113 protein-coding genes and 1 tRNA gene (2 of these 114 cut by a window edge) are annotated in these 111081 nt (G+C 60.7%); 57 read left to right on the top strand and 57 right to left on the bottom strand.

Translation table 11 applies throughout. The features are described 5' to 3' along the window. Both ACTV8E_RS06405 and ACTV8E_RS06400 read right to left on the bottom strand, forming a co-directional pair. A protein-coding gene (locus ACTV8E_RS06405) for a nitrate reductase subunit alpha (RefSeq protein WP_443198930.1) crosses the window boundary here: on the bottom strand, positions 1–2951 show its 5' portion. 820 nt of this gene lie to the left of the window's left edge; only the first 2951 of its 3771 coding nucleotides appear in the window; the start codon lies at positions 2949–2951; the stop codon falls past the left edge of the window. A 57-nt stretch (positions 2952–3008) separates the two neighbouring features. Next, positions 3009–5663, bottom strand: a complete 2655-nt coding sequence (locus ACTV8E_RS06400) for a nitrate/nitrite transporter (RefSeq protein WP_443198929.1) — start codon at positions 5661–5663, stop codon at positions 3009–3011. A gap of 666 nt (positions 5664–6329) precedes the next feature. On the opposite strand from ACTV8E_RS06400, the gene ACTV8E_RS06395 reads away from it, so the two are divergent. Beyond that, positions 6330–6632 (top strand): DUF1883 domain-containing protein, encoded by a 303-nt coding sequence (locus tag ACTV8E_RS06395; RefSeq protein WP_273538738.1) that lies wholly within the window; start codon positions 6330–6332, stop codon positions 6630–6632. A 34-nt stretch (positions 6633–6666) separates the two neighbouring features. Here the strand turns inward: ACTV8E_RS06395 and ACTV8E_RS06390 are convergent, their stop codons facing one another. Both ACTV8E_RS06390 and metH read right to left on the bottom strand, forming a co-directional pair. Further along, on the bottom strand, positions 6667–7965 hold the full coding sequence (locus ACTV8E_RS06390) for a leucine-rich repeat-containing protein kinase family protein (protein ID WP_443198928.1): 1299 nt from the start codon (positions 7963–7965) through the stop codon (positions 6667–6669). 103 nt (positions 7966–8068) lie between these two features. Further along, complete coding sequence (gene metH, locus ACTV8E_RS06385) at positions 8069–11779, bottom strand: methionine synthase (RefSeq protein ID WP_443198927.1); 3711 nt, start codon at positions 11777–11779, stop codon at positions 8069–8071. A 204-nt stretch (positions 11780–11983) separates the two neighbouring features. Here metH and ACTV8E_RS06380 point away from each other — a divergent pair, with 204 nt between their 5' ends. From ACTV8E_RS06380 to ACTV8E_RS06370, 3 genes are all read left to right on the top strand, one after another. Then, positions 11984–14263 (top strand): fatty acid cis/trans isomerase, encoded by a 2280-nt coding sequence (locus tag ACTV8E_RS06380; protein ID WP_443198926.1) that lies wholly within the window; start codon positions 11984–11986, stop codon positions 14261–14263. 127 nt (positions 14264–14390) lie between these two features. Then, positions 14391–14975, top strand: coding sequence for a Fe-S biogenesis protein NfuA (nfuA, locus tag ACTV8E_RS06375; protein ID WP_251835881.1), 585 nt, complete (start codon positions 14391–14393; stop codon positions 14973–14975). A 199-nt stretch (positions 14976–15174) separates the two neighbouring features. Further along, the gene (locus ACTV8E_RS06370) at positions 15175–16236 is read left to right on the top strand and encodes an AI-2E family transporter (RefSeq protein ID WP_251835882.1); all 1062 of its coding nucleotides are present in this window, start codon (positions 15175–15177) and stop codon (positions 16234–16236) included. A 118-nt stretch (positions 16237–16354) separates the two neighbouring features. Here the strand turns inward: ACTV8E_RS06370 and nuoN are convergent, their stop codons facing one another. The 14 genes from nuoN to ACTV8E_RS06300 all read right to left on the bottom strand — a co-directional run bounded on the left by nuoN (position 16355) and on the right by ACTV8E_RS06300 (position 33112). Beyond that, positions 16355–17815: an NADH-quinone oxidoreductase subunit NuoN gene (gene nuoN, locus ACTV8E_RS06365; RefSeq protein WP_443198925.1), complete on the bottom strand. Its 1461-nt coding sequence runs from the start codon at positions 17813–17815 to the stop codon at positions 16355–16357. A gap of 7 nt (positions 17816–17822) precedes the next feature. Continuing rightward, positions 17823–19355: an NADH-quinone oxidoreductase subunit M gene (gene nuoM / locus ACTV8E_RS06360; protein ID WP_443198924.1), complete on the bottom strand. Its 1533-nt coding sequence runs from the start codon at positions 19353–19355 to the stop codon at positions 17823–17825. A gap of 22 nt (positions 19356–19377) precedes the next feature. After that, entirely contained in the window at positions 19378–21222 is a 1845-nt protein-coding gene (gene nuoL, locus ACTV8E_RS06355) for an NADH-quinone oxidoreductase subunit L (protein ID WP_443198923.1), read from the bottom strand. Further along, positions 21219–21527, bottom strand: coding sequence for an NADH-quinone oxidoreductase subunit NuoK (nuoK, locus tag ACTV8E_RS06350; RefSeq protein ID WP_251835886.1), 309 nt, complete (start codon positions 21525–21527; stop codon positions 21219–21221). Before nuoK ends, nuoL begins: the two co-directional genes overlap by 4 nt. Before the next feature lie 4 nt (positions 21528–21531). Continuing rightward, positions 21532–22032, bottom strand: coding sequence for an NADH-quinone oxidoreductase subunit J (gene nuoJ / locus ACTV8E_RS06345; protein WP_273538730.1), 501 nt, complete (start codon positions 22030–22032; stop codon positions 21532–21534). Positions 22033–22096: 64 nt separating this feature from the next. Further along, on the bottom strand, positions 22097–22645 hold the full coding sequence (nuoI, locus tag ACTV8E_RS06340) for an NADH-quinone oxidoreductase subunit NuoI (RefSeq protein WP_273538727.1): 549 nt from the start codon (positions 22643–22645) through the stop codon (positions 22097–22099). A gap of 10 nt (positions 22646–22655) precedes the next feature. Continuing rightward, positions 22656–23648 carry an NADH-quinone oxidoreductase subunit NuoH gene (nuoH, locus tag ACTV8E_RS06335; protein ID WP_443198922.1) on the bottom strand — a complete coding sequence of 331 codons (993 nt, stop codon included), beginning with the start codon at positions 23646–23648 and terminating at the stop codon, positions 22656–22658. After that, positions 23645–26350, bottom strand: a complete 2706-nt coding sequence (gene nuoG, locus ACTV8E_RS06330; protein WP_443198921.1) for an NADH-quinone oxidoreductase subunit NuoG — start codon at positions 26348–26350, stop codon at positions 23645–23647. The genes nuoH and nuoG overlap by 4 nt, the downstream gene beginning before the upstream one ends. A 123-nt stretch (positions 26351–26473) precedes the next feature. Next, on the bottom strand, positions 26474–27817 hold the full coding sequence (nuoF, locus tag ACTV8E_RS06325; RefSeq protein WP_443198920.1) for an NADH-quinone oxidoreductase subunit NuoF: 1344 nt from the start codon (positions 27815–27817) through the stop codon (positions 26474–26476). Further along, positions 27814–28308 carry an NADH-quinone oxidoreductase subunit NuoE gene (gene nuoE / locus ACTV8E_RS06320; RefSeq protein ID WP_443198919.1) on the bottom strand — a complete coding sequence of 165 codons (495 nt, stop codon included), beginning with the start codon at positions 28306–28308 and terminating at the stop codon, positions 27814–27816. The genes nuoF and nuoE overlap by 4 nt, the downstream gene beginning before the upstream one ends. Before the next feature lies 1 nt (position 28309). Further along, positions 28310–30091 (bottom strand): NADH-quinone oxidoreductase subunit C/D, encoded by a 1782-nt coding sequence (gene nuoC / locus ACTV8E_RS06315; RefSeq protein ID WP_443198918.1) that lies wholly within the window; start codon positions 30089–30091, stop codon positions 28310–28312. A gap of 69 nt (positions 30092–30160) precedes the next feature. After that, the gene (locus ACTV8E_RS06310) at positions 30161–30838 is read right to left on the bottom strand and encodes a NuoB/complex I 20 kDa subunit family protein (protein ID WP_251835894.1); all 678 of its coding nucleotides are present in this window, start codon (positions 30836–30838) and stop codon (positions 30161–30163) included. Positions 30839–30848: 10 nt separating this feature from the next. Beyond that, positions 30849–31259, bottom strand: coding sequence for an NADH-quinone oxidoreductase subunit A (locus tag ACTV8E_RS06305; RefSeq protein ID WP_251835895.1), 411 nt, complete (start codon positions 31257–31259; stop codon positions 30849–30851). 257 nt (positions 31260–31516) lie between these two features. Beyond that, positions 31517–33112, bottom strand: coding sequence for an isocitrate lyase (locus tag ACTV8E_RS06300; protein ID WP_273538714.1), 1596 nt, complete (start codon positions 33110–33112; stop codon positions 31517–31519). On the opposite strand from ACTV8E_RS06300, the gene ACTV8E_RS06295 reads away from it, so the two are divergent. Beyond that, entirely contained in the window at positions 33111–33350 is a 240-nt protein-coding gene (locus ACTV8E_RS06295) for a hypothetical protein (protein WP_443198917.1), read from the top strand. The two genes, ACTV8E_RS06300 and ACTV8E_RS06295, sit on opposite strands and share 2 nt — an antisense overlap. A 224-nt stretch (positions 33351–33574) precedes the next feature. Here ACTV8E_RS06295 and ACTV8E_RS06290 read toward each other — a convergent pair whose 3' ends face one another. The 8 genes from ACTV8E_RS06290 to ACTV8E_RS06255 form a co-directional block, all read right to left on the bottom strand. After that, complete coding sequence (locus ACTV8E_RS06290) at positions 33575–34330, bottom strand: secretin N-terminal domain-containing protein (RefSeq protein ID WP_443198916.1); 756 nt, start codon at positions 34328–34330, stop codon at positions 33575–33577. Between the two features lie 157 nt (positions 34331–34487). After that, positions 34488–34913, bottom strand: coding sequence for a GNAT family N-acetyltransferase (locus ACTV8E_RS06285; RefSeq protein WP_251835898.1), 426 nt, complete (start codon positions 34911–34913; stop codon positions 34488–34490). Next, on the bottom strand, positions 34906–36072 hold the full coding sequence (locus ACTV8E_RS06280; protein ID WP_443198915.1) for a ribosomal protein uL16 3-hydroxylase: 1167 nt from the start codon (positions 36070–36072) through the stop codon (positions 34906–34908). The genes ACTV8E_RS06285 and ACTV8E_RS06280 overlap by 8 nt, the downstream gene beginning before the upstream one ends. A gap of 77 nt (positions 36073–36149) precedes the next feature. Further along, positions 36150–37520, bottom strand: a complete 1371-nt coding sequence (gene purB, locus ACTV8E_RS06275) for an adenylosuccinate lyase (protein WP_443198914.1) — start codon at positions 37518–37520, stop codon at positions 36150–36152. Between the two features lie 118 nt (positions 37521–37638). Then, complete coding sequence (gene hflD / locus ACTV8E_RS06270) at positions 37639–38268, bottom strand: high frequency lysogenization protein HflD (RefSeq protein ID WP_443198913.1); 630 nt, start codon at positions 38266–38268, stop codon at positions 37639–37641. Next, a complete protein-coding gene (gene mnmA, locus ACTV8E_RS06265; protein WP_443198912.1) occupies positions 38265–39386 on the bottom strand; it encodes a tRNA 2-thiouridine(34) synthase MnmA in 1122 nt (373 codons plus the stop codon). Before mnmA ends, hflD begins: the two co-directional genes overlap by 4 nt. Before the next feature lie 80 nt (positions 39387–39466). Further along, a complete protein-coding gene (locus ACTV8E_RS06260; protein ID WP_443198911.1) occupies positions 39467–39904 on the bottom strand; it encodes an NUDIX hydrolase in 438 nt (145 codons plus the stop codon). A gap of 95 nt (positions 39905–39999) precedes the next feature. Further along, positions 40000–42222 (bottom strand): NADP-dependent isocitrate dehydrogenase, encoded by a 2223-nt coding sequence (locus tag ACTV8E_RS06255; protein WP_443198910.1) that lies wholly within the window; start codon positions 42220–42222, stop codon positions 40000–40002. A 361-nt stretch (positions 42223–42583) separates the two neighbouring features. Here ACTV8E_RS06255 and icd point away from each other — a divergent pair, with 361 nt between their 5' ends. Continuing rightward, the gene (gene icd / locus ACTV8E_RS06250; protein WP_443198909.1) at positions 42584–43840 is read left to right on the top strand and encodes an NADP-dependent isocitrate dehydrogenase; all 1257 of its coding nucleotides are present in this window, start codon (positions 42584–42586) and stop codon (positions 43838–43840) included. 65 nt (positions 43841–43905) lie between these two features. On the opposite strand, the gene cspD is transcribed toward icd, so the two are convergent. Beyond that, positions 43906–44163, bottom strand: coding sequence for a cold shock domain-containing protein CspD (gene cspD / locus ACTV8E_RS06245; RefSeq protein ID WP_251835906.1), 258 nt, complete (start codon positions 44161–44163; stop codon positions 43906–43908). A 216-nt stretch (positions 44164–44379) separates the two neighbouring features. On the opposite strand from cspD, the gene clpS reads away from it, so the two are divergent. Beyond that, positions 44380–44739, top strand: coding sequence for an ATP-dependent Clp protease adapter ClpS (clpS, locus tag ACTV8E_RS06240; protein WP_251835907.1), 360 nt, complete (start codon positions 44380–44382; stop codon positions 44737–44739). 27 nt (positions 44740–44766) lie between these two features. Then, the gene (gene clpA, locus ACTV8E_RS06235; RefSeq protein ID WP_443198908.1) at positions 44767–47037 is read left to right on the top strand and encodes an ATP-dependent Clp protease ATP-binding subunit ClpA; all 2271 of its coding nucleotides are present in this window, start codon (positions 44767–44769) and stop codon (positions 47035–47037) included. 126 nt (positions 47038–47163) lie between these two features. Here clpA and infA read toward each other — a convergent pair whose 3' ends face one another. From infA to trxB, 4 genes are all read right to left on the bottom strand, one after another. Beyond that, positions 47164–47382 carry a translation initiation factor IF-1 gene (gene infA / locus ACTV8E_RS06230; protein ID WP_093113882.1) on the bottom strand — a complete coding sequence of 73 codons (219 nt, stop codon included), beginning with the start codon at positions 47380–47382 and terminating at the stop codon, positions 47164–47166. 101 nt (positions 47383–47483) lie between these two features. Beyond that, on the bottom strand, positions 47484–48191 hold the full coding sequence (locus tag ACTV8E_RS06225) for an arginyltransferase (RefSeq protein ID WP_443198907.1): 708 nt from the start codon (positions 48189–48191) through the stop codon (positions 47484–47486). Next, positions 48188–48904 carry a leucyl/phenylalanyl-tRNA--protein transferase gene (gene aat / locus ACTV8E_RS06220; protein ID WP_443198906.1) on the bottom strand — a complete coding sequence of 239 codons (717 nt, stop codon included), beginning with the start codon at positions 48902–48904 and terminating at the stop codon, positions 48188–48190. The genes ACTV8E_RS06225 and aat overlap by 4 nt, the downstream gene beginning before the upstream one ends. A gap of 41 nt (positions 48905–48945) precedes the next feature. Next, complete coding sequence (gene trxB, locus ACTV8E_RS06215) at positions 48946–49896, bottom strand: thioredoxin-disulfide reductase (RefSeq protein WP_443198905.1); 951 nt, start codon at positions 49894–49896, stop codon at positions 48946–48948. 210 nt (positions 49897–50106) lie between these two features. On the opposite strand from trxB, the gene ACTV8E_RS06210 reads away from it, so the two are divergent. The 6 genes from ACTV8E_RS06210 (at position 50107) to cysG (ending at position 57725) form a co-directional block, all read left to right on the top strand. Further along, the gene (locus tag ACTV8E_RS06210) at positions 50107–52542 is read left to right on the top strand and encodes a DNA translocase FtsK (protein WP_443198904.1); all 2436 of its coding nucleotides are present in this window, start codon (positions 50107–50109) and stop codon (positions 52540–52542) included. 15 nt (positions 52543–52557) lie between these two features. Continuing rightward, the gene (gene lolA / locus ACTV8E_RS06205) at positions 52558–53190 is read left to right on the top strand and encodes an outer membrane lipoprotein chaperone LolA (protein WP_443198903.1); all 633 of its coding nucleotides are present in this window, start codon (positions 52558–52560) and stop codon (positions 53188–53190) included. An 18-nt stretch (positions 53191–53208) separates the two neighbouring features. Next, positions 53209–54531: a replication-associated recombination protein A gene (locus ACTV8E_RS06200; protein WP_443198902.1), complete on the top strand. Its 1323-nt coding sequence runs from the start codon at positions 53209–53211 to the stop codon at positions 54529–54531. Continuing rightward, the gene (gene crcB / locus ACTV8E_RS06195; protein ID WP_443198901.1) at positions 54531–54905 is read left to right on the top strand and encodes a fluoride efflux transporter CrcB; all 375 of its coding nucleotides are present in this window, start codon (positions 54531–54533) and stop codon (positions 54903–54905) included. Before ACTV8E_RS06200 ends, crcB begins: the two co-directional genes overlap by 1 nt. A 15-nt stretch (positions 54906–54920) precedes the next feature. Continuing rightward, the gene (gene serS, locus ACTV8E_RS06190) at positions 54921–56204 is read left to right on the top strand and encodes a serine--tRNA ligase (protein ID WP_443198900.1); all 1284 of its coding nucleotides are present in this window, start codon (positions 54921–54923) and stop codon (positions 56202–56204) included. A gap of 132 nt (positions 56205–56336) precedes the next feature. Beyond that, positions 56337–57725 (top strand): siroheme synthase CysG, encoded by a 1389-nt coding sequence (cysG, locus tag ACTV8E_RS06185; protein WP_443198899.1) that lies wholly within the window; start codon positions 56337–56339, stop codon positions 57723–57725. A 148-nt stretch (positions 57726–57873) separates the two neighbouring features. Here the strand turns inward: cysG and ACTV8E_RS06180 are convergent, their stop codons facing one another. The 7 genes from ACTV8E_RS06180 to ACTV8E_RS06150 form a co-directional block, all read right to left on the bottom strand. Beyond that, entirely contained in the window at positions 57874–58875 is a 1002-nt protein-coding gene (locus ACTV8E_RS06180; RefSeq protein WP_443198898.1) for a glutathione S-transferase family protein, read from the bottom strand. Positions 58876–58984: 109 nt separating this feature from the next. After that, entirely contained in the window at positions 58985–59968 is a 984-nt protein-coding gene (locus ACTV8E_RS06175; protein WP_443198897.1) for a glycosyl transferase family protein, read from the bottom strand. Then, positions 59965–60300 carry a TusE/DsrC/DsvC family sulfur relay protein gene (locus ACTV8E_RS06170; RefSeq protein WP_273535073.1) on the bottom strand — a complete coding sequence of 112 codons (336 nt, stop codon included), beginning with the start codon at positions 60298–60300 and terminating at the stop codon, positions 59965–59967. The genes ACTV8E_RS06175 and ACTV8E_RS06170 overlap by 4 nt, the downstream gene beginning before the upstream one ends. Continuing rightward, complete coding sequence (tusB, locus tag ACTV8E_RS06165) at positions 60297–60593, bottom strand: sulfurtransferase complex subunit TusB (protein ID WP_443198896.1); 297 nt, start codon at positions 60591–60593, stop codon at positions 60297–60299. Before tusB ends, ACTV8E_RS06170 begins: the two co-directional genes overlap by 4 nt. Further along, positions 60593–60952 (bottom strand): sulfurtransferase complex subunit TusC, encoded by a 360-nt coding sequence (gene tusC / locus ACTV8E_RS06160; protein WP_443198895.1) that lies wholly within the window; start codon positions 60950–60952, stop codon positions 60593–60595. The genes tusB and tusC overlap by 1 nt, the downstream gene beginning before the upstream one ends. A gap of 1 nt (position 60953) precedes the next feature. Further along, a complete protein-coding gene (gene tusD / locus ACTV8E_RS06155; protein ID WP_443198894.1) occupies positions 60954–61346 on the bottom strand; it encodes a sulfurtransferase complex subunit TusD in 393 nt (130 codons plus the stop codon). Between the two features lie 112 nt (positions 61347–61458). Further along, a complete protein-coding gene (locus ACTV8E_RS06150; protein WP_443198893.1) occupies positions 61459–62127 on the bottom strand; it encodes a Bax inhibitor-1/YccA family protein in 669 nt (222 codons plus the stop codon). A gap of 146 nt (positions 62128–62273) precedes the next feature. On the opposite strand from ACTV8E_RS06150, the gene ACTV8E_RS06145 reads away from it, so the two are divergent. Further along, positions 62274–62361, top strand: a tRNA-Ser gene (locus ACTV8E_RS06145). Between the two features lie 115 nt (positions 62362–62476). Here ACTV8E_RS06145 and ACTV8E_RS06140 read toward each other — a convergent pair. From ACTV8E_RS06140 to ACTV8E_RS06125, 4 genes are all read right to left on the bottom strand, one after another. Continuing rightward, positions 62477–63532 (bottom strand): tyrosine-type recombinase/integrase, encoded by a 1056-nt coding sequence (locus ACTV8E_RS06140; protein WP_443198892.1) that lies wholly within the window; start codon positions 63530–63532, stop codon positions 62477–62479. Continuing rightward, entirely contained in the window at positions 63532–63774 is a 243-nt protein-coding gene (locus tag ACTV8E_RS06135) for a DUF4224 domain-containing protein (RefSeq protein ID WP_443198891.1), read from the bottom strand. Before ACTV8E_RS06135 ends, ACTV8E_RS06140 begins: the two co-directional genes overlap by 1 nt. A gap of 213 nt (positions 63775–63987) precedes the next feature. Continuing rightward, positions 63988–64416 (bottom strand): hypothetical protein, encoded by a 429-nt coding sequence (locus ACTV8E_RS06130; protein ID WP_443198890.1) that lies wholly within the window; start codon positions 64414–64416, stop codon positions 63988–63990. 328 nt (positions 64417–64744) lie between these two features. Further along, complete coding sequence (locus tag ACTV8E_RS06125; protein WP_443198889.1) at positions 64745–66304, bottom strand: DNA cytosine methyltransferase; 1560 nt, start codon at positions 66302–66304, stop codon at positions 64745–64747. Positions 66305–66395: 91 nt separating this feature from the next. Here ACTV8E_RS06125 and ACTV8E_RS06120 point away from each other — a divergent pair, with 91 nt between their 5' ends. After that, complete coding sequence (locus tag ACTV8E_RS06120; RefSeq protein WP_443198888.1) at positions 66396–66599, top strand: hypothetical protein; 204 nt, start codon at positions 66396–66398, stop codon at positions 66597–66599. 566 nt (positions 66600–67165) lie between these two features. Here ACTV8E_RS06120 and ACTV8E_RS06115 read toward each other — a convergent pair. From ACTV8E_RS06115 to ACTV8E_RS06060, 12 genes are all read right to left on the bottom strand, one after another. Beyond that, complete coding sequence (locus ACTV8E_RS06115; RefSeq protein WP_443198887.1) at positions 67166–67777, bottom strand: 3'-5' exonuclease; 612 nt, start codon at positions 67775–67777, stop codon at positions 67166–67168. After that, positions 67774–68145, bottom strand: coding sequence for a hypothetical protein (locus ACTV8E_RS06110; RefSeq protein WP_443198886.1), 372 nt, complete (start codon positions 68143–68145; stop codon positions 67774–67776). Before ACTV8E_RS06110 ends, ACTV8E_RS06115 begins: the two co-directional genes overlap by 4 nt. Positions 68146–68154: 9 nt before the next feature. Next, the gene (locus tag ACTV8E_RS06105) at positions 68155–69996 is read right to left on the bottom strand and encodes an AAA family ATPase (RefSeq protein WP_443198885.1); all 1842 of its coding nucleotides are present in this window, start codon (positions 69994–69996) and stop codon (positions 68155–68157) included. Between the two features lie 5 nt (positions 69997–70001). Beyond that, positions 70002–70796 carry a cell division protein FtsK gene (locus ACTV8E_RS06100; protein WP_443198884.1) on the bottom strand — a complete coding sequence of 265 codons (795 nt, stop codon included), beginning with the start codon at positions 70794–70796 and terminating at the stop codon, positions 70002–70004. A gap of 9 nt (positions 70797–70805) precedes the next feature. Further along, complete coding sequence (locus tag ACTV8E_RS06095) at positions 70806–71006, bottom strand: hypothetical protein (protein ID WP_443198883.1); 201 nt, start codon at positions 71004–71006, stop codon at positions 70806–70808. A gap of 5 nt (positions 71007–71011) precedes the next feature. After that, positions 71012–71857, bottom strand: coding sequence for a hypothetical protein (locus tag ACTV8E_RS06090; protein WP_443198882.1), 846 nt, complete (start codon positions 71855–71857; stop codon positions 71012–71014). A 13-nt stretch (positions 71858–71870) separates the two neighbouring features. After that, positions 71871–72680, bottom strand: coding sequence for a RecB family exonuclease (locus tag ACTV8E_RS06085; RefSeq protein ID WP_443198881.1), 810 nt, complete (start codon positions 72678–72680; stop codon positions 71871–71873). A gap of 49 nt (positions 72681–72729) precedes the next feature. Then, positions 72730–72885, bottom strand: a complete 156-nt coding sequence (locus ACTV8E_RS06080) for a hypothetical protein (protein ID WP_443198880.1) — start codon at positions 72883–72885, stop codon at positions 72730–72732. Then, positions 72878–73099, bottom strand: coding sequence for a hypothetical protein (locus tag ACTV8E_RS06075; RefSeq protein ID WP_443198879.1), 222 nt, complete (start codon positions 73097–73099; stop codon positions 72878–72880). Before ACTV8E_RS06075 ends, ACTV8E_RS06080 begins: the two co-directional genes overlap by 8 nt. Then, positions 73099–73422, bottom strand: coding sequence for a hypothetical protein (locus ACTV8E_RS06070; RefSeq protein ID WP_443198878.1), 324 nt, complete (start codon positions 73420–73422; stop codon positions 73099–73101). The genes ACTV8E_RS06075 and ACTV8E_RS06070 overlap by 1 nt, the downstream gene beginning before the upstream one ends. Positions 73423–73948: 526 nt before the next feature. Further along, positions 73949–74218, bottom strand: a complete 270-nt coding sequence (locus ACTV8E_RS06065; RefSeq protein ID WP_443198877.1) for a carbon storage regulator — start codon at positions 74216–74218, stop codon at positions 73949–73951. A gap of 353 nt (positions 74219–74571) precedes the next feature. Beyond that, complete coding sequence (locus ACTV8E_RS06060) at positions 74572–74814, bottom strand: DUF1654 domain-containing protein (RefSeq protein ID WP_443198876.1); 243 nt, start codon at positions 74812–74814, stop codon at positions 74572–74574. Between the two features lie 112 nt (positions 74815–74926). On the opposite strand from ACTV8E_RS06060, the gene ACTV8E_RS06055 reads away from it, so the two are divergent. Beyond that, positions 74927–75337, top strand: a complete 411-nt coding sequence (locus ACTV8E_RS06055) for a hypothetical protein (protein WP_443198875.1) — start codon at positions 74927–74929, stop codon at positions 75335–75337. A gap of 10 nt (positions 75338–75347) precedes the next feature. Here the strand turns inward: ACTV8E_RS06055 and ACTV8E_RS06050 are convergent, their stop codons facing one another. Together ACTV8E_RS06050 and ACTV8E_RS06045 are read right to left on the bottom strand one after the other, a co-directional pair. Beyond that, positions 75348–76007 carry a thermonuclease family protein gene (locus tag ACTV8E_RS06050; RefSeq protein WP_443198874.1) on the bottom strand — a complete coding sequence of 220 codons (660 nt, stop codon included), beginning with the start codon at positions 76005–76007 and terminating at the stop codon, positions 75348–75350. Between the two features lie 61 nt (positions 76008–76068). Next, positions 76069–77070, bottom strand: coding sequence for a hypothetical protein (locus tag ACTV8E_RS06045; protein ID WP_443198873.1), 1002 nt, complete (start codon positions 77068–77070; stop codon positions 76069–76071). A gap of 93 nt (positions 77071–77163) precedes the next feature. Here ACTV8E_RS06045 and ACTV8E_RS06040 point away from each other — a divergent pair, with 93 nt between their 5' ends. Then, the gene (locus ACTV8E_RS06040) at positions 77164–77586 is read left to right on the top strand and encodes a hypothetical protein (RefSeq protein WP_443198872.1); all 423 of its coding nucleotides are present in this window, start codon (positions 77164–77166) and stop codon (positions 77584–77586) included. 475 nt (positions 77587–78061) lie between these two features. On the opposite strand, the gene ACTV8E_RS06035 is transcribed toward ACTV8E_RS06040, so the two are convergent. Then, positions 78062–78748, bottom strand: a complete 687-nt coding sequence (locus ACTV8E_RS06035) for a S24 family peptidase (protein ID WP_443198871.1) — start codon at positions 78746–78748, stop codon at positions 78062–78064. A 105-nt stretch (positions 78749–78853) separates the two neighbouring features. On the opposite strand from ACTV8E_RS06035, the gene ACTV8E_RS06030 reads away from it, so the two are divergent. The 39 genes from ACTV8E_RS06030 to ACTV8E_RS05840 all read left to right on the top strand — a co-directional run. After that, positions 78854–79102, top strand: coding sequence for a transcriptional regulator (locus ACTV8E_RS06030; RefSeq protein WP_443198870.1), 249 nt, complete (start codon positions 78854–78856; stop codon positions 79100–79102). Positions 79103–79139: 37 nt separating this feature from the next. Next, positions 79140–79496: a hypothetical protein gene (locus ACTV8E_RS06025; protein WP_443198869.1), complete on the top strand. Its 357-nt coding sequence runs from the start codon at positions 79140–79142 to the stop codon at positions 79494–79496. Between the two features lie 39 nt (positions 79497–79535). Beyond that, positions 79536–79730: a hypothetical protein gene (locus ACTV8E_RS06020; RefSeq protein WP_443198868.1), complete on the top strand. Its 195-nt coding sequence runs from the start codon at positions 79536–79538 to the stop codon at positions 79728–79730. Between the two features lie 72 nt (positions 79731–79802). Continuing rightward, positions 79803–80720 carry a DnaT-like ssDNA-binding domain-containing protein gene (locus ACTV8E_RS06015; RefSeq protein ID WP_443198867.1) on the top strand — a complete coding sequence of 306 codons (918 nt, stop codon included), beginning with the start codon at positions 79803–79805 and terminating at the stop codon, positions 80718–80720. Continuing rightward, complete coding sequence (locus ACTV8E_RS06010; RefSeq protein WP_443198866.1) at positions 80617–81255, top strand: hypothetical protein; 639 nt, start codon at positions 80617–80619, stop codon at positions 81253–81255. Before ACTV8E_RS06015 ends, ACTV8E_RS06010 begins: the two co-directional genes overlap by 104 nt. Further along, positions 81248–81790 (top strand): HNH endonuclease, encoded by a 543-nt coding sequence (locus tag ACTV8E_RS06005; RefSeq protein ID WP_443198865.1) that lies wholly within the window; start codon positions 81248–81250, stop codon positions 81788–81790. The genes ACTV8E_RS06010 and ACTV8E_RS06005 overlap by 8 nt, the downstream gene beginning before the upstream one ends. Continuing rightward, a complete protein-coding gene (locus ACTV8E_RS06000; protein WP_443198864.1) occupies positions 81790–82224 on the top strand; it encodes a RusA family crossover junction endodeoxyribonuclease in 435 nt (144 codons plus the stop codon). The genes ACTV8E_RS06005 and ACTV8E_RS06000 overlap by 1 nt, the downstream gene beginning before the upstream one ends. Positions 82225–82356: 132 nt before the next feature. Continuing rightward, positions 82357–82959, top strand: coding sequence for a hypothetical protein (locus ACTV8E_RS05995; RefSeq protein ID WP_443198863.1), 603 nt, complete (start codon positions 82357–82359; stop codon positions 82957–82959). A gap of 48 nt (positions 82960–83007) precedes the next feature. Next, positions 83008–84066 carry a hypothetical protein gene (locus ACTV8E_RS05990; protein WP_443198862.1) on the top strand — a complete coding sequence of 353 codons (1059 nt, stop codon included), beginning with the start codon at positions 83008–83010 and terminating at the stop codon, positions 84064–84066. A gap of 517 nt (positions 84067–84583) precedes the next feature. Next, complete coding sequence (locus ACTV8E_RS05985) at positions 84584–84796, top strand: hypothetical protein (RefSeq protein WP_443198861.1); 213 nt, start codon at positions 84584–84586, stop codon at positions 84794–84796. Next, on the top strand, positions 84793–85260 hold the full coding sequence (locus ACTV8E_RS05980; RefSeq protein WP_443198860.1) for a lysozyme: 468 nt from the start codon (positions 84793–84795) through the stop codon (positions 85258–85260). The genes ACTV8E_RS05985 and ACTV8E_RS05980 overlap by 4 nt, the downstream gene beginning before the upstream one ends. Further along, on the top strand, positions 85257–85448 hold the full coding sequence (locus ACTV8E_RS05975; protein ID WP_443198859.1) for a hypothetical protein: 192 nt from the start codon (positions 85257–85259) through the stop codon (positions 85446–85448). The genes ACTV8E_RS05980 and ACTV8E_RS05975 overlap by 4 nt, the downstream gene beginning before the upstream one ends. Further along, complete coding sequence (locus ACTV8E_RS05970) at positions 85445–85909, top strand: lysis protein (protein WP_443198858.1); 465 nt, start codon at positions 85445–85447, stop codon at positions 85907–85909. The genes ACTV8E_RS05975 and ACTV8E_RS05970 overlap by 4 nt, the downstream gene beginning before the upstream one ends. Further along, a complete protein-coding gene (locus tag ACTV8E_RS05965; protein ID WP_443198857.1) occupies positions 85906–86145 on the top strand; it encodes a hypothetical protein in 240 nt (79 codons plus the stop codon). The genes ACTV8E_RS05970 and ACTV8E_RS05965 overlap by 4 nt, the downstream gene beginning before the upstream one ends. Next, entirely contained in the window at positions 86142–86717 is a 576-nt protein-coding gene (locus ACTV8E_RS05960; RefSeq protein WP_443198856.1) for a hypothetical protein, read from the top strand. The genes ACTV8E_RS05965 and ACTV8E_RS05960 overlap by 4 nt, the downstream gene beginning before the upstream one ends. A gap of 44 nt (positions 86718–86761) precedes the next feature. After that, positions 86762–88348: a terminase gene (locus ACTV8E_RS05955; RefSeq protein WP_443198977.1), complete on the top strand. Its 1587-nt coding sequence runs from the start codon at positions 86762–86764 to the stop codon at positions 88346–88348. Beyond that, entirely contained in the window at positions 88345–88713 is a 369-nt protein-coding gene (locus ACTV8E_RS05950; protein WP_443198855.1) for a hypothetical protein, read from the top strand. The genes ACTV8E_RS05955 and ACTV8E_RS05950 overlap by 4 nt, the downstream gene beginning before the upstream one ends. Next, complete coding sequence (locus ACTV8E_RS05945; protein WP_443198854.1) at positions 88706–90865, top strand: portal protein; 2160 nt, start codon at positions 88706–88708, stop codon at positions 90863–90865. The genes ACTV8E_RS05950 and ACTV8E_RS05945 overlap by 8 nt, the downstream gene beginning before the upstream one ends. Positions 90866–91129: 264 nt before the next feature. Further along, complete coding sequence (locus ACTV8E_RS05940) at positions 91130–92035, top strand: hypothetical protein (RefSeq protein WP_443198853.1); 906 nt, start codon at positions 91130–91132, stop codon at positions 92033–92035. 47 nt (positions 92036–92082) lie between these two features. Beyond that, on the top strand, positions 92083–93024 hold the full coding sequence (locus ACTV8E_RS05935; protein WP_443198852.1) for a phage major capsid protein: 942 nt from the start codon (positions 92083–92085) through the stop codon (positions 93022–93024). 57 nt (positions 93025–93081) lie between these two features. Continuing rightward, on the top strand, positions 93082–93546 hold the full coding sequence (locus ACTV8E_RS05930) for a hypothetical protein (RefSeq protein WP_443198851.1): 465 nt from the start codon (positions 93082–93084) through the stop codon (positions 93544–93546). 3 nt (positions 93547–93549) lie between these two features. Further along, positions 93550–94239, top strand: coding sequence for a phage adaptor protein (locus ACTV8E_RS05925; protein ID WP_443198850.1), 690 nt, complete (start codon positions 93550–93552; stop codon positions 94237–94239). Between the two features lie 11 nt (positions 94240–94250). Next, entirely contained in the window at positions 94251–94799 is a 549-nt protein-coding gene (locus ACTV8E_RS05920; RefSeq protein ID WP_443198849.1) for a hypothetical protein, read from the top strand. Positions 94800–94852: 53 nt separating this feature from the next. Beyond that, positions 94853–95257: a phage tail fiber protein gene (locus tag ACTV8E_RS05915; RefSeq protein WP_443198848.1), complete on the top strand. Its 405-nt coding sequence runs from the start codon at positions 94853–94855 to the stop codon at positions 95255–95257. A 4-nt stretch (positions 95258–95261) separates the two neighbouring features. Next, positions 95262–96659: a hypothetical protein gene (locus ACTV8E_RS05910; protein ID WP_443198847.1), complete on the top strand. Its 1398-nt coding sequence runs from the start codon at positions 95262–95264 to the stop codon at positions 96657–96659. After that, the gene (locus ACTV8E_RS05905; RefSeq protein ID WP_443198846.1) at positions 96656–96973 is read left to right on the top strand and encodes a phage fiber-tail adaptor protein; all 318 of its coding nucleotides are present in this window, start codon (positions 96656–96658) and stop codon (positions 96971–96973) included. Before ACTV8E_RS05910 ends, ACTV8E_RS05905 begins: the two co-directional genes overlap by 4 nt. Then, positions 96970–98676 carry a hypothetical protein gene (locus ACTV8E_RS05900; protein WP_443198845.1) on the top strand — a complete coding sequence of 569 codons (1707 nt, stop codon included), beginning with the start codon at positions 96970–96972 and terminating at the stop codon, positions 98674–98676. The genes ACTV8E_RS05905 and ACTV8E_RS05900 overlap by 4 nt, the downstream gene beginning before the upstream one ends. A 12-nt stretch (positions 98677–98688) precedes the next feature. Further along, the gene (locus ACTV8E_RS05895; protein ID WP_443198844.1) at positions 98689–99039 is read left to right on the top strand and encodes a hypothetical protein; all 351 of its coding nucleotides are present in this window, start codon (positions 98689–98691) and stop codon (positions 99037–99039) included. Then, entirely contained in the window at positions 99036–99368 is a 333-nt protein-coding gene (locus tag ACTV8E_RS05890) for a DUF4376 domain-containing protein (protein ID WP_443198843.1), read from the top strand. Before ACTV8E_RS05895 ends, ACTV8E_RS05890 begins: the two co-directional genes overlap by 4 nt. Beyond that, complete coding sequence (locus ACTV8E_RS05885) at positions 99358–99699, top strand: hypothetical protein (RefSeq protein WP_443198842.1); 342 nt, start codon at positions 99358–99360, stop codon at positions 99697–99699. Before ACTV8E_RS05890 ends, ACTV8E_RS05885 begins: the two co-directional genes overlap by 11 nt. Beyond that, the gene (locus ACTV8E_RS05880) at positions 99696–101321 is read left to right on the top strand and encodes a hypothetical protein (RefSeq protein ID WP_443198841.1); all 1626 of its coding nucleotides are present in this window, start codon (positions 99696–99698) and stop codon (positions 101319–101321) included. The genes ACTV8E_RS05885 and ACTV8E_RS05880 overlap by 4 nt, the downstream gene beginning before the upstream one ends. Before the next feature lie 27 nt (positions 101322–101348). Beyond that, positions 101349–102776: a phage tail tip fiber protein gene (locus ACTV8E_RS05875; RefSeq protein WP_443198840.1), complete on the top strand. Its 1428-nt coding sequence runs from the start codon at positions 101349–101351 to the stop codon at positions 102774–102776. A 286-nt stretch (positions 102777–103062) separates the two neighbouring features. Next, positions 103063–103743, top strand: coding sequence for a hypothetical protein (locus tag ACTV8E_RS05870; protein ID WP_443198839.1), 681 nt, complete (start codon positions 103063–103065; stop codon positions 103741–103743). A 57-nt stretch (positions 103744–103800) separates the two neighbouring features. After that, a complete protein-coding gene (locus ACTV8E_RS05865; RefSeq protein WP_443198838.1) occupies positions 103801–104319 on the top strand; it encodes a hypothetical protein in 519 nt (172 codons plus the stop codon). Further along, on the top strand, positions 104316–104891 hold the full coding sequence (locus ACTV8E_RS05860) for a hypothetical protein (RefSeq protein WP_443198837.1): 576 nt from the start codon (positions 104316–104318) through the stop codon (positions 104889–104891). Before ACTV8E_RS05865 ends, ACTV8E_RS05860 begins: the two co-directional genes overlap by 4 nt. Before the next feature lie 155 nt (positions 104892–105046). Next, positions 105047–105412, top strand: coding sequence for a hypothetical protein (locus tag ACTV8E_RS05855; RefSeq protein WP_443198836.1), 366 nt, complete (start codon positions 105047–105049; stop codon positions 105410–105412). Between the two features lie 3 nt (positions 105413–105415). After that, complete coding sequence (locus ACTV8E_RS05850) at positions 105416–105667, top strand: hypothetical protein (RefSeq protein WP_443198835.1); 252 nt, start codon at positions 105416–105418, stop codon at positions 105665–105667. A 36-nt stretch (positions 105668–105703) separates the two neighbouring features. Continuing rightward, complete coding sequence (locus tag ACTV8E_RS05845) at positions 105704–106966, top strand: hypothetical protein (RefSeq protein ID WP_443198834.1); 1263 nt, start codon at positions 105704–105706, stop codon at positions 106964–106966. Continuing rightward, a protein-coding gene (locus ACTV8E_RS05840; protein WP_443198833.1) for an LPD38 domain-containing protein crosses the window boundary here: on the top strand, positions 106966–111081 show its start. The gene runs 4998 nt beyond the window's last position; 4116 of the gene's 9114 nt are visible here — the first part of the coding sequence; the start codon lies at positions 106966–106968; its stop codon lies off the right edge, out of view. Before ACTV8E_RS05845 ends, ACTV8E_RS05840 begins: the two co-directional genes overlap by 1 nt.

Raw genomic sequence — 111081 nt, 5'->3', positions numbered from 1 at the left:
TTCGACAGCGCCGCCCAGGCCTTGATCGCCACGTTGCCATTGGTTTCCGGCGCCAGGGCGAGGATCATCTCGGCGGCGTCCAGCGCCGAGGCGATGCGCGGGCGGCCCTTGGCCGAACCTTCCTGCTTGCGGTAGTTGAGCTTGCCAAGCAGGTCGACCTCCTCCTCGGTTTTCCAGGCGATGCCCTTGCCACCATTGCCGATGGTGTCCAGCAGCGGCCCGACGGAACTGAAGCGCTCGTAGGTTTCCGGGTAGTTGCGCTTGACCTCCACCAGCGACGGCATGGTCTTGCCGGGAATTGCCTCGCATTCGCCGCGCTTCCAGTCGCGCACCTCGGGCTGGGCCAGTTCACTGGGGGAGTCGTGTTGCAGGGGCAGGGTGACTAGGTCGGTTTCCTCCCCCAAGTGACCGACGCACACCCTGGCGAATGCCTTGGCGATGCCGTCGTAGATGTCCCAGTCGCTGCGCGCTTCCCAGGCCGGGTCGGTGGCGGCGGTCAACGGGTGAATGAAGGGGTGCATGTCCGACGTGTTGAGGTCGTTTTTTTCGTACCAAGTGGCTGTGGGCAGCACGATGTCCGAATACAGGCAGGTGGTGGACATACGGAAGTCCAGAGTCACCAGCAGGTCGAGCTTGCCTTCGCCCGGCTCGTCGCGCCAGACGACTTCTTCCGGCTTGTCGCCGCCGGTCTTGCCCAGGTCGTTGCCCAGCAGATCGTGGCGAGTGCCCAGCAGGTAGCGCAGCATGTATTCGTGGCCCTTGCCGGAGGAGCCCAGCAGGTTAGAACGCCAGACGAACAGGTTGCGCGGGAAGTTGACCGGGTTGTCCGGGTCCTCCGAGGCGAAGCGCAGAGCGCCGCTTTTCAGTTGATCGACCACGTAATCCTGCGTGCTCTTGCCGGCGGCCTGCGCCTCAGCGGCCAGGCGCAGCGGGTTGCGGTCGAGCTGCGGCGCGCTGGGCAGCCAGCCCATGCGTTCGGCGCGCACGTTGAAGTCGATCAGGCTGCCGCTGTACTTCTCCGGCGACGCCAGGGGCGAGAGGATTTCGTTGACCTTGAGCTTCTCGAAGCGCCACTGACTGGAGTGGTTGTAGAAGAACGAGGTGCCGTTCATGTGGCGCGGCGGGCGGTGCCAGTCGAGGGCGAAGGCCAGCGGCGTCCAGCCGGTTTGCGGGCGCAGTTTTTCCTGGCCGACATAGTGCGACCAGCCGCCGCCGGTCTGACCGATACAGCCGCACATGATCAACAGATTGATCAGCCCGCGGTAGGTCATGTCCATGTGGTACCAGTGGTTGACCCCGGCACCGACGATGATCATCGAGCGGCCACGGGTCTTGTCCGCGTTTTGCGCGAACTCCCGGGCCAGGCGAGTCAATTGGGCGGCGGACACGCCGGTGATGGTCTCCTGCCAGGCCGGCGTGTAGGGTTTGATCTGCTCGTAGGCGGTGGCGCCGTCATCCTCGCCAGAACCACCAACGGTGGCCTGCAATCCACGGTCGATGCCATGGTTGGCCGCCATCAGGTCGAACACCGTTGCTGCCAGCACCTGGCGGCCATCGGCCAGTTGCACGCGCTTGGCGGGTACATGGTGGTAGAGCACGTCACGCACGGTGGTATGGGGAAAGTGCGCATGCTGAATGCCGCCGAAATAGGGAAAGCCGACGCGGGCGACCTCGTCGTGACGGCCAAGCAGTGACAGCGCCAGGGACACGTCCTTGCCGTCCGCATCGACGGGTTCCAGGTTCCATTGTCCATCCTCGCCCCAGCGAAAGCCGATGGAGCCGCGCGGCACCACCAGGCGGTCGCCGGTCTCGTCCCAGGCCAGGGTTTTCCATTCGGGATTGTTGGCCTGGCCCAGGTTGTCGGCGATATCGCTGGCGCGCAGTTGCTTGCCGGGCACCAGGCTGCCATCGGCGCGAGTTTCCAGCTCCACCAGGATCGGCATGTCGGTGTAGCGCCGCACGTAATCGGTGAAATAGGCGCTGGGGTTCTCCAGGTGGAATTCCTTGAAGATCACGTGGCCCATGGCGATGGCCAGCGCCGAGTCGGTACCCTGTTTGGGGCTCAGCCACTCGTCACAGAGCTTGGACACCTCCGCATAGTCCGGGGTGATGGCCACGGTCTTGGTGCCCTTGTAGCGCACCTCGGTGAAAAAGTGCGCGTCGGGGCTGCGCGTCTGCGGCACGTTGGAGCCCCAGGCGATGATGTAGCCGGAGTTGTACCAGTCGGCCGATTCCGGCACGTCGGTCTGCTCGCCCCAGGTTTGCGGGCTGGAGGGCGGCAGGTCGCAGTACCAGTCATAGAAGCTCAGGCACACACCGCCAATCAGCGACAGATAGCGGGTGCCGGCGGCGTAGCTGACCATGGACATGGCCGGAATCGGCGAAAAGCCGATCACTCGATCCGGACCGTATTGCTTGACGGTGTAGACGTTGGCGGCGGCGATAAGCGACTGCATCTCGTCCCAGTCGGCGCGCACGAAACCGCCGAGACCGCGGTCGTGCTTGTACTGTTTGGTGCTGTCCGGGTTCTCGACGATACTCGCCCAGGCCAGTACCGGGTCCGTGTGCCGGGCTAGGGCGGCGCGCCACAGCTGGATCAATGGCTTGCGAATCAGCGGGTACTTGAGGCGATTAGCGCTGTACAGGTACCAGGAATAACTGGCGCCGCGCGGGCAGCCGCGCGGTTCATGGTTGGGCAGGTCGGGGCGGGTGCGCGGGTAGTCGGTCTGCTGGGTTTCCCAGGTCACGAGGCCGTTCTTGACGTAAATCTTCCAACTGCACGAGCCGGTGCAGTTCACCCCGTGGGTTGAGCGGGCGATCTTGTCGTATTGCCAGCGCTGACGGTAGCCGTCTTCCCAGTCACGGGTCTCGTCGCGGGTTTCGCCATGTCCATCGGCAAACTCTGCCGGGCGGGTGGTGAAGTACTTCAGGCGGTCAATGAAATGACTCATCTTGTTTGCCTCCTCGACGGGATGTCAGGCCCACCCCGTGGCTAGGTGTCAGACCCTTCAGCAGGGCACCTCCGCATTCCGGCGGGTGTAGTAGAACCAGGTCAACGCGATGCACAACAGGTAGAACATGATGAAACCGTACAACGCCATCTCGGCGCCGCCGGTCATGCTGATCGAGGTGCCGTAGGCTTTCGGAATGAAGAAGGCGCCATAGGCGGCGATGGCCGAAATGAAGCCGACGGCGGCGGCGGATTCCCGCTCGCTTTGCATGGCTTGTTCTGCGGGGGGCAGCTTCGGCGTCAGGCGTGGCGTCATGGTGCGGAAGATCGCCGGAATCATTTGCGTGGTGCTGGCATTGCCAATGCCGGAGAAGAAGAACAGCAACAGGAACATGCCGAAAAAACCCCAGAAGGCGCCTGGTTGATCCTTGATGCCAAGAAAGAACAACACGCCCACTACACACAGCGCCATCGCCACGAATACCCACAGGCTGACCTTGGCACCGCCGAGCCGGTCCGCCAGCCCTCCGGAGAAAGCGCGGCTCAGCGCTCCTACCAGCGGGCCGAAGAAGGCGAACTTGAGCACATCAACCGAGGGAAAGAGGTTGCCAGCCAGCAGGGGAAAACCGGCGGAAAAGCCGATAAAGCTGCCGAAGGTGCCGGTATAGAGCACGCTCATCAGCCAGGTGTGCTTGCGCTTGAAAATCACCAGTTGGTCGGCGAACGAGGATTTGGCACTGGCAATGTCGTTCATGCCGAACCAGGCGGCCAGCGTGGCGATGATGATAAAGGGCACCCAGATGAAACCGGCGTTCTGCAGCCACAACGACTGGCCCGTGGCGGTTTGTCGGGGCGCGCCGCCCAGCGCGCCGAACACCCCCATGGTGATCACCAGCGGCACCAGGAACTGCATAAGGCTGACGCCGAGGTTGCCCAAGCCGGCATTGAGGCCCATGGCCTTGCCCTTTTCGCTCTTGGGGAAGAAGAACGAGATATTGGCCATGCTCGACGAAAAGTTGCCCCCGCCCAGGCCGCACAGCAAGGCGAGGATCAGCATGATCAGGTAAGGCGTGTCCGGGTCCTGCACCGCGAAACCGATCCACAACGCCGGCAGCAGCAGCGAGCCGGTGGACAGGGCCGTCCAGCGCCGGCCACCGAAGATCGGCACCATGAAGCTGTAGAAAATCCGCAAGGTGGCGCCGGACAAACCGGGCAGGGCGGCCAGCCAGAACAGCTGGTTGGGGCTGTAGTCGAAGCCCAGCAGCGGCAGTTTGGCCACCACCACTGACCAGACCATCCAGATGGCGAAACCCAGCAGCAGGTTGGGGATCGAAATCCACAGGTTGCGGGCGGCGATGCGCTTGCCCTGAGTCGTCCAGAAGGCGCTGTCTTCCGGTCGCCAATCGAGCAGCACGAAGGCGTTGGGCGTGGACAGTTCCGGCAGGTCGCGCGTTTCGCGTTGTTGCGGCCATTCCACCCGCTCGGCCTGGCGAATCGAATAGTGCATCCAGGCCAGGGAGCCAGCAGCAATCAGGAACATCAGCATGAAGGTGCTTTGCCAGATGCCGATTACGTCGTTGAGCATGCCGAACGTCAGTGGTAGGAAAAAACCGCCCAGGCCGCCAACCATGCCGACCACGCCACCGACGATGCCGACATGCTTGGGGTAGTAGACCGGGATGTGCTTGAACACCGCCGCCTTGCCCAGCGACATGAAAAAGCCCAGCACCATGGTCAGCAGGGCGAAGGCAACGACGTTCATGGTCAGTGAAAAGCTGAACTCGCCTTCGACGCCGGTGACGGTATAGCGGGTCGGCGGGTAGCTGAGCAGGAAGGTGCTGATCACCGAGGCGGTCAGTGTCCAGTACATTACCCGGCGCGCCCCATAGCGGTCGGACAGCCAGCCGCCCAGAATGCGAAACACCGAGGCGGGCACGGTGTACAGCGCCGCCACCATGCCGGCGGCGGCCAGGCTCAGGCCGTAGACCTCCATCAGGTAATGGGGCAGCCAGAGGGCGAGGGCGATAAAGCCGCCAAACACGAAGAAGTAGTAGAGCGAGAAACGCCAGACCCGCAGTTCTCCCAACGGAGCCAGTTGCTCCTTGAATGGCAAAGGCTTGGCGTGGCGTTCACCACTTTGCGGGTCGTTGCGGGCGAGTACGATGAAGACGACGCCCATGATCGCCAGCACCGTGGCGTAGACCAGTGCGGTGCCCTGCCAGCCCAGCGCCAGCAACAGGAAGGGCGCCGCAAAGTTGGTCAGACCGGCGCCAACGTTGCCAGCGCCGAAAATGCCCAGTGCCGTGCCCTGGCGCTCAGGCTCGAACCAAGCCGAGGTATAGGCCACGCCGACACTGAAGGCGCCGCCGGCCAGACCGACACCCAGGGCGCCGAGCAGCAGCATGTAATAGCTGTTGGCCAGAGTCAGCAGGTAGATGAACAGCGCGGACAGCAGCATTAACAGGCCGAACACCCAGCGCCCGCCAAAACGGTCGGTCCACACGCCCAGTAACGGCCTCGACAAGGAGCCTGTGAGCACTGGCGTGGCCATCAACAGTCCGAGCTGGGTATCGGTCAGGTTGAAGTCGCCCTTGAGCTGCAAGCCAAGGATGGAAAAGATCGTCCAGACCGCAAAGCACAGCGTGAAGGCCAGGGTGGAGAGGCCTAGCGCGCGATACTGATCGTGGCGTGCTACCGGCACAGTTGTCGGCATTTGAAACTCCCTTGATCAAATACCTCAGTATTCGGAGAGTGCTTTCGTTGTGCGTAACAGGTAACAGTTATCCGGCTACGTTTAACGGGGCGCGAAGCAGCTAGCCCCTTACGTTGATCCGGTCAATTGGGTGAGGTCCTAGGCAAGAAATGAGCCGTGCGGGTATGGGCCGGCTCAGCCAGTGTGTCCCGCAGGCTGAACGCTGAGAATGCGTGGTTGAAGGTGGCTTGCTAACGTGCGGCTTGCTGGGCATGAAGGCAGGCTCCGTAGCGAACTCAAGTTAGCCTAGACGCTGATTGGCACGCTGGCAAAAGCCGTGAATATCGTGTGGGTATGCAGTCGGCGCGATCGTTGTTTTGCAAGCAGCCAGTCCATGGCGACAAGCTAACCACTAGGCTGAGCCGATGGACAGCGTTAAGCTTGCCGCCCCCCGGCAGAGCGGGCTGGTATCCAGTCTGGCAAAGGCCGGTACGGTATGCCACGGCTTCGCCTGCGCTTGCCCTTATGCAGAAATCGCAGGAATCATTCCTGCGCCTGATCTCGCGCATCCGCCTACGTGCGGGCGTGTCGCATCGATCCCCAAGCCTTTTGAGAGCGATGCGGCATGACCTGTAGCGGAAGGCAGGAGTCCTGCGTGATTCCCTGTGTCACCCCGTGGAGTTGACGATGAAATTCATACACCAACGCGAGCATTTGAACGAAGACGATCTGGTCGTTATCCAGTGCTCGCAGCCCTGCAACATTCGCCTGATGAACGATGCGAACTTTCGCAGCTTCAAGAACGGCGGGCGGCATACTTACCATGGTGGGGCGTTCGATCGTTTCCCGGCGAAGATCACCGTACCCAGTAGCGGATTCTGGAACATCACCCTGGACACCGTGACGACCAAGGCCATCAGCGTGACGCGCAAGCCGAAGATGGATTATTCGATCAAGATCGTGCGGCGCTCGCCTTCGCGGCTGAGTTGAAGGGCTGGGACACGCTCTGCGCCTCAGCCTATGGTTAGCGGATAGCGGCCAGCGCGTCATTAATCTCGGAAAAGACCAGCCGTTGCGCAACCACATCCCCTGTGCACTGGGCCTGCAGTTGACGCAACATGCCTTGCGCCTGCGGCCGGTCATCCGGGGCGCAACGTTGCAACAGTTCCTCCAGCAGGTTGCCGAAGGCACGCGCTTCGATGCGTTGCAGCCGTTGTCCTAACTGGCTGTGCGGATCGAAGAACGATGCGGCGCCGAAGTCGCCGAGCAGACAGTGCCCGTGGGGATCGACCAGCAGGTTATGGGCGTAGATATCGCCATGCAGAATGCCCCGGCCATGCAAATGGCCAATGGCGGCCGCGGCGCCGTGGGCGATACGCAAGGCGTTGGCAACGGTGAATCGCTGGTCTTCGGCATAACAATCGCGGGTACAACTGCTCAGTGAAGGTGGGCCGGCAAGTGTTTGGTAGGACGCGTCGATGCGTTCCAGCAGCAAGCCGGGAGGGTCGCCGGGTTGTGTTTCCAGCGAGCCGGCGACGCGAATCAGATTGCCGTGTTCGCCGGCCTGCAGACAGGCGGCCATTTCACTGTGGGGCAGGCCATCGCTGGTCATCTGGCCCTTGAACAGCTTGGCGGCCATGGGCTGATCGCTGCCTCGCCACCCGGCGGCGTGAATGATCCCGGAGGCGCCTTGGCCCAGCACTTCGCCCAGGGTTATCTCCGCACGCGCAATGGCTGTTCCCAGCGCTGCGGTTTCTCGGCTATCGACACAGGGATTGCCGGCAAAGGCCAGCCAGCTGAGGCGTGGCAGCTCCAGCAACCATTCGGGCAACGCTTCGAAACGATTGGCCGCCATGCGCAGCAGTTCGAGGTTCTGGCAGTCGGCGAGGCGGTGTGGCAGCGCCGTTAGCTGGTTGCCGGCCAGCATCAGTTTCTGCAAGCGCGAGCAGTTGCCCAGCTCATCCGGCAAATGTTGCACACGGTTGTCAGTGAGGATCAGCCAGCGTAAACGCTGTGGTAGTGAGGCCGCCGGCACCTGTTCGATCCGGCAGGACTTGAAGCCGACCATCTCCAGCTGCGGGCAGTCGCCCAGCACGTCCGGCACTTCAGTGAAGGGATTGTTCGAACAAAACAGGATGCGCAGCTTGTGCAGGCGCGACAGGTCGGCCGGCAGGCGGGTCAGCTGGTTGCCGGAGAGATTGAGCACTTCCAGGCTGTCGGCCAGCGCAAAGACCTCTTCGGGGAGCTCGGTGAGGTTGGCGGATAGATCCAGGCGGGTAATGCCGGCCAGATCGCCGCGGCGCAGTTGGTCGAGGGTATGCATGGGGAGAATAAGGCTTTTAATGACGGAGGCCCGCGGGTGCGGGCCTCTTGATGGTTCCCTTCGTACGGTGGATGTAGAAAAACGACATCCACCCTACGGGTCGTCAGGCGTCGTAGCCCAGGTTCGGCATCAGCCAGCGTTCGCTGACCTCGATGTCCTGGCCCTTGCGCTGCGAGTAGCTTTCCACCTGATCCTTGTCGATCTTGCCGACCGCAAAGTACTGCGCCTCGGGGTGGGCGAAGTACCAGCCGCTGACGGCGGCGGTGGGGAACATGGCGTAGTGCTCGGTGAGGAACACGCCGCTGTCCCCGGCTTTGTTGAATTCGGCGGCCGGGTCGAGCAGGGCGAACAGGGCTTTTTTCTCGGTGTGATCCGGGCAGGCCGGATAACCCGGTGCCGGGCGGATGCCCTTGTAGCGCTCGCGGATCAGATCTTCGTTGCTCAGCGCTTCGTCCTTGTCGTAACCCCAATATTCTTTCCGCACGCGCTCGTGCAGCCACTCGGCGCAGGCCTCGGCGAGGCGGTCGGCCAGTGCTTTCACCATGATCGAGTTGTAGTCGTCGCCGGCGTCCTGGTAGGCCTTGGCCACTTCTTCAGCGCCGATGCCGGCGGTGGTGATGAAGCCGCCCACGTAGTCGGTGATGCCGGTGTCCTTGGGCGCGACGAAGTCGGCCAGGGAGAAGTTCGGTTTGCCATCGGTCTTGACGGTCTGCTGGCGCAGGTGATGCAAGGTGGCAAGTTGTTCGCCGTTGTCGCCGTAAACGGCCAGGTCGTCCTGGTCGACCTGGTTGGCTGGCCAGAAACCGAACACGGCGCGAGCCTTGATCAGTTTCTCGTCGATCAGCTTGTTCAACATGGCCTGGGCATCGGCGAACAGTGCGGTGGCGGCTTCGCCCACCACCTCGTCGGTGAGGATGCGCGGGTACTTGCCAGCCAGGTCCCAGGAGATGAAGAACGGCGTCCAGTCGATGTACTTGGCCAGCGTGCGCAGGTCGATATCTTCCAGTACCTTGCTGCCGGTGAAGGTCGGCTTGACCGGCGTATAACCGTTCCAGTCGAACTGCGGCTTGGCGGCAATCGCCTTGTCGTAGCTGAGCCGTTCGGTGCGGGCGGCGCGGTTGGCGGTGCGCTCGCGGATCATCGCGTACTCTTCGCGGATCTTGATCGCGTAGTCCGGCTTCATTTCCTTGGACAGCAGGGTGGTGGCCACCCCCACGGCACGTGAGGCGTCGGTGACGTACACCACGGCATCGTTCTTGTAATGCGGGTCGATCTTCACGGCCGTGTGCGCCTTGGACGTGGTGGCACCGCCGATCATCAACGGCAGGGTGAAACCCTGGCGCTGCATTTCGCGCGCAACATGCACCATTTCATCCAGCGACGGGGTGATCAGGCCGGACAGGCCGATGATGTCGCACTTCTCTTCGATGGCGGTCTTGAGGATCTTGTCGGCCGGGACCATCACGCCGAGGTCAACGATGTCGTAGCCGTTACAGCCGAGCACCACGCCGACGATGTTCTTGCCGATGTCATGCACGTCGCCCTTCACCGTGGCCATGAGGATCTTGCCCTTGGCTTCCGGCTTGTCGCCCTTTTCCGCTTCGATAAAGGGAATGAGGTGCGCCACGGCCTGTTTCATTACGCGGGCGGACTTGACCACCTGCGGCAGGAACATCTTGCCCGAGCCGAACAGGTCGCCGACCACATTCATGCCAGCCATCAGCGGGCCTTCGATCACCTCGATGGGCCGCGCGCACTGCTGACGGCATTCCTCGGTGTCTTCAACGATAAAAGTGGTGATGCCCTTGACCAGCGCATGTTCCAGGCGCTTGTCCACGGGCAGCGTGCGCCATTCTTCGTTCTCGACTTCCTTGACCGAGCCGTCGCCCCGGTAGTCTTCGGCGATGGCCAGCAGGGCTTCGGTGGCACCGGCGTTGCGGTTAAGGATCACGTCCTCGACCTTGTTGCGCAAATCCAGCGGAATCTGGTCGTAGATTTCCAGTTGGCCGGCGTTGACGATGCCCATGGTCAGACCGTTCTGGATGGCGTAATAGAGGAACACCGAGTGGATCGCTTCGCGCACCGGGTTGTTGCCACGGAACGAGAAGGACACGTTGGACACGCCGCCCGAGGTCAGGGCGTAGGGGAGGTGGTCACGGATAAAGGCGCAGGCCTCGATGAAGTCCACCGCGTAATTGTTGTGTTCCTCAATGCCGGTGGCCACGGCAAAGACGTTAGGGTCGAAGATGATGTCTTCCGGCGGGAAGCCCACTTCGTTGACCAGGATGTCGTAGGAACGCTGGCAGATTTCCTTCTTGCGTGCGGCAGTGTCGGCCTGGCCGGTTTCGTCGAAGGCCATGACCACCACGGCGGCGCCGTAGCGCTTGCACAGGTGGGCGTGCTTCTTGAATTCCTCGACCCCTTCTTTCATGGAAATCGAGTTGACGATGCCCTTGCCCTGGATGCACTTCAGGCCGGCTTCGATCACCTCCCACTTGGAGGAGTCGATCATGATCGGCACGCGGGAGATATCCGGCTCGCCGGCAATCAGGTTGAGGAAGGTCACCATGGCCTTCTTCGAGTCCAGCATGCCCTCGTCCATGTTGATGTCGATCACCTGGGCGCCGGCCTCGACCTGCTGCAGGGCGACGGCCAGCGCCTCGGTGTAGTTATCCTCCCGAATCAGACGGGCGAACTTGGCCGAGCCGGTGATGTTGGTGCGCTCGCCGACGTTCACGAACAGCGAGCTGCGGTCGATGGTGAACGGCTCCAGGCCGGACAGCCGGCAGGCCTTGGGGATATCCGGGATCACGCGTGGCGCGTAGTTGGCCACAGCCTCTGCGATCGCCTGGATATGCGCCGGGGTGGTGCCGCAGCAACCGCCAACAATGTTGAGGAAGCCGCTCTGGGCGAACTCTTCGATCACGGCCGCGGTTTCTGCCGGGCTTTCGTCGTATTCACCGAAGGCGTTGGGCAGGCCGGCGTTGGGGTGGGCCGACACGTGGGTGTCCGCCTTGCTGGCCAGTTCTTCCAGGTACGGACGCAGCTCCTTGGCGCCCAGGGCGCAGTTCAGCCCCACGGAGATCGGGTTGGCGTGACGTACCGAGTTCCAGAAGGCTTCGGTGGTTTGCCCGGACAGGGTACGGCCCGAGGCGTCGGTGATGGTGCCGGAAATCATGATCGGCAGTGTGATGCCCACTTCTTCGAACACGCCCTGCACGGCAAAGATCGCTGCCTTGGCGTTGAGGGTGTCGAAGATGGTTTCGATCATGATCAGGTCCGCGCCGCCGTCGATCAGACCGCGGGTGGCTTCACTGTAGTTTTCGACCAGCTCATCGAAGGTGACGTTGCGATAGCCCGGGTTGTTGACGTCCGGCGAGAGCGAGCAGGTCCGGCTGGTTGGGCCGAGGACGCCGGCAACGAAGCGTGGTTTATGCGGCGTCTCCAGGGTCTTGGCGTCAGCGACCTCACGGGCCAGGCGGGCGCCTTCACGGTTCAGCTCATAGGCGAGTTCCTGCATGCCGTAGTCAGCCTGGGACACCCGGGTGGAGTTGAAGGTGTTGGTTTCTAGAATATCGGCGCCGGCATCGAGATAGGCACGCTCGATGGCCTGGATGACTTCCGGGCGGGACAGCAGCAGCAAATCGTTATTGCCCTTTACGTCCTGCGACCAGTCGGCGAAGCGTTCGCCGCGGAAGTCGGCTTCTTCCAACTTGTAGCTTTGGATCATGGTGCCCATGCCGCCATCAAGGATCAGGATGCGCTCTTTGAGAGCTTGCTGGAGGGCCTGGAGACGGGCATTGAGACTGGACATGGAAAACTACCTGGAAGCGGAAAACAAAAGAGCGCGAATGATAGCAAAGCTGCATGGCTTTTGAGCTGAGCGCGGTTGTAGGTGAAAAGTATTCATGTTGAGCGAAGGGGCTTTCTTCATCCAAGCGTTATAACGCGAAACGTGCAATTCGCTCTAAAGAGCCGTGCTGGATAGAATGGCGGACATTTTTCAGGGAGCCGTGCCATGACCTGGCGTGCAATGCTCGCAGGCCTGCTGTTGGCAATGGGTGGTTCACTAGCGGCCGAGCCGTTGTCTTACCAGCGCGATATCCAGCCGATCTTTACCGCCAAGTGTGTGGCCTGCCACGCCTGTTACGACGCGCCGTGCCAGCTGAATCTGGGCAGTGACGAAGGCGTGCTGCGCGGAGCTCACAAGTTACCGGTATACAACGGCACCCGTACCCAGGCGCAGGAGACCACGCGCCTGTACCTCGATGCCCATGGCGAGCCGGCCTGGCGGCGCAAGGACTTCTTTTCGGTGCTGGATGCCCAGCCCAACCAGGCGGCGCTGATGGCACGCATGCTGGAACTGGGCAGGGCCAATCCCCCGGTCGCCAACGCCAAACTGCCGGCGAACCTGGATATCGGCATCTATCGACAGAACCAGTGTCCGTTGCCCGGCGAGTTCGAGGGTTATGCGCAAAAGCATGCCCAGGCCGGCATGCCCTTTGCGGTTACCGGGCTCAGCGATGAGGAATATTCAACCCTTCAGCAATGGCTGGAGCAGGGTGCACCCGTGGATACGGCGCCGCTACAACCCAGTGTCGATGAGCAGCAGCAGATTGCCGACTGGGAAGCGCTGCTCAACGGCCCCAATGACCGAGAACAGCTGGTCGGCCGCTGGCTGTATGAACACCTGTTCCTCGCTCATCTGTATTTCGACAACGGTGAGCAGGGGCACTTCTTCCAACTGGTGCGCTCGCGCACGCCCAGCGGTCAGCCAGTTGACCCCATTGCCACACGGCGACCCAATGACGATCCGGGGCAGGTGTTCTACTACCGTTTGTTGCCGATTCAGGGCGTCATCGTGCACAAGACCCACATCACCTATCCGTTGAGCGCGCAGAAGCTGGCACGGGTCAAGCAGCTGTTCTTCAGCGAGGCCTGGCAGGTTGGTGCGCTGCCCGGTTATGGCATGCAGCGGCGCGCCAATCCCTTTGCGACGTTCGAGGCGATTCCGGCGCGGGCGCGCTACCAGTTCATGCTGGATAACGCCGAATACTTCGTGCGCACCTTCATTCGTGGCCCGGTGTGTCGCGGGCAGATCGCCACTGATGTTATCCGTGATCAGTTCTGGGTGATGTTTCAGGCGCCCGATCACGATGAGTACATCACCAATGCCACCTACCGCGCCCAAGCTACGCCGCTTCTGAGCATGCCGGGTCAGCTGGATAGCCTTGGTGATCTGTTCACCTTGTGGGGTGGCTATCGCGAGAAGCGCAACCAGTACGAAAACCTGCGCCGCCAGATGTACAGTGGCGTGCCGGCGGAATGGGAGCACCTGTGGCGCGGCAATGACAACGCGCTGCTGAGCATTTTCCGTCAACAAGACAGCGCCTCGGTGCGCAAGGGGCTGATCGGCGACGTTCCGCAGACGCTGTGGTGGATGGATTATCCGCTGCTGGAGCGCACCTATTACCAGTTGGTGGTCAACTTCGATGTGTTCGGCAATGTCTCCCATCAGGCGCAGACGCGGCTGTATTTCGACCTCATCCGCAATGGCGCTGAACTGAATTTCTTGCGGCTGTTGCCAGCCGAGGCCCGGCAAACGCTGCTCAATAGCTGGTACGAGAACAGCGGTAAGCTCAAGCTGTGGCTCACCTACACAGGCATTGACACGCAAACGAAAAGCCGACTGGGGCTGCCGGCCAGTCAGGACGCGAAGCAGGCATTCGCCGATCAGTTGCTGCAGCGCCTGGCCAACATCAACGCCCGTGCCGATCCGATCAATCGTTGCTCGGGGCAGCGCTGTTTCCGTCCTGATATCGCACAACCCTTGCAGGCGGTGGAGCAAGCACTGAGCCGCCTCGCTGCCACGCCCGCGGCGCAGTTGCCGTTCATTCGCCAATTGCCAGAGGCTACTCTGTTGCGGGTCGAACTGCCCGACGGCTCCCGGGAGATCTACAGCGTGTTGCGCAACCGAGCGCACAGCAACGTGGCCTTCATGCTGGGTGAATCGCTGCGTTATCAGCCCGAGCAGGACACACTGACGATTTTTCCGGGGATTCTCAGCAGTTACCCCAACTTCCTGTTCAACTTGCCTGCAGCTGATGTGTCGGCGTTTGTCGAGGCACTGGAACGGGCAAAGGGAGGGCAGGCGTTCGAGCGAGTGGCCGACCGCTGGGGCATTCGGCGCAGCCATCCCGATTTCTGGCGTTACTTCAATGACCTGCCGGCCTACTTGCAGGAAACCGAGCCACGCGAAGCGGGAATGCTGGACATGAACCGTTACCAGAACTTGTGACAGCCAACCCTGCAAGGTGCTTGCGTGGCATGTGCTGAGCATTTTTGCTTACCCGACCAAAACACTGTGACTTACCGGGCATAACCCAATTGGCGTACACTGCGCACATGTTCTGCGAGGAGTTGCCATGAGCGCCATTACCATCACCGAATCCGCCGAAGCCTATCTGGCCGATCTGCTCAGCAAGCAGAACACGCCGGGAATAGGCATCCGAGTTTTTATCACTCAGCCGGGTACTCCCTACGCTGAAACCTGCATCGCCTACTGCAAACCAGGCGAGCAGAAACCGGAAGACACCGCGCTGTCGCTGGCATCGTTCGTCGCCTGGATCGACGGGATCAGCGAGCCCTTCCTGGAAGATGCCGTGGTTGATTACGCCACCGACCGCATGGGCGGTCAGCTGACCATCAAGGCGCCGAACGCTAAGGTACCGATGATCGGCGAAGACAGCCCAATGACCGAGCGCATTAACTACTACCTGCAGACCGAGATCAATCCTGGGCTGGCCAGCCACGGCGGTCAGGTCAGCCTGGTGGATATCGTCGATGAAGGTATCGCCGTCCTGCAATTTGGCGGCGGCTGCCAGGGCTGCGGCATGGTCGATACCACCCTCAAGGATGGCGTCGAAAAGACCCTGATGGAACGTATCCCGGAACTGAAGGGCGTGCGTGATATTACCGACCACAGTAACCGGGAAAACGCCTACTACTGATTTGCCAAAGAGTAGCAACTCGCCCGGCTTATAAAGCCTGCCAATACGGCAGGCTTTGTTGTTTCTAGCTTCCTTATTTTTATACCTCAGTCACAGAATTCAACTAGGCCATACGGCAGCGCTCTTTTTGCCTGCCCGGAGGTCTTAATGCCGGTAGGATTCTCGCATTCACCCAAAGCCGTTCAAACAAGGGAGCTACATGAACAACCCCACTCTAGAGAACAAGGTCTTTCTGGCGTTGCTCCTGCTGGTTTCCATTGCGTTCTGCTGGGTACTGTTCCCCTTTTATGGGGCGGTGTTCTGGGCAGTGATTCTGGCCATCCTGTTCGCACCGCTACAGCGGCGCCTGGCGCGTCGGTTTCGGGGCAAGCCTAACCTGGCGGCCTTGCTGACTCTGTTGGCAACGCTGCTGATTGCTGTGCTGCCTATGGCGATCATCACCACGCTGCTGGTGCAGGAAGGAGCGGCGCTCTATCAGCGGATCGAAAGCGGCGAACTGGATATTGGCGCTTATCTGGTGCAATTTCGCGACATGTTGCCCCAGAGTATTCAGAGCCAACTGCAGCGTGTGGGTCTGGGCGATTTGCAGGATGTGCGCGAACAATTGTCTGGCTATGCGCTGCAAGGCAGTCAGTTCCTGGCGACCAAGGCCTTCAGTTTCGGGCAGGGCACCTTTGAGTTCCTGATCGTATTCGCGGTCATGCTGTACCTGCTGTTTTTCCTGATTCGCGATGGCCGGCAACTGGTGGCCAAGATGCGCGAGGCCATCCCGCTGGAAGACGAGCAAAAGCGCCGTCTGTTCAGCAAGTTCACCCGTGTGGTGCGCGCTACGGTGAAAGGCAATGTGGTGGTGGCGATCACCCAGGGCGCGCTGGGCGGGCTGATTTTCTGGTTTTTAGGTATCCCCAGCGTGCTGCTGTGGGGCGTGGTGATGGCTTTCCTGTCGCTGCTGCCGGCAGTGGGGGCGGGGCTGATCTGGACACCCGTGGCGATTTATTACTTCGTCAGTGGCGATTTCTGGCACGGCTTGATCCTGACGCTGTACGGGATTTGCGTGATCGGTCTGGTAGACAACGTGCTGCGTCCGATCCTGGTGGGCAAGGACACCAAGATGCCGGACTACGTGGTGCTGATTTCCACGTTGGGCGGGTTGGCGCTGTTCGGTCTCAATGGCTTTGTCATCGGGCCGTTGATTGCTGCGCTATTCATGTCGTCGTGGGGACTGTTTATCGACCGCGAACCGGAAGAGGCGTTGGAGTAACAGATGCACCGAAACGGAAGTCACCAGGCCGGTTTCGGCCGTGATGCAGTGTGATGATGGGAAAGCGGAACGAAGGAAAAACGAAAAGGCGGCCCTGAACAGCGCCGCCTTTTTGCGTTTACAGGCCTGCGGCCTGAGCTATTTGCAACAACGGTTGCGGGTAGACACCGAGGAAGAAGGCCAGGGCTGCAATGAACAGCAGCATGACGCCGCCGGCTCGTTGCGCCCAGTTGATCGGCGGCATGCGCAGGCGCATGCCCGGTTCGACCATGAACAGGGTGACCATCACCCGCAGGTAGTAGAAGAGACCGATGGCGCTACCCACAATCAGGGTACCCAGCAGCCACCAGAGTTCAGCCTCGACACCCGTAGCGATCACATAGAATTTGCCGATGAAGCCCGCGCTCATGGGAATGCCGGCCAGGGACAGCATCATCACCGTGAGTACCGCCGTCAGGTAAGGGCGCCGCCAGAACAGACCACGGTATTCAAACAGGGCGTCCGCGTCGCGGCCCTTGTACGGGCTGGACATCAGGGTGATCACCCCGAAGGCGCCGAGGGTAGTCAGCACATAGGTCACCAGATACACGCCGATCGCTTCCACGGCCAGGCCCTTGCTGGCGATCAGGGCCACCAGCAGGTAACCGAAGTGGGCAATGGACGAGTAACCGAGCAGGCGTTTGAGGTTGCTCTGGTTCAAGGCCAGCAGGTTGCCGATCAGGATCGAGGCGATGGCGATCAGGGTCAGGCCGTCGTTCAGCCAGCCGCCGCTGGTGGCTGGGGAGATCTGATACAGGCGCAGCAGCACGGCAAACACTGCGACCTTGCTGGTGGTGGCCAGGAAGGTCGCCACCGGTGCCGGCGAGCCCTGGTACACGTCGGGCGTCCACAGGTGGAAGGGCACCAGCGACAGCTTGAAGCCCAAGCCCACCAGCATCATGCCGATGCCGGCCTGCACCAAGGCAGAAGAGCCCTGGGCCGCCAGGTTGGCGCCGATCCCGGCGAAGCTCAGGCTACCCGACTCGGCATACAGCAGCGCCATGCCGAACAGCAGGAAGGCTGAGCCGGCAGCAGACAGGACCATGTACTTGATTCCGGCTTCCAGGGAGCGGCGGTCGAAGAAGGCATAAGCCACCAGTCCGTAGACCGGTACGGAAAGCAGTTCCAAGCCGATGAACAAGCCCGCCAGGTGCTGGGCGCTAACCAGTACGATGCCGCCGGCCACCGCCAACAGCATGAGCAGGTAAAGCTCCTCGCGGTTGCCCGGGAAGCCGCCGGTGCCGGGTTTTTCTCCCAGATAGGCGTGGGCCAGGGTGACGCACACCAGCGTCGCTACCAGCATTAGCCCTGTATAAAAGAAGGCGAAGCTGTCCAGCATCAACAGTCCGGTCACTTCCAGCGGTGCCACTTGGGACGCTGGTGCGATGGAGAGCAGCGCCAGGATCAGGCCGGCCGCAGACAGCACGTAGCTGAGTCGATGGTTACGCCGCCAGGCGATCGCCAGCATCACCACCACGACGGTGGCGCAGGTGATTAGCAGCGGCAGCAGGGCAATGAAGTGTTGTTGAGTAAATTCCATAACGCGACTACCGAGCCGAAACGAGTGGGGAGAAGGCGGCGCTGAACCACTGCTGCACGCCTGTCATGGTCGCCTGGGAAACGTCGAGCACCGGCTGTGGATAGATGCCGAGCAGGATCAGCAGGACCGCGACCAGTAGCACCATGCCTAGTTCGCGGCCATCCAGGCCGTGCAGGAGCTGCTCGCTCTTGGAAGGCCCGAAGTAGGCGCGGTGCACCATGATCAGCGAGTAGACCGACGAGAACACCAGGCCAAAGGTGGCAATAACCACGATCCAGGGGTTGGCGGCGAAGGCGCCGAACAGAATCAGGAACTCGCCAATGAAGTTGCCGGTGCCGGGCAAACCCAGAGAGGCGACGGCAAAAAACAGGCTCAGCGCTGGCAGCCACGCCAGCCGCTTCCACAAACCGCCCATTTCTCGCATGTCGCGGGTATGCAGGCGCTCGTAGAGCTGACCGCACAGGATGAACAGTGCGGCCGCGGAGAGGCCGTGGGCAATCATCAGTACCACCGCACCCTGCAGGGCGAGCTGGCTGCCGGAGTAGATGCCGATCAGCACGAAGCCCATGTGCGAGATGCTCGAATACGCCACCAGGCGCTTGATGTCGGTCTGTGCGAAGGACAGGAAGGCACCGTAGAAAATGCCGATCAGACCCAGAGCCATGGCAATCGGCGCGAATTCCGCCGAAGCATTGGGGAACAGCGGCAGGGCGAAGCGGATCATCCCGTAGGCGGCGGTCTTCAACAGGATGCCGGCCAGGTCCACGGAACCTGCGGTCGGTGCCTGGGCGTGGGCATCGGGCAGCCACGAGTGCAGCGGCACGATGGGGAATTTCACCGCGAAGGCGATGAAGAAGCCGAGCATGAGCAGGTACTCGGTGCCGGGTGCCAGTTCGGCGTCGAGCAGCAGCGCGTAATCGAAGGTCAGCACGCCGGTGTTGTGGTAATTAACCAGCACCAGGCCGAGGATCGCCACCAGCATGATCAGGCCACTGGCCTGGGTGTAGATGAAGAACTTGGTGGCGGCGTTGATGCGCGACTTCTTGCCTTCGCTGGAACTGTGACCCCAGAGCGCGATGAGGAAATACATCGGCACCAGCATCATTTCCCAGAAGAAGAAGAACAGAAACAGGTCCAGGGCGAGGAACACGCCGACCACACCGCCGAGAATCCACATCAGGTTGAGGTGGAAGAAGCCGACATGGCGCTGGATTTCTTTCCAGGAGCACAGCACCGACAGCACACCGAGCAGGCCGGTCAGTACGACCATCAGCAGCGACAGGCCATCCAGGGCAAGGTGCAGATTGATGCCGAAGCGCTCGATCCACACATGCTTGAATTCAAAGGCCCACTGCGCCTCGGCACCGGGGGCAGGCGCCAGTTGGTAGTTGCCGATGCTCCACAACCAGAGGCCGATGCCGAGCAACAGGCCCATGGTCAACAGGGCGATCCAGCGCGGCAGGGTCTTGTCGAAACGTTCGACGACCCAGCAGAGCACGCCGCCGATAAAGGGAATCAGGATTAGCCAGGGCAGAATCACGAGTTCGAGTCCTTGCGCAGATTCAGAGCAGAACGACGCCGAGCAACAGCACGGCTCCGCCAACGATGGACAGGGCATACCAGCGTAGCTGGCCCGTCTGGCTACGGCTCAGTGAGCCGTGCCCGCCACGCGCCAGGCGCGGCACCAGGCCGAAACTGGCGTCCACCGGGTCGCGACCGAGCAGGCGGCACATCAGCAGATAGGGCTGTACGAACACTTTGTCATAGAGCCAGTCGAAGCCCCAGGCGGCGAACCACCAGGCACCCAGCAAACGGCCAGGCGCGCTTTGCGCAAGGGCGGTGACCAGGCTGCGCTTGCCCAGGAACAACATGGCGGCGAGCACGATACCGGCCAGGGCGATTGCCCCAGAGGCGATTTCCAGGCTGTGTTTGGCGGCGCCGCCGGCGTGTCCGACGCTTTCCGGCAGCACACCGGCCAGCGGCGGCACGATCAGCGCACCGACGAAGGTAGAGAGGATGATCAGTACGATCAGCGGCAGGTTGTGGGCCAGGCCACTACCGGCATGCGCATCGGTCTTCGCGTCGCCATGGAAGGCAATGAAGATCAGCCGGAAGGTATACAGCGATGTCAGGAAGGCACCAGCCAGGCCGGCATACAGCAGGCCGCCGTGACCGCTGGCAAAAGCTTCCCAAAGAATCTCATCCTTGGAATAGAAACCGGCGGTAATCAGCGGCAGCGCGGCCAGCGCCGAACCGCCGACGATGAAACTGGCGTAGGCCAGCGGCAGCTTCTTCCACAGACCGCCCATCTTGAAGATGTTCTGTTCGTGGTGGCAGGCATTGATCACCGAACCGGAGGCCAGGAACAGTAGCGCCTTGAAGAAGGCGTGGGTCATCAGGTGGAAAATCGCTGCGTCCCAGGCGCCGACGCCCAAGGCCAGGAACATGTAGCCGATCTGGCTCATGGTCGAGTAGGCGAGGATGCGCTTGATGTCGGTTTGCACCAGGGCAGCAAAACCCGCTAGCACCAGGGTCACGCCGCCGACGATACCGACCAGTTCAAGCACTTCGGGAGCCAGTAGGAAGATGCCGTGGGTACGTGCGATCAGGTAGACGCCCGCGGTGACCATGGTCGCCGCGTGGATCAGCGCCGATACCGGCGTCGGACCCGCCATGGCGTCGGCCAACCAGGTCTGCAACGGCAATTGAGCGGACTTGCCAACCGCACCGCCGAGCAGGGCCAGGGCCGCCAGGCTGATCCACAGATCGCCACTGGCGAATTTCTGCGGCGCCAGGGCCAGTAGTTCCTGAATGTTCAGGGTGCCCAGCTGGACGAACAGGATAAACAGGCCGAAGGCCATCAGTACGTCGCCGACGCGGGTGACGATGAACGCCTTGAGCGCAGCGTTGCCGTTCTTGCGTTCCTTGAAATAGAAACCGATCAGCAGGTAGGAGCACAGCCCCACGCCTTCCCAGCCGAAGTACAACAGGAGCAGGTTGTCGCCCAGGACCAGCAACACCATGCTGAAGATGAACAGGTTGGTGTAGGCGAAAAAGCGTGAATACCCCTCCTCACCGCGCATGTACCAGCTGGCGAACAGGTGGATCAGAAAGCCCACGCCGGTGACCACGCCGAGCATTGTCAGCGCCAGGCCGTCCAGGTGCAGGCCGACGGCGATGCTGAAATCGGCCACATCCAGCCATTGCCACAGGTGCTGGGTGAACACGCCACCCTCGGGTGGGGCGACGTTGAACTGCCAGATGATCCAGGTGGTGGTCAGCGCGGAGAGGCCGACCGAACCGACGCCGATGAGGGCTGCCAGGTTCTCGGAAATTCGCCCGCGGGAAAAGGCCAGCAGCACGTAGCCGATCAGCGGGAACACAAAGGTCAGAAATAGAAGATTCATCCGCGCATCTCGCTTGCAGCATCGACATCCAGGGTGTTGAAGCGGCGATACAGTTGCAACAGGATCGCCAGGCCGATAGCGGCTTCGGCAGCGGCCAGGGTGATCACCAGAATGAACATGACCTGTCCATCGGGTTGCTCCCAACGGCTACCCGCGACGATAAAGGCCAGGCCGGCGGCGTTCATCATCACTTCCAGGCTCATCAGCATGAACAGGATGTTGCGTCGGACCATCAGGCCGACCAGTCCCAGGCAGAACAGCACAGCGGCTAGGGCCAGGCCGTGCTCCAGTGGAATCGATTGCATGGCGTTACTCCTTCGCCTCGTGGCGGCCCAGGTGGTAGGCAGCGACCAGTGCCGCCAGCAGCAACATGGAAGCCAGTTCCACGGCCAACAGATAGGGGCCGAACAGTGAAATTCCCACTGCCTTGGGGCTCACGGTCGTCTGGCCCAGCGGTGCGTACTCGGGGGTGGCAAACAAGGCCCAGAGCAATTGCAGCAACAGGATCAGGGCCAGCAGCGCCGGGCCGATCCAGACTCCTGGTTTCATCCAGGCGCGCTCCTGGCCGGCGGTGGCCGGGCCAAGGTTGAGCATCATCACCACGAAGACGAACAGCACCATGATGGCGCCGGCGTAAACGATGATTTCCAGCGCACCGGCGAAGGGCGCGCCGAGACTGAAAAAGCACATCGACACGGCCAGCAGGGAGATGATCAGGTAGAGCAGGGCGTGCACCGGGTTGCTGCCGGTGATCACCCGCAGGGTGGACACCACGGCAACACCGGCCGAAAAGTAAAAGGCGAATTCCATCAAAAGCTCCTGGGGCGCTGGAAGGCTGAAGGCTGAAGGCTGAACGAAAAAGCCGCACTTCGCCTCATGGCAGCAATCCCTTGACGTTGACCGGTTCCGCTTCGCTTTGTGCGGCGCCCTTGGGCTTGCCGGCAATCGCCAGGCCGGAGACGCGATAGAAGTTGTAGTCGGGGTATTTGCCGGGGCCAGAGATCAGCAGGTCTTCCTTCTCGTATACGAGATCCTGGCGCTTGTAGTCGCCCAGCTCGAAGTCCGGCGTGAGCTGGATCGCGGTGGTCGGGCAGGCTTCTTCGCACAGGCCGCAGAAGATGCAGCGCGAGAAGTTGATGCGGAAGAACTCCGGGTACCAGCGGCCGTCCGGCGTCTCGGCTTTCTGCAGGGAGATGCAACCCACCGGGCAGGCTACCGCACAGAGGTTGCAGGCCACGCAGCGCTCCTCGCCGTCGGGGTCGCGGGTCAGTACGATGCGGCCGCGATAGCGCGGCGGCAGGTAGACCGCTTCTTCCGGGTACTGCAGGGTGTCGCGTTTGCGAAAGCCGTGACCGAAAATCATCACCAGGCTGCGCAGTTGGGTGTAGGTGCCGTGCAGCACCTCGCCGATGTATTTGAACATGGTTATCTCCTTACTGGGCCGCCAGCACGAGCGCGCCGGTCACCAGCAGGTTGAGCAAGGTCAGCGGCAAACAGAATTTCCAGCCGAAGGCCATCACCTGGTCATAGCGCGGACGCGGCAGCGAGGCGCGCAGCAGGATGAACAGCATGATGAAGAAGCCGGTCTTGATCGCGAACCAGAAGAACGACAGCCACGGCAGGGTGTCCAGGAACGGCCCGTGCCAGCCACCGAAGAACAGTGTGGTCAACAGCGCCGAAATGGTGACGATGCCGATGTATTCGCCGACGAAGAACATGCCCCATTTCATGCCCGCGTATTCGACGTGGTAGCCGTCTGCCAGCTCCTGCTCGGCTTCCGGCTGGTCGAACGGGTGGCGGTGGGTGACCGCGACGCCGGCGATGAAGAAGGTGCAGAAGCCCAGGAACTGCGGAATGATGAACCACAGGTGTTGCTGCTGATAGTCAACGATGTCGCGCATGTTGAACGAGCCCACCTGGGCGACGATGCCCATCAGCGACAGGCCTAGGAACACCTCGTAGGACACCGTCTGCGCCGAAGCCCGCAGTGCACCGAGCAGAGCAAACTTGTTGTTGCTCGCCCAGCCGGCGAACAACACCGCATACACGGTGAGGCCGGCCATGGCGAAGAAGAACAGGATGCCAATGTTCAGGTCCGCCACGCCCCAGGTCGGGGTAATCGGCACGATGGCGAAGGCTAGCAGCAGCGAGCCCATGGCCACCACAGGCGCCAGGGTGAAGATCAGACGGTCGGAGAACGGCGGGTTCCAGTCCTCCTTGAAGAACATCTTGATCATGTCCGCACCGAGCTGGAACATGCCGAACGGCCCAACCCGGTTGGGGCCGTAGCGGTCCTGCCACCAGCCCAGTAGGCGGCGCTCGACGAAGCTCAGCAAGGCGCCGCACACCACCACGGCCAGCATGATGACCAGGGCCTTGATGACGGCGATGATCACGTCGATCACCTCGGGAGTCAGCCAACTCATCGGGAGATCTCCAGTTCAGTGGCCAGGCAGTCGGCGCTCAGTACCGGGATGCCCGCCAGTCCGACGGGCAAACCGACCAGGCCAATGCTCAGTGCGGTGCTAATGCGTACCGGCAGGCGCAGGCGCTGGTTGGCAACCGTGAGGCTGAGCAGTTCGCCTTCGGCCACGCCCAGGCGCTTGGCTTCAGCCTCGGCCAGCGCGACATAGGCCTGCGGAATGCGCGCCTGAATCGGCGCGGCAAGCGACGAGGTTTCCTCGCTACCGAACAGATGATGCAGGGGTACGACGCCCCAGGTACCGGGTGCCGGTGAGAATGCAGCAGGCACCCCATGCCAGTCGCGATTCTGGCGGACATGATCAAGCAGGCGAACGCCTGGATCGCCCGCCCGCAGGTGGCCACCCACCTCATCCTGGAATTTGTTCCAGGCCTGGGGCGAGTTCCAGCCCGGCGACCAGGCAAAGGGGATTTGCTGACGGTCTTCGCCGGAGCCCGAATAGCCTTCCATGGAGTAGGCGAACGGCGAATCCACATCCTGCGGTTGACGTGGCTCATGCACGCTGATATCGGCGCGGATGGCGGTTCGACCGCTGTAGCGCAGCGGCGAGCGCGCCATCTTCAGGCCCTTGATGCGGAACGACGCGTGCGGCGCGGCATTCTGAATGCCGATCAATTGCGGGTTGGCGGCTACGCAGGAGTCGGTCGCATGGTCCAGGGTGGTCCAGTCCACGGCCTTGCCCTGCAGGGTGCAGTGCAACGCATGCATCCAGCGCCAGCCTTCGCGCACCAGGATACTACTGTCGTAGTAGCTGGGCTCGAATACCTGGAAGAAGCGCTGCGCACGGCCTTCCTGGCTGACCAGGGTGCCATCGGCTTCGGCGAAGCTGGCTGCTGAAAGCACCAGATGGGCCTTGGCGGTGGTCGCGGTCTGCTGGTGGTCGGCGACGATGACAGCTTGGGCAGCAGTCAGGGCAGCATCGACCTTGGCCTGATCGGCACGGCGATACAGGTCGTTTTCCAGCACGATTACGGCGTTGGCGTTGCCTTCGATCAGCGCGTCCAGTGCAGCATCCGCGGATTCGCCACCTAGAAGGGCCAGGCCCAGACTGTTGGCTTCTGGCACCACCAGGCTGAGGGAGGCTTTCTTCTCGCGGTTCTTCAGCGCCTGGGCAATGTTGCCGGCGGCTTCGATCAGGGATTTCTCACCCAGCGAGGTGCCGCTGATCAGCAGCGGGCGCCTGGCGGCCAGCAGGGCATCGGCGATCTGTTGTACGAGTTCGCAGGCTTCGGTTTCCAGCCCCTCGACAGCCGGGGCACCGGGGTCGATGGCATGGGCCACGGCAAAACCGAGGCGGGCCAGATCTGCTGGCGCAGCATGCACGCACTGTGCAGCGATATCGTCGAGGCGGGTTTCCTCGACGCTGGCAATGAAGACCGGATGCAGGGCGTTCTGTGCGACGTTCTGCACGGCCGCCATGTGCCAGTCCTGGATCTTCATCGAGGCGGCAATTTCAGTCGCCTTGCCCTTGGCCGCCTGGCGTACTGCCAGGGCGATACGCGCAGCAGTCTGGGTCAGGTCTTCGCCAAGAATGAACACTGCGTCGTGGCTTTCGATGTCGCGCATCGAAGGCACGGGCAATGGGCCGTTCTGCATCAGCTCGCGCACCAGGCGGATGTTTTCCAGTTCGGACGCGGCGATCCCGCTGTAGAACCGGTCGGCGCCGACCAGTTCGCGCAGCGCATGGTTGCTTTCCAGGCTGGCGCGGGGCGAGCCGATGCCGATTACGGTCTTGCCCTTGAGCAGCTCTGCGGCTTTGTCCAGGGCGGCATCGACGCCGAGCGTTGCATTGCCCAGCAGCGGCTGGCGCGGTCGATCCTCGCGGTTGACGTAGCCGTAGCCGAAGCGGCCCCGGTCGCACAGGAAGTAATGGTTAACCGCACCGTTGAAGCGGTTTTCGATACGGCGGATTTCACCGTAGCGCTCGCCGGGGCTGATGTTGCAGCCGGACGAGCAGCCGTGGCAGATACTCGGCGCAAACTGCATGTCCCACTTGCGGTTGTAGCGCTCGGAGTGGGTCTTGTCGGTAAACACGCCCGTTGGGCAAACCTCGGTGAGGTTGCCGGAGAATTCACTTTCCAGCACGCCGTCTTCGACACGCCCGAAGTACACATTGTCGTTGGCCCCGAACACGCCAAGGTCAGTTCCGCCGGCATAGTCCTTGTAGTAGCGCACGCAGCGGTAGCAAGCGATGCAGCGGTTCATCTCATGGGCGATGAACGGGCCGAGATCCTGATTGTTATGGGTGCGCTTGCTGAAGCGATAACGGCGCTGGTTATGGCCGGTCATCACCGTCATGTCCTGCAGGTGGCAATGGCCGCCTTCCTCGCACACCGGGCAGTCGTGCGGATGGTTGACCATTAACCATTCGACGACGCTGGCACGAAACGCCTTGGCTTCCTCGTCCTCGATGGAAATCCAGCTGTTGTCGGTGGCCGGGGTCATGCACGACATGACCAGCCGGCCGCGGGTGTCGTTTTCGTCGCTGTACTGCTTGACCGCGCACTGGCGGCAGGCGCCGACGCTACCGAGCGCCGGGTGCCAGCAGAAGTAGGGGATGTCGAGACCGAGCGACAGACAGGCCTGCAACAGGTTGTCCGCTCCGTCGACTTCGTAGTCTTTGCCGTCTACGTGGATAGTGGCCATGGTTACGTTTCTTCTTACCCGCCGAAACGGGTGTGGCTAATGGAATTCTGTTTGCCGCGCGCTTCGGCGGGGGAAGGGAAATGGCCGGGGCCAACCTCCTTCCTTTCCGCCGGCGTCGCAGAACTACACCTCGAGCGCTTGGGGGCGCGCCGTGGACTGACCCGAGGCCACACCCGCCTCGAACTCACCACGGAAATACTTGATCGCGCTGCCCAGTGGCTCCACCGCACCGGGCGCATGAGCGCAGAAGGTCTTGCCTGGGCCGAGGAAGTCGACCAGGCCCAGCAGGATATCGATGTCCTGGCTGGTGCCCTGGCCGCGCTCCAGCGCACGCAGGGTCTTGACGCTCCACGGCAATCCATCGCGGCAGGGAGTGCACCAGCCGCAGGACTCGCGAGCGAAGAACTCCTCCATGTTGCGCAGCAGCGACACCATGTTGATCGAATCATCCACCGCCAAGGCCAGACCGGTGCCCATGCGCGTGCCGACCTTGGCAATGCCGCCGGCGTACATCTGCGCCTCGAGGTGCTCAGGCAGCAGGAAACCGGTGCCGGCGCCGCCGGGTTGCCAACATTTCAGCGTATAGCCATCCTTCATGCCGCCGGCATAGTCCTCGAACAACTCGCGGGCGGTGATGCCAAAGGGCAACTCCCAGATGCCGGGGTGGTTGACCTTGCCGGAGAAGCCCATGAGTTTGGTGCCCATGTCTTCACTACCAGGACGGCACAGGGATTTGTACCAGTCCACCCCATGGCCGACGATGGCCGGCACGTTGCACAGGGTTTCCACGTTGTTGACGCAGGTCGGCTTGCCCCACGCGCCGACGGCGGCGGGAAACGGCGGCTTGGCACGGGGGTTGGCGCGACGGCCTTCCAGCGAATTGATCAGCGCGGTTTCTTCGCCGCAGATGTAGCGGCCGGCGCCGGTGTGCACGAAGAGTTCGAAATCGAAGCCCGAACCAAGGATGTTCTTGCCCAGCAGGCCAGCGGCCTTGGCTTCGTCAATGGCGCGATTAAGGTTGCGCGCCGCGTCGACGTATTCGCCGCGCAGGAAGATGTAACCACGGTAGGCCTTGAGCGCTCGCGCGCTGATCAGCATGCCCTCCACCAGAAGATGTGGCAGCTGCTCCATGAGCAGGCGATCCTTCCAGGTGTTGGGCTCCATCTCATCCGCGTTGCACAGCAGGTAGCGGATGTTCAGCGACTCATCGGCGGGCATCAGGCCCCACTTCACACCGGTGGGAAAACCGGCGCCGCCACGGCCCTTGAGGCCGGAATCCTTGACGGTCTGTACGATGTCGGCCTGGGCCATGTCGGCCAGGGCCTTTCGTGCAGCGGAATAGCCGTTCTTCTGCTGGTATTCGTCAAGCCAGACCGGTTGGCCGTCGTCACGCAGACGCCAGGTGAGCGGGTGGGTTTCTTCGCGGCGCTCGATGCGGTTGATCGGGCCGAAGGAGGGAAGGGTCATGGGTAGACCTCCAGCAATTTCGCCACGCCGCCGGGCTCTACGTCGCCGTAGGTGTCATCGTCGATCATCAGCGCCGGGGCCTTGTCGCAGTTGCCCAGGCAGCAGACGGGAATCAGCGTGAAGCGCCCGTCGGCAGTAGTCTGGCCCGGCTCGATGCCGATCTGCTGCTTGATGCTGTCCAGCACGTTTTCGTGACCACCGATGTAGCAGGTCATGCTGTCGCACACACGAATGATGTGGCGACCCACCGGAACGCGGAAGATCTGGCTGTAAAAAGTTGCCACGCCTTCGACATCGCTGGCGGGAATGCCGAGCACGTCGCCGATGGCGTCGCAGGCACCGTCCGGCACCCAGCCGCGGGCGTTCTGGACGATTTTCAGCGCCTCGATGGACGCCGCGCGCGGGTCCTCGTAATGGTGCATTTCATGCTCGATGGCCGAGCGCTCGGTTTCGCTCAGGGCAAAACGGTCGGTCTGAATCAAAGTGCTCATATCAGCGGTCCACGTCGGCCATAACGAAGTCGATACTGCCCAGGTAGGCGATCAGGTCCGCAATCATGCTGCCGCGGATAACCGCCGGAATCTGTTGCAGGTGCGGGAAGCTGGGCGTGCGGATACGCGTGCGGTAGCTCATGGTGCTACCGTCGCTGGTCAGGTAATAGCTGTTGATGCCCTTGGTCGCTTCGATCATCTGGAAGCTCTCGTTGGCGGGCATCACCGGCCCCCAGGACACTTGCAGGAAATGGGTGATCAGGGTCTCGATGTGCTGCAGCGTGCGTTCCTTCGGCGGCGGCGTAGTCAGCGGATGGTCGGCTTTGTAGGGACCTTCGGGCATGTGATTCAGGCATTGCTCGATGATTTTCAGGCTTTCGCGCATTTCACCCATTTTGACCATACAACGGTCATAGGCGTCGCCATTGACCGCCAGCGGCACTTCGAAGTCGAAATGCTGATAGCCGGAGTAGGGGCGGGCTTTGCGAATGTCGAAGTCACAGCCTGTAGCGCGCAGGCCGGCACCGGTGGTGCCCCATTCAAGGGCTTCCTTGGTGTTGTAAGCAGCGACACCTTTGGTGCGACCGATCAGGATGCTGTTCTTAAGTGCGGCCTTTTCATATTCGTTGAGGCGCTTGGGCATCCAGTCGAGGAACTCACGCACCAGCTTTTCCCAGCCGCGCGGCAAGTCGTGGGCGACTCCGCCAATGCGGTACCAGGCAGGGTGCATGCGAAAGCCGGTGATGGCTTCAATCACCTTGTAGGCGCGCTGGCGGTCGGTGAAGGTAAAGAAAACCGGCGTCATGGCGCCGACGTCCTGAATATAGGTGCCAAGATAGAGAAGGTGATTCTGGATGCGGAAGAACTCGGCCATCATCACGCGGATGAAGTCGACGCGGTCGGGGACGGTGATCCCGGCCAGTTTCTCCACCGCCAGCACGTAGGGCAGGTTGTTCATCACTCCGCCGAGGTAGTCCACCCGGTCGGTGTAGGGAATAAAGCTATGCCAGCTCTGGCGCTCGGCCATCTTTTCGGCGCCACGATGGTGGTAGCCGATCTCCGGGACGCAGTCGACGATCTCTTCGCCATCCAGTTGCAGGATGATGCGGAAGGCACCATGGGCGGAGGGGTGGTTGGGGCCGAGGTTGAGGAACATGAAGTCCTCGTGCTCGCCCTGGCGCTTCATCCCCCAGTCTTCGGGCCGGAAGCGCAAGGCTTCCTGTTCCATGTCCTGCTTGGCGGCGCTCAGGCTGTACGGGTCGAATTCAGTCGCGCGTGCCGGGTAGTCCTTGCGTAGCGGGTGGCCTTCCCAGGTGGGCGGCATCAGCATGCGGGTCAGGAACGGGTGGCCCGTGAAGGTGATGCCATACATGTCCCAGACTTCGCGCTCGTACCAGTTGGCGTTCGGCCAGATACGGGTAGCAGTCGGCAGATTCAGGTCGCCTTCCATCAGCGACACTTTAATCATCACGTCGCTGTTTCGCTCTAGCGACATCAGGTGATAAAAGACGCTGAAGTCGGCGCCGGGCAGCCCGCGGCGCTTGGTGCGCAGGCGCTCATCGACGGCGCTCAGGTCGTAGAGCATCACGTACGGCTTGCTGACCTGGCGCAGGGCGCTAAGGACGTCGATGAGCTTTTCGCGCTGCACCCACAGCACGGGCATGCCGGTGCGAGTAGGTTGTTCGATGAAGGTTTCGGCGCCGAAGCGCGCATTCAGTTCGGCGACGACATCCTGGTCGTCAGCCCGGTAAGGCGGGATGTACAGAGCACTGCCTGCAGTCATGATCTCGATCACTTTCGGTCAACGGTGGAGTGAGTCAGGTGCAGGTGAACAGGCACCTGCGACGCTGGGTCACACTTCGTCTGGGCTGCGCAGGTTGGTAACCTGTATGCGTTGTTCGCGGCGCTGTTCTTTTTGTGACGGCATCTCGGCGCGGTAAACGCCTTGATCGCCAACCACCCAGGACAACGGCCGACGCTCCTTGCCAATGGATTCCTGCAGCAGCATCAGCCCTTGCAGAAACGCCTCGGGGCGCGGAGGGCAGCCAGGGATATAAACGTCCACCGGCAGGAACTTATCCACGCCCTGAACGACCGAGTAGATATCGTACATTCCCCCCGAGTTGGCGCAGGCTCCCATGGAAATCACCCATTTCGGCTCTAGCATTTGCTCATAGAGACGCTGGATGACCGGTGCCATTTTGATGAAAGGCGTGCCGGCAATCACCATGAAGTCAGCCTGACGTGGCGAGGCGCGAATCACTTCTGCACCGAAGCGGGCAACGTCGTGGGGGGCAGTGAAGGCGGTGGTCATTTCCACATAGCAGCAGGAAAGGCCAAAGTTATACGGCCAAAGGGAGTTTTTTCGCCCCCAATTCACTGCGTTGTGCAGAACATCTTCAAGTTTGCCCATGAAGATGTTCTTGTGGACCTGATCTTCGAGAAGTGGATCGGTTACGGTCTCCCGCTGACCGATCGGATACTGCTCATTCGGAGCATCCGGGTCGATTCTGGTAAGCGTGTATTGCATTGCCAAAGCCTCATTGTTTTAGCTTCGCCTGTCGTTCGCGACGGCCGGAAGGCGCCCAGTCGAGCGCTCCGATCCGCCAAAGATAAACAAGACCCGCCAACAGAATTGCTATGAAAACGGTAGCTTCAATGAGGCCTGCCCAGCCGCTTTCGCGCACTGAAACAGCCCAGGCAAAGAGAAATAGGGCTTCAATGTCGAAGATCACGAAGAGCATCGCGACCAGATAGAATTTTGCCGACAGGCGTAGACGAGAACTGCCGGTGGAAACGATGCCGGATTCAAACGGCTCGTTTTTGCTGCGTCCCCACGCCTTGCTGCCGAGCAGGCTGGAGACTCCGAGCATGAATGCACACAACGCCACAATGCCAAAAATGAAAACGGCAAATGCCCAATTGTGGGAGAGGCTGGAAACATCGGTCATGCCGGACTCCTGTGGGGGACTACTGATGCGTCTATGAGGCGACGCAGAGCGTACCGCCCGTGAAGAGCCAGTAGTGTAGGCTCGATATGAGGGCAAGTAAATTGCCCCTCGGAGCAATTGACTTTGTTCTGTATGGAGGCGCTATTAACTGCCTTTAGCGGCTTTTAGCTCTTTTCGCCCAGTAAAAAGCCCTGACATTGCTGTCAGGGCTTTTGGCTGCACCTTACCAGGCGACTTACGCCGCCCGGCAACCGTCCTTAGTGGAACTGGTTCATGGTGTTGTCCTTGCCACTTGCCTTCAGGGCAGCTTCACCCGCGAAGTATTCCTTGTGGTTGTCACCGATGTCGGAGCCAGCCATGTTCTGGTGGCGGACGCAGGCGATACCCTGGCGGATTTCCTCACGCTGTACGCCCTTCACGTAGGCCAGCATGCCTTCGTCGGCGAAGTAGCCCTTGGCCAGGTTGTCGGTGGACAGGGCCGCAGTGTGGTAGGTCGGCAGAGTGATCAGGTGGTGGAAGATACCAGCCTGAGCAGCACCGTCACGTTGGAAGGTCTGGATGCGGCGGTCAGCCTCGACAGCCAGCTCGGTGTTGTCGTACTCAACGCTCATCAGCTTGGCGCGGTCGTAGGCGGTGACATCCTTGCCTTCGGCGACGAATGCATCGTACACCTGCTGGCGGAAGTTCAGGGTCCAGTTGAACGACGGGCTGTTGTTGTACACCAGCTTGGCGTTCGGGATGACGTCGCGGATGCGGTCAACCATGGCCTTGATCTGGCCCACGTGCGGCTTCTCGGTTTCGATCCACAGCAGGTCGGCGCCGTTTTGCAGCGAGGTGATGCAGTCGAGTACGCAACGGTCTTCGCCGGTGCCAGCGCGGAACTGGAACAGGTTGGACGGCAGGCGCTTGGGACGCAGCAGCTTGCCACCACGGTTGAGAATCACGTCGCCATTGCCCAGTTCGGCAGGGGTGACTTCTTCGCAGTCCAGGAAGGAGTTGTACAGGTCGCCCAAGTCGCCCGGCTCGTTGGTCACGGCGATCTGCTTGGTCAGGCCGGCACCCAGGGAGTCGGTACGAGCAACGATCACGCCGTTGTCGATACCCAGTTCCAGGAATGCATAGCGGACTGCAGCGATCTTGGCGAGGAAGTCGGCGTGGGGTACGGTAACCTTGCCGTCCTGGTGGCCGCACTGCTTCTCATCGGACACCTGGTTCTCGATCTGGATGCAGCAAGCACCGGCTTCGATCATTTTCTTAGCCAGCAGGTAGGTGGCTTCCGGGTTGCCAAAACCGGCGTCGATGTCGGCAATGATCGGTACGATGTGGGTTTCGTAGTTGTCGATCTGGTTCTGGATGTCGGCAGCCTTGGCCTTGTCCCCAGCTTCGCGGGCTTCGTCCAGAGCGGTAAATAACAGGTCCAACTCGCGGGAATCAGCTTGGCGCAAGAAGGTGTACAGCTCTTCGATCAGATCGGAGACGGCTGTTTTCTCGTGCATGGACTGGTCGGGCAGCGGGCCGAAGTCGGAGCGCAGCGCGGCGACCATCCAGCCGGACAGGTACAGATACTTCTTGTTGGTGGTCTTCAGGTGCTTCTTGATGGAGATCATCTTCTGCTGACCGATGAAGCCGTGCCAGCAACCCAGCGACTGGGTGTAAACGGAAGAGTCGGCGTCGTACTCGACCATGTCCTTGCGCATGATGTCGGCGGTGTACTGTGCGATTTCCAGGCCGGTCTTGAAACGGTTCTGAGCGCGCATACGGGCGACCGATTCCGGGTTGATGGCGCTCCAGCTGTTGCCGTACTGCTCTTTCAGGGCGGCGATAGCTTTGATGTCGTTCTGATAAGCGGACATGGTCAATCCTTTCAAACAAGATATTGATTTGATTACGTACCGACTTTCCCGACTACAAACCTATCTGTTGAAGGTGTTTGTTGCGGGTGCTGCCGCTGGAGCGCAGAGATGGCGACTGTGGGAGGTAGACAAGAAGGGGGATGAAACGAACAACCAAGATCCCGATGTTTCTGCTCGGCACGCACAGGCTTCGCTTGGCTTGGGTCTTGCGCTGAATCAATCGCTTCCCCGTCCCTGAGGACGACCTCGTTCCAGTCGCAACCTCGTCGATCGCCCGGTAAGGCTGAATCGGCACTAAGCGGCTCGGCTGGTTGGCTGGAGCGCGCTCAGGAGGCCCTGTTTAGAGCCTCTGGTTAGCGGGAGCGAGGGCATCATGCTATGGAAAAAAGGCTTCGTCAAATGTTTTGTAGTGTTTTTTGTCGGGCACTACATAATTCATGTGCCGATGCTGCGGACTGCCTTTTATGGAATCACATCGACCTTCACGCGCAAGATGAAGTCATCTGGCGAGCCGGTCGAATGGCGCACAACGGTGCCGCCATGCTGTGCTCTGTAGGACTCGCCTGAGCTGCCGATCAAAATCCACTCACCCAACGGTCCGCTTACGCGTGTGTCGGCTTGGCGGGAGTTGATGATCTCGCGGGAGCTCTGGTCCAGGCTGTCATGCTGGCTGCTGAGTGCAAGGTGCACGATGTCACCGCTGAGTCTGGCGGTCACATACAGTCCGCGGGCCAGATCACGGTGTTGGGTATCGGCATACAGCTCTCCGTAGGGGCCGCTGGAAAACGAGGTGATCGGTATGCTTTGGCCCGTCTGGATCAGTGCGGGATAGCCTTCGCTGGCGTGGACTTGCTGCACCTCACCGTTGCGGGTGGTGCTGTGGTTAATGATTCGCAGTGGAGCTCGGGAATGATCGGGGCCTTTGATGTTGTATGTGCCACTCTCCTGGCTTGAGACACTGATCAGCAGCCGTCGGGCAGGGGCGTCCAGCCGTTCGGCAAGTTCGCGCAGCTCGCGGATTTTTTCAGGCGTGCTAGTAACGATCAGTTGATTGCCGTAAGCGGTGACGCTGCCTTCCCCGTTCAGGACGGCTTGTGCCGCTGGAAGAAGGTCTTCAGCAAGACGGTGCTTGAGAGGAAGCAGCTCCGTGGCGGCCTGGGTAGACAGGCTGGCGCACAGAAGCAGGGTCAGGGTGCAGAGCTGAGTGCGCAGGTTCATCGTAGGGCGTCCTTATTCGCGGGTGCCCCGTCAGCATACTGCGTGAATGCAGCCTGAGACAAAGCGAACCAAGGCTCAGTGGCGCTGACAAAAAGCCGCGGCGCAGGAAGCCCCCGCCGGGCATTGTCTGTTTGCCTGGCGGGATGCTGGCTTGTGCTTATTGGCTCTGGCGTACCATGTCGACATGAGGGATGCCGGCTTCGAGGAACTCGTCGCTGACAATGGTAAACCCCAGTCGCTCATAGAAGGCGGTGGCGTGTACTTGGGCGGTAAGAAACTGGCGCTGCAAGCCGCGTCGTTCGGCCTCGGCAATCACCGCCTTCATCAGCTCGGCGCCGATGTGCAGACCTCGCCAATCCTTGAGCACCGCAACCCGGCCGATGTGTCCATCGGTGAGGAGGCGTGCGGTACCGATCGGGTAATCACCTTCGCAGGCAAGGAAGTGTACGGCGCCCGCATCTTCGGCGTCCCACTCCAGTTCCGGGGGTACGGCTTGCTCGGTGATGAAAACCGCTTCGCGGATGCGCTGCAGGTCAGCGTTATCCCTTTGCCAGTCGGCAAGGCGTATATGGATATTATTCATGGGCGAATTCCAGGCTTCCCTGTTTGATCAGTTCGCAGAGCAGATCACGTCCCTCTTCATCGCTCAGCCACTGGGCAAGATTATCCGCGTGCAATGCGTCGGCTGAGCAAACCAGCTTGAGCAGGTCACGCAGATGAGTGGGCAGCAGGCGGCTCTGGCCGCTGGCGAACAACAACAGACCTACATCGATTTCACTCCAGGCCAGGCGAGCGCTGGGGTTGCGAATCAGGACTGCGCCGTCTTCCAGGTCTGCGAGCAGATCTTCAGCTGTGGTTTCCGGGCCTGCGACGCGTTCAGGGTAGCGCGGTTCGGTCATGAACTGGCCGAACCAGGTCATCAGCAGGCGTTCATCGCTCATGTGCTCGGTCAGCAAGTTTTTCAAGCGTACCAGGGCGTCGTTCTGAATCTGCGAAGGGTCGTCCTGGGGTTCCAGGTCGGCATCACTGTAGCGCTCTTCATCCGGAATGAACTGGGCGAGAAAGTCGGTGAAGTGGGTCAGGACTTCGCTGGCGCTCGGTGCGCGAAAACCTATCGAGTAGGTCATGCATTCATCTTCGGCAGTGCCGAAATGTGCCAGGCGCGGGGGCAGATAAAGCATATCGCCGGGTTCGAGTACCCAGTCCTCGGTGCCTTCGAATTCGGCGAGGATTTTCAGGTCTTGATGATCCAGCAGCGGGCTTTCGCTGTCGCACATCTGGCCGATGCGCCAGCGACGTTTACCGTATCCTTGTAGCAAAAATACGTCGTAGTTGTCGTAATGCGGGCCGACGCCGCCGCCGGGCGCGGCGTAGCTGATCATCACGTCATCGATGCGCCAGTTGGGAAGGAAGCGGAACTGTTCCAGCAGTTCAGCGACTTCCGGGACGAATTGGTCGACCGCTTGTACAAGCAGGGTCCAGTCGCGCTCCGGCAGGTGCTGGTAAGTATCTTCGGCGAACGGGCCGCGGCGCAATTCCCATGGTTGCTCGCCGTGCTCGAGAACCAGGCGGGATTCGATTTCTTCCTCGAGCGACAGGCCAGCAAGTTCGTCAGGCGAGATCGGGTTTTCAAAATCCGGAATGGCCTGGCGAATCAACAGCGGTTTTTTCTGCCAATAATTGCGCAGAAATTCGCGCACGCTCATGCCGCCCAGAAGTTGAAGTGGTGTATTAGAAGTCATGGTTAAGACCTTGCTCTTACGTAAGAGCTAAAAATAAAAACGCCCGGCTGAGCCGGGCGCGGAAGTCATTTCGGCACTCAGATGCGTTTGGCCTGCACCACGGCGTTGCCGATGTAGGCAGCCGGGGTCAGCTTACTCAGTTCAGCCTTGGCTTCGGCGGGGATATCGAGGCCGCCGATAAAAACCTTCAGTGCTTCCGGGCTGATGCCCTTGCCGCGGGTCAGTTCCTTGAGTTTTTCGTAGGCGTTTTCCACCGCATAGCGGCGCATGACGGTTTGCACCGGCTCGGCCAGCACTTCCCAGCAGGCGTCCAGGTCTTCAGCGATGCGCTGAGTGTTCAGCTCCAGCTTGCTGATGCCCTTCAGGGTGGCCTCATAGGCGATGACGCTGTGGGCGAAGCCAACGCCCAGATTGCGCAGCACGGTGGAGTCGGTCAGGTCGCGCTGCCAGCGGGAAATTGGCAGTTTGCTGGCCAGGTGTTGAAGTACCGCGTTGGCGATTCCCAGGTTGCCTTCGGAGTTCTCGAAGTCGATCGGGTTGACCTTGTGCGGCATGGTCGATGAGCCGATTTCGCCAGCGATGGTGCGCTGTTTGAAATAACCGAGGGAAATGTAGCCCCAGATATCGCGATCGAAATCGATCAGAATGGTGTTGAAGCGCGCAATGGCATCGAACAGCTCGGCAATGTAGTCGTGCGGCTCGATTTGGGTGGTGTAGGGGTTCCAGCTCAGGCCTAGGTCGTTCTCAATGAACTCGCGGGCATTGGATTCCCAGTCGATGTCCGGGTAAGCGCTGAGGTGGGCGTTGTAGTTGCCAACGGCGCCATTGATCTTGCCCAGTAGCGGTACGGCCGCAACCTGGGCGATCTGACGCTCGAGGCGATAGACTACGTTAGCCAGCTCCTTGCCCAGTGTGGTCGGCGATGCCGGCTGGCCATGGGTGCGTGACAGCATCGGGACGTCGGCGAACTGCACGGCCAACGCGCGAATGGCGTCGGCCAACTGGCGCATCAGCGGCAGAATCACGTCGTCGCGACCTTCACGCAGCATCAGGGCGTGGGACAGGTTGTTGATGTCCTCGCTGGTGCAGGCGAAGTGGATGAACTCACTGACAGCGGCCAGCTCGGGTAGCTGCTTGGCCTGCTCCTTGAGCAGGTACTCCACAGCCTTCACGTCGTGGTTTGTCGTGCGTTCGAACTCTTTCACGCGCTCGGCGTGCTCTATCTGGAAATTTTCAGCCAGTTGGTCGAGCAGTCCATTGGCGGCTGAAGAAAAAGGAGCGATTTCCGGAATGCCAGGGTGAGCGGCCAAGCGCTGCAGCCAGCGTACTTCGACCAGAACACGGCTTTTGATCAGACCGTACTCACTAAAAATCGGGCGCAGAGCGCTGGTTTTGCCGGCATAGCGGCCATCGACGGGGGAGACCGCAGTGAGCGAAGAAAGCTGCATGGGTATTCTCTGGAAGTCGGGGGCGGAAAAAGGGCGCATATGATACCTGAAAGCAAGGGGGTATTGGCGGGCAGGTATCAGGCGCGGTTCGTGTTACGAGCGGTGCGGGTCTGAAAACCTAGCTTTCATTGCCGCGTAGCAGGGGGTAAAGCTCGTTGAGCAGCTTGCGGCGACTGAAGACCAGCTGCCAGCGATGACCGCCCAGCTGCCGCCACAGGCGTGCGGAGCGAATGCCGGCAAACAGCAGTGTGCGGATTTTCGCCGCGTTGCCGCTCTGCTGCAGGAAGCGTGTGTCGCCTTGCACCTGAATGCGCTGGCGAAAGGTGCTCAACGTGTCCTGATACAGCGCGCCAAATGAGGCGATGACGTTGTCATGGCTAATGCCGAAGTGCTGCACCTGTTGTTCGATCTGCTCTAGTCGGCTGCCAATGATGTCCTGCAAATCTCCGCGTTTATCCAGTTGCCGCTCCAGTGCAAGCATGGCCAGGGTATAGCGCAAGGGGTCGCGTTGCAGGTTGGTTGGCGAGCGCTCCAGAGTACTTGCCAGGGCGCGGTATCCGTCACGCAAGTACAGATCGTCACCTCCGTACACCGCCAGGGTGTTTTCTGGGTTGCGTACGAGCAGACTGCCTACCATGCAGGCCAGGGCGGGCTCGCTGCTTTGTCCGGTACGGGCAATCCGGTCGACCTGAATGGCGGCATTGAAGACTGCGCTCAGGGCAACCAACTGCTCTTGTAATGGCGTCATGCCGATACTCCGTTTCGCGAATGCCAGGGTTCCGCGCTCTCGATCACGCCGCCGCCGAGGCAGACTTCGCCGTCGTAGAACACCACGGACTGGCCGGGTGTTACAGCGCGTTGCGGTTCGTCGAATTCGACGCGATAGCCCTTGTCGGCGGCGTGCAGGACGCAGGGCTGGTCGTTCTGACGGTAGCGCACCTTGGCGGTGAGGCGTTTCGGTGCGCTAAGGTCGATCGGGTTGACCCAATAGATGTCCGAGGCAAGCAGGGCGCGTGAAAACAGCCAAGGGTGGTCATTGCCCTGGCCGACAATCAGTACGTTGCGCGACAGATCCTTTTCCAGCACGTACCAGGGCTCATCGCCTGCATCCTTGAGTCCGCCGATGCCCAGGCCCTGGCGCTGGCCGATGGTGTGGTACATCAGGCCGTGATGACGGCCAATGGTCTCGCCTACGGTCGTTTCGATAGTGCCGGGTTGGGCAGGGAGGTACTGCTTGAGAAAATCGCTGAAGCGGCGCTCACCAATAAAGCAGATCCCGGTGGAGTCTTTTTTCTTTGCCGTCACCAGACCGTACATTTCGGCGATGGCGCGCACTTGAGGCTTTTCCAATTCGCCCACCGGGAACAGCGTCTTGGCGATTTGTTCACCGCCTACGGCATGCAGGAAATAACTCTGATCCTTGTTTGGATCCAGGCCTTTGAGCAGTTCGCTACGCCCGTCGAGGTCGCGACGACGCACATAGTGGCCGGTGGCGATCAGCTCGGCGCCTAGCGTCAGGGCGTAGTCGAGAAAGGCTTTGAACTTGATTTCGCGGTTACACAGAATATCGGGATTCGGTGTGCGGCCTGCCTTGTATTCTTCCAGGAAGTGCTCAAAGACATTGTCCCAATATTCTGCAGCAAAATTGGCGGTGTGCAGCGTGATGCCGAGCTTGTCGCACACCGCCTGGGCGTCGGCCAGGTCTTCGCGTGCGGTGCAATATTCCGTGCCGTCGTCTTCTTCCCAGTTCTTCATGAACAGGCCTTCGACCTGGTAACCCTGCTCCATCAGCAGCAAGGCAGATACGGAAGAGTCCACACCGCCGGACATGCCGACGATGACGCGAGTAAGAGTTGGATTGGGCATGGGACCGAAATAATGACAGCGGAAAGCGGCGATTCTACCAGATAAGCACCGTTGCAAACGCCGTATGGGCTTGCGAGGGGTTAGCGAATCAGACCAAGCGAAAAGTGCTCGCCGCCCAGGTAATCGTCGATGCAGCGCAAGACCAGCTCGCTGCGCCAGTGAGCGCGCTCGGCCAGCAGTTCATCGCGGGTCAGCCAACGAGGGCCGATGATGCCATGGTCCAGCGGGCTGTCGGGCAGGTGGCGCAAGGGGCGCGCGCTGAAACAGACGCGTTGGTAGGTGACGCCGTTACTGGGTGCGGTGTAGAGGTAGATACCGGTCACTGCGATCAGCTCGACCTCCCAACCGGTTTCTTCCAGGGTTTCACGCACGGCGGCCTGGAGCAGGGTTTCGTTGGCTTCGAGATGTCCGGCAGGCTGGTTGAAAACCGCCTGCCCGCCCGCCAGTTCCTCGACCAGCAGGAAACGTCCCCGGTCTTCGACAATGGTGGCGACGGTGATGTGGGGGTGCCAATCCATGTTGAGTGTCTCGTAAGTGGGTTTTGGGGCCTGGAAACAAAACCCCCGGCAAGGCCGGGGGTTTTGTGCTTTCGCCAGAAGCTGCGCGCGTTACCTTAAGCCAGTGCGTCGATCACTGCATTGAAGGTGTTGCTCGGGCGCATGACCTTGCTGGTCAGTTCCGGGTTGGCGCAGTAGTAACCGCCGATCTCGGCAGGCTTGCCCTGGGCCTGGTTCAGCTCGGCAATGATGGTCGCTTCCTGCTCGCTCAGTGCCTTGGCTACGGGTGCGAAGTGAGCGGCCAGAGCGGCATCTTCAGTCTGTGCTGCCAGGGCCTGGGCCCAGTACAGTGCCAGGTAGAAGTGGCTGCCGCGGTTGTCGATCTCGCCGACCTTGCGCGACGGCGATTTGCCGTTGTCCAGCAGCTTGCCGGTGGCTTCGTCCAGGGCTTTGCCTAGCAGCTTGGCCTTGGTGTTGTTGGTCTTGATGCCGGTTTCTTCCAGGGAGACGGCCAAGGCCAGGAATTCACCCAGGGAATCCCAGCGCAGGTGGTTCTCTTCCACCAGCTGCTGTACGTGTTTCGGTGCCGAGCCGCCGGCGCCGGTTTCATACATGCCGCCGCCTGCCATCAGCGGGACGATCGAGAGCATTTTGGCCGAGGTGCCCAGTTCCATGATCGGGAACAGGTCGGTCAGGTAGTCGCGCAGTACGTTGCCGGTCACCGAGATGGTGTCCAGGCCACGGATCAGGCGCTCCATGCTCACGCGAATGGCTTCGTTGTAGTCCATGCAACGGATGTCGAGGCCGGTCAGGTCGTAGTCCTTGAGGTACAGGTCAACCTTCTTCTTCAATTCGCGATCATGGGCGCGCTCCTGATCGAGCCAGAAGATGGCCGGAGTGTTGGACTGGCGGGCGCGATTGACGCCTAGCTTGACCCAGTCGCGGATCGGGAGGTCCTTGGTCTGGCAGGCGCGCCAGATATCACCGGCTTCGACTTCGTGCTGGATCATCACGGTGCCGTCTTCCAGGGTCACGCGCATGATGCCGTCGGCAGCCATTTCGAAGGTCTTGTCGTGGGAGCCGTATTCCTCGGCCTTCTGCGCCATGAGACCAACGTTGGAGACCGAGCCCATGGTGGTGGGGTCAAAGGCGCCGTTGGTCTTGCAGAAGTTGATCATCTCCTGGTAGATGCGGGCATAGGTGCTTTCCGGCATCACTGCCTTGGTGTCTTTCTGCTTGCCGTCGCGGCCCCACATCTGACCGGAGTTACGGATCATTGCCGGCATGGAGGCATCAACGATCACATCGCTGGGAATGTGCAGGTTGGTGATGCCCTTGACCGAGTCGACCATGGCCATTTCCGGGCGATGGGCATAGGTCTCGTGGATGTCTTGCAGGATTTCTTCCTGCTGGGCGGAGGGCAGCGACTTGATCTTGTCGTAGACGCTGGACAGGCCGTTGTTCGGGTTGACGCCGATTTCTTCAAACAGCTTGCCGTGCTTCTCGAACACGTCCTTGTAATAGACGGTCACGGCGTGGCCGAAGACGATCGGGTGGGAGACCTTCATCATGGTCGCCTTGACGTGCAGGGACCACATGACGCCGGTTTCCTTGCAGTCCTGCAAGGTTTGCTCGAAGAAGGCGCGCAGCTTGTTACAGCTCATGAACATGCCGTCGAGAATTTCGCCTTGCTGAAGGGACAGCTCCTTCTTGACTTCGACCTGGCCGTTTTTGCCAACGAATTCAATGCGGACCTTGCCAGCCTTGTCCATAGTGAAGGACTGTTCGCTGGAGAAGAAGTCGCCGCCGCGCATGTAGTCTGCGTGGGACTGGGACGCCATGCTCCACTTGCCCATGGAGTGCGGGTACTTGCGTGCAAAGGCCTTGACCGCGGCGGGTGCGCGACGGTCGGAGTTGCCTTCACGCAATACCGGGTTTACCGCGCTGCCCAGTACTTTGCTGTAGCGAGCGCGGATCTCATGGTCGGCGTCGCTCTGCGGGTCTTCGGGGAAATCGGGGATCTGGTAGCCCTGGGCCTGCAGTTCGGCGATCGCGCCCTTGAGTTGGGGGATCGAGGCGCTGATGTTGGGCAGTTTGATGATGTTGGCTGCCGGCGAGGTGGCCAGTTGCGCCAAGTAAGCAAGATCATCCTGAATCTGTTGTCCGTCGAGTTTGTCTGCAAAGGCGGCGAGGATCCGGGCGCCTAGAGAGATATCGCGGGTTTCGACGTCAATGTCTGCTGAGGAAGCGAAGGCTTTTACGATGGGGAGAAGCGAGTAAGTGGCGAGGGCAGGGGCTTCGTCGGTGAAGGTGTAGGTAATCTTCGAGCGATTGGACATCAGAGTAGGACTCTCTCTCTTGCGGTGCGGGCACGGATCTCGAGGCGCGCCGGATAAGGCGCTTCGATTCAATGATGGATTGAAGCGAAGTCGAGATGTCGCCCGGTGATGGTGGTGGCACCAGTAGCCTGTAGCACAGTCGAACCATGGTGGCGGCTCAGCCGGTTCAGGGCCGGTTGCCGAAGGGAGGCAAGGCGGCCCTGATGACAGTTATGTCACGGCGGCGGAGTATACCATTGGTCCTCCATGCCTGAAGAGTGGCCTTATACCTTCGACTAACGAAGGAGAGGTTTTTTTGTCCGGCGCGATTGGGTACGCTCGGGCAGTTGCAACCCGGTTCAACAATCACACGGAGTCCAGCATGGGATACCAAAAGATCCAGGTGCCTGCTAACGGTGACAAAATTACCGTTAATGCCGACATGTCGCTTACTGTACCGAACAACCCGATCATCCCCTTCATCGAGGGCGATGGCATTGGTGTTGATATCAGTCCGGTCATGATCAAGGTAGTGGATGCAGCCGTCGAGAAAGCCTATGGCGGCGAGCGCAAGATTGCATGGATGGAAGTTTACGCCGGCGAAAAAGCCACCACCGTTTATGACCAGGACACCTGGCTGCCCAAGGAAACCCTGGACGCTGTGCGCGACTACGTGGTTTCCATCAAGGGTCCGTTGACCACGCCTGTCGGCGGCGGCATTCGTTCCCTGAACGTAGCCCTGCGTCAGGAGTTGGATCTGTATGTGTGCCAGCGTCCGGTACGCTGGTTCGAGGGCGTGCCCAGCCCGGTGAAGAAGCCTGGCGATGTGGACATGATCATCTTCCGCGAAAACTCGGAAGACATTTATGCGGGAGTCGAGTGGAAAGCCGGCAGTCCGGAAGCAGAAAAGGTTATCAAGTTCCTCACTGAGGAAATGGGTGTCACCAAGATTCGCTTCACCGAAAACTGCGGCATCGGCATCAAGCCGGTTTCCCTGGAAGGCACCAAGCGCCTGGTGCGCAAGGCTCTGCAATACGCCGTGGACAATGATCGCAGCTCGCTGACCATCGTTCACAAAGGCAACATCATGAAGTTCACTGAAGGTGCCTTCAAGGAGTGGGCCTACGAAGTGGCGCGCGACGAGTTCGGTGCCGAGTTGCTGGATGGCGGTCCGTGGATGCACTTCAAAAACCCCAATACGGGCAAGACCATTGTGGTCAAGGATGCGATCGCTGATGCGATGTTGCAGCAGATCCTGCTGCGACCGGCTGAATATGACGTGATTGCCACCCTGAACCTGAACGGTGACTACTTATCTGATGCGCTGGCTGCCGAAGTGGGCGGTATCGGTATCGCCCCGGGTGCCAACCTTTCAGACAACATCGCCATGTTCGAAGCGACCCACGGCACCGCGCCGAAGTATGCGGGCCAGGACAAGGTGAACCCCGGCTCGCTGATTCTTTCGGCGGAAATGATGCTGCGCCACATGGGCTGGGTTGAAGCTGCTGATCTGATCATCAAGGGCACCAATGGCGCCATTGCCGCGAAGACGGTCACCTATGACTTCGAGCGCTTGATGGAAGACGCCACGTTGCTATCCTGCTCGGAATTCGGCGATGCTCTGATTGCTCATATGTAAGCCAAGCGATGGGCGATAAAAAGCCGGCCCAAAGGCCGGTTTTTTATTGTGCATGACGCGAAGCCTCAGGCGTCTTCGGTATGTGCGCTCAGGGTTGGGCTGGAAGCGACAACTTCAACGGCAGCCGAGCGGATATTCACGGCATGAAGGCCCTTAGGACCTTGCACAATGTCAAAGTTGACGGGTTGACCTGCTTTGAGGGTCTTGTAGCCGTCCATCTGAATGACCGAGTAATGGGCGAACAGGTCCTCATCTCGGCCGTCTGCGACGATGAAACCGTAGCCCTTGGCGTTGTTGAACCACTTGACCTTACCGCTAAGCATGCTGATATCCCTCTGCATAGGACTCCATCACTGGAGTATCATCGACTTCAATTCCATGTGAGGCCGAACTGCCGTGGCATGGAACCCCGGATACCCGAAAGTGGGTATTCCTTGTTTGTATCACCGATTCTCTGATAGTCAAGGGAAGCCATTGGCTGGCTGCGAAGCGAGTCAAATCTCTTCAATTTCGACCCAATGATGAAGCACTGTCACGGCATGTATTTACGCAATCAGATTCGACTAACATTCAATCAGGATCGCCCCGCTTCCCATGAGGGTGATTCGGACCTGCTCGTGCAGGAGGCCAAGCCGAAGCTGGAGGCGCCTCCGTTGTACAAGGTCATCATGTTCAACGACGACTACACACCCATGGATTTCGTTGTCGAAGTGCTTGAGGGTTTTTTTGCACTGAACCGGGAGCTGGCGACTCAGGTCATGCTCAGGGTTCACACTGAGGGACGTGCTGTGTGTGGGGTCTATGCTCGTGATATCGCCGAAACCAAGGCGGAGCAAGTCAATCAATACGCCAGGGAGTGCCAGCATCCGCTACTCTGTGAAATCGAGAAGGACGGCTGAAACGGCCGCTTGGGATGAGGTGAAGCCATGTTAAATCGAGAGCTCGAAGTCACCCTCAATCTGGCTTTCAAGGAAGCACGCGCCAAGCGCCATGAGTTCATGACGGTTGAGCATTTGCTGCTTGCATTGTTGGATAATGAGGCTGCCGCCACGGTGCTGCGTGCGTGCGGCGCCAACCTCGATAAACTTCGCCATGATCTGCACGAGTTTATCGATTCCACTACGCCACTGATTCCGCAGCATGATCAGGAGCGTGAAACACAGCCGACGCTGGGTTTTCAGCGCGTGTTGCAGCGGGCTGTCTTTCACGTGCAAAGCTCCGGCAAGCGTGAAGTCACCGGGGCTAATGTGCTCGTTGCCATCTTCAGTGAGCAGGAAAGCCAGGCGGTGTTTCTGCTCAAGCAGCAGACGGTTGCCCGCATCGATGTGGTCAATTACATCGCCCATGGCATCTCCAAAGTGCCGGGGCATGCCTCCCATGTCGATAATGATCAGGATTTGTCGGACGAGGAGGGTGGCGAGCCCGCTGCTTCCAGCAGTCCGCTGGATGCCTACGCCAGTAATCTGAATGAGCTTGCCCGCCAAGGGCGAATCGATCCGCTGGTGGGACGTGAGCAGGAGGTCGAGCGAGTCGCGCAGATTCTGGCTCGGCGTCGCAAGAACAACCCGCTACTTGTGGGCGAGGCCGGTGTCGGCAAGACAGCCATTGCCGAAGGCCTGGCCAAGCGCATCGTCGACGGTCAGGTTCCTGAGCTGCTCTCGCAAAGCGTGGTGTATTCCCTGGATCTGGGAGCGCTCCTGGCAGGCACCAAATATCGCGGCGATTTTGAAAAGCGCTTCAAGGCGCTGCTCAACGAGCTGCGCAAACGCCCGCACGCGATTCTATTCATTGATGAAATCCATACCATCATCGGTGCCGGAGCGGCTTCTGGCGGGGTGATGGATGCCTCCAACCTGCTCAAGCCGTTGCTTTCCTCGGGTGAGATTCGCTGCGTTGGCTCGACGACCTTCCAGGAATTTCGCGGCATCTTCGAAAAGGACCGGGCCTTGGCTCGGCGTTTTCAAAAGGTCGATGTGGGTGAGCCGTCGGTGGAGGATACGATCGGTATCCTGCGCGGCCTGAAAGGCCGTTTCGAGCAGCATCACCAGATCGAGTACAGCGACGAGGCGTTGCGCGCGGCGGCCGAGCTGGCGTCCCGCTACATCAATGACCGGCATATGCCTGACAAGGCAATCGATGTGATCGATGAGGCGGGTGCTTATCAGCGTCTGCAGCCGGAAGAAAAGCGTGTCAAGCGCATCGAAGTAGCTCAGGTCGAGGATATCGTCGCCAAGATCGCGCGCATTCCGCCCAAGCATGTTTCCAGTTCCGATAAGGAACTGCTGCGCAATCTTGAGCGGGATCTCAAGCTCACCGTGTTTGGTCAGGACGAAGCTATCGATTCTCTGGCGACGGCGATCAAGCTTTCCCGGGCAGGGCTCAAGGCGCCGGACAAGCCGGTGGGGTCGTTCCTGTTTGCCGGGCCTACCGGCGTCGGCAAGACCGAGGCGGCCCGTCAGCTGGCACGGTCGTTGGGTATCGAGCTTGTGCGTTTCGATATGTCCGAATACATGGAGCGGCATACCGTATCGCGCTTGATCGGGGCGCCGCCTGGCTATGTAGGTTTCGATCAGGGTGGTTTGCTGACAGAGGCGATTACCAAGCAGCCCCATTGTGTGCTGCTTCTCGACGAAATCGAGAAGGCGCATCCGGAGGTCTTTAACCTGCTGTTGCAGGTAATGGATCATGGCACGCTGACGGATAACAACGGGCGCAAAGCGGATTTTCGCAATGTGATCGTGATCATGACAACGAACGCCGGGGCAGAAACCGCGGCGAGGGCCTCTATCGGCTTTACGCTGCAGGATCACTCGTCGGATGCCATGGAAGTCATCAAGAAGAGTTTCACACCGGAGTTTCGCAACCGTCTGGACACGATTATCCAGTTCGGTCGATTGAGTCATGAAGTAATCAAGAGCATCGTCGACAAGTTCCTCACCGAACTTCAGGCGCAGCTAGAAGACAAGCGCGTGCAATTGGACGTCAGCAACGCGGCGCGCGGCTGGCTGGCTGAGCATGGCTACGATGTACAAATGGGAGCTCGACCCATGGCACGGCTGATCCAGGAAAAGATCAAGCGTCCTCTGGCGGAAGCTATTCTGTTTGGAGAGCTAGCCGAGCACGGTGGTATCGTGCACGTTGACCTTGAGGCCGGAGAGCTGACCTTTGATTTCGAGACGGTAATCGAGACGGCTTGATTGATCGGCTACCAAATCACGCCCGGCCAGTCCGGGCGTTTTTTTAAGTGCTTTTGGTGTTTTGAATAAATGTCAGGCAAACGAAAACGCCCGGCATAAGCCGGGCAATTTTGACTGTACGGTCTGTCAGCGGGCGCGGTAGGTGATGCGTCCCTTGCTCAGGTCGTAAGGCGTCAGCTCGATACGAACCTTGTCACCGGTCAGGATGCGGATGTAATTCTTACGCATTTTGCCCGAAATATGCGCGGTAACGACGTGCCCATTTTCCAACTCCACGCGGAACATGGTGTTGGGCAGGGTGTCGACGACAGTGCCTTCCATTTCGAAGCTGTCTTCTTTCGACATGCAATAGTGCCCTCGGTGTTCTATGAATAGCCGGACTCCATTGGGGACCCAGCAAAAGCGGCGTGCATTGTGCCCGAAAATGACACGCTACGCCAAGGCCTTCAGGTCAGACTGACCCAGCGCTGATTGATTAGCAGCTCAAGTGGCCGATATTCGGTCTTGTAATTCATCTTCCTGCAGTTTTTGATCCAGTACCCCAAGTAAAGATCGGCAAGGCCGAGACGTGCGGCCTCATCGATTTGCCAGAGGATGGCGAAACGTCCCAGGCTGCGGCGTTCTTCGTCAGGGTCATAAAAGGTGTAAACCGCAGAAAGCCCATTGGGCAGAACGTCGGTAACAGCGATGGCGACGAGCCGGTCACCCAGACGAAACTCGTAAAAGCGCGCAAAAGACAAGTTGCGCACCAGGAACGTCTGGAATTGCTCGCGACTGGGCGGGTACATATCGCCATCCGCATGGCGCTGCTCGATGTAGCGGGCGTAAAGCGCGTAGTATTCTTCGGTGAAGTGGGGGCGTGCCGAACGGACGCGCAGGTCGGCATTGCGCTTGAAGATACGACGCTGCTGGCGATTGGGTCTAAATCGTTCCGCATTTATGCGTGCTGGCGTGCAGGCATTGCAGTTCTGGCAGTGGGGGCGGTAGAGGTGGTCACCGCTACGGCGAAAGCCCAGCTCTGAAAGCTCGGCATAAACATGCGCATCCATTGGCTGGCTGGGATCAAGAAACAGCGTCGTCGCCTGCTCGCCTGGGAGATAGCTGCACGCATGGGGCTGGGTAGCATAGAATTTCAGGCGAGCCAGCTCGGTCATGGATCGAACCTCATTGAACCTGAGGGACAGTGTATGCCAGGCCAATTGGCGTCGCTCGCCTGATCAAGATGGCGATGCAGGTAGGCGGCGAAAACGTTGCGGCTGATCGAGCGCGCCCCGAAACTGAGCAGATGTTGGGTTGGCATTTGACAGTCGATCAGTACGAAACCCCACTCTTTGAGCTGGCGGACCAAGGTTACAAACCCGACCTTCGATGCATTATCGGCATGACTGAACATAGACTCCCCAAAGAATAGCTGTCCCATGGCCAGCCCGTAGAGGCCTCCGACCAGTTGGCTTTCTTGCCAGACTTCGACGGAGTGGGCAATTCCCCGCTGATGCAACGTTGCATAGGCGTGCTGCATAGGGTGGGTGATCCAGGTACCGTCGGTATCACGGCGAGGGCCTGCGCAGCCGGCCATGACCTCGCTGAACGCGTGGTCAAAGGTGACCCGGTAGCGCTGCTGGCGTAGACACTTGGTCAGGCTGCGCGAAACATGCAAGTCATCCGGGAACAAGACGGTACGCGGATCAGGGGACCACCACAGAAGTGGCTGGCCCTCTTGATACCAGGGGAAACAGCCATGCCGATAAGCCTGGATCAGGCGTTCCGGGCTCAAGTCGCCACCAGCCGCCAGCAGGCCGTTGGGTTCATGCAGGGCGCGATTCAGTGGGGGAAACTCGAGTGAGTTGCGATCAAGCCAGGTCAGCATGGTCAAAGAGTAGAGCGGTCGATAACGACCGCCTTCCCGTGTCAGATGTCATCGAGGAATTTTTCGGCATCCAGTGCAGCCATACAGCCTGCGCCGGCCGACGTGATGGCTTGGCGATAGACGTGATCAGCTACGTCCCCGGCGGCGAACACGCCCGGAACACTGGTGGCGGTGGCGTTGCCTTCACTGCCGCCCTGAATGATCAAGTAGCCATCGCGCATTTCCAGTTGGCCCTGGAACAGGTCAGTGTTGGGCTTGTGGCCAATGGCAATAAACACACCTGCCAGATCCAGCGCCTTTTCGAGGCCGCTTTGGGTGTCCTTGAGACGCACGCCGGTAACGCCGCTGGTGTCGCCAAGCACTTCTTCTAGCGTATGGTTCCAGTGCAGGCGGATGTTCCCGTTATTGGCTTTGTCCTGCAGCTTATCCTGCAGGATCTTCTCCGCACGCAATTTGTCGCGGCGATGGATCAGGTGCACTTCCTTGGCGATGTTGGACAGGTAAAGTGCTTCTTCGACAGCCGTATTGCCCCCGCCGATTACCGCAACCACTTGGTTGCGGTAAAAGAAGCCGTCGCAGGTGGCGCAAGCAGACACACCCTTGCCGGCGAACGCATCTTCAGACGGTAAGCCCAGGTATTGGGCAGAGGCGCCGGTGGCAATGATCAGGGCGTCACAGGTATAGGTGCCGCTGTCGCCCTTGAGAACGAAGGGGCGCTGTTGCAACTCGGCCGTATGAATGTGGTCGTAGACGATCTCGGTGGCAAAACGCTCGGCATGCTTCTGCATCCGCTCCATCAGCGCAGGCCCGGTGAGGCCTTCCACGTCGCCCGGCCAGTTATCCACCTCGGTGGTTGTGGTCAGTTGTCCGCCCGGTTGAATGCCGGTGATAACCAAGGGCTTCAGGTTGGCGCGGGCCGCATAGACGGCGGCGGTGTAGCCTGCCGGGCCGGAGCCCAGAACGATCAGGCGCGAATGCTTGACTTCACTCATAAATAACCCTCATAAGCCTTTGTCTCTAAAGAGAATGCATGGTCCAATTGGTCGGCATGCAAAATACTGCCGTCAATCCTACACCGAAGCAGGGTCGGAGCGGGAGCGCGCCGCGCGTGATGGCAACTGGCCTGCGTGGCATGGGGCAGTCAAAGCCGTACAATGGCGACAAGCGTCTCGCATGCATCTCCTAGCAGGAACTTACGTGTTTTGAAGAATTCCACCTCCAGCAGCGTTCAGACTCCCGAGTGGCGCCAACAGTTGCCGATCCGACTCAAGGAAGGTGCGTTGATTGCCTTGGGTGCCTTATGCCTGTACCTGTCCATGGCGTTACTCACCTACGACTCCGCCGATCCGGCCTGGGACCATAGCGTGCAGGTCGAACGTATCAGTAACGCCGGCGGCAGCCTGGGCGCCTGGTTGTCCAGCGTGATGTTCGTGGCATTGGGTTACTTCGCCTATCTGTTTCCGGTCTTGCTGGCGATCAAAACCTGGCGGGTATTTCGCGTTCGTCATCAGCCTTGGCATTGGAGCGGCTGGCTGTTTTCCTGGCGGGCGATTGGTCTGGTGTTTTTTGTATTGTCCGGCGCTGCCTTGGCCTATATCCATTTTGAGTCTGCGCCCGGCTTGCCAGCCTCGGCCGGCGGCGCGCTGGGTGAAAGCCTGGGTCAGCTGGCCATCGCCTCTTTGAACGTACAGGGCAGTACATTGCTGTTTCTTGCACTGTTCCTGTTTGGCTTTACCGTATTTACCGATCTTTCCTGGTTCAGGGTCATCGACGTGACGGGCAAGATCACGCTGGATCTACTGGAACTGATTCAGGGCAGTCTCAGCAATTGGTGGAACTCACGCCGGCAGGCTCGTCCGGCCAAGGTGCGCTTGGAGCGGGCTTATGATTCGGAACTGGAGCTGCAACTCGACGAGCCGGTGTTTTCCGAGCCGCCGCGAAAGTCGATCCGCAAGGAACCGGTCATAACAACTGCTGCGCCGACTGCCAGGCCGAGCAAGCCGGCTCCAGTGAAGGTGGCTGCCGCACCTGAAAAGCGCATGGTGCCTATCCTCGCGCCGCCACCGCCTTTGCCCAAGCTTGATGATACGTCCGAGCAGGCGCCGCGTAACCCGGCCGCCCGCTTCGTTGACAGCGCTCTGGAAGGCACTTTGCCGCCGATCTCGCTGCTCGATCCGGCACAAAAGAAACCGCAAAGTTTTTCCGAAGAATCGCTGGCCGACATGTCGCGCTTGCTGGAAATTAAGCTCAAGGAATTTGGCGTCGAAGTGGCGGTGGAAGGTGTCTATCCCGGCCCGGTGATTACCCGCTTCGAGATCCAGCCGGCGGCGGGCGTCAAGGTCAGCCGCATCTCCAATCTGGCCAAGGACCTGGCGCGCTCCCTGGCAGTCATCAGCGTCCGTGTGGTGGAAGTTATCCCGGGCAAGACCACGGTGGGCATCGAGATTCCCAACGAAGATCGCCAGATCGTGTATTTCTCCGAAGTGCTCGAGTCCAGCGAATACGAAGAAGCCAAGTCGCCGGTTACGCTGGCTTTGGGGCATGACATCGGCGGGCGGCCGGTGTTCGCCGACCTGGCGAAGATGCCCCACCTCCTGGTGGCGGGCACAACGGGCTCCGGTAAGTCGGTTGGTGTTAACGCAATGATTCTGTCGATTCTGTTCAAGTCGACGCCGGAAGATGCGCGACTGATCATGATCGACCCGAAAATGCTCGAGCTGTCGATCTACGAGGGCATTCCGCACCTGCTGTGTCCCGTGGTGACAGACATGAAGGAAGCGGCCAATGCTCTTCGCTGGAGCGTTGCCGAGATGGAGCGGCGCTACAAGCTGATGGCGGCCATGGGCGTGCGCAACCTGGCCGGATTCAACCGCAAGGTCAAAGACGCCGAAGAGGCGGGCACGCCGCTCACCGATCCGCTCTACCGCCGCGAAAGCATGGAAGACGAAGCGCCGCTGCTGAAAAAACTGCCGACCATCGTGGTGGTGGTGGACGAGTTCGCCGACATGATGATGATCGTCGGCAAGAAGGTTGAAGAGCTGATTGCGCGCATTGCGCAGAAGGCGCGTGCGGCCGGCATTCACTTGATTCTTGCCACTCAGCGGCCCTCCGTGGACGTGATTACCGGCTTGATCAAGGCTAACATTCCGACCCGAATGGCGTTCCAGGTGTCCAGCAAGATCGATTCGCGGACCATTCTCGACCAGGGCGGGGCAGAGCAACTGCTCGGTCATGGCGACATGCTCTACCTGCCGCCCGGCACTGGTCTGCCGATTCGTGTGCACGGCGCCTTTGTCTCGGATGAAGAAGTGCATCGCCTGGTCGACGCCTGGAAGCTTCGCGGTGCGCCCGATTACGTCGAGGAAATTCTCGCGGGCGCCGATGAAGGGGGTAGCTCCGGTTTTGACGGAGGCAGCGGTGACAGTGAAGGGAGTGAGGCCGATCCGCTCTATGATGAAGCCGTTCGTTTTGTCACCGAAACCCGGCGCGCCTCGATTTCCTCGGTACAGCGCAAGCTGAAGATTGGCTACAACCGTGCCGCACGGATGATCGAGGCCATGGAAATGGCCGGTGTGGTGACACCCATGAATACCAATGGCTCCCGCGAAGTAATCGCGCCGGCGCCTATGCGCGACTGAATGACGAGGACTCCCATGGCCATGATTCGCATGTTCCTGCTGGCGGTGTTGAGTGTTGCGCTTCCGCTACAGGCCAGCGCTGCCCCCGACAGTGCTGCCGTGAAACGACTCACCGAGTTGCTTAACCAGGCGCAGACGCTCACCGGGCGGTTTTCCCAGCTGACGCTGGACGGCTCCGGCGTCAATCTGCAAGAGTCCACAGGCGAAATGGCCTTGAAGCGCCCTGGGCAGTTCCGCTGGCACACCGACGCGCCGATGGAGCAACTATTGGTCTCCGATGGCAAGCAGGTCTGGCTGTATGATCCGGATCTTGAGCAGGTCACTATTCAGCAACTCGATCAGCGCCTGACCCACACCCCGGCGTTACTGTTGTCTGGCGATGTGTCGAAGATCAGCGAAAACTTTGACATCAGCCATCAAGAAACCAGCGGTGTGGTCGACTTCGTCCTCAAGCCCAAGTCCCGCGATACCCTGTTCGACAATTTGCGCTTGTCGTTTCGCAATGGCGTGATCAATGACATGCAACTGATCGACAGCGTCGGCCAGCGCACCAACATCCTGTTTTCCGGGGTGAAGATGAACGCGCCGCTGAACGCTTCGATGTTCCGTTTTGTGCCGCCTGCCGGTACCGACATTATCCAGGATTGACCGAGGTTTCATCGCCACATGGATCTGTTCCGCAGTACTCCGATAGCCCAGCCATTGGCGGCTCGCTTGCGCGCGGCCAATCTGGACGAGTACGTGGGGCAAGAGCATTTGCTGGCGCGGGGTAAACCGCTGCGCGAGGCCTTGGAGCAGGGCGCGCTGCACTCGATGATCTTCTGGGGGCCGCCGGGCGTTGGCAAGACAACGCTGGCCCGGCTTCTGGCCAAGGTTTCCGATGCCCACTTCGAGACGATTTCCGCGGTGCTTTCCGGGGTCAAGGAGATTCGCCAGGCTGTAGAAGTCGCCCAGCAACACGCCGCTCAGTACGGTAAGCGGACCATCCTGTTCGTGGACGAAGTGCACCGCTTCAATAAGAGCCAGCAAGATGCCTTCTTGCCTTATGTAGAAGATGGCACGCTGATTTTTATCGGGGCGACCACGGAAAATCCATCGTTTGAGCTGAACAATGCCTTGCTCTCAAGGGCGCGTGTCTATGTGCTGAAAAGCCTTGACGAAGCGGCCCTGCGCAAATTGGTGAAACGCGCGCTGAGCGAGGAGAAAGGGCTGGGCGCGCGTCGTCTCACTCTGCCCGAGGAAAGTTTCCAGATTCTTCTGGCTGCCGCCGATGGTGATGGACGCCGGTTACTCAACCTGCTGGAAAACGCCTCGGACCTCGTGGAGGACGGCGAGTCCATCGCCGCAGAAACCCTGCAGAATCTGCTTGGCGACAGCCATCGTCGATTCGACAAGGGCGGCGAGGCGTTTTACGACCAGATCTCTGCGCTGCACAAATCGGTGCGCGGCTCTAGCCCGGACGGTGCGCTTTACTGGTTCGCGCGCATGCTGGACGGTGGTTGTGATCCGTTGTACATCGCCCGCCGTGTGGTGCGCATGGCCAGCGAGGAAGTTGGCAATGCTGACCCGCGCGCGCTGGCACTGTGCCTGAATGCCTGGGACGTGCAAGAACGCCTGGGCAGCCCGGAAGGCGAGTTGGCCGTGGCCCAGGCGATTGTCTACCTGGCCTGCGCGCCCAAGAGCAATGCGGTGTATATGGGCTTCAAGGCGGCGATGAGTGAGGCTGGCGAGCACGGCTCCTTGGAAGTGCCGCTGCACCTGCGCAACGCGCCGACCAAACTGATGAAACAGCTGGGCTACGGTGAAGAATACCGCTACGCCCACGACGAGCCAGATGCCTTTGCGGCAGGCGAAGACTATTTCCCCGAGAGCTTGGAGCCGCGGCGTTATTACCAGCCGGTGCCGCGTGGCTTGGAATTGAAAATTCGCGACAAGCTGAAACACCTGGCCGAGTTGGACCGCAACAGTCCGCGCCGGCGGAGGCGCTAATGATCGGCGTGATTCTCGCTGTGGCGGGAGGCGGTGCGCTGGGTTGTCTGCTGCGTTTCGCCAGTTCAAACTGGGTTTCGGCGCATTGGCCCCAGCATTTCTATTTGGCTACCCTGGCTGTGAATATTGCGGGCTGCCTGTTGATCGGTTATCTCTACGGCGTATTTCTGCAGCGTCCGGAGTGGCCCCTTGAGCTGCGCGCTGGATTGATCGTCGGTTTTCTCGGCGGCCTGACTACCTTTTCATCTTTTTCCCTGGACACCTTGCGCCTGCTTGAAAGCGGCCAGCTGACCACTGCCTTCGGCTATGCCGCAGCCAGCGTGATGGTCTGCTTGCTGGCGACCTGGGCAGGCCTGGCTTTGAACAAATTCTGACTGACGAGAACTGACATGCTCGATTCGAAACTGGTACGTACTCAGCTGCAGGACGTCGCCGCCCGTTTGGCGACCCGTGGCTATCAACTGGATGTGGCGCGTATCGAAGCGCTGGAAGCGCAGCGCAAGACCGTGCAAACCCGCACCGAGCAGCTGCAGGCGGAGCGTAACAGCCGCTCAAAGTCGATCGGCCAGGCCAAGGCGCGCGGTGAAGATATCGCCCCGTTGCTGGCTGAAGTCGACCAGATGGGCAGCGACCTTGAAAGCGGCAAGCGCGAACTGGATGGCATTCAGGCTGAACTGGATGCCATCTTGCTGACCATTCCCAACTTGCCGCATGAGTCGGTACCGGTGGGCGAAGATGAGGACGGCAACGTTGAAGTCTCCCGCTGGGGCGCGCCTCGCAGCTTCGAGTTTGAGGTCAAGGACCATGTGGCACTGGGCGAAAACCTGGGCTGGCTGGATTTCGAAACCGCCGCCAAGCTGTCTGGCGCCCGCTTTGCCCTGATGCGCGGGCCGATTGCTCGCCTGCACCGGGCGCTGGCGCAGTTCATGATCAATCTGCATACCACCGAGCACGGCTACGAAGAGGCGTACACCCCGTATCTGGTGCAAGCGCCGGCACTGCAGGGTACCGGCCAGTTGCCGAAGTTCGAGGAGGATCTGTTCAAGATCCAGCGTGAGGATCAGGCCGATCTGTATCTGATCCCGACCGCCGAAGTGTCGCTGACCAACATCGTTTCCGGTGAGATTCTCGATGCCAAGCAACTGCCGCTGAAATTTGTCGCCCACACGCCTTGCTTCCGCAGTGAAGCCGGTGCTTCCGGTCGCGACACCCGCGGAATGATCCGTCAGCACCAGTTCGACAAGGTCGAGATGGTGCAGATCGTCGAGCCGGAAAAATCCTTCGAAGCCCTGGAAAGCCTGACGGCCAACGCGGAACGTGTGCTGCAACTGCTGGACCTGCCGTACCGCAAGCTGGCGCTGTGCACCGGCGACATGGGTTTTGGCGCGGTTAAGACCTACGACCTGGAAGTGTGGATCCCCAGCCAGGACAAGTACCGGGAGATTTCCTCCTGCTCCAACTGTGGCGATTTCCAGGCGCGTCGCATGCAGGCGCGCTATCGCAATCCCGCCACCGGCAAACCGGAGCTGGTCCACACCCTGAACGGCTCCGGCCTGGCAGTGGGCCGTACCCTGGTCGCGGTGCTGGAAAACTATCAGCAGGCCGACGGCTCCATTCGTGTGCCGGAGGTGCTCAAGCCGTATATGGGTGGGATCGAAATCATCAGCAAGTAAGCCGTAAGGTGGGGTTCCACCTGCCCCCCTTGACGGAGGAACGCTGAAAACCTTGATTTTCGACAGGGGCATCAGGTCGCTAATCGGCTGTGATGCCCCTATCTTTTTCTCAGGCTCGAACGGGATTCGCTCATGGATTACCTTCCCCTCTTTCACAAGCTGCAAGACCGCCGTGTTCTGGTGGTCGGTGGTGGTGAGGTCGCGTTGCGCAAGGCGCGCCTGCTGGCCGATGCCGGCGCCACTTTGCGCGTGGTTGCGCCCGAAGTACTCGATGAATTGCATGAGCTGGCCGGGCAGGGTGGCAGTCAGGTAATGCTGCGGGGCTATCAAGTGGGCGACCTGGAGGATGTGGTGCTTGTAATTGCCGCCACAGATGACGAACCGCTCAATGCACACATTTCCCAGCAGGCCCAAGCGCGCGGCATTCCCGTCAATGTGGTGGATGCGCCGGCCTTGTGCTCGGTCATCTTCCCCGCGATTGTTGACCGTTCGCCCTTGATCGTTGCGGTTTCCAGCGGCGGTGATGCGCCTGTGCTGGCACGCTTGATCCGCGCGCGGATCGAGACCTGGATTCCCTCGTCCTATGGCCAGCTGGCTGGGCTGGCAAAGAAGTTTCGTGCTCGAGTCAAAGCCTTGCTGCCGGATGTGCAGCAACGCCGGGTTTTCTGGGAAGAAACCTTTCAGGGCCAGATTGCCGAAAGTCTGTTCGCGGGCAAACCGGCTGAGGCCGAACGGCTTCTGGAAGAGAAACTAGGGGCTGGCAAACCCAAGGCACTGGGCGAGGTGTATCTGGTCGGCGCCGGCCCGGGCGATCCCGACCTGCTGACCTTTCGTGCCCTGCGTCTGATGCAGCAAGCCGATGTGGTGCTTTATGACCGTCTGGTGGCGCCCGCAATCATCGAGCTGTGCCGGCGCGATGCCGACCGCATTTACGTTGGTAAGCAGCGTTCGGAACATGCCGTGCCGCAGGATCAAATTAACCGCCGTTTGGTGGAACTGGCCAAGGCCGGTAAGCGGGTGCTGCGCCTGAAGGGCGGAGATCCGTTTATTTTTGGCCGCGGTGGCGAAGAAATCGAAGAGCTCGCGGCCGAAGGTATTCCCTTCCAAGTGGTGCCCGGTATTACCGCTGCTTCGGGCTGTGCAGCCTATGCCGGCATTCCGCTGACCCACCGCGATCACGCCCAGTCGGTGCGTTTTGTTACCGGGCATCTGAAGGATGGCAGCTGTGATTTACCTTGGGCCGATCTGGTCGCCCCGGGGCAAACCCTGGTGTTCTATATGGGCCTGGTCGGTCTGCCGGTGATCTGCGAGCAGCTAATTCGCCACGGTCGTGGCGTGGACACCCCGGCGGCGCTGATCCAGCAGGGTACGACCAGCAATCAGCGGGTATTTACCGGCACCCTGGCCGATCTGCCTCAGTTGGTTGCCGAACAGCAGGTGCAGGCGCCGACGCTGGTAATCGTCGGCGAGGTGGTCACATTGCGCGACAAGCTGGCCTGGTTTGAAGGGGCAGGGGAGTAGGCTGATCTGGCGCGGCGTATCCTACGATGGCGTCGGTTCTCCACAGGTAAAACGGTAGCTGCCCGTATTGCTCCAGTCACGACCCTGCCGCTGATCGTGGGTGAGACCGCCCTGCGGGATTGCTCTCGCCGGGCGGCTTTTTTGCCAGTCAGTTTCGCTGCCAGATCCCATTGCCTTCCAACCGATCGCGGTTATGGGCAGCCAGCAGGTTTTGCGCCGGCCCCTTTGGGATCACCCCGGTCGGGTTGATGGTCGCGTGGCTGGCATAGTAGTGGCCCTTGATATGGGTGAACTCTACCGTTTCGGCGACGCCCGGCCACTGGTACAGCTCACGCAGCCAATTGGACAGCTGCGGGTAGTCCGTGATGCGCCGCAGGTTGCACTTGAAATGTCCGTGGTAGACCGGATCAAAACGAATCAGGGTGGTGAACAAACGCCAATCGGCCTCTGTCAGGTACTCACCGGCCAGGTAACGATGCTCGGCGAGGTGCTGATCCAGCCAGTCCAATTCGCCAAACACTTCGTCGAACGCCTCTTCGTAAGCCTCCTGCGTGGTGGCGAAACCGGCGCGATAGACGCCGTTGTTAACGCGGGGGTAGATGCGGTCGTTGAGCGCATCGATCTTGGCGCGCAGCGGTTGGGGATAGAAGTCCAGCCGCGAGCCCGTCAGGTCGTCGAATGCGCTGTTGAACATGCGGATAATCTCCGCTGACTCGTTGCTGACGATGCGCTGGCGGTGTTTGTCCCACAACAGGGGCACGGTGACGCGGCCCGTGTAGCGCGGGTCTTCGGCGGTGTAGCGCTGATGCAGGAAAGTGAAGCTATCCAAGGCATCGCCGCTGGAGCCGAATTGTGGATCGAAGGTCCAGCCATGTTCGCGCATCAACCAGCTGACCACTGATACATCGATCACGCTGTCCAGTCCCTTGAGCGTGCGCAGGATCAGCGTGCGATGGGCCCAAGGACAGGCCAGGCTGACATACAGGTGATAGCGTCCGGCTTCGGCGGCAAAGCCGCTGTCGCCGCTTGGTCCGGCACTGCCATCGGCGGTAATCCAATGACGTCGTTGTGCTTGTTCTCGCTGAAAACGGCCGTCTTTGGCGGTGTCGTACCACTGGTCGTGCCAGCGACCTTTGATAAGCAAACCCATAACTTCACCTCAGATCTGATGGGGCAGGCTGTGATGCCTGATGGTCTGGGGTGAAGTCTAGCGACCCCCGAGCAATGGAAAGACGCAAAGCTCGGGTTGTTCCTATCGGTCAGTTCGATGTATTGCGTGCCGCCCAATACTGTCGAGCCAAGGTAAAAGCGGCTTCGCGTGGATGACCCAGGCCGCGTAGAGCCAGCGCCATGGTGGCGATCACAGCCAGCTCTCCATAGCTGTCAGTGGCTTCGTTGCGCCAGACCGCCAGCAGATGGGCAGGCTCCAGGACATCCGGTTTCACGTGCCGGCGCTCGGCCAAGGCTGGCCATTCCTCATCCCAGTTGTCACCGTTCTGGGTGCCGTACAGGTGCGATATTACATCCGGATTGACTTCAATCTCGCCACCGTCGCCCTTGATGACGATGGCGTGATCGCCCAGCAGTTGGCTGGCCGAGCGATGGATCTCCTGATAACCCGGATGAAAAATACTCTGCAGTCCGCAGCGAGCGCCGAGTGGGTTGAGAATGCGTGCCAGGGAATGAATCGGCGAGCGTAGCCCCAAGGTATTGCGCAGCTCGATCATGGCTTGCAGGCGCGGCATCCAGGCACTCAGCGGGATAAAAGCGGGCTGACTTTGTTGCAGTGCGCTCGCCACCTCGTCCCAGTTCTGGCAGAGGGGAATATGGAGTGTTTCCAACAACTGTTCGGTATATAGGCGGCCTGCGGTATGGGCGCCACCGCCGTGCATCAGGATGCGCACGCCATTGGCGGCCAGGCACTTCACCGCCAGCAGGTACCAGGGCAAATGGCGCTTCTTGCCGGCATAGCTGGGCCAGTCGAGGTCCACGGCGATTTTGGGCGCGTTGACTCGCTCACGCACGGCTTGGGCAAAGCCGGCCATTTCCTCGGCACTTTCCTCTTTGTAGCGCAGCAGCATGAGGAAGGCCCCCAGTTGGGTGTCCTCGGTGCGCCCATCCAGCAGCATACCCATGGCTTCATGAGCTTCGGCGCGTGTCAGGCCACGGGCGCCGCGCTTGCCCTTACCAAGGATGCGAATGAATTGGGCGAACGGATGTTCAACAGCGGTCAGATCGGTCATATGCAATTGGTCGGTTTTGGCAGGCCGGCCAGTTTGGCGGCAAGTTTTGCAGGAGTGCCCTTGAAAAGGCGATTCAGGTGCAGGCTGTTGCCCTTTTCCGGACCGAGTTTCAGGGCCGCGTATTTGATCAGGGGGCGGGTGGCCGGAGAGAGTTGGAATTCGCTGTAGAAGTCGCGCAGCAAATAGAGCACTTCCCAATGTTCGTTGCTCAGTTCCATCTCCTCGCGTAGGGCAAGGGCGGCTGCGACTGCTTCCGACCAGTCCTGGCGCTCGGCTAGATAACCATCCTGGTCCAGGGGCAGGTGTCGGCCCTCGACTAACAGTTCATTCATAGCCAACTGTTGACCTTGTCAAAACGAAGACTGAGCGCAACGAATGCAGGGTAATCCACTAGCGTGACCCGTGCAGGCACGCTGATGTTGCGCGCCTGCATATCTTCCTTCAATGCGTAGAACTCAATGCCATCCGGCATGTGCTGCAGTTGTTTCAGAGGGGCGCTACCGGCCTGCAAGGCGTGGCAGGCGTCGCCTGTGAACAGCACAGCATCCTGGGTACTGAGCAGACGCAGGGCGCTATCCAGCGCGCTGGAGTAAGGCGATTGAGCAAGCAGGTGCAAAGTGGCCATTAGAGAGTAATCACCAGGTCATAACGATCGACAAGGGCGGCGAGCGCGGCAGCGTCCAGTGCCTGGGCGGGCAGGGCGAGGCTGTCTGAATCCACGCCCCGCCGGACCAAGCTTTCGCCACACACATATATCTCATCCACACCAAACAACGGCAGGGCCTGCAGGTTGGCGCCCAGGTCTTTTTGCTGCAGTACGACCGGGTTCTGTTGGGCTGCCAGTTGAAACACGCCGTCATCCAGAAACAGCATGGCGATAGGCAAGTCGAAGGCACCGCCGGCAAGGGCAATATCCAGTGTTTCGCGGGCGCAGGTGCCGCTCCAAGGGCTGTGGCGGCTGATCAACAACATTGATTTAGCCATCTCAGTCGCCTCCAAAACAGATCAGCCGATCGGCTTGCTGAGCCGCTTCGTGTAATTGCCCAAGTCCTGACAATTCCCAAGGTGCGCCCAAGCTCACTGCCTGTCGTTCATAGCGCTGTGCTTCTTCTGCATTGAGCACGCCTCGGCGCAGGGCAGCGGCGATGCACACCACGGCGTCCAGATTGTGCTGCGTCACGAAGGCGCGCCATTGGGCGGCAACGTCCAACTCATCCTGAGGCGTGACCACCGCCTGTGAGGCGCTGTAAACGCCCTCACGGTAGAAGAATACACGGACGATTTCATGCCCCTCGGCCAGCACCGCCTCGGCAAAACGCAGGGCACGCCGCGCTGAAGGGGCATGGGGAGCTGAGAAGAGGGCGATGGCGAATTTCATAAACATGCTCGAAGCAGAGAACCGAGGTGCTTACATGATACCCCGCGAGCACCACGCGCCTAAAACGAAAAAGCCCGCAGGTGCGGGCTTTTGGGTCAGCTGTTGATCCGGATCAGTCGTCGCCGCTCATGATGCCAAAGATTTGCAGCAGGCTGATGAACAGGTTGTAGATCGACACATACAGGCTGATGGTGGCCATGATGTAGTTGCGTTCACCGCCGTGGATGATATCGCTGGTCTGGTACAGGATCACCGCCGAGGAGAACAGCACGAAGCCGGCGCTGATCGCCAGTTGCAGGCCGCTGATCTGGAAGAAGAAGCTGGCCAGCATGGCAGCAAGCAGGACGAAGAAACCGGCGGTGATGAAGCCGCCCAGGAAGCTCATGTCCTTGCGGGTGGTCAGCACGTAGGCGGACAAACCCAGGAACACCACAGCAGTCATGGCGAAGGCCGAACTGATCACCTCGGCGCCGTTAGCCATGCCCAGGTAACGGTTCAGGATCGGACCCAGCGTGTAGCCCATGAAGCCAGTCAGGGCGAAGGTGGAAAGCAGTCCCCAGGCGGAGTTGCGCAGTTTCATGGTCAGGAAGAACAGGCCGTAGAAGCCAATCAGGACCACGAAGATATTGGGATAGGCAACGTTGGCGCGTTGGGACAGGTAAGCCACCAACCCGCTGAACGCCAGGGTCATGGCCAGCAGCCCATAGGTATTGCGAAGGACGCCGCTGATTTCACGCTGCTCGACCTGAGCAGGATTAAGCGCGTATTCACGTTGTTGCATGAGGGTTACTCCTGAAGGAATACGATTTGTTGATGACGCGATCATAGCAAAGCTCTGGGACGCGGGAAGCAAGAGAATTTGACAGCGTGTTGCGATTCGGTAATATTGCCGCCGCTCGCCACGCTACTGGCGAGTTATTCATATCTGGAAGCGTGGCCGAGTGGTTTAAGGCAGCGGTCTTGAAAACCGCCGACGGGCAACTGTCCTAGAGTTCGAATCTCTACGCTTCCGCCATACATATCGCTGAAAGCCCCGTTCTACGGGGCTTTCGCGTTTCTGGGGTCTGTGCTGGGAACGCGATGGGATTGCATCGTTTCCGCAACTTCCCGAATCGTTTCCGCAACTAGGGTCATTTTGTCGGCTCAACTATCTCACCGACGCGCCGGTAAACGGTCTCGGTGATTCGCTTGTCGGTGTGACCGAGTAGGCGGGATGCCTTACCCAGATCTGTAATTTCAGAGGCAGCTTTCGGGCGTATGTCGCGGAACTGGAAGTTCCTAATCGCGGCGGCCAGTTGGTCATCTTCGCGCTCGAGCGCCTTTACTGCAGCCTTGTCCCTCGCATCATCGAAGCGTCGCCGCAGCATGGGCTGGGTGACCCGAACAGCATCGTCCGTAACGATCAGCCAGGGGCCGCGCACGGCCAGCCGTCGCCTGCGTTCCATCAAGTGCTCGATCAGGACTCCGAGCGCTGTGCCATCCAGTACGATCCGCAGCTTCTTGGTGGTCTTGCCTTGCTTGACCTGCAGGTACCCGTCCACGATGTCCGCCTCGCGCATGGCCAGCACGTCGCCGGGGCGCTGGCCCGTCAGGTAGGCCAGATCCATGGCATCGCGAAGTTCGGGCACAGCCTGGGCATAAGTCGCATTCCAGACCTCGCCGGTTGCGTAGTAGTCCCGTGGCGTCTCCTTGTTCTTGCGAAGGCCGGCGGCCGGGTTCGGCTTGTCGGTGATGCCCCACTCGCGCACGATGTTGTAGATGTGCGACAGCAGGCTGATTTCCCTGTTGGCCCGCACCTTGGCGGTTCGGGCGTCCCGGTACGAAGCCAGCACTGTCGGCGTGATAGCGTCGATGGGGGCCGCGTTGAACACCTTGCGAAGCTGGGTCAGGCTCAGCAGGTTGTCGCGTTGCGTGCGCGGCGCCTTGTTCGGGATGATCTCCTTCTCGTACCGATCGAACACGGCGCCAAGTGTCCCGGTAGCTGGAGGCACAGGCTTGCAGTCCAGTCGCGCCCATTCTCTTTTGGCTACATCGAAGTCGCTACCGAGGGGGATTTCCTTTCGCTTTCCTTTCTCATCCCGACCGTTGTAAAAGAAGTAGATCAACTCCTTTCCGCTCTTCAGGCGGCGCACTCGCTTGACCATGCGCGGCGGCAGGTCGCGATTTGGCGGAGTCTTGGGGCGCATCAGCTCACCTTGGTTAAATCTAGGCTCCACAGTTCCTGGGGAGCAGTCTTGCCGGGGGAAATGCCGGCCAGTTTCATTCGGGCGTAGATGCGCCCAACGATGGGATGGTCTGCGCGGTTACGGATATATTTCCATCCGTTCTCATCGAGCCAGCTGCGCTGTTTGCTGGGCTGCGTGTAGCCGGTAATTGCGGCAATCTCTTCATTGCCGAGCACCTCAGAGGTGGGCATATCCTCATGCATGACAATGCCTCTCCTCCCGCGCTGGGCGCGGGTTGATCTTGATGATGTTGGGGATGTACTGCGAGGCCCTGAAAGGGCTCGCTACTCAACTTCGGCGTCAGGCCAGATGCCCCGGACGAATGCCAGGGCTTCACTGTATGTGGAAGCCTCGCCGACCATGGCGAAGCGCTTGCCACAGGGTAGGCAAACGATCCAGCAGGCTTTCTTCATGGGTCAGGCCGCCGACGTGATGGGGGCCCTGGCCGTCAATCCATTGCATTCCCGGTAGTACCGGATCGCCTCGGCTGCCATGTAGCGCGGCCTGGGGTGCCTTGCGCATTGCGCCATGTGATTGCGTAGGCCCGGCAGCCACCCGCGCCTGGCGGCCAGCAGCATTATTTCTCTGAGGGTCCGGTCGGGCTTGCCTAGATCAAGTGCCAGTGCAAGCGCCACGATAATGGTGTGGTCTGACAGTGGGCGTTGCTCCCATCTCCACCATAAGTCCGACTTGCCAACCGGAGCGCGCCATCGGGCGACGCGGCCCTGTTCCTGCAGGCGGTTTAGCTCGGCGCGAATCTTCCGGATCGGGAGGCCAGTGGATGCGGCCAACTGCTGGGCAGTAGTGCCCTCAATCGCCGTGAGGCGCTTCCAGATTTCAATCATGGTTTACCCCTTCACCGGCTTGCACCGGCAGCAATTGCATTCGTTGATAGGCAGGCCACTGGTTCTGCAGTAAATAGGGCGTGTCATTGATGTACCTAGGCGATAGCCGGCAGAACCTATCAGCGCTGCGTGTCTACCCTGAGGAGACATCCACGCGAGAGGTATCAGCCATGGCTAAGAGTGGTGGTGGAAAAAGCGGGCCGCAGGGCGGCCCCCAAGGCGGGCGGCCGCCGTCGAGTCACCCAGGGCCCGGTGGGAATTGGCCGAGCACTACAGGCAATCTTTCAGGTGGCGGCAGGGGAAACGCCGCGCCTAAAGGCGGTAAAGCCTAAGCGGCAATAGCCAGCCGCTCCCGCCACGGATCATTTGCCCGAGCAATCGCAGCCATGGGCGGCGGGCTCACCGAGTTGCCGCACATGTGCACCTGCTCGCTCTTGGTGAACCGCCGGCCATCATGCCCATGGGTGATGATGTAGTTCGGCGGGAAGCCTTGGGCGGCGTACAGCTCATGCGGCTGCAGCATGCGCAGGCAAATATCGACAATCACGTATGGGTCGCCGCCAATCCAGACGGTGACCAAGGCCAGGCGGTCCTTCGTGGTGATGGTGCTGATCGGGTCGCCCATGCCAGTAATGTTTTCACCGGCTCCGTGATACTTCATCAGGAAGGCGGCGCAGCGCAGCGCGCCTTGCTCCACTTCAGGCGAAAGCCGACACTCGACCAGCGCTGACTTGCCGCCACCGCCTGCGGTGATGGTAGGCGCCGGTTCGCCCAGTCCTTGGCCGACGCTGGCGCCGAACTGGCGAGACAGGAAGGCAGTGACCAATTGCTGCTGGCTGCCTGTGTTCGTGACCGTGGTCATCGGCGCGGTCATTGGCTTCGAGAAGATCGTATTGAACCCGCCGTTCCCCTGGTACATGAATGCTGCTTCTCCCGGACACCCCGGCACGATGAAGGGGCGGGGCTTCCCAATCACCTCGCGCTGAATACCCTTGGCGATCCGCCGTAGCGTGGCCTCGACCAGAGACTTTTCCCGCCCAAAAATGCTCTTACTGGGCACGCTCCAATCGATGCATTCAGCAGCGGTGCGGTAGGGCTTCTGCCCCTTTGCCGGCTTCGCGGCATGAGTCGCCTCGGGCCAGGCGATGGGCTGGCCATCGCGACGAGCGACCAGAAACAGGCGTTCGCGGCTGGTAGGTGCGCCGTAATCGCAGGCGCGAAGCACTCGGTGCTCTACGACATAACCCAGGGATTCGAGTTGCTGCAGAAACCGGCGCCAGGTAGCGCCCTTGCGCTTCGGATCCGGAACCAGGAATTGCTCGTTGCGCGGCACACGCTCGCCAGGCTCAGCGATGCGGTTGACCATTTTCCCGGTGCGCGCGCATTCGATCATGTTCAGGGTTACGACACGCCCGGTCTTCTTGCAGCGCTTGGCAATGAGCGGGCCCCAGGAGCGAATCTGCTTCACGTTCTCCAGGCTGATGGTGCGCGGGCTGGCAATGCCGGCCCACTTGATCACCACCCACGACAGGTCGCGGATCTCTTTCTTGCGAGGCTGGCCACCAGCGGCCTGGCTGTGATGGGTGCAATCCGGGCTGGCATGGAACCAACCAATCTGGCGGCCTGCCAGTGTTTGAACCGGATCCACTGCCCAGACGTCCGTCTGCAGGTGCAATGCGCCCGGGTGATTGGCCTCATGCATGCTGATCGCCGCCGGATTGTGATTGATGGCGATGTGTACCGGGCGGCCGAGGCCCATTTCCAGGCCAGTGCTTGCGCCGCCGCCACCGGCGAACAGGTCAACGTTGATTTCCTGGTCCTGCTCGGTGAGTGGCAAGCCGTACTGGGTGCGGAAATCCAAGGCATGGGGTTGCTGAATTACGGACATAGCAAATCCTTTCGCCTAGTGGCGTTTTGCGTTGGGTTCGGGGTAGGGTCGGGAAGCCGGCAAGGGGCCGGCGTTAATTCAAGGAGCCAGAGTGAGCAACCAAGCCCAAGTCGATGCCTTGGAGCATCTGCTGATCGCCATACTTCAGAAGAGCAAAATGACTCTCCAGGTTGACCCCGCCTTCGATGCGGCTTTGAGTTCGATTATGGGTAGCGACGGCCCTGGCGGACCTGCCGAGAAAAGCGCTGCAGCAGATTACCTGGCAGACATTAAACGAAGAGTTCAGGCTCGCTGAGCGGAGCCGGGATAGCACAGTGGCAACGAACCGCATTAAACTGGCCCGCCAGGCAGGCTGGGGTATGGTCTAGCAACCGGCATGAGGCTGGATTAAGGAATGTCTATGTTTGACGAAAAGCAACCCAAGGTTAAAATCTGTCCGGACTGTAATGGGGACAAATTTGTCGAGTGTGACGGCGACCACGACTGCGAGCAATGTGACAACAGCGGGAGTGTATTCAGTCAGAAACGTGATGAATGGGTCGAATGTGGGTCGTGCGATGGCCCAGGCTCTTTACCATGTGACAATGAGGGATGTGAGTACGGCCCCGTGGCGGGAACGTATTTTATGACCTGTCCCACGTGTCGTGGTGAGGGGACAGCAGCCGAGACTGATAGTTGAATTTGGCTTGTTAGCTCAAGACGATTCTTAGAGTCGCCTACCCATACGCCTGGCTATGGGGCAGCTTCCGCCAGGACCTCAAGCAAGTCGCGTTCTGATAAGTTGGCGGGCTCATGTCCCGCACCGCTCGCCGCAACGTCCCGCGCCATCGAACGTGGCACGGGACGTTGCATTGGACAGACTCACGCCACTACTGCAATCCGCTCCTTCAGCGCGAAATACACCCGCGCACAGCCCTCGGCATCTGCCTTGGCCCGGTGCGCACCCTCCAACTCCTCGCCGGTGAAGAACCGATAGGCCTCGGCCAGATTAGGCTGCTTGAACTGGCGACTACGACCGGCGCGGATCATTCGCTCGGTCGGTGGTAGCTGGACGATCTTTGTGGAATTGCTGCAGGTGCAGAAGCTGGATCCCGCCCGGAACAGGTCGGCTGCTTCTGTGCTCCGGTAGCGCATCAGGGCAATGCGCAGGATCCGGTCATCGAACGCGCAGTTGTGGGCGACGCGCATGCCGGCGCGATCCTGGATGGCCAGGAACCCTTCCAGCGCTTCGGCTTCGGGAATGCCCAGGTCCATGGCCATTTCGGTAGTGATGCCGTGGACGTTGGCCGCCTCGTCCGGGATGGTCCAACCGTCCGGGCGGATGATGGCCTCGAAGCTGTCGACCAGCTCGCCGTCTGCGTTGTAGAGCAGGGCGGCGATATCCACCAGGTGGGGCTGGCTGGGGTCGTTGCTGGGCAATTTGAATTGCGGGAAGCCGGTGGTTTCCGTATCGAAGACATTCAGCAGGGTCATTCGGTCTTGCTCCTAAGGGTCGCCGGCAGGCGGATGCCATGCCGGGCAGTGAGTTGGTAAAAGGCTACGTGGCCCAGCTTGACGCGCTTGCGGATGGACTCGCCGGCCATGCCCAGCCAGGCCAGCGCCCTGATCCGCTCGGCCAGGCGCTGCTCGGCGCGCTCAAGCTCGCGCCGTTGCGGCGTGCCGGGTAGCTGGATCGGGTTGTTTCGCCAGTGGGCTTCAATGGGACGGCTGGGTTGCGCGGGCTCGGCCTGCTCAACAACGCCGCCAGCGGCCAGAAATCTGGCTTGAGCGCTGGCGAGCCAGGCGCGATCAGCATCGCGCGCCTGGGGTGTTGGCAGGTTGAGGGTGGTGAGGTGATGCATGGCGTCACCTCACGCTGCGTTGGCGAATGCGTCGCCGATCACGCCGTCCTCGATCCAGACGGCTTGCAGGCCGGCGGGGGTGCGCTCCATCGCTGCCTTCATGGTGCCGGCGATGATGGCGCTGTCGAGGGTGCCGTCCTGGGTGCGCGCCATCAGCAGCTTGATGATCTGGCCACGGCTCGGCAGATCCAGCACGTCATAGCGATCCAGGCACATGAAACGCAACCCGGACAACGAGGCGATGGCGATGGCCAGCAGGGCATCGCAGCGCCACTTCTCCGACTCGGACAGCAGCCCGTACAGGCGGCCGTCGAAGGTCACGTCAATGTCGCTGCTGATCGCCACCTCCTGCCAGCCTGCCTGGGCAGACAGCTCGGCCAGCAGGGTATTCACCGGGCTGAGGGCGTCGGCCAGAATCTCGGCAGGAATGCCGGTGGGCGACAGGGCGTCGGCTACGGTTACCCAGCCTTTGACCAGCGTGTGTTGCTTGGTCGCCTCAACGATGAGCGCGTCCCGGCCATTCAACGCTTGGTGGGCCTCGTGCAAGGCCTGCTGTTTGGCCAGCAGCTTGTCGCGCTCCTGGCGCAACTCGTTGATGACCTGCTCGGCATTGGCGATAGCTTCCGGCGGCAAGGCGTTCGAGGCTTCGGCCTTCAAGGCCTCCACCTGGGCGGCGGCATCCTGGGAGGATTTCACGTCGCGCTCGCTGTTGATGACGGCGCGGGTAAGGCTTTCCACGACAGTCCGGAACTCCGGTGCCCGCTTGGCCAGCTCGTCGCTTCCCTCGGACTCGCTCCCCAGCGGCCCGTGTTCGGCGACGTATCGATCCATCAAGGCATTCATCCGGTCCATTTCACCCAGCACAAACCATGGGGTGGACGGCCCGTTTTTTTCCTTCACGCCATCGGTGCGCTCGGCCAGTGCTTGCCACTCGGCCATGTTGCGAGCCATGTCATGGATCAGGCCCTGCTTGCCAGTCCCTGCGGCGGCGGCTTCGGCGTCATAAAGCTGCTGCTGCCAGTGCTTGAGGTTGGCGCGGTCGTGGTTCAGCTTGTTTTCACGACGCTGGAGAAGCTCTGCAACCTCGCCCAGCTCGGCAATGCGCTGCTGGCGCTTTCCTGCTGCCGCCATGGCGCTCTTGTGGCCGCCGAGTGTTTGCTGCGCCTCGCCCAAGTCGGCCTCGATGGCGGCGACTTGCTTGGCGGCTGCGTCCAGATCCTCTTGTTTAATGTGAATCTGTGTGCTGATAGCCGGCTCCCAGCCTTCGGCTTTCTCGCTGCCGTAGGTTTCGCCGGTGACCGCCTTCCACGCACCGCGCGCCTCGCTGGCGTACTCCTTGGCCTGGGCTGCTGCTGCGTCGAAGCCGGCGCGGAGCATTGGCTTAATCTGCTCGACCAGGTTCGGGTAGGCGCCGCGTGCCTCCAATCGCTTGGCGATTTCGTTGGGGCTGGCAGTGGCGCCGGTCAGCGCAAACAGGATGCGCCGGCGCTCCTTGCTGTCCAAAGCTGCGAACTTGCTGGCATCCAGCACGAAGGGCAGGCAGGGCATATCCACCAGCGGGGCGCCCTTGCCGCTGGGCAGGGCGACTGCTGCGGACTCTTCTTCGCCATTGGCGCCGATCCAGCTGACCACGGCCTCGCCTTTCTTGGCGCCCTCGGTGACCAACTGGCCCATGTCCTTCTTCAGGCTGACCCGGCGCGGCTGGCCGGTGAGCGCCATGCTGATGGCATCCAGCAGCGAGCTTTTGCCGGCGCCGTTGTGGCCGGACACCAGCAGCAGGGGCTCGGAAACAGCAAGGGCCGCATGACGCAGCCCTTGAAAGTTGGTGATTTCGATGTTGGAGATTCGCATGTCCGTTACTCCAGGTTGAGGTCGTCCGCCTTCTTGGCGACGCGGTAAATGTTCTGGTCGGAGGTTTGTGCGCCCTCGGTTTCCAGCGTGATAACGCCGGTATCGAGGAGGCGGAGCAGGAGGCTTTTCGCCTCGTCGTAGGGCAGGGCGTAGCGCGACTGGAGGTAGGCCAGGTCGATGGTTTCTTTGCGCAGCGCGATCGAGGTGGCCAGTTCGGTGAGGGAGTAGCCGCCGAAGATGTCTACGCGCTCAGCGTCGAGGTTGATTCCTACGACCGTACCGCCGTCCCATGCGCCAGGGTCCTGCATGTCCTGGTCGCCGCCGTTCAGCTCCAGTTCGTTCTGATCGGGGTCGGGGGCGACTTCGTCCATGCCGCCCAGGTAGTCGTCGGGATTGGCCACCACCAGCAGGCAGACCTTGCCTTGGCTGTCGATCAGCTCATGACGCAGCGGGTTGAACTGACTGACCTTGAAGGTCGCCTTGATGCCATCCTTGATCGCCACTGACTCCAGGATGCCGTCGATGGTCGGGCGTCCGCCGGCGGCGAGGATCTTGACCGCCTTCTTCACGGTGCTTTCCACGCAATCGGTCAGCCGCTCAATGACGGCGGCCTGGCGCTTTTCGGGCATCTTCTGCCAGGGCTCCGGCAGGGTGCGGACTTCCTGAAGGAGTACCTGCAGCAGGTCGCGGCCGAGGGTTTCGCTCGCCATTTCAAACGGGGTTGGCGCTGCTTGTTCCAGCAGCTCCTCCATTTCATTGGCAATGCGTTCGGCGAGGGTGTTAACGGCTTGTGCGGTCATGGGCGGTCTCTATGCGTGGGCTATGCGCTCGAGCTGCTCGAGCTGCGAATCACTGAGGTAGGTTTGGGTGCCGTAGCGCTGGAAGTTGGCACGAAGGTCTGTGGTGAAGTGCTCTTCCCAGTCGGTGCTGGCGTTGAGCTCGGCCGCGCCGAGGAGGCTGGTGAACTCCTCAACGCGGTCGAATAGGGCGGCGATGGTGCGTGACGCCATGGGAATTATTCGAAGCTGATGTCGTTGAGGTCGTCGGCCTGCTGCTGGGCAGTGGTTTGCTTCTTGGGCTGTTGCTTCGCGGCCTGCTGCTTCACTGCGCGCTCCGGCTCGGGCTGGGTGATTTCGCCGGTCAGGGTGTCCACCACTTCGGCCTCTTCGTGCTCAATGGTTTGCTGCTGCCCGGCCTGCTGCGCCACGCTGGTTTCTACGGTGCGCAGCGCATCAAGATCGACGGAGTAGCCGCCCTCGGCATCGCGCTTCGCCTCGTAGACGTCGCGCAATTCCTCTTCGGTCTGCAGGCCCATGCCCAGGTCGGGGGCGTAGGCGCGCTGCCAGAACGCTGCGGCGCGGTAGATGAACATCTGGTCGGCCATGGTTTTCCACTTACTACCGGACTTCGACGCCCAGCCCTCGGCGTTGACCATTTCCCAGGTAACCCAGACGCCATCCAGGCGCTCGTTCGTTTCCTTCTCGACGGCCCAGGCGCGGCAGCCATAGTCCTTGTCGCCCGGCTTGCCCTTCCATTCGTAGCGAAGCGTGCTGTAGCGGCCGCACGTGTTGACGGTGGCGATCAGGAACTTGCTCGACCAGCCAGGCGTGCCGTGCACCACGTAGAGGTTCTGCATGCACATCAGCGGGTTGGCGCCGATGCGTTGCGCCATGTCCAGGGCAATCATGCAGTTGGGCAGATTGCCTTGGTACTGCTTGGGCACTAGGTCCGAGGTGGAGAAGGCCTTGGCGATGCGCTGCATCAGCTCAAAGCCCTGCAAGTCGAAGAAGCTCATGGCAACAGCGGCCTGAGCGTGCTGGGGGCGTTGCTGCATCTGCTGAAGGGTGGTGGGTTGGCTCATATCAGGCTCCTGGCTATTCAGCCTTGTAAGGACAGGTTTTCCAGCGCGGGCAATAACGCTCGCTGCAGAGGGGGCTTTGCGGGTTCGGGGGGAACAGGCCGGTGCGGAACATGTCCGCGGCGAACTGGATCAGGCCGGGGTAATCCTCGGTGCCGACCATTAGCTCGCGGGCGCCGGTGATTTCGCCGGTACCGGTTTCCGGCTTGCCCTTGGTCTTGAGGCCGATGATTTCGGCCGGGGCGGTGCAGGGCTCGCCGGTGGTGTGTTCATAGAGCAGCTCGTAGGTGCCGAGCTGGGGCTTGTGCCCCCTGGTCTTGGCTACGCCTTGACTGACCGCAGCGCCGCCGGTTTTCACGTCGGCAATGCCGATGCCGAAGCAGTCGCGCTTGATCCGTGCCCGGTCGAGCGTGCCGGTCAGCCGTACGATGACCCCGCCGCCGCAGTCGATTTCCAGCGGCTTGGTTTCCATCTCCACGGCCACGAAGTCGTAGCTGGGGCTGATCTCGTTGCAGTAGCGGGTGTGCAGCACCAGACCGGTGGCCTCGGCCTCGCGCGGGGTGATGTCAGCACCGCGCCAATCCACGTCGAACTCCGGGTGGTGCAGCGCCTGCACCAGTTGCTCGGCGGCGTCGTAGGCCGACAGCTCTTCGCCGTTAATCCGGGCCGCATCGAATGCGCCGGTGCTGGCGTGGATGGCGGTACCCAGAAGGGCGCGCGGACTGCCTGGAGATTTGATGCCCAGCAGGTGGATGCCCTCCCATTTATAGGCGCAGTCAAACAGCGAGCCCCAGGACGAGGCCCGCACGGTGGTGGTGCTGGTCATGTTTGCTCCGAAAGCCGACAGGCGCCGGCCGGGAATTACAGTCAAAGGGTCAGGCCAGACCGAGGGCCCAGCAGTAGCCAATCCAGTAGTGCTGGGTCTCATCGGCGTCGTAGTCGTCGCCGTTGTTGGATTTGGAAATATCGAGGCCGTAGGCCTTGGCGCGGGACTCGAAGAGGGTGCGGACGCGCTCTTTCAAGTCAGGCATGGCGCACCTCCGTAGGTCGCTCGTAACGGTGAACCCACAGCATGCGGCCCTTCCGGTCCTCACGGGAGACGCTGCGCGGCCAGCCGTACAGACCAAGCCCCTCGGCAGCCTTGATGGCCTGGCGCGGCGTCTCACCAACCGCCTCATGAATGTCGTAGCAGGTCAGATCGCCCAGCTGGTCGTCGACGATGCTGGGAACAAATGCGGGAGTCATCAGAACACCTCCTTCAGGGCTTCCTGCTCAGCGGCTTCGGCGTGCTCGAGCAGCATTCTCTCCGCTACTTCTAGTGCCTTCGCCGGGTAGCGTTTCTCGGTGAAGGGTTGGCCCTTGGCCAGGGCCCATTCCATTGCGAACTCGTCATCGGAGCCGTACATCTCGGCAGCGGCCTGGCTGTATTCCAGGATGAAATCCTTGGCGCTCACCACGACCTTGCCGCCGATCTTCACGTCATGACCGGTGCGCAGCTGCTCGGCGCAGTCACTCAACCAGTTGGCGCCCTCGGTCGATTCGATCCAGGGCACAGATTCATCAGGCATAGCGTTATCCCAGGCGACCTGTGCTGAGCGCAGGGCCTGTACGTTTCGTGCGATGTACATGATTGCTCTCCGTGGCAAACCGCATTGGCCGGACGCCAGGCGCGTAGGTGACCAAGCCCAGCCGTGAAGCTGGCCTGGCGCCCGCCGATGCGGTTTTGATGGGCGTAAAAAACCCGGCCGGAGCCGGGGAGGGGGAACGACGCAGAACGCATCGGGAAATGGTCGAGCCAGCCTATGGGCCGGCCACTTCCCGATACACCCTGGCGGGTGATGGCGCCCGTGACGTGGGCGATACGGCCGGCTCGCAGCGTGGTATGCCATACAAGGACTTCGCTGTACCGGCTGCCGGTGTTTTCAGCTATCGACGCACCGCCGGCTGGCGTCGTCCGGTCCACCCTTGGGTCCCACCGGCTGGGTTCTTCCAAAGGAGAATCTAGACCGGATATCTAGAGCGAGACCAAGCGACTGCCCGCTTTAAGACCTCTCTCACAATTTGCGCCGCTGCTGGCACCCGTGCGGCTTCGGGTTATCGCAGGCCCTTTCGGGTCTGACCTGGCCAGCTCAGGGTTTTCCTGCCGCTTACAGCGTGCGGCGCCGTATGGCCAGGTTCCCGGACACCCGGGCCTGTCGGCTGGCTGACTGGGTGGCGCCGGATTGCGTTGTCGCGCAGCACATGAATCGAGGCTGGCGCCTGGATGCCGATGCGGACCTGGCCGCCATTCACGCCTAATACGACCACCTCGATGTTTTCGCCAATCATCAGCTTCTCACCGGTATTTCTGGTCAAAACAAGCATTGCCTTACTCCTTGGGTTGTTTTCCCAATGCCCGCTGTCGCCAACGGGCATCAGTGAAAATCTTGGGTCTTGCTGGGCGCTGTTTCTGGCCACCTGCGCCTGGGCCTTGCTTTCGCAATCTCGGGGAGCCTGTAGCTCCGACAGATCACCGCGCCCGTTGGCCGTGATCACTCCTTTATGCGGTGCTCGACGCTGCGCACCCGGGGTGAGGCATCCCCTGTACCGAATTGAGGCTTCGGCTCGCTGCCTAAGAAGGCCCTTTGAGGCCCTGCCAGTGACTGGCTTGAGTGCAAAGTTACCGCTTGGTAATTATTCATGTCAATACCGTTAGGTAATAATTTAAGAGAGATCGATCAGCAGACCGCTTGATGTCGATACCAGGCGAGATGAACCGTGCCATCTTGGCGACGGGTCACGGTGACGTAATCGATCTGGGCAAGCTCGTCGAGCAGGCGATCCCAGTCGCGGGAGGATTCGGAGGGCAGGGGCGTGATCAGGGCCTCTTGATCACGTTGAGCGCGAGAGGAAATGACGACCTGATGAACGCGGGCGTAGAGGACGGGATAGGTTGGCTGTGAGTGGGTGGCTTGATCCATTTATGCCTCGGGATACTACTACTGGATAAAAACACAGTATCCCCAGAAAAAGCAGAGAGGCAAGGCGGCCCAAATGCACATGTAAACTTTTCGAGCAGGTGTGTGCTGGCCGATGGAAAGTTTCTTCGGCGCAATGGATGATCGGGCCAGACCATTATTAGGAGGCAAAATGGAAATCAACCTCACTGCCATTGAAAGGAATTTCAGGCTTTTCGCGGGGCCTGCTTTAGTCACGCTAGTGCCAACCATCATTCTGGTTACGTTCGGGGAAGTCAGTCAGACCAATCCGTATATGGTTGGCTTGGCCGCTGTCCTACGGCCTGTGTTCCTTGGGCTGGCAGCGATTGCCTTGATGGGTGTCATCTGGTTTTCGTGGAGGCTGTGGCTTATCTATCGCTGGGAGAAAGGCGATCTGAATGGCGGCTGTAATAACTGTGCGTTTGTGGTGAAACACCGATCAGGCCGATACGGTAACTACAGCGAGTGCCTGAATTGCGGATCGAAGCGGGAAGGGTGGCACTAGCTAGATAACGTCAGCGGCACAGCGCCTCGCACGGCACACCGTCGCGGTCGCCATCGAGGCGGTTATTGCCGCACTGCTCCAAGTGGAACCGGGCCTCGGCGCACGATGCCATTTGACCGCAGGTCTTGCGGGGCGAGCAGCTGTAGGCGACGGCCGCATTACCGGCCAGGGCAGGGATAGTTTGGCGCGCTCGTTGCTGGGAGCCACCATTTTTGCGCCAATCCCAGGGAGCGACGCGCTCGGCCTCTGGGAGAGCCCACAGACCGCGCTTCGCCTGCTTGGCTTCGGCTTCAAGGAGAAGCAGTGACTTGTCCCGGCTGTACTGCCGGTAAACCCAGGAGGCGCCCTGGCGAACCATCTCTGCGTTCACGTCTACCTGGCCGGCGTGCACCCGGGCAACGGTACGCCCATAGCGGTCAGTCTCATGCACATCCAGGCGCACATCGCGCTGGAAGGCCAGCTCGCTAAGTGCCTGGCGCGCGCGGTTGCCGTAGGGCTGGCGCGATTCAGGAGTGTCGATTTCGGCGAGGCGCACTTTGACCTGGCGCTTTTCGGCAGTCAGGCAGGTAAGGGTGTCGCCGTCGGAGATAGCTACCACCCGGCATTCGAGCTGGGCGGCGAGGGCGGGGGAGGTGAGCAGGATGAAGACGAGGGGAATTGCGCGTCGCATGGCGCCTCCTTGCGCGGATGTGAAAAGCCCCGCGAGGTGCGGGGCTAAATTTGGCAATCGGTTAGTCAGGCGGATCTTGGCGGACCACATTCAGCACCGTCGCTTGCTTGATTTCACCATCGAGCACCTTGGCGTTAATGCTTAGGTAGACAGTGGTGCGCTCCCATTCCGCGTACTGAAGAATCTCTTTCATTTCAGCGGTCAATGTTGAGTCCTCGACAATCGCCTCAAACTCGTCGAGAGTTTTATGTCTTCTAACCTTGACTCTGAAAACATCGGGATTTGACGAATCCACCCTGGTGACCCGGTAGTAACCATCCAGCCGCTTTTCTGCAGCCTTGCGGCGCGCATTAGTGACAAGCTCTTGCGCCACGTCTTGGGAAACGACCACTCCGCTAACGGTTGCCTCGTCAGCGACCGAAAAGCCCCGGAGCATCTCTGTTCTTGCATCGTAAGTTTGCCGGCTTACGCTTTCCAGTCGTGGCTGGGATACGAGAAGCTTCGTCAGTATTTCAAGCCGAGCGGTTTCCTGTTTTGACAGTGCCTCAACCGAAGTGAGTACTTCGCGCTGCTCTTCAGTCTTTGCTTCCGCTGCGCGAATGTCCTTCCGGTAGTTCAGGTATGCCGTATAGGATGTCTTACCAGCCCAAAGCACCCCGAGCCCAAGAATCGTGACAACCATCATTTCTGGTGGCATCGTCTCTCCCGCCTTCTCAGCGAATTTCAGCAGGACCTGCTGCAGGTCGACCTCAAATATCGCCGAGCCTTCATCAACCTTGACCTCAATCTCTAGCTCGTCGCGCTCTTCTTTTGAGAGCTTACGCGTGTCTTCAGTATCGTACTGCGCTATCGCATAGGATTTGTAGACTAGGTTCTGCAGCTCGATGAAAGATCGCATCACTGTGGGCGTTAGGCTTGAGTGGAATTTATCGCCCACCAGGCGGATCTTCAGCTTCGGCCAGCCTTCAAGCTCCATTCCTCCGAGGAATTTCTCGCCAGCAAGGAAGCGTTCGATGGCTTCAAACGCATCGCCTTCATTTTTGACTTTGAGTTTTTCTGTCACGACACGTCCTTATTGCGCTTGAGAGAAATCAGACGACACGCCCACGATGCCGCTACACCTTCCATTCGCATTCCAGACCAGAACCACCTTCGGATGGATCGTCACGTCGTCGATCTGCCGCGCTATCTCGACTCAAGGCCTGGCTTGCTGGCGGCACTAGCCGATCTTCTTCGGCTTGCCCTCAGTCTCCATAAGCGCGGCAAACTTCTTCCAAGACAACCTGTGCTTATTGACGCTATGCCCAGCGGGCACCCACTCGATATTTCCTTTGCTGATCAGAATCCGCCCCAGCATTGCGCCATCGGCCTTTACTTCTACCTCAACATCCTTATTGAGTACGATTTTCTGGTGCAGCGTGACGCCTACTTCATGAGCCATTCTGGCTTCCTTGCGTTGTGTTGTGTTGTGTTGTGTTGTGTTGATCAAAACTTCCGCGCATTCAGGCCGGCAGCGGTCGATCCCTTAAAACAGCTCCACCTTGGAAAACACCACGCTGACGATGATGCATTTCACTGATGGTCACCATCCGCCGAGGGAGTGAGTTCTCCCCAATCTATAAAGGCATTAGATATGCTGCTGCATAACGCTGCGGCAGCAATTCCCCTTGATCGGGGCTAAGGGTGGTCCGAACACATGTTGTCTTTATCCAGCACACCTGGCCCATAGATAGGCATCAGGTTGGAAGCTACTCCGTCATCATTTTCGCAGAGGCGGCCTTCATCGGTTTCACAGCATGAGCACGTTTCGCAACCACGCTCCGAAGCACAGTCCTCACAATAAATGGAGTCAACCTCATAATTGTGATTATGGTAGTAGTCCATCTGAACCCGACTTGCAGGTTCACTGCAGTAATTGCACTGAAGAGAGTCGGGGCCGCACGACTTGGCAGATACTTGAATTGAGCTCATGTTTTACCTTTGGTTTGCACTGCTGATTAAGAAGACGATTACAACCCAACATCTGCTAAAGCTTTGGCATCACCTAGCCTCTTCTACAACTTGAACTTTGCTTCCTTGGCCTTACCGATCAGCCGGCAGCCTTCAGCAACTGGCATGGTGCGGTAGTCGGGATTCAGCGGCTTCAGGTACAACTGGCCGTCTTCACGGATCAACTGCTTGAACGTGGCCTCTTCCTCATCGGGAATAGTGGCCAGCACGAAATCTCCAGGCTGAGGCTCCAGCCCGGTGTCGATCAGCACCAGGACACCTGGTGGGAAAGATGGCTGGGCATGGGACGTCATCGAGTGTCCCTTGACCTCGAACCAGAACGCTTGGCCTGCGGCCTTGTAGTCACTGTATTCCCACTGATCCTCGGCGCCCGGGGCGTAAGGCTGTACCGCGGCTGCGAACGCGCCGGCGGCTACCCGGGTCAGGACTGGGTAGCGGTAGTAGCGGTCGGGTTGCGGTGCGGGCTGGACGTTCGAGTCGGCGCTGGAGAATTCCAGTGGCACGTCAAGCGCATAACGCGATAAGAAAAATTTTTCTTCGATCTCGCGAGCGAAATCTTCGCCAATGGTCTTTGCGCCAGATCGTTCCGGCTCTGCCAGGCATCTGGATATGAAGTTCTGGGGCTTTTCGAGCTTTTCCGCCAGGCGTGACTGGGCTCCACGAGCATTCTCGCCAAACTCGCGGTCCATCAGCGCTTTGAGGTTGTGCCTACGCACTTCACGTATGTCCATAACTACCGATTGTCCACAGCCGTTACCAGCAGGTAAATGACCGTTAGGTATTGAAATATAAGTTACCGAGCGGTAATAATTGCCGTATTGCAGAGGAGACCCGCAATGCGGACCAAGCACACCAAGCTGCTGGAGTGGATCAAGCAGGCAAGCGACGAAGCGGTTTCGCGCACCCTCACCACCCGCGGCTACCTCAGACAAATCGCCTACAGCAACAAGACCGCCTCGCCAGAGGTGGCGGCAGCCATTGAGCGAGAAACCGGTGGTGAGGTGACGCGGCAGCAGCTGCGCCCTAATGACTGGGCTGACATCTGGCCTGAGCTCAAAGCCTTTTCTAAGAAATCCGCCGCCTAACCCGGCGGCCATTACCCGTCCTTTCAAGGAACCCCCCATGACAAAACTCCGCGAAGACCGCCGCCGCAAGGCGCCAGGCACGCATCTGACCGAGGAGATCAAGCTGCGAGTGTGTGCAGATGATCACCTTGAGCTGATCAAGGCCGCGCGCCTGAGCCATTCCGAGAACCTGACGGGCTATGCGCGGGATTGCATGTTCATTGGCCACCGCCTGCAGCAGGGGAGCCAGAAGGAACAGATCCTGGCGGCCCTTGTGTTGCAGCAAAAGGCGCATGCACTGGCCGCGCTGTTCAAGGGTGAGCAACTGGACGCGGGTCGGCTGGGTGAAGTGCTGGCAGGACTGGTGAAGCAGCAGTCAGGCGCCGCGAGTGTGAGCAAGTCCAAACGAGCCTGACAGGCCCTGATAAGCACGTAGTGCAAGGAGAGACGTTCGATGTTCTCACGCGAAGTGTGTGATGCCGCCCAGGCGCATTTGAACCCTGCGGAACGGCAAGCCCTGCAACAAGAAGCTGCGCGACGCGGATGCAGTACTGACCAGGCGCTGCTCGCCGTAGCGCTGGAGAACCTGCAGCGACAGCTCTACACGCTATCTGCCAACGGCTGCCGGCTGGTGCTGGTGAAGGGATAAGCCCAAACCCCCGCACAAGCGGGGCGCTACACCTTGGAAGGCCCTAGTAGGGCCGGTACAACAGGACGGCTTATGCCCAGTTTCCAAATCAATGATGACGAGTGGGGCGCTCTTGTAGAGGAGCCGGGGGATATCTTCCTGGCCTACTGCGCGATCCGTCGTGTGATGGACTACCGAACCGGTATCGCTGGCATAAGTCGGCGCATCAGCGAGCAGATGCTGCGCGAAGTGCTGTACGTGGCCCCGTGCCGAGGACGCCACGAGTCGGGATCACCAACCCGACAGCGAGTGCGTTCCGTTATCGATCGTCTCGTGAAGCTGGGCGTTCTGATCACTGTCGGTCCCATGGTTTTCGAGCTGCCACTGGCGACCCGTGATGGTTTGTCCAAACGATCAGCAACCAATGAGCAACCACATCAACAACCCGAACAGCAACCGGATGACAACCAGCCGGAAGCCTGTAACGGCGAGGGTTACAGCTCAGACGACGACGCATTAACAACCGGATCAGAAACAGACGAAATCGGGATCAGCACCCTACCTCCGATGTCCGGATATATACCACCACCTCCACGCGCACATGACCCACGCGACAGGTTCGCCATGCACCCGGCATGGGAGCCAAACCAGAACAGCTTCAAGGCAGTGATGACCATGAACGGCCTGGCCAGCGTCGAGCTCAACCCCGAGCACCTGAACGAATTCAAGTCCTTCTGGGCTGCAACCCCTGACGAACAACGAACCCAAGCCCGCTGGGAGCACGCGCTTGCCCAGCACCTGAAACGGGAGCACCGCCATGACCAAGCCAACGGACGACAAACCCAAGCCCCTCGGCGCACTGATCGACCACGTAGTGTTTCAGCCGTCGATCGAGTACGTGCAGCCAATGAGGCCGCAGAAGCTGCCCGACAGGCTGCTGGAGCGGCTCTGGATGAAGATGGCGGAGATGTACGGCCACCGCTGGACGTCGAGTTTTGGCGAGAAGGCTGACCCTGCTGGGGCATGGTCATCGTCGCTGAAGGGCTTGAACGGCCAGCAGTTGGCGCACGGGCTCAACGCCGTGGCGCACAAGGGTGATGAATGGCCACCGAGCGCGCCCGCATTCCGCGCCATGTGCCTGAATCCCGCTCCGGAGACTCTGGGCCTGCCCGCAGTTGACGATGCATTTCACCGTGCGCTGACCGGAAGCTATCGAAACAAGGTCGTGCGAGCCGCAGCCAACGCCACGGGGATATTCGACCTGCGTCACGGCAGGACGGAAGACGCAGCACTGCGCCGCCGGTTCCAGAGCACGTACCTGATCATGGTTCAGCGTTGGTGCGATGGGTTGCCGCTGGATGCGCCAGTGCAAGCAGCCATCGGCCACGACAGCCAGAAGACCGTTGCCGAACTGGCAGACGAACAAGCCGAGCAGCTGCTGCAAGCGCGGATCGCCAAGCAAGGCATTCCGCAGTGCGGCCAGGCAGCCCGTGAGGCGCTGTTGGCGAGCCTGAGCATTCGACGGGGAGGGCAGGTGCATGTCTGACTTCAAACCAGTCGTGTTTACGGTGCCGGGCGAGCCTCAGGGCAAGGGGCGAGTCCAGATCGAGATGCTGCAAGAGTTCCTTGCGTATGACCCCGGAACAGGTCTGCTCACTTGGAAAAAGCGAAGAGGACAGAGGGGCAGGGTCGGACAGGTAGCCGGGGCCAAGACAGCGCATGGGTACATTGGAGTTGGTATTGCCGGCGTCCGGGCGGTTCCAGCCCACAGAATCGCTTTTGCCCTCATGACAGGCTCCTGGCCAGAGCTGGAAGTTGATCATATCGACGGAGATCGCTCGAACAACGCTTGGGCAAACCTGCGCCTGGTTACGACCGCACAGAACCATCAGAACATGCGAAAGCCACGAACAGACAATGCAGCTGGGCACCTTGGCGTTTCGTTTCAAGACGGGCGTTACAGGGCGCAAATTCAGGCTGGTGGCAAAAAGCGCTGGCTCGGCCAGTTCGCCACTCCAGAAGAGGCTTCTGCCGCGTATGTCGCAGCGAAGCGCAACCTGCATGAGTTTGGAACGCTCTGATGACCATCAAATTTGTTGTGCCAGGAACCCCGCAAGGCAAAGGGCGTCCGCGAGCCGCCAGAACGGGCAGGGGCGTGCGCATGTACACGCCAAAGAAAACGGAAGAGTACGAGGCCCTAATAGCCCGCGAGGCTGAAAAAGCCATGCAGGGGCGAGAGCTGATCACCGGGCCTGTGCTGCTGGAAATGCGAATGATGCACCCGGTGCCAGCGTCCTGGTCGAAGAAGAAGCGTGCTGCTGCGCTCGAGGGCGATGTCATGCCCACCGTAAAGTGCGACGCCGATAACTGCCTGAAGGCTATCTGCGATGCCCTCAATGGCGTGCTGTGGCGAGACGACACCCAGGTGGTGAACGTTTCCCTGGCGAAGCGCTACGACGAAATGCCCCGTGTTGAGGTGCGCGTTGTCCCGTTGATGGCCAGCGGGCACCGCTGACGCAGGGTGCGTAACAACACGGTACGCAGGTACGCACGGTTCGCGGCCGCGTACCAGCTAAGGCTTGGAATTGATCTTGGCGCCGGCGAATCACGCACGGCGCGCATTTTCGCATTGTGCGCGGGGGATGGGATGAGGCTACGCAGTGCGCGCCAGGCTTGGCACGACAGTTTTTATCAGGTGGGTAGGTGCACGCTGGAGGCGCTGGTAGACAGGGCCATGTGGGGGCGGGTGCAGTTTACCGAGCTGGATCGGTCATTGGAACAGATTGAACACCAGGTGCTGGCGGGGAAGTTTCAGCATGCGATTTCTGGCCTGCCGGTACCGTTGCAGCGTTTCGGGCATCACCTGTATGCGCCTGAGGTCTGTACGCGAGAATCAAACCTGTGGCTGGAGACTGCCCATGAGCTGGTCTGGCTGAGCTGGGGCAAGCGTGACCAGTTGAGCGAAGAGAAGCAGCAAGCGGCCTATTGGGTGGCGCGGGGAGTGCTGTTTCGGTACCGGCGCATGGTGCAGGGCGGAATGGGCAATCCGGATCCGCTGGAAGCGCCGCGACTGTTTCGTGCCTGGCTGCAGGAGCAGCACAGTGTCACGTTGGATCGGCGCAACTGGAGCCGTGAGTGGGGCTGGATTGTGCAGGAGCTGTTTCGGGTTTGTGATCGGCTGGATTGGCAGGCTCTAAGGCCGGTGGCTGAGGTACTGCTCGAAGAATCAGGTATGGCGACAGCCGCTTGAAGGCCATAGGATGCTGATGTCAATTTGATTCTATGGAGTGGAGTGCATATGAGTATCGATTCGTGCCGGCGGCAAGCTCAACAAATCCAAGAAACCATTACCCGGTTGCAACAACAAAAAGCGAAGGAATCTTCTAAAGCGGCGACGGCCAGTATGAAATCGTTAGATGCAAAAGCTGCAGCCGGACGAACAAAAACACTGTCAACCATCAAGTTGAAGCTCAACGAAGCGCAGCGCTATGCCAATGACGAAGCTAAAGCTCAGAAAGAAATGGGAAAGCTAGAAGAGAAAATCGGAGCTGAGCAAAAGAAACTGATTGCGGCACAAAAGCGCTTGGGTCAAGAAGAAGATCGCGAGCACAAAAAGAAAGTCGCGGAGCAGAAGCGCATGGCGCAAGCTCATGAACGCCAAATGAAAGAAATTAACAGCGGCCTCACAAGACATGAGCGGCTGCACACTGAAACAGCTGCTCAGATTGAAATGTTGAGGGCTTTACCGGAGGAGATCGTCGTCGCGTTCTTCGCCACGGATCCCGCAAAAGATTCCGGCAGTCGCCTGTTACTGGATGAAGAGGTCCGATCCATCCAGCAAAAAATCAGACTTTCTGATCATCGTGATTCTGTAAAGCTGGAATCAAGATGGGCTTTGCGTCCGGGCGATATTCTTCAGCATTTGAATGAACTAAAGCCTACCGTCGTGCACTTCAGTGGACACGGTTCTGAGCAAGATGAGCTAGTGCTCCAAGATGATTTAGGGAATGCAAAATTTGTCGCGGTGGAAGGTCTTGCTAAAGCTTTCGCATTGTTTGCTGACTCAGTGAGGCTGGTGTTTTTCAACACCTGCTCGTCTTACAATCAAGCACTTGCATGCTCGGAGCATATACAAGCAGCAATCGGGATGAATACTTCAATTGGCGACGAAGCAGCAAGAATCTTCTCGGCTCAGTTTTATTCTGCAATTGGCTTTGGTCACTCTATTCGCGCTGCATTCGATCAAGCTAAAGCTGCGCTGCTGCTTGAGGGAATTCCTGAGGATTCAACACCAGAAATATATTTCAAAGACGGGGTGAACGAAGAGGATTTGGTACTGGTCAAGCCCAAAGCTTGACCCCTTGTGCCACTTCCGGCACAGTAATTCCATTGTGCGAAGTTGCGCACCGAACACAGAAACCCGGCCAAGTGCCGGGTTTTTTCGTTTCTGGATAGCGGTACCGCAGTCAGGGCGGCCTTCGGGATAACCTGGACACTCTCGGCCGGCGGTGGGGTGGTCACAGAAAACACCGGCAGCTCGCGCAGTCCTTGGCTCCTTGGATACCTCGGGACGGGTGCGTTGATACTCTGGCGAGACCGATGCAGATGGGTGTCGGCGCTAGGCTTCATGTGGCGGACAGGGCGGAAAGACGCCCAACAGATTGATAGGGCCTCGCAGGTATGCGGGGCCTTTGTGTTTCTGGCCTCGTCGTGAGACGCGCCAAGGCAACGCCGGGAGGCGTAGCCGCTGCATCGTCGGGAGACGACGCACCAACCGCCGGGTTCGCCCGGCCTCATTTACAGAAGCCCGCCGCGTGCGGGCTTTGTTGCATCTGGAGGCTGCCATGCATGACGCCCCAGCGAGGAGTTCCAGCATGAGCCAGGCTGCCCAGGACACCGTTGTCGCAGCCGCCAAGGCCGCACCTGCCATTGGTGTAGCTGCCACTGGCGCGACCGGCGCGATCGACTGGTCGGCGGTGGCCTACATGCTGACTGCGCTGTATATGGTCCTGCAGATCCTGCTGCTGGCGCCTAAGTACCGGGAAATGTTCCGCGACCTGCGCTATGGCAAGGACAAGCGGAAATGAGCCTGAAGCAGCGGATTATCGTTGGCGCGCTGACCGGCGCCCTGGGCATTGCGGGTGCTGTTGTGACCTGGTTCGAGGGTCGCTCCCTGGTCACATACCTGGATCCGGTGGGCATTCCCACAATCTGCGATGGCATCACGAGCGGCGTGCAGCTGGGCCAGGCCGCCACCGAAGCGGAGTGCGATGCCTTGCTGGCTGAAGAGTTGGGCAAAGCCATGGGCGCGGTTGATCGTCTGGCGGTCCATGAGCAGCCGGATACCCGCCGGGCCGCGCTGGCCAGCTTCGTTTACAACGTGGGCGCCGGTGCATTTGCCCGGTCAACGCTTCTGCGTCTGCTCAATGCTGGTGACGCGGCCGGGGCATGCGCTGAACTGAGCCGCTGGGTGTATGCCGGAGGGAAGCAGCTGTCTGGCCTGGTCAAGCGCCGAGCTACTGAGCGTGAGCTGTGCGAGGTGGGGCTGTGAGCCAGTTAGATCCGCGCAAGGCCAAGACGCTGGACGAGGCTTCTCGCAATCCATGCGGCACCTATGACGGCGTTCGAGCGCTGTCGTGGCTGTCCGAAGCGCTGAATCCGGGCGCTGGGCTGACCGAAAGCGAAGTTCGGGCAATTGCGGAAGAGGTGAAGCATAAGCAGAAGGTGAGGCAGCCATGATCCGCTTCCTGCTGATTACCTGCACTCTGTTGATGCTCGCTCTTTACGGCCTTTACGACGCCTACGGCGACAAAGCCGCCGCGCTGGCCCAAGCCCAGGCCGACCATCAGCAGGAAACGACCCGCGCTGACGGCCTGGCCAACACTCTGCGCCTGCAGCGTGAACTGGCGAACAAGGCCGAAGACCTCGACACCCATCACACCCGAGAACTGACCGATGCCAAGGCCGAAAACGACCGCCAGCGCTCTGCTGTTGCTGCTGGCAGCCAGCGGCTGCGCGTCAACGCAACCTGCCCCGCAGTGCCCGACGCCGCCGGCGCCGCCCGCCTGGATGATGCAGGCGCCGCCGAACTCACTCCAAACGCTGGACAGGATTATCACGCCCTCCGCGACGAGCTCGCCCTGAGCCGGCAGATGATCCTGGGGCTGCAGGAGTACGTGACTGGGATCTGCCTGCTATGACCGTCAAGAAGCTGGAAGTCCCGCCCGTTGCTGTCACCGAGAGCATGCTGGAAATGGCGTGCTCGCTGCGTGAGGCCGCCGACGCCATCGAAAAGGGCGGCATTCGGGCGATTGCCTTTTGCTCGGTGGAGTCCGGCCCCGACATGTTCGTCACTCGCTCATATGCGGCCATGTCCGGTTGCATCACTCTGACTGGCGGGGTTTACCGCCTGCTGCAAGAGGTCAGCGAGGCATGACAGCTAAAAAACCTCGCGCCACGCGCTACGACTGGACCGCCGTCGAGCGTGACTACCGCACTGGCCAATACAGTAACCGCGAGCTGGCACGTATCCATGGGCCTTCCGAAGGGGCGATCCGCAAGCGCGCAGCCGATGGCGGCTGGACGCGCGATTTGTCCGAGCAGATTCGCCAGCGGGTGCGGGAGAAGACTGGCCGCGCTATTGCGCAAGAGATCGTTCAGGCCGAGACCGATGCGGAAGTCGTCGAGCAGGCGGCCGAGGTCGGCGCCGGTATTGTGCGTGGCCACCAGCAGTTGCTGCGCAAGGCCAAGACCCTGGCCGAAACCCTGATGGATCAGCTGGAGACTCAGCTGTCCCGGGGAACGATCACGGTTCAGCTCAAGAGTGGTGACACGGCTGAAATCGACACGCCGCTGGACTACGCCGGCAAGACGTTGGGCAATGCGACCATGGCGCTGGAGCGCACGATCCGCCTGGAACGCCAGGCCTACGGATTGGACGACGAAGGGGCCGGCAAGACCGCAGGTAAGTCGCTGGATGAGCTGCTGGCCGAGGTAGCAGAAGAGTGAGCGCCCGCGCCGTCATGGTTGCCATTGGTGACCGATATCTGAGGATGCACCGAGACGGCACGCTCACAGACAAGAAGGACTTGATCAAGGCGCTGGGCAATAAGTGGTACCGGCTCAATGCGCTGTACAAGATCAAGGACAAGAACGGCAAGGTCCGTCTGTTCCGGCCCAACAAGCAGCAGCGGCAGCGGTTCATTGAGGGCCATTGCCGAAACGTCATCCTCAAGGCCCGGCAGTTGGGCTTTACGACGTTTGAGATGATCGACGCCCTGGACGACTGCCTGTTCACCGCCAACTTTGCAGCAGGCTGTATCGCCCACACGCTGATCGATGCGCAGGACATCTTCAGGAACAAGATCAAGTTTGCCTATGACCAGCTGCGCCAGTCGGCCGCCTGGGGGGCGATCTTCAAGCTGATCAATATGCGCCTGCCGGGTACCAGCAATGACAAGGGCGACGCCTACGTCTTCGACAACGGGTCGAGCATCAAGGTATCGACCAGCTACCGGGGCGGGACACTGCAGCGACTGCACGTCAGTGAGTTCGGCAAGATCTGCCGCAAGTACCCTGAGAAGGCGAAGGAGATCGTCACCGGCGCATTCGAAGCGGTCGGCCTTGGTAATCAGGTGACGCTGGAGAGTACGGCGGAAGGGCGGCAAGGCTACTTCTTCGACTACTGCCAGCAGGCGCAGAAGCTGCTCGATAGCGGCAAAGAGCCCACTGAAATGGACTGGCAGTTCCACTTCTTCCCTTGGTGGGATGAGCCGGGCTACCAACTAAATCCGGCCGGCGTTTCTATCCCGAGCTGGCTATACGACTACTTCAGCGAGCTGGAGGCCAGGCACGGCGTGACGCTGTCGCCGGCACAGCAAGCCTGGTACGCAAAGAAGGCGGAGACGCTCAAGGACGACATGAAGCGGGAGTACCCGTCGACCCCGGACGAGGCATTCGCCCAGTCTGTCGAAGGCGCGTACTACATGCAGCAGATGCGCTTCCTGCGCAAGAATGGCCGCATCACTTCCCGCGTGAAGTACAACCCGGCGCTGCCAGTGATTACCGCGTGGGACTTGGGCATGAGCGACGCGATGTCGATCACGTTCGCCCAAGTCGTGGGCCGCGAAGTCCATGTGATCGACTACCTGGAGCACAGCGGCGAAGGCATCAGCTATTACGCCGAGCAGCTGAGAAAGAAGGGCTACAACTACGGCGGCCATTACGGGCCGCACGACCTGGCCGTTCGCGAGCTGGGTACCGGCAAGTCGCGGATCGAAACCGCCGCGCAGTACGGCATCCGCTTCGAGATCGTTCCGCGCATCAGCAATCACGCCGAAGGCATCGAGGCGGTACGGCAGTTTCTGCCCATGTGCTGGTTCGCTGAAAACGAGGCGGCCGAAGAGGATGTGGTCGGCGTTGATCGGCTGGTCGACTGCCTGGACAACTACCGCAAGGACTGGGACGAGAGGCTGGGCGTCTACCGCGAAACCCCCCGGCATGACTGGGCGTCGCACGGCGCCAAGGCCTTCGAAACGCTGGCCCGCTGTGGCCTGTTCGAGCGCGCCACGGGAACAGTCAGCACCCCGCAAGCACCCAACAGCGCCCGTGGGCGCCGCAACTGGAACGCACACACATGAGCACGACCACCATCACCCTCGAGCGCGCGCAGGTGGCGAACTTTATCGCCTCGAAGCTGGCCGTGCTGGCCGTGCCGTCGCCAAGCGTGCGCGCCGATATCGGGCCTGTACAGGTTGACAACGAGCTGCTGGTCGAGCACTTCGAAGAGCACCCGGCCATTCGGTTCCGCTTTGAGCTGCCGGGCGGATTTGGTGCGGAGGTCCGCGTGAAGCTGGCCGAGTTTGCCGCAGGGCCCACTGCATACATGCGTGACCTGTTGGAGAACCTGCAGGGCATCCGCCATGCCGCGATTCAGCGCCGTGCCGGCCGCATGGCTGAGGTATCGGCCGTCTACGCACAAATGAATGGTGGCGCGCATGTCTAACCTCGGACTGATGGGCTTCAAGCCGGCATCGACGCTGGTAGCCGAAGAGGCCGCCGAGCAGCAGCGCCAGGACGAGATTCGCCGCATGCAGTCAGTGGAAAGCTCGCTGGCTGCACATATCCGCCGCGGCTTCGAGGCCGCCAAGACCGCCAAGCAGCCCATCGAGCAGCGCCTGCTGGATTGTGCACGCCGCCAGAAGGGCGTCTACGACGAGGCGAAGCTGCGCGCCATTCGCGAAGAGGGCGGCAGCGAGTTGTACCCGAAGATCACCACCACCAAGTGCCGCGCGGCGGCTGCGTGGATTCGCGACATTCTGATGCCGGCCAGTGGTCGCCCGTGGGGCCTGGACCCAACGCCAGTTGCTGACATTCCGCCGGAATACCTGCACATGTTCATGCAGCAGCTCGGTGAGGCCGCCCAGGGCAAGAGCCAGCAGGATATCGAGGAGCTGATCCGCCGCGAGGCACAGACCCGGGCGCGGGATATCGCGGATCGGCACGAAGAGGTTATTGATGACCAACTGACTGAAGGTGGCTGGCAGGAAGCGCTCGAGTCATTCATCGATGACTTTGTGACCTATCCGGCCGCCCTGATGCGCGGTCCACTGCTGCAGCGAGTGACTGAACTGGCTTGGATGGAAGGCTGGCAGATGACTGAGGTCGAGTCGATCAAGCCGCAGTTTGCCCGAGTGTCGCCGTTTGATATCTACCCGTCGCCCGACTCCACCGATATCGACGACGGCGCCTTCCTGATCGAGCGCGAGCGCTATACCCGCTCGATGCTTAACCGCCTGCGTGGCGTGCCCGGCTACAGCGAAGATGCACTCCAGGAGGTGCTGACCGAGCACGGCCGTGGCGGCCTGCGCGAGTGGCTGGCCACCGACTCAGAGCGCGCCCGCCTCGAGGATCGCCAAAGCGATTGGCTGAACAACCAAGGCGAGACCATCGAAGGCCTGCACTACTGGGGCAGCGCCCAAGGCTTGATGCTGCTGCAGTGGGGCATGACGCCCGAGCAGATCGACGACCCGCTGGCCGAGTACGAAATCGACGCCATCCTGATTGGTCGTAACGTCATTCGTTGCGTGATCAACCGCAGCCCGATGGGCGAGCGGCCTTATCACAAGGCCAGTTTTCAACTGGTGCCGGGCAGCTTCTGGGGGCTCGGCATTCCTGAGCTGATGGCTGACATTCAGGACATGTGCTGCGCCGTGGCCCGTGCCCAGGCCAACAACATGGCGTTCGCCAGCGGCCCGCAGATCGAAATCAACATAGATCGCCTGGCCCCGGAAGAGAACCCGAACGAAATATTCCCAATGAAGCGTTGGCGGACCAAGTCCGACCGCACCAACACCAGCAGCCCGCAGCCGGCCATTCGTTTCTTCCAGCCGGACAGTCGCGCCGGCGAGCTGATGCAGGTGTACAGCCAGTGGGAGCAGCGTGCTGACGACGCCACCAACATTCCGCGCTACGCCTACGGCAGCGACAAGGCGCGCGGCGCCGGGGCCACCATGGGCGGGCTGTCGATGCTGATGGAGTCGGCGAACAAGGGCATCAAGGACGCTATTCGGCACATTGACCGAGGCGTGACGCGCCGGGTGATCAACGCGCTGTGGCTGTTCAACATGCGCTACAGCAACGATATGTCGATCAAAGGCGATTGCCGGGTGGTGCCGCGCGGTGCCAGCGCGATGCTGCTGCGCGAACAAACCCAGCAGGCTCGCCAGCAGTTCCTGGCCGCCGTCACCAACCCGACCGACATGGAAATTATCGGTGTGGATGGTCGCGCCAAGCTGCTGCGCAGTATCGCTGACCAGCTCGATATGCCCGGGCTTATCCCAGATGACGATGCGATCAAGGCGCGCATGGAGCAGCAGGGCAAGCAGCAGGCTGAGCAACAACAGCAGATGGCCCAGATCGAGGCGGGCAAGGTGCAAGCCGAGACCGCCCAGAAACACGCAAGCGCCGAGAAGGCGCAGGCGGAAACCCAGCAGATCATGCTGGAGATACAGGCCCTTCTGGGCAGATTGCAGATGATGGGAGTGCAGGATGGAGTTGTCGCAGGAGGAATACCGGGTGCTGGCCCGGCTGGAGTCCACCAACAGCCCGGACTGGCAAGCCCTCAAGGCCCTGTTGGCCCGCCGCAGGGAATCTGAGCGCACCGACCTTGAGTCAGTCACCGCCCTCGAGGTCGTTTACCGGCTGCAGGGGCGGGCGACAGCCTGGGGCGACCTGCTGGACGCCATCGGTCGCAGTCGTGAGTTGGTCCGCAACACGTAGTCCGCATAACAAAGCCGCCCACTGAGGCGGTTTTTTTATGGGCGACTGCTCGCCAGGCACGGCCAAGCCGTGGCGAATCCAGAGCCCACTTGTGAACCCCGGCAACCGGCCGGCTCACCCATGATCGGAGAAGATCGCAAATGCTGCCACGCAACGTGCAAGACCAGATTGATACTGCCAAATCCCTGCAGGACCAGCTGAACAAGCCGGTCGAGGAACAGAACCCCGCCACTGAGGCGGCTCTGGAAACCCAGCAGGATCCGGAGCTTCAATCGCCCGCGCAACCCGCCGCCCTCGAGCCGCAGCCAGAAACCCGGGATGCCTCCTACTGGCGTCACCGCTTCGACGTGCTGCAAGGCAAGTACAACGCCGAGGTTCCGGCACTGCGCAAGGAAATCGCCACGCTTACCGAGCAGTTGGCTGCCGCTGGCACGCCATCGGGAGAGTCTGCCGCGCAGCGCGCACAGAGCGCTGTGGCTGACCTGTCCGCGGCTGAGATCGAAGAGTACGGCCCGGAGCTGGTCAACCTGATTCAGCGTGTCGTCGGCAAGGCTGTCGGCGGCACAGAGCAGGGCGACCTGAAGGAAATCAAGAGCGAGCTGGGTCAGTTGCGCGAAGAGCGTCAGCAGGATGCTGTCGCGCGCTTCTGGTCCGAACTTGAGATCCAGGTTCCGAATTTCCGCAAGGTCAACGCCGATTCCGGCTTCCATGCCTGGCTGGCCGAGGTGGATCCGCTCAGCGGCCAGGCCCGCCAGCAGCTTCTGGTTGCCGCGCAGCAAGCACTCGACCCCTACCGGGTCTCTGCGATCTTCAAGTCGTTCGCCAAGCCGGCGAGCGCAAAACCTACCACCCCCACCATCCCGGCGGATCAGGTCCAGCCGCGCCAGACCAAAGCCGCTGTGCCCGAAAGCCAGCAGCGCACCTGGTCGCGCACGGAGATTGGGGCTTTCTACCGGGACAAGGCCTCGGGCCGCTACAGCGCTGAAGAAGCTGCAGCCATCGAGGCCGACATTTTTCTAGCCCAGGCTCAGGGCCGCATCCACTAAAGGACGCCCTGTAACGCCGAGAGGCGTCACGTTTCAGGAGATTCATCATGGCTGGTCCGACTCGCGCCGCTGGCGTGCCCAACTACAGCTCCGGCAGCACTGCCGGCTTCATTCCCGAAATCTGGTCCGGCAAGCTGGTGGAGAAGCTGTACGCGTCCACCTGCTTCGGCGAGATCGCCAACACCGACTACGAAGGCGAGATCAAGAACAAGGGCGATACCGTCCAGATCCGCACCGTCCCATCGATCACCATCCGTGACTACGAGATCGGTGGCACCCTCAACTATGAGCGCCCGACCAGCGACAAGGTCGAGCTGCAGATCGACAAGGCCAAGTACTTTGCCTTCGAGGTCAATGACGTTGACGCCTACCAGGCCGACATCAAGCTCATGGACGAGTTCTCGAACGACGGCGGCGAGCAGATGAAAATCGCCATCGACACCGACATCATGGCGCGCCACTACGCCGATGTTGATGCCAAGAACGCCGGCGCTACTGCCGGTGCGAAGTCCGAAGGCATCAACCTGGGCGCGGCCGGTGCACCGGTTGCCGTCACCAAGGACAACGTGCTCGACCTCATCGTCGACTGCGCCACTGTCCTGGATGAGCAGAACGTGCCCGAGACCGGGCGCTGGATCATCCTGCCGGCCTGGATGTCCGGCATGCTGAAGAAGTCGGACTTGCGCGACGCGGGCATCATGGGCGACTCCCAGTCCGTGTTCCGCAACGGCAAGCTGGGCGTCCTCGACCGCTTCACCGTCTATGGCAGCAACAACCTGTCGGTGGTGACCGACGCCACTGCGTCGAAGAAGGCCACCAACATCATGTTCGGCCACAAGAAGGCGCTGACCTTCGCCAGCCAGATGACCCAGATGGAGACCCTGCCCAACCCGCAGGACTTCGGCAAGCTGGTGCGCGGCCTGAACGTCTACGGCTCGAAGGTCATCGACCCGAAAGCCATCGGCCATCTGTACGCCGCCCGCGGCTAATTCCGCCCCTTGAGCAGAGCCCTCCATGTGAGGGCTTTGCCGTTTCTGGAGAACACTATGGAACTTCATGAACTGATCGAAGCGGTGAAGGCTGCAAAGGACAAGGGCGAGCTTGAAACCCTGGTAAAGCGCGAGCTCGGCATCGATCTGGATCGCCGCAAGAGCCTGGAAGTCCTGCGTCAAAGCGTGCTGGCCGGGCTGGGTGTGGATTCTGCGGACAGCGAGAGCGCCCCAGTTGAAGACAAGACCGGGCCGATGACCCTCAAGGACGAATCGAAGGGTGGCGCGACCGAGTCGGAAACCATTGAGCCCGAGGAGGTGCTCGCCCCAGTGACTGCCGCCGAAGCAGGCGCTCCGGAGGCTGAAATTGTTGAGCCTGGATTGACCATGCCGGAAATCGGTGATGAGCCCGTCGACGAAGAACCCGCCCCGTCACAGCGACTGCTGCGCAATAAAAAGACCGGCCGCGTGTTCGTCTGGACACCTGCCCTGGCCAAGTTGGCCGATCTCGTCGAGGTCTGAACCATGGCGATTACCACGGCGGGCGAGGTGCTTCGCAGGGCCAAATTGATCCTGCAAGAGGTCACCCAGAACGGTACGCGCTGGACCAATGAGGAGTTGCTGGGCTGGCTGAACGAAAGCTACCAGGCCATCGTTGCCCTGAAACCGGATGCCAGTTCGGTCAACAAGGAAGTTGCCTGCGTCCTGGGCACTAAGCAGGTCGTTCCCGCTGACGGCCATCGCCTGCTCGACGTGGTGAGAAACACTGCGGCTGGTTCAAACGGCTACAGCGTAATGAAGACCAGTCGCAACGCGCTGGACGCCACTCGTCGAGGCTGGCACGGCGAAACCCCAAGCGTGACGATCGAGCAGTTCGTGTTCGACGATCATGACCCTCGGCACTTCTATGTGTACCCGCCGGCCACTGCTACCGCCAAGCTGGAGATCATCTATTCGAGCGTCCCGCAGCCGCACGCCAATGCGCAGGCAGCCGTAGATGCGACGGAAGTTATCCGGCTGGGCGATTCATTCGCGCCGGCCATCGTCGATTACATCCTGTTCCGGGCCTATAGCAAGGACGCAGAGCACGCGGCCAATCTGAATCGCGCCCAGATGCACAACGGAGCCTTCATCACGGCATTGGGGGCCGATTCCCAGGCGGGCGTGCTGTACAGCCCGAACCAGGATCTGCGCGCCAGGGGTGAGCCGGCATGACGCTCAATGAGATGGCCGATACCTTGATCATCGAAGTGCCTGGCTGCCCGTTGTCGACCATCCGCGACATGCTGCGCTGGGCGCAGCGCGAGCTATGCACCGAAGGGAATGCCTGGATCGTCAGCGACGGTCCTGTGGTGATCGGGGCGAATACACCATTCGCCGAAGTGGATGTTCCTTCTGGGGCGGAAACGCTGCGGATCGTGCGCCTGCTGCAGGATGGGCGAGAACTGAAGCCTGGCCTTGATTACCGTCAGACTGGGAGCAATAGCGTGGAGTTTCTGCGCTCTGTCCCGCAAAGCGTCACGTTGCTTGGAGCAATTGCCTGTCGTCCCGTTCATGGAAAGGACATGCCGGCCGAACTGCTGAGTCGCTGGGCTGAAGCGTTGCTTGACGGGGCGCGCTCGCGCCTTTTGAGGTTGCCGCAGCCCTGGCGTGATGTGCAGCTGGCTGAGCACAGCCGACTCAAGTTTCTCGATCACCAGGCATACGCGCGAGCCCAGGCCGCGGACGGCAATCAATCCGGCAGCGTCAGGATGCAAGTCCGCCGGTTCACGTAGCACCTGAAACCCCAAACCTTTGAATCTTGCACGTCAGCCCGGGAGGGCCACCTATGTCCGCATTTTCGGATTACCTCGAAAACACCCTGATCAATGCCACCTTGCGTGGGGCTAACTACACAGGCGGCGGGGTCTATGTGGCGCTGTTCACCGCTGACCCTACCGATGCCGGTACGGGTGCGGAGCTGAACGACAGCGCCTATGTCCGCCAGCGCGCCCACACGTCCACGCCATCCGATGGCTTCACCGTGCCGGCCAACGGTTCCAGCTCCAATGCCCGCAATATGGTGTTCCCGGCGATTGTCGATGCCCAGAAGACCATTACTCACTGGGGAGTTTTTGACGCCCAGAATGCCGGCAACCTGCTGTATCACGCGCCGATGCAGAACCCCAAAACCCTCGATCCCACCGATGTGCTGTCGTTCCCGATCGGCTCGCTGATCGTCACGCTGAGCTGATGCCATGACCGCACACATCGGTCGCACACTTTTCGGCGGCGCCCTGGCCGCCGGGCTGGTGTTCGCTGCAGGCTTGGCCGCTTGCACCGCCTCGGCATCCGGGCAGGGTGAGGTCACCAAGTTCGTTACTGGCCAAGCGATTGCGGCAACTGAAGCGAGCGGCTATTGCCGCCGCCAGGCCGGCGTCTACCCGAGCATTGCATCGGCGGGCGCTACGGCCAGTGGCGCACCAAAGGCGGAGTACTTCGGCTCAGGCAGCCTGGCTGCCAATGCGAAGGTTTCCGGGCAGGCCCAGGTCGACTTTTGTGGCTCTGGCCGAGCCACAGTCAGCGGCACCATGGACGGCGCCCCGGTGCGCACCGCCCGGCTGCGCCCGCCGCCCGCCAGGGCATATGCCTTTGGGGCTGCTGAGGGCTATGTCTACGAAATTGCCTATGGTCAGCCGGCCATTGCCAGGGCGACGGCGTACGGGACCACTTATGTGCTGGGCTACGGCCATGCGCTGGGGCAGGCAAGCGGGGTCGGTCGCCCATTGCTGGAGGCTGGCGGGCACGGGCATGGGGCGGGTCAGGCTGAGGCCTCCGGTCGCTTGCTCTATACCGCTTGCGGCCTGGGCCATGCCAAGGCCACGGCCACTGCATGGGCTGATGCGGCAGTCACGCGAGGCGGCGTACGCGAATTCGAGGGCTTTGGCTCGGCGAACGCTGCGGCCGACGCCAGGCTGACCCACGTCCAGATCTACCAATCGCAAACCGGACGTGCATCCGCGCATGCTTCCGGTACCGCCGTGCATACGGTTGGCGGGGCAGGGCACGCGCAGGCAAATGCCCTCGCAGTTGGCGATGGGGTGGTCATCGCAACCGGCGTAACCGGCAAACCTGCCAATGTCCATGCAACTGCACAGGGGCGCGTCCACTACCTGGCCGGTGCGGCAGGTCACGGCGTGGCGACCGCGCAGGGCCAGGGGCATGCCGTTGTCATCCAGACCCGCGCCTTCGGCCAGCCGGCCGCGGCCAATGCCCATGCTGCTGGATGGGGAGTGCGCATGGCTGGCGGCGACGGCCTGGCGCAGGGTAAGGCCACAGGCACTGAGCGCTGTAACCGCATTACTCATGGCGCCGCCAGAGCGCACGGGCAGGCAGCGGCGCGCTCCGGCGCTATCGCCCTTCTGATTGGCCCGCAAACCGCCCTCGCTACTGCCGAGGCCTGCGCTGATGCCCGTCGCGCGGTGGTCGGCAGCGGCCACGCCATTGCCGAAGCCAGTGCGACTGGAGCCAACCAGGTCAATGACCTGTCCCGCGCACCGGACTGCCGAACCCTGACGGTGGGCGCTTCGTCGCGCCTGCTGATTGTTGAGCAACAACCGCGGCTGATCACTGTGCTGTGCGAGGGGGTCGCATGACCACGTTTATCAAACAGCCCCGCGATGTCCTCGACTACGACGTCGACATGTACGACTGGTTTTCGGAGCTGCCCGGCGACGACATCCAGTCGGTAGACGTGGTGGTTTCCAGCCTGGCCGAGCCGGAGCCAACTCTGATGGTGGGGCCATCGCCGCACCCGCCGCTGGTGCTGATCGGTGTGCACCCGGTGCGCTTCAAGCTCTGGCTCGGCGGTGGCACCAACTACGTGGATTACGTGGTGACCTGTGTGGTGACCACCCAGCAGGACCGCCAGAAAGAAATCGAATTCAAGGTGAAGGTGCGCGATAGATGAGCAATTTCGAGAATTTCGTGCAGTGCCGGGTGGTGACGCCCTTCACAGCTGCCGCCACCGAAATCGGGCTGTTCGCGGCTGACGATCCGCACCGCTTGCCTGCCGAAGGCGGCGGCGTGGTGGTGCTGACTGACAGCCCCTACCGGCCGAGTATTCTGGAGGTGATCCGCTATGGCCGGCGCAGCGGTCTTGCTCTTTACGAGGTGAGCCGCGCCCAGGAGGGAACAGCGGCGCTTGACTGGACCGGTGTCGCGTTCTGCTACCAGGCATTGACTGCCGGTGAGTTGGAACAATTGATGAGTAAGAAGGCTGATGTCTCTGCCCTGGATGGGTTGCGCGAGGAGGCCGAGATCGCGTTGGCTGCAAAAGTCGATAAGATCACCGGCAAGGGCCTCTCTACCAACGACTACACCACTGCTGAGAAGAACAAGCTGGCCCACGCCAACCTGACGGCTCTGGTGGGGTTGGCTGGAGCAGCTGATCGCCTGCCGTACTTCACTGGTGCGGGGGCGTTGTCACTGGCCACGATCACTGCGGCTGCGAGGACATTTCTTGCCGCCACGAACGTAGCCGGTCAGCAGTCGGCCCTGGGCCTGTTTGCGGATGCTTCGGGGGTGATGACAAATGCCTCGGGCGCGCTGACTAATTGGGTGAGTCAGTTCCTGCGATCTGCGGATGCAGCTTCTGGCCGTAGTCAGATGGGGTTGGGGACGGCTGCATTACTTACGGCGGCCACCGACCGCTTGGATGCGACCCTGGGGAGGGCGGTGCGTATTGGGGATGTGGGAGTAGGGCAGCCCGTTCTGTACGCCGAAAATGTTGACGATGTGGGGACATTCTCGGCGTGGTACTACACCAGCAACTTGTGTACCGGCCTACCGGCTGGGTTTGAATCAGCTACCAAACAGGGCTACCTCTGGCACCAGCAGCACCCCAACCCACTATATGCCACCCAGTATTGGGTCAACTTACAGACCGAGCGGACGTTCCAACGCACCAAGTCAGCCGGCACTTGGCGTGCCTGGGTGGAAGTTTTCAACTCAGGCAACCAACTCTCCCTCGGCACTACCGTTGAATCTGCAAGGTCTGCGATGGGCATACGTCTTGGAGAATCATGGGCCGGAGACCTGAATACCTTACGGGATTCGGGTAGTTACATTATCGGCAGGAGTAGTTCAACAAATGTCCCTGATAATTTGGTGGGTGACCCTGCTGCCTTAGTGTTTGGGCACCAGAATCGCCCTGTACAATTACTACATAACCCTACAGGGTCCGGAGGGTTAACAATTAGGGCTTCCAGTGGGTGGGGGGGGCAACTCTCATGGACGGTTAAGCATCTTTATGACAACCGAAACATCCTTGGCCCTGTCTCTCATTCCGCTGGTGTACCTACGGGTGCAATCATTGAGAGCGGGAGTAATGCTAATGGGAGTTATTGGCGGTATGCAGGAGGTATGCAGATATGTACACATAAACTGAATGTCGAGTCAGGGGTTAATGTCCATAAAAATTGGGTGTACCCAGCCCCCTTTTCAGAAGATCCCAATGTATACGGTTCCACTGTGCAAGGGTCAACCACTGATCCTGCGAATATTGGATTTTCTGTTGTTTTTAATTCACATAGTAGTTTATATACTAAATTGGCATTTACCTCTCCTTCAAATGTAAGTTCTCATATTACCGCTATTGGCCGTTGGTACTAACGAGAGAATTATATGCACATCAAAATTTCCCCTGTCCGCATGGATGAAACCCTTAACGCATCCAAAGTTGGCGACGTTATTACACTCAACGGCCAACCTTTCGATTTCACCCAGCTTCCCGAAGGTGCAACCCTCCCTGCTGAGGCTATCGAGTCCGAGCACTTCACTGGCCCTATCGAGCGCATCAACGGCGAGTTGCACCTAACGCTGCGGCTGCCTCATGGCCCAAACCCGTCTCAGGCCGTGGCATTTCCCGAACCGATCCATGTAACGGAGGACGGGGATATTCCGCTACCGTTCGACCCTGAGCCAGAACCTGAAGTGCTTGAGGAATTGCTTGAAGAAGGAGGGCTGACAGCATGATTGACTGGAGCCAGGTGAAGACTGCAGAAGACAAAGCCAGGGTCGCAGCCGCCGCTGCCCGAGCGGCATGGAAGACCGAGCGAGCTGGCGCCGTTGCTGCAATCAAAGTAACCACCGCAGCAGGCAACGTTTTCGATGGCGACGAGACCAGTCAGGGCCGCATGGCCCGTGCAATCCTCGGGCTGCAATCGCCCGCTGCCGACGTGCAAACGGTGACCTGGGTGCTGGCCGACAATAATGTGATCGAGGCGAGCGCCGCCGAGCTGCAGGAGGCACTGACCCTGGCCGGTGCAGAACAGGCGCGGCTGTGGGTGGCTCATGGCGACTAAATTGGACCTCTATACGCCGAGCCACGGGCGCCGCCCCTACTGGCTTTCGCTGCTGCTGGCTGTCGATCAGCTGGCCAACGCGTTGCTGTGGGGCTATGTCGACGAAACGTTGAGCAGCCGGGCCTACCGCTGTAATTCGAAACGTCGCTGGGCGTTGGCGGAACGTGTAATCAACACGTTGTTCTGGTGGGATCGCCAAGGAAGCATTCGCCATTGTGAGCTGGCCTACTACGGAGAGCTGGTCAAAGAACACTCGCCACGAATATCCCGCATTTACAATCCTGAAGCCCCGCCAAGTGCGGGGTTTTCTGTTTCTGGGAGGCGCTCATGAAGCTCGCCTTTGCTGGCTTCCGCGGGGAGCTGCCCATCATCGATGAGCGCCTGCTGCCGGAACAGAACGCGCAGGTGGCCCGCAACGTCTACCTACGTCGGGGGACGCTGAAGCCCGAGCGGGCACCTGGTACGCTTGCCGGGCTGCCGAATGTGATCGCCCCGTCGTCCCTTTACCGCTACCCGAACGGCAACAATGGTGCTGGTTTCTGGATGATCTGGGGTAACGGCAAGCGTGTCCATACGGTGAAATCACCGCTCGCGGACGATGCCTGGGAGCGGGTGTATTGGACGGGTGATGGCGCGCCGAGGATGGGAGGCATCGCCGAGATCACTGGCGGCTCGCAGCCGTACCCGGCGCGTAGTTTTCGGCTGGGGGTTCCCGCGCCGGCCGGCACACCGGTGGCCTCGGCTCCGCCGGATCGTGTAGATGCAAGCGAGCATCCCCTCACGGCCGTGCAGACATCCTATGCGGTGACCTGCATTACCCGCTTCGGCGAGGAAGGGCCGCCCAGCCTGCCGAGTGAGCCGGTTCTTCGCTGGGACAGGGTCGACGATGCGCCGGCCGGCGGCGATGTAGTGCTGGCCCTGCCAGGCATTCCCAGTGGCGCCCACGATATCGTCACCAAGCGTATCTACCGGGCTGAGCTGGCTGGAGTGTTTCAGTACGTGGCTGACGTGCCTGCTGCGCAGGGCAGTTTCACCGACAGCGTGCTGAGCGAAGGGCTGGGTATGACCCTGCCTTCCACTGAGTGGGATATGCCAGATGATCGCCTGACCGGCCTTACATCTCTGCCAGGCGGTTTCATGGCCGGCTACTTCGGCAACACGCTGTGCTTCAGCGAAGCCTGGTATCCACATGCTTGGCCGGTGGCCTACCAGCTGGCGTTCAGCGAGGACATCGTCGGCATTGCAGCAGTGGCCGGCGGGCTGGTGGTGGCCACCAACGGTCGTCCGCACATGATCACTGGCTCGTCGCCGGCAGCCATGGCCGACATGCACCTGGACGAGGATCAGCCTTGTCTGTCCGGTCGCTCGCTGGTCGATATGGGAGCCTATGCCGTTTACGCCTCGCCCAATGGGCTGGTGGCAGTCGGCGGCGGCGAGGCCCAGTTGCTGACCGCGGATGTCATCTCCAAGGAGCAGTGGCTGGCGCTCAAGCCGCACACCATCCACGCCTACCGCTTCGATGGCCGTTATTTGGCGTTTTACGCAGGTGGTTGCTTCGCCTTCACGCCCGGTGAGGGTTTCGAGTTCTACGACATCACCGCCACCAGCGGCTGGTATGACCTGGACAATGACACGCTGTGCCTGATCCAGGGCAATCAGATCACCGCCTGGGGCAAGGGTGCGCAGCTAACCATGCGTTGGCGCTCCAAGGTGCACGAAATCCCGCCAGGCGCGGCGGGCTTCTCCTGCGCCAAGGTCATTGCTCGCCAGTATCCGGTGACGCTGCGCCTGTTCGCCGATGGTGAAACCGTGCTCGACCTGCCGGTGGAAAGTCGCAACCTGTTCCGCCTGCCAGCAGGCTACGCCGGGTGTCGCGACTGGGAAGTCGAGGTGGAAGGCACTCACGAAGTACAATCGGTACAGATCGCATCCTCGCCCAGCGAGATTGTTTGAATCGTTCTGCTTGCCGGGAGGCACCAGATGACGAAACGACGCAAGACCTTGCCGCCTCTGTCGGCCAAGGTTCCCGCTGAATTACGCCCGCTGATGGCGGCCATGACCGAGATCCTCGAAACCGGGGAGGGCGTGCGCGGCGACAAGCTCGACCGCAAGCTGACCTTGCGCGACCTGCTGGAGGGGGGCGTTGCCAAGCTGCGCGTGCCCGGCAATCCAGATGCAGGGGTGGTGCCGCCCAGCCAACTGGAAGATCGAACGGTTCCGCCAAGGCCGACCGGCTTTTCCGCCCTGGGTAGTTTCTTCGGCATGATCAACCTGTCCTGGGATCGCCCCCAGGAGCTGTATAACAACCACGCTTTGACCAACATCTACCGTGCCGAAGAAGACAACTTCGCCCTGGCGGAAGTGGTCGGCCGTGATGCGGGTGCGTTCTACAGCGACCTGGTGCGCAACGACGCCACGGTAGTTGATGACCCGTTGAACCTGCCAGGTTTCTATTACTGGATCACTTTCAGTTCCAGCTCTGAAGTCGAGGGGCCGCCGAATTCGCCAAATGGCATCCATGCTCAGCCGTTGCCGGATGCCAAGTACTTGCTGGCGCAACTCTCCGAGAAGTTAGGTGCATCGGAGCTGGAACAGACATTACGCAAGCGAATCGACCTGATTGATGCCCCGGCGTCGACAGCCGGTTCGGTAGCGGCGCGGGTGGAGGCCGAGCGCGAGGAGCGAATTGAACAGGCTGCAGCCCTGGCGCGGGAGATTGTCACGCTGTTCTCGCGATGGGAGAGCGCAAGTGCTGCCATTCAGCGGGTGGATGAGGCGCGTGCCAGCGGTGAAGAAGCGCTGGCGCGATCGATCCAGCAGGTGCAGACGGTGTCAGGCGAAAACGCTGCCACCATCAAGCAGCAAGCGGAATCCATCAATGGCCTTTCGGCACAGGCCACATTGACATTGGACGTGAATGGCCACGTCTCGGGTGTCGGAAGTTACAACGACGGCAGGAAGGCGAGCTTCGCGGTGCTGGCGGACGAATTCTGGATCGCCACGCCCGGTAAACCCGACTCCGCCGTCAAGCCATACATGCTGGTGGACGGTGTCAATTATATGGATGTGGCATTCATTCGCGAGGGATCGATTCAAGAAGGTCATCTCGGTCCGATCACCTTCGGCAAGATCCACGATGCCGCCGGCAATCCGGTTACCACCGTAGCCGGCAAGCTGCGTGCGGATATGCTGGATGTGGATAAGCTGCAAGTTGGGGATGGAAATATCAGCGGAGTGCTGAAATCGAACCAGGTGGATGTCCAGGGGCGCCCGCGCTGGATGCTCGATAAGAACGGCGGGATGACCCTTAACGGCTCGGGTGGTGGCGTCCGTATTGAGATTGGAGATATGGGCATCCGTATGTGGTACCCGAACGGCCGATTGATGGCTCGGATGGGACCGGGTTAATGGCTGCCGGAATTGAAATGTATGCCCCTAACGGCCAGCTGATCCTTGACGGCACAGGGCGGTACGCCCGGATAGTTGAAGTGTTTAACCCTTTTGACCTGGGCGTGCCTGGCGCTCGCGAGTACCCCGGGCTGGACCCTTCAACACTTGAATACATGGTCACTCAGGGCAACTCGCGAGTGCTGACCGTAACCAGAGCGGGGTCTCGCATTTCGTGGGCTTATGCCGACAGTTATGTGTGGTCAGAGTTTTCTGGCGTAGCTGCGAGAATTGTGGTGTTTGTACGATGATAGAAGCCTATAACGAGGCGGGATATAAAATCTTCGGAATCGACTTTGCAAACTTGTGCTTCTATGGCAAAGGTCGCTTAGCCGCAGATTACCATGGCGTTCCTGTACCCATGGCTGCAGGAGGATCATTCAACTTCTACCGCTCTTCTGGGCCGATGTACGAGCGCGAAGGGCGCATTCATGTGAACTCTGCTCCGGGTGCAGGGTGGCTGGAATATTGGAGCTTTGGACCCGTGAGCCCCGCCCCTTTTACGGGAGGCGTTGAGGTGTACAGCCCTGATGGGGAGCTTACGTTTAATACGGCCCGCCCGCTGCTGCGGGTTCGGGGTAGAGTCGACATCATGGAGGATAATTATATTGTTACTACCAAGCAGGGCATGCGCGCATACATGCCTTTTGATGTTCAGACTGAGTTCAGCGGAGAGGTTGCGTTTGCCATCGGTAACACTCGGGTATATGTGACCAGTCAGCAGTTTGTAAACCCACAGACTGGAGCGCGTTTCACTGACCAATATCGTGGTATTCGGGCCATGCACATGGAAGGGGGCGGGCTGTGGCGCTCCGCGCAGATAAACACCTCAGTGCACAGGTTCAGTGGCGGCCAGGGAAACTACAATTATTCGCCGAACGGTGAGGCCCCCTTAACCATGCTTGTTGCTGATGTGAGCGGACTCTGACGGACCAGTTGAGCCCAGCTACAAACTGAATCCCATAATCCTTGTCGGGAGACAACGATGCCTAAGCCCAACGAACGGGCCTTTCTTCAGCGTGTTCTGAAGGATCACGGCCCGGCCATTCTCTATTGCGAGACCCTGTTTCGCATCTCTCAAACCCTCGACGACCTGATCGATGGCGACAAGCCCATCAGTGGCGATGACGTCTATCGCGCCTTCTGGGAGGCGCTGATCGAGCTGCCGTCCAATCCTTTCTACCGCCAGAACGAGCCGTTCCTGCGACCACTGATGGCCGCTGCGATGCAGGACTGGCGTGACAGTGTGAGCCTGGAGCGCGCCGGCGATCACCACGGGCGCACCTTGGCGTTTGTGCTGCGCGACCAACTCACCGGCCTGGTGGTGCAGTGTGCCGGCATCGTCGGTGGCTTCGATTGGATGCAGGAGATAGGTGGCGAGGTTCGCCGGTATTTCCACGACGAGACACTGGCTGACTACCTGAGCGAATTCAAAACCGGGCATGGCGTGCCGGATGCGGCTCGCTTGCTGCTTCAATCAGGCAGTGCTGGAGAGCATCCATGAGCGGCGGTGGCGGTGGTGATAACAAGGTGAAGGACACGCCTGAACAGCGCTACGCGGCGCAGGTTGCGGCGGAGAAATGGAACTACAGCCAGTCAGCCCTGGCACCTCTAGAAAACCAGTACATGGCCAACGTCGAAGATATGGATTCGGCGGGACGCATGAGCTACATCCGCGGGGCGACCAACCAGGCCTCTATGGACAATTTGAGCCAGGGGTTGCAGCAGGTTGACAGCCAGCTTGGCCTGGCGGGAATCAACCCGAATAGCGGCCGCTGGACCGGCACGCAGGCAGACCTTGCCGAGCAAGGCGCTCAGCATGGCGGCGAGACAATGGGGCGTGCGCAGTTTCAGCAGGGTGCCGAAAAGGTCACGGGACTGCAAAACATCGTGGCCATGGGTTCAGGGCAATCCACCCAGGCCCAGTCCGGGCTCAACGATATCGCGGCGCAGTCAGCAGCCACCGCACGCAGCGACGCAGTGAATAGCTTCAATCGCAAGTCGGCGAATCTGCAGCTGCTGGGTGCTGCTGCAGGAGCGGCAACGAATTATGGCCTGAGCCAGTACGGGGGTTAACGATGGCAGGTGGAGGAGGGGGCGGCGGCCTAAGCCAAAAAATGGCAGCGGCTGCTCGACAGGCAGCTACTGCTCAGCAAGCAACAGCTGCAACAAGCGCCGGGCTGCATGTTGATCCAAACGCAGCCTTCAGGGGTGATCAAGGGGCCTCGAATGTGCTCGGTCAGCTGTACCGGGCACAGTGGGATGACTGGAAAACGCGCTTCAGTCCCTACATTGACAGGCTGACCGATCTGGCCTCGGACGAAACCTATGCCGCCGGACAGGGTGCGAATGCCGCGGCGGCGGTCAACACCAGCTACGCCAACACCACCCAAGGGTTGCAAATGCAACGCCAGGGCATGGGTGTCAACCTGACCCCTGCACAGCAGGCTGCTGAGACGCGGCAGCTCGCGCTGGGCCAGGCGGCCGACTCGTCCAGTGCCTACAACTCGGCCAAGATTTCCGCCCGCGATATGCAGGATCAAATCCTGGCGGGCGGCATGGGTCTTTCAAATCTTCCTACCACAGGGCAGGGCTAATTCATGAGCTACGGACTTCTCGGTCTCAAGAACCAGATGCAAGGTGAGGCGTTGCAGGGGCTGCAGGGCTACAGCCAGCAGCAACAGCAGAACAAAGCCCTCAATGATCAAATGGAGCAGCAGCAGAAGGCGCAGCGCAAGCAATCTCAGGTGGGGATGGCCACTTCGGGGGCGATGCTGGGCATGAGTGTTGGTGGTCCGGTAGGCGCAGCCATTGGCGGCGGCGTGGGTTTGCTGGTCGGCTCGTTCATGTAAAGGCCTGCGGGCCATCTCATATTGCCGGGAGGCAACATGTCGGGATTGGATACACGCGGAGCCTTTGACGGCTTCGTGCAAGGCTTCGGTCTGGTAGAGAATTTCAAGCAGCGCAAAGCGGACAACGCGCGCGCCGATCAACAGATGGCCATGCAGGAGCGTGGCCTTCAGATGCGCGAACAAGAATTCGCCGCGCAGCAGCAACAGCGCCAGAGCCAGCAGGATCAGCAGCAGATTGCGCAGTTCTACCAGGGCTGGTCCAGCGGCATTGAGGCGCCGATCACGCCGGAGCTGGAACAGGCGTTCGAGCGCAACAAACTGGCTGACCCTCGCCACCTGTTCAATCCCAAGACCGAGGCCGCTGTGCAGTACGCCGACAGGCTTGCGCAGGGTGAAGGTAGCCTGTTCAGTCAGCAGACAGTTGACGCCATGAATGACTTCTACGGGCCTCGCGTTTCCCGTGGTAGCGGCGGCAAGAAGCGTCTGGCCGGTATGTATCCGGGGCAAAAGGACGGCACTTTCGTATTCGAGCTGGAAGTTGAAGACGAACGGGGCGGTAAGCGCCTGGCACCAATGACTGTCAATCGTGGTACCGCCGACGAAGACGACGAGGTCGCCCAATACGAGATTGATCAGGCCATCGGCCCGGTGATGGGAGCCAAATCGCTGTACCAGGCGCTCGGGCAGAATCGCGACAAAATGCTGGGCTATCTGCAGGCGTCGGGCTATCTGCCCAAGACGGAAAGCTGGGAGCAAGTCGAAGGTCCGGATGGCGCCGTTCTGCAGCGCAATTCCCGCACCGGCGAAATGAAGAGCGTGATCGGACGCAAAAACGACGGCGCTGGCTCGGCAGCCTTCGCGCCCAGCAACGACGTGAAAACCCTCCAGTGGCTGATGAGCCCCCAAGGCGGAGGCCTCACCAATGACGAGGCGCGTGACGAACTGGTGCGTCTCAAGCGTGGCGGCGGCGAAGGCAGTATCAGTGCCGGGGATCGCTACCGTGTGACCTTCCTCACCAATCAAATCAAGGAAATCGATTCGCAGCTTGAGGCCTTCCCGGGTCCAGAAGCCGAGGCGGCCTTGCGTCAGCAGCGCGGGCAGCTGGTGCAGGCTAGGCAGGCGCTGGCTAGCGACCTTGGCTTGGCCGGCGTTCCCGCACAGCCGGAGCCGCAAGGCCAGCCCGCCCGGCAGGGACAGCCGAAGTCCCCGCAACAAGCCCCGCAACCTGGTCAGGTTGAAGATGGATTCCTATTCCTTGGCGGTGACCCTGCCGATCCTGAAAACTGGAGTAAGCAGTAATGGCCGGCCCTTGGGAGAAGTACCAGCAGCAACCTGCCGGTGATCAGCCGCAGACGAATCAGGCCGGGCCGTGGGCGAAGTATCAGGCTCCGGCGCGGGGCGAGATTGCGGCAAACGACGCACCTGAAGAGCAGGGCGGCATTCAGGCTTCCGACTTTGGTAAAGAGGTTGCTGGCGGCGCACTGGTGGGTACCGGCTCGGTAGTCAGCGGCTTCGGTGACCTGTTGACCACTGCAGGCAGTGCGATTGAGCAGGGCGCGCGCGCTGTGCTTCCGGATGGCGCGGTTGACGCACTGAAGAGCATTCCCGCGCCGAGCGATTTGCTGTTCCGCCCGGCAGGCCGACAAATCGAATCTGCCGGAAAGCGCATTCAAGACACCAAGTCCGCAGCTGCCAAACAGGCGGTTGAGGCCAGCACTCCACGAGGCGATGTGCTGGACCCGTCCAGCTGGAGCATGGGCGACAACCCGAGCCTGGCGGGCTATGGCCTGCAGGCTTCCAACCTGATCGGTCAGTTCGTGCCGCAAGCTGCCGGTTTGGCGATCCCGGGCGGGCAGGCTCGCATGGCGGGTATGGCTGGCATTGGTGGCCTGCAAGCCGGCGGCGCGGCAGGCAACGAAGTGGAGCAGCGGCTTGCCGCCATGCCTGACGCTGAGCTACAGCAAACGTCGGAGCTGTATCGGGAGCTGCGCATTAACGGCATGGCAGAGGCGGATGCACGTGCCCAGATTGCCGCGACGGCGCGTGCGGCCTCGTTCCAGGGGGCGGCCCCGGTCGGCGCTGCAGGCGGCGCGCTGACTAACTACGCGCTTGGCCCGCTGCAAAGCAGGATCGGCGGCGGCATTGGTCAGCGCCTCGCTGGCGGCGTTCTGCTGAATGCGCCGGCTGAAGGCGCGCAAGAGGTGAGCGAGACTGTTGCAGCCCGCGCCGTGACGAACAAGGCGATTGGCGAGCAGCGCGACCTGACCGAAGACACCTTTGCCGATGCCGTGCTGGGCGCCATGGGCGGTGCTGGTCATGCGTCGCTGGGCGCAGCTCTGGGTCGCCCGCAATCGTCCATACGCACAGACGCCGCGCCCAACGCTGACGCCGCTCCCGACGCCACCTTCGATAGCACGCCAGAGCCTGCCGCGCTTCCGGCACCCGGCCTGCAAGCCCTGCCGTCACCCGATCAAACCTTCTATGCCGACAGCCAAGGTAACGTCCAGGATGTGGGACCTGTGCGTAATGTCGACGGCGAGATGCAGCCGGATCCGCAGAGTCGGCAATGGGTCAACCCGGCGAATGATCCCGAGCGGATGGCGGGTGGCCCCGGAATGGACCAGCAGACCGCGCGCGGAGCGCATGCGCCGCTGGTGGGCGATTTCCAGCATGGCAGCCGTCAGGGGGTAGCCGAAACAGCAGCGCTGCGGGGCCAGACCCTTGAAGGCGAGCTGCTGCGTGCCGCACTACCGGCGCCCGACGCGATTGTGGTCGATGGAGAAGGCAATGCCCAGCGTGGCGCTACTGCCCCGCAAGTGTTCGAACGGAACGGGCCTGGCGGTCGCGGTATGGACCAGCAGGCCCCGACCGCGACGCGCGGCGCGAGTGACTTCGAATACATCAACCGGGCGAATGGTGAACCCTTCCAGGCCCACGGCTCGGCACGGGCGAGCAAGGCATTTCGTGAGGCCAAGAAGGCTGGCCGCAATCCCACGATTGCCAAGGTCGACGGCGGCTTTGCCGTGCGGGTGCCGACTGACCCCAAGAGCTACCAGATGCGCCCGATTGACGTGGCCGCGCATGAAGCCGCCACCTCGCCGAACAATGATCTTCCGGCGCCGACACCGGCACAGATCGAGGCCGGCAACTACAAGAAGGGCCGCGTTCGCGTCCAAGGGCTGGAGATTTCCATCGAGAGCCCGAAGGGCTCCGAGCGCAGCGGTACCGACCCGGACGGCAATCAGTGGCGCCACACGATGAGCGACCACTATGGGTACATCAAGCGCACCAAAGCGGCCGACGGCGAACAGCTTGACGTGTATGTCGGCCCACAGCAGGACAGCCAACAGGTGTTCATTGTTGACCAGGTCAACCAGCAGGATGGCAACTTCGACGAACACAAAGTCATGCTGGGCTACCCGGACCAGGCCACGGCCGTGATGGCCTACCGCGCGAATTTTGACGAGAACTGGACAGTTGGCGCCGTTACGGCAATGCCGGTTACTGAGTTCAAAGAGTGGCTGAAAGAGGGCGATTTGACCCAGCCAGTTCGGAATGACGGGTTGAGCGAAAAGGAGACGCAGGCTGGCTACACAGCCTACGCGGACTCTTTCCGCAAGACGGTGATTGATGAGTACGTGGCCGACGGCGTGGCCCTGGACGTGGCTGAGCGCCTGGCCAGCAAACCACGCTTCTCCGCGCCCATCGACGCCACCACCGGGTTGTTCGAGGGCCGGCGCGAGGGCGAGGACGGCAGTACAGATACCGAGCGCGCCATTGGTAGGGCCATTGAGCATGTGGCCGCCACCGACGGTGAGGCGTATTGGGTAAGCGCGGACATCGCCAACCTGGGCGGGCTGAACGCACATTTCAACAACGTGGCCCGGGATGCCAACAAGCACTACCGTGCCCTGGCGGACATCGTGCGCAAGGAACTTGGCAAAGCTGGCCAAGTCGAGGGCTTCCGCACCGGTGGCGACGAGTTCGGCGCGCTGGTGATCGGCGGCGAGCGGGCGGTCATCGATTCGGCACTGGAGCGTGCGCGCAAGGCTGCGGCGGCCTATACGCGGCGCGAGGGTCTGGACAAGATCGTCCATCCGAAGCATCCTGAAGACGAGTCCAAGCGGGGCGTGGGGCTGCACCTGGGGGTTGCTCAGATCGCTCCTATCGGTTCTCCGTCCAACATCATGGCTCTCGCTGATAAGGCGATGGATCAGAGCAAGAAAGGTACTGAGCATGTCAGCGGAATCCAGGCTGCAACGAGCGATCGAGCACTTCGGGACCAGCGACCCAGTGGAACTGGAGAAGCGCCAGAACGAACTGCAGGTTCGTCACGAGCAAGCGCTTCAGGAGATGGCCGCACGCCGTCAGGCGAAGCGCGCCCAGCAGCAGCCGACCGAGTAAGCAACACCCCTTCCCAAGAGCGGGCCAAGCGTAAGGGCCAGCGCCGCGCCATTGACCGCGATCGTGACTCGGTGGTCCAGGCGACCATTCGCCTCGGCGGCATTACGACTCAGTGGCGCCAGGACACCACCGGCGAGCCCAAGGGCAACAAGCATATACCTGGCGTCGGCGCTCTCTGGAGCGACAACACCGGCACGAGTCTCGATGATATGGCGTCGCTGCTGGATCAGCACGGTTACCTTCCCGCAGGCGAAATGGACCGCGACGGCGGCGTAAGCTGGCTCCAAGAAGCATTGCGCGATGAGCTGTCCGGCAGGAAGACGCACTACGCGCCGGACTCGGCCAGCCAGCTTGAGCAGTACGAACAGGAAATGCTCGACCGTATTAACGAGCAGATTGCGGCCGAGCGTGATATGCGCGAAGCTGAATACGCGCGTATCGAAGCCGAGTACGGTCCTGAAGCTGCAGCCGATGCGCGTTCGTTTGACGAGATGGCCATCGCTCGCAGCGAGCAACTTGACGGAGCCTTGGAAGATGCCCAAACAAAGCAAGACACCTACGTCGACGGAGAGCCCCTCGATGAATCCGCAGCCGCCCGCCGTGATGACGAAATTCGGCAAGCTGATGAGCGAGAAGATCGCGCTGCAAGAGAAGATGCTGGCACGCCGTTCAAGCTCGAGCAGCAAAGCGAACAAGGACTGAAAGAGCAGGCGGAGCGCAACGCTGCCGCCGAGAAAGCTCAAGCTGAAGAGGCGCGCCTGGCCGAGCAGAAGGCCCAGGCCGACCGCGACCGCAATGACTTCACCCTGACCGGCTCCGACCGGGTATCCGATGTTGCGGCCGCACGCGGCCAGAACGATATGTTCGGCGCGCAACCTGCCACTCCAGCCACTCCAGCCACTCCAGCCACTCCAGCCAGCAAGGCGAAAGAGCAGGCCGCGAAGCTTGCTAAGAAGCCAGCCCCCAAGAAGCCAGAGACTGAGAAGGCCCCCGCCAAGAAGGCGAGCCCT

It is taken from the genome of Pseudomonas sp. B392_1p, from assembly GCF_052245235.1.
Taxonomy (GTDB): domain Bacteria; phylum Pseudomonadota; class Gammaproteobacteria; order Pseudomonadales; family Pseudomonadaceae; genus Serpens; species Serpens gallinarum.
This window is presented reverse-complemented; position numbering and strand designations above follow the sequence as displayed.

What these genes read in the sequence shown, in the direction of transcription:
- ACTV8E_RS06400 (WP_443198929.1), bottom strand. Translation starts at nt 5,663, where the DNA reads ATGCCGACAACTGTGCCGGTAGCACGCCACGATCAGTATCGCGCGCTA.
- ACTV8E_RS06395 (WP_273538738.1), top strand. Translation starts at nt 6,330, where the DNA reads ATGAAATTCATACACCAACGCGAGCATTTGAACGAAGACGATCTGGTC.
- ACTV8E_RS06390 (WP_443198928.1), bottom strand. Translation starts at nt 7,965, where the DNA reads ATGCATACCCTCGACCAACTGCGCCGCGGCGATCTGGCCGGCATTACC.
- metH (WP_443198927.1), bottom strand. Translation starts at nt 11,779, where the DNA reads ATGTCCAGTCTCAATGCCCGTCTCCAGGCCCTCCAGCAAGCTCTCAAA.
- ACTV8E_RS06380 (WP_443198926.1), top strand. Translation starts at nt 11,984, where the DNA reads ATGACCTGGCGTGCAATGCTCGCAGGCCTGCTGTTGGCAATGGGTGGT.
- nfuA (WP_251835881.1), top strand. Translation starts at nt 14,391, where the DNA reads ATGAGCGCCATTACCATCACCGAATCCGCCGAAGCCTATCTGGCCGAT.
- ACTV8E_RS06370 (WP_251835882.1), top strand. Translation starts at nt 15,175, where the DNA reads ATGAACAACCCCACTCTAGAGAACAAGGTCTTTCTGGCGTTGCTCCTG.
- nuoN (WP_443198925.1), bottom strand. Translation starts at nt 17,815, where the DNA reads ATGGAATTTACTCAACAACACTTCATTGCCCTGCTGCCGCTGCTAATC.
- nuoL (WP_443198923.1), bottom strand. Translation starts at nt 21,222, where the DNA reads ATGAATCTTCTATTTCTGACCTTTGTGTTCCCGCTGATCGGCTACGTG.
- nuoK (WP_251835886.1), bottom strand. Translation starts at nt 21,527, where the DNA reads ATGCAATCGATTCCACTGGAGCACGGCCTGGCCCTAGCCGCTGTGCTG.
- nuoJ (WP_273538730.1), bottom strand. Translation starts at nt 22,032, where the DNA reads ATGGAATTCGCCTTTTACTTTTCGGCCGGTGTTGCCGTGGTGTCCACC.
- nuoI (WP_273538727.1), bottom strand. Translation starts at nt 22,645, where the DNA reads ATGTTCAAATACATCGGCGAGGTGCTGCACGGCACCTACACCCAACTG.
- nuoH (WP_443198922.1), bottom strand. Translation starts at nt 23,648, where the DNA reads ATGAGTTGGCTGACTCCCGAGGTGATCGACGTGATCATCGCCGTCATC.
- nuoG (WP_443198921.1), bottom strand. Translation starts at nt 26,350, where the DNA reads ATGGCCACTATCCACGTAGACGGCAAAGACTACGAAGTCGACGGAGCG.
- nuoF (WP_443198920.1), bottom strand. Translation starts at nt 27,817, where the DNA reads ATGACCCTTCCCTCCTTCGGCCCGATCAACCGCATCGAGCGCCGCGAA.
- nuoE (WP_443198919.1), bottom strand. Translation starts at nt 28,308, where the DNA reads ATGAGCACTTTGATTCAGACCGACCGTTTTGCCCTGAGCGAAACCGAG.
- nuoC (WP_443198918.1), bottom strand. Translation starts at nt 30,091, where the DNA reads ATGACTGCAGGCAGTGCTCTGTACATCCCGCCTTACCGGGCTGACGAC.
- ACTV8E_RS06310 (WP_251835894.1), bottom strand. Translation starts at nt 30,838, where the DNA reads ATGCAATACACGCTTACCAGAATCGACCCGGATGCTCCGAATGAGCAG.
- ACTV8E_RS06305 (WP_251835895.1), bottom strand. Translation starts at nt 31,259, where the DNA reads ATGACCGATGTTTCCAGCCTCTCCCACAATTGGGCATTTGCCGTTTTC.
- ACTV8E_RS06295 (WP_443198917.1), top strand. Translation starts at nt 33,111, where the DNA reads ATGGTCAATCCTTTCAAACAAGATATTGATTTGATTACGTACCGACTT.
- ACTV8E_RS06300 (WP_273538714.1), bottom strand. Translation starts at nt 33,112, where the DNA reads ATGTCCGCTTATCAGAACGACATCAAAGCTATCGCCGCCCTGAAAGAG.
- ACTV8E_RS06290 (WP_443198916.1), bottom strand. Translation starts at nt 34,330, where the DNA reads ATGAACCTGCGCACTCAGCTCTGCACCCTGACCCTGCTTCTGTGCGCC.
- ACTV8E_RS06285 (WP_251835898.1), bottom strand. Translation starts at nt 34,913, where the DNA reads ATGAATAATATCCATATACGCCTTGCCGACTGGCAAAGGGATAACGCT.
- ACTV8E_RS06280 (WP_443198915.1), bottom strand. Translation starts at nt 36,072, where the DNA reads ATGACTTCTAATACACCACTTCAACTTCTGGGCGGCATGAGCGTGCGC.
- purB (WP_443198914.1), bottom strand. Translation starts at nt 37,520, where the DNA reads ATGCAGCTTTCTTCGCTCACTGCGGTCTCCCCCGTCGATGGCCGCTAT.
- hflD (WP_443198913.1), bottom strand. Translation starts at nt 38,268, where the DNA reads ATGACGCCATTACAAGAGCAGTTGGTTGCCCTGAGCGCAGTCTTCAAT.
- mnmA (WP_443198912.1), bottom strand. Translation starts at nt 39,386, where the DNA reads ATGCCCAATCCAACTCTTACTCGCGTCATCGTCGGCATGTCCGGCGGT.
- ACTV8E_RS06260 (WP_443198911.1), bottom strand. Translation starts at nt 39,904, where the DNA reads ATGGATTGGCACCCCCACATCACCGTCGCCACCATTGTCGAAGACCGG.
- ACTV8E_RS06255 (WP_443198910.1), bottom strand. Translation starts at nt 42,222, where the DNA reads ATGTCCAATCGCTCGAAGATTACCTACACCTTCACCGACGAAGCCCCT.
- icd (WP_443198909.1), top strand. Translation starts at nt 42,584, where the DNA reads ATGGGATACCAAAAGATCCAGGTGCCTGCTAACGGTGACAAAATTACC.
- cspD (WP_251835906.1), bottom strand. Translation starts at nt 44,163, where the DNA reads ATGCTTAGCGGTAAGGTCAAGTGGTTCAACAACGCCAAGGGCTACGGT.
- clpS (WP_251835907.1), top strand. Translation starts at nt 44,380, where the DNA reads ATGTATTTACGCAATCAGATTCGACTAACATTCAATCAGGATCGCCCC.
- clpA (WP_443198908.1), top strand. Translation starts at nt 44,767, where the DNA reads ATGTTAAATCGAGAGCTCGAAGTCACCCTCAATCTGGCTTTCAAGGAA.
- infA (WP_093113882.1), bottom strand. Translation starts at nt 47,382, where the DNA reads ATGTCGAAAGAAGACAGCTTCGAAATGGAAGGCACTGTCGTCGACACC.
- ACTV8E_RS06225 (WP_443198907.1), bottom strand. Translation starts at nt 48,191, where the DNA reads ATGACCGAGCTGGCTCGCCTGAAATTCTATGCTACCCAGCCCCATGCG.
- aat (WP_443198906.1), bottom strand. Translation starts at nt 48,904, where the DNA reads ATGCTGACCTGGCTTGATCGCAACTCACTCGAGTTTCCCCCACTGAAT.
- trxB (WP_443198905.1), bottom strand. Translation starts at nt 49,896, where the DNA reads ATGAGTGAAGTCAAGCATTCGCGCCTGATCGTTCTGGGCTCCGGCCCG.
- lolA (WP_443198903.1), top strand. Translation starts at nt 52,558, where the DNA reads ATGGCCATGATTCGCATGTTCCTGCTGGCGGTGTTGAGTGTTGCGCTT.
- ACTV8E_RS06200 (WP_443198902.1), top strand. Translation starts at nt 53,209, where the DNA reads ATGGATCTGTTCCGCAGTACTCCGATAGCCCAGCCATTGGCGGCTCGC.
- crcB (WP_443198901.1), top strand. Translation starts at nt 54,531, where the DNA reads ATGATCGGCGTGATTCTCGCTGTGGCGGGAGGCGGTGCGCTGGGTTGT.
- serS (WP_443198900.1), top strand. Translation starts at nt 54,921, where the DNA reads ATGCTCGATTCGAAACTGGTACGTACTCAGCTGCAGGACGTCGCCGCC.
- cysG (WP_443198899.1), top strand. Translation starts at nt 56,337, where the DNA reads ATGGATTACCTTCCCCTCTTTCACAAGCTGCAAGACCGCCGTGTTCTG.
- ACTV8E_RS06180 (WP_443198898.1), bottom strand. Translation starts at nt 58,875, where the DNA reads ATGGGTTTGCTTATCAAAGGTCGCTGGCACGACCAGTGGTACGACACC.
- ACTV8E_RS06175 (WP_443198897.1), bottom strand. Translation starts at nt 59,968, where the DNA reads ATGACCGATCTGACCGCTGTTGAACATCCGTTCGCCCAATTCATTCGC.
- ACTV8E_RS06170 (WP_273535073.1), bottom strand. Translation starts at nt 60,300, where the DNA reads ATGAATGAACTGTTAGTCGAGGGCCGACACCTGCCCCTGGACCAGGAT.
- tusB (WP_443198896.1), bottom strand. Translation starts at nt 60,593, where the DNA reads ATGGCCACTTTGCACCTGCTTGCTCAATCGCCTTACTCCAGCGCGCTG.
- tusC (WP_443198895.1), bottom strand. Translation starts at nt 60,952, where the DNA reads ATGGCTAAATCAATGTTGTTGATCAGCCGCCACAGCCCTTGGAGCGGC.
- tusD (WP_443198894.1), bottom strand. Translation starts at nt 61,346, where the DNA reads ATGAAATTCGCCATCGCCCTCTTCTCAGCTCCCCATGCCCCTTCAGCG.
- ACTV8E_RS06150 (WP_443198893.1), bottom strand. Translation starts at nt 62,127, where the DNA reads ATGCAACAACGTGAATACGCGCTTAATCCTGCTCAGGTCGAGCAGCGT.
- ACTV8E_RS06140 (WP_443198892.1), bottom strand. Translation starts at nt 63,532, where the DNA reads ATGCGCCCCAAGACTCCGCCAAATCGCGACCTGCCGCCGCGCATGGTC.
- ACTV8E_RS06135 (WP_443198891.1), bottom strand. Translation starts at nt 63,774, where the DNA reads ATGCATGAGGATATGCCCACCTCTGAGGTGCTCGGCAATGAAGAGATT.
- ACTV8E_RS06130 (WP_443198890.1), bottom strand. Translation starts at nt 64,416, where the DNA reads ATGATTGAAATCTGGAAGCGCCTCACGGCGATTGAGGGCACTACTGCC.
- ACTV8E_RS06125 (WP_443198889.1), bottom strand. Translation starts at nt 66,304, where the DNA reads ATGTCCGTAATTCAGCAACCCCATGCCTTGGATTTCCGCACCCAGTAC.
- ACTV8E_RS06115 (WP_443198887.1), bottom strand. Translation starts at nt 67,777, where the DNA reads ATGACCCTGCTGAATGTCTTCGATACGGAAACCACCGGCTTCCCGCAA.
- ACTV8E_RS06110 (WP_443198886.1), bottom strand. Translation starts at nt 68,145, where the DNA reads ATGCATCACCTCACCACCCTCAACCTGCCAACACCCCAGGCGCGCGAT.
- ACTV8E_RS06105 (WP_443198885.1), bottom strand. Translation starts at nt 69,996, where the DNA reads ATGCGAATCTCCAACATCGAAATCACCAACTTTCAAGGGCTGCGTCAT.
- ACTV8E_RS06100 (WP_443198884.1), bottom strand. Translation starts at nt 70,796, where the DNA reads ATGACCGCACAAGCCGTTAACACCCTCGCCGAACGCATTGCCAATGAA.
- ACTV8E_RS06095 (WP_443198883.1), bottom strand. Translation starts at nt 71,006, where the DNA reads ATGGCGTCACGCACCATCGCCGCCCTATTCGACCGCGTTGAGGAGTTC.
- ACTV8E_RS06090 (WP_443198882.1), bottom strand. Translation starts at nt 71,857, where the DNA reads ATGAGCCAACCCACCACCCTTCAGCAGATGCAGCAACGCCCCCAGCAC.
- ACTV8E_RS06085 (WP_443198881.1), bottom strand. Translation starts at nt 72,680, where the DNA reads ATGACCAGCACCACCACCGTGCGGGCCTCGTCCTGGGGCTCGCTGTTT.
- ACTV8E_RS06080 (WP_443198880.1), bottom strand. Translation starts at nt 72,885, where the DNA reads ATGCCTGACTTGAAAGAGCGCGTCCGCACCCTCTTCGAGTCCCGCGCC.
- ACTV8E_RS06075 (WP_443198879.1), bottom strand. Translation starts at nt 73,099, where the DNA reads ATGACTCCCGCATTTGTTCCCAGCATCGTCGACGACCAGCTGGGCGAT.
- ACTV8E_RS06070 (WP_443198878.1), bottom strand. Translation starts at nt 73,422, where the DNA reads ATGCCTGATGAATCTGTGCCCTGGATCGAATCGACCGAGGGCGCCAAC.
- ACTV8E_RS06065 (WP_443198877.1), bottom strand. Translation starts at nt 74,218, where the DNA reads ATGCTTGTTTTGACCAGAAATACCGGTGAGAAGCTGATGATTGGCGAA.
- ACTV8E_RS06060 (WP_443198876.1), bottom strand. Translation starts at nt 74,814, where the DNA reads ATGGATCAAGCCACCCACTCACAGCCAACCTATCCCGTCCTCTACGCC.
- ACTV8E_RS06055 (WP_443198875.1), top strand. Translation starts at nt 74,927, where the DNA reads ATGGAAAGTTTCTTCGGCGCAATGGATGATCGGGCCAGACCATTATTA.
- ACTV8E_RS06050 (WP_443198874.1), bottom strand. Translation starts at nt 76,007, where the DNA reads ATGCGACGCGCAATTCCCCTCGTCTTCATCCTGCTCACCTCCCCCGCC.
- ACTV8E_RS06040 (WP_443198872.1), top strand. Translation starts at nt 77,164, where the DNA reads ATGGATCGTCACGTCGTCGATCTGCCGCGCTATCTCGACTCAAGGCCT.
- ACTV8E_RS06035 (WP_443198871.1), bottom strand. Translation starts at nt 78,748, where the DNA reads ATGGACATACGTGAAGTGCGTAGGCACAACCTCAAAGCGCTGATGGAC.
- ACTV8E_RS06030 (WP_443198870.1), top strand. Translation starts at nt 78,854, where the DNA reads ATGCGGACCAAGCACACCAAGCTGCTGGAGTGGATCAAGCAGGCAAGC.
- ACTV8E_RS06025 (WP_443198869.1), top strand. Translation starts at nt 79,140, where the DNA reads ATGACAAAACTCCGCGAAGACCGCCGCCGCAAGGCGCCAGGCACGCAT.
- ACTV8E_RS06020 (WP_443198868.1), top strand. Translation starts at nt 79,536, where the DNA reads ATGTTCTCACGCGAAGTGTGTGATGCCGCCCAGGCGCATTTGAACCCT.
- ACTV8E_RS06015 (WP_443198867.1), top strand. Translation starts at nt 79,803, where the DNA reads ATGCCCAGTTTCCAAATCAATGATGACGAGTGGGGCGCTCTTGTAGAG.
- ACTV8E_RS06010 (WP_443198866.1), top strand. Translation starts at nt 80,617, where the DNA reads ATGAGGCCGCAGAAGCTGCCCGACAGGCTGCTGGAGCGGCTCTGGATG.
- ACTV8E_RS06005 (WP_443198865.1), top strand. Translation starts at nt 81,248, where the DNA reads ATGTCTGACTTCAAACCAGTCGTGTTTACGGTGCCGGGCGAGCCTCAG.
- ACTV8E_RS06000 (WP_443198864.1), top strand. Translation starts at nt 81,790, where the DNA reads ATGACCATCAAATTTGTTGTGCCAGGAACCCCGCAAGGCAAAGGGCGT.
- ACTV8E_RS05995 (WP_443198863.1), top strand. Translation starts at nt 82,357, where the DNA reads ATGAGGCTACGCAGTGCGCGCCAGGCTTGGCACGACAGTTTTTATCAG.
- ACTV8E_RS05990 (WP_443198862.1), top strand. Translation starts at nt 83,008, where the DNA reads ATGAGTATCGATTCGTGCCGGCGGCAAGCTCAACAAATCCAAGAAACC.
- ACTV8E_RS05985 (WP_443198861.1), top strand. Translation starts at nt 84,584, where the DNA reads ATGAGCCAGGCTGCCCAGGACACCGTTGTCGCAGCCGCCAAGGCCGCA.
- ACTV8E_RS05980 (WP_443198860.1), top strand. Translation starts at nt 84,793, where the DNA reads ATGAGCCTGAAGCAGCGGATTATCGTTGGCGCGCTGACCGGCGCCCTG.
- ACTV8E_RS05970 (WP_443198858.1), top strand. Translation starts at nt 85,445, where the DNA reads ATGATCCGCTTCCTGCTGATTACCTGCACTCTGTTGATGCTCGCTCTT.
- ACTV8E_RS05965 (WP_443198857.1), top strand. Translation starts at nt 85,906, where the DNA reads ATGACCGTCAAGAAGCTGGAAGTCCCGCCCGTTGCTGTCACCGAGAGC.
- ACTV8E_RS05960 (WP_443198856.1), top strand. Translation starts at nt 86,142, where the DNA reads ATGACAGCTAAAAAACCTCGCGCCACGCGCTACGACTGGACCGCCGTC.
- ACTV8E_RS05955 (WP_443198977.1), top strand. Translation starts at nt 86,762, where the DNA reads ATGCACCGAGACGGCACGCTCACAGACAAGAAGGACTTGATCAAGGCG.
- ACTV8E_RS05950 (WP_443198855.1), top strand. Translation starts at nt 88,345, where the DNA reads ATGAGCACGACCACCATCACCCTCGAGCGCGCGCAGGTGGCGAACTTT.
- ACTV8E_RS05945 (WP_443198854.1), top strand. Translation starts at nt 88,706, where the DNA reads ATGTCTAACCTCGGACTGATGGGCTTCAAGCCGGCATCGACGCTGGTA.
- ACTV8E_RS05940 (WP_443198853.1), top strand. Translation starts at nt 91,130, where the DNA reads ATGCTGCCACGCAACGTGCAAGACCAGATTGATACTGCCAAATCCCTG.
- ACTV8E_RS05935 (WP_443198852.1), top strand. Translation starts at nt 92,083, where the DNA reads ATGGCTGGTCCGACTCGCGCCGCTGGCGTGCCCAACTACAGCTCCGGC.
- ACTV8E_RS05930 (WP_443198851.1), top strand. Translation starts at nt 93,082, where the DNA reads ATGGAACTTCATGAACTGATCGAAGCGGTGAAGGCTGCAAAGGACAAG.
- ACTV8E_RS05925 (WP_443198850.1), top strand. Translation starts at nt 93,550, where the DNA reads ATGGCGATTACCACGGCGGGCGAGGTGCTTCGCAGGGCCAAATTGATC.
- ACTV8E_RS05920 (WP_443198849.1), top strand. Translation starts at nt 94,251, where the DNA reads ATGGCCGATACCTTGATCATCGAAGTGCCTGGCTGCCCGTTGTCGACC.
- ACTV8E_RS05915 (WP_443198848.1), top strand. Translation starts at nt 94,853, where the DNA reads ATGTCCGCATTTTCGGATTACCTCGAAAACACCCTGATCAATGCCACC.
- ACTV8E_RS05910 (WP_443198847.1), top strand. Translation starts at nt 95,262, where the DNA reads ATGACCGCACACATCGGTCGCACACTTTTCGGCGGCGCCCTGGCCGCC.
- ACTV8E_RS05905 (WP_443198846.1), top strand. Translation starts at nt 96,656, where the DNA reads ATGACCACGTTTATCAAACAGCCCCGCGATGTCCTCGACTACGACGTC.
- ACTV8E_RS05900 (WP_443198845.1), top strand. Translation starts at nt 96,970, where the DNA reads ATGAGCAATTTCGAGAATTTCGTGCAGTGCCGGGTGGTGACGCCCTTC.
- ACTV8E_RS05895 (WP_443198844.1), top strand. Translation starts at nt 98,689, where the DNA reads ATGCACATCAAAATTTCCCCTGTCCGCATGGATGAAACCCTTAACGCA.
- ACTV8E_RS05890 (WP_443198843.1), top strand. Translation starts at nt 99,036, where the DNA reads ATGATTGACTGGAGCCAGGTGAAGACTGCAGAAGACAAAGCCAGGGTC.
- ACTV8E_RS05885 (WP_443198842.1), top strand. Translation starts at nt 99,358, where the DNA reads ATGGCGACTAAATTGGACCTCTATACGCCGAGCCACGGGCGCCGCCCC.
- ACTV8E_RS05880 (WP_443198841.1), top strand. Translation starts at nt 99,696, where the DNA reads ATGAAGCTCGCCTTTGCTGGCTTCCGCGGGGAGCTGCCCATCATCGAT.
- ACTV8E_RS05875 (WP_443198840.1), top strand. Translation starts at nt 101,349, where the DNA reads ATGACGAAACGACGCAAGACCTTGCCGCCTCTGTCGGCCAAGGTTCCC.
- ACTV8E_RS05870 (WP_443198839.1), top strand. Translation starts at nt 103,063, where the DNA reads ATGATAGAAGCCTATAACGAGGCGGGATATAAAATCTTCGGAATCGAC.
- ACTV8E_RS05865 (WP_443198838.1), top strand. Translation starts at nt 103,801, where the DNA reads ATGCCTAAGCCCAACGAACGGGCCTTTCTTCAGCGTGTTCTGAAGGAT.
- ACTV8E_RS05860 (WP_443198837.1), top strand. Translation starts at nt 104,316, where the DNA reads ATGAGCGGCGGTGGCGGTGGTGATAACAAGGTGAAGGACACGCCTGAA.
- ACTV8E_RS05850 (WP_443198835.1), top strand. Translation starts at nt 105,416, where the DNA reads ATGAGCTACGGACTTCTCGGTCTCAAGAACCAGATGCAAGGTGAGGCG.
- ACTV8E_RS05845 (WP_443198834.1), top strand. Translation starts at nt 105,704, where the DNA reads ATGTCGGGATTGGATACACGCGGAGCCTTTGACGGCTTCGTGCAAGGC.